Below are 111,066 nucleotides of genomic sequence, written 5' to 3'. Positions count from 1 at the left end.
ACCACGTCCTCGGCGGTGGCCGGTTCGTCGACCAGCAGGATGGCCAGCCGCACGAGCCGCATCCGGTGCTGCCGGTAGAGGTCCTCCAGGGTCAACGGGGCGGTCGGCGGCTGCGCCGGGACCGGCCCGTCCATGGTCCGCAGGTGGCCGAGGGTCGCCTCGACGCTGCGTTCCGCGTTCCCCTCCAGCATGTATCCCCGCCCGTCCTCGACATGTCCGCTCAGCAGGCCCATTGGCGCGCGATAGGCACAGCGTGCGCACAGGTGCCGCCCATGCCTAGCCTATCGGGTCGGCCTCCCGCTGCCACCGCTCGCATGGTGCGTCCGCCCGCCGGTCACCGGTAGCGTCTGCGGCGTCACTGTCGTGCTCACCCCGGGAGTAAGCGCATGGCCTGGTACCTCGTCGAAATCCGCTATGTCCAGGAGAAGCTGGCCGATGTCCGGCCGCGGCACCGGGACTACCTGAAGGAGCACGTCGCGGCCGGCCGGGTCGCGGTCGCGGGCCCGCTCGCCGACAACTCCGGCGGCCTGGTGCTCTGGCAGGCCGAGGACGAGGCGGCGCTGGCCGAGCTGATCGACAACGACCCGTACGCGCTCGAGGGCGTGGTGGCCGAGCGCACCGTCCGCGAGTTCAAGCCGGTGCTCGGCGACTGGGTGCCCGCGCAGGGCTAAAGCTCCAGGACGGCGGGCCCGCGGTCGACGCAGATCCGTACGCGCCCGCCGTCTTCGGCCGCCACCTCGCAGGTGCCGCAGAAACCTTGGCGACACGAGTAAGGCACGTCCGGCAGCACCTCGCGCACCACGTCGAGCGTGGAGCGATCGGCAGGCACGTCGAGGGTGCGGCCGCTGCGGCGCAGCACGACGCGGAACGGTTCGCCGTCCACGATCGGCGGCGGCGAGAACCGTTCAAAGTAGACCGCGGCGGCTCCGGTGCGCGCCAGATCGACGCGGACGCTGGTGATCATCGGCACCGGTCCGCAGCAGTACACCGAGGCGCCGGCGGGCATTTCCTCCAGCAATTCCGCGCCGGACGCCGGAATGCCGAACTCCGTGTCCGGCCGGATCCGCACTCGCTCGGCGGGGAGTTCGCCGAGGAACGGCATCGACTCCCGGGACCGGCCGGTGTAGACGAGCCGCCAATCCGCGCCGCTTTCCTCGGCGCGACGCACCATCGGCAGGATCGGGGTGATCCCGATTCCGCCCGCCACGAAGTGGTACGCGGGCGCGGCGACGAACGGAAAAGCGTTGCGCGGACCTCGTACTGTCACGCGGGTTCCGGCGGCGAGTGCGTGCACTTCCGCGGACGCGGAACCGATGCGCCGCACCGCAATCCGGTAATGCGAAAGATCGGAAGGCGATCCGCACAGCGAATACTGGCGCACCGTACCGGAAGGCAGCAGCAAGTCGATATGCGCGCCGGGACGCCAAGCGGGCAGCGGATTTCCGTCCGGCCGCACCAACCGGAGACTCACCACCTCGTCGGCCTCGGTGCGCACGGCGTCGACGACCAAGGGAAGGCGACGGTCGACCTCGCGCACCGGCGGCCGCCGTCGTCCGGAAACCTCGGCCAGCCTTCGATAAGCCGCGCCGACCGCGACCAAAGTGGACATCAGCCGGTCGCGTCGGCCGCTGCCGTCGAGCCGGGGCGGGAACTGCGGGGCGGTCATCGCGGAGCGTCGGCGGCCCGCGCCGCGGGCGAACTCGCCAGGTACGCGACCGCCTGGTCGGTGTTGCCGGTTTCGGTGGGGTGATAGGACTTCCGGAAGTACGGCCGGATTTCCCGCAGCAGCTCGCGTGGTCCGGGCAGCAGCCCCTGGCGGGCGGCCCGCCGGTACGCCCGCCAGCTGGTGCGGCCCGGGCGCGTCGGGTCGTTCTTCATCAGGAACCGCGTGCCGCGCAGGAAAATCCACGCCAGCACCGGAGTCACCACGAGCATCGAACGCACGCGCCGAACGTACCGGCCGTCGAGGTGGCAGAACAGGTCGAACGCCACCGACCGGTGCTCGACTTCCTCCGCGCCGTGCCAGCGAAGGAGATCCAGCATCGTCTCGTCGGCTCCGGCCGCGTCGAGTTCCTTCGCGTCGAGAATCCACTGGCCGAGAAACGCCGTGTAATGCTCGATCGCCGCGACCATCGCGAGCCGTTCGATCAGCCATTCCCGGCTCGCGCCGGGCCGGTCGCCGAGCAGCCGCCGGAACATCCACTCCATCTGCGCGAGGTAGGGCCGCACGGAAACCCCGGCGGACTCCAGGTGCGCGGCCGCGCCGTCGTGCGCCTGCGCGTGCATCGCCTCCTGGCCGATGAACCCGAGCACGTCCTCCTTGAGCCGCTCGTCGCGGATCAGCGGGACGGCCTGCTTGAAGACCTCGACGAACCAGCGTTCGCCCTCGGGCAGCGCCAGATGCAGCACGTTGATGCTGTGCGTGGCCTGCGGGTGCCCGGGAATCCAGTGCATCGGCAGCTTCGACCAGTCGAACTCCACGTCCCGGGCGTGCAGGACGATCTGTTCGTGGTCGGCGCTCATGACCGGCCGCTCAGTTCGTAATCGCTCGGCTCGACGCGTCGGGTCTCCAGCCAGTACCGCCAGGTGAAGCCCGGCCAGATCGTCCGGTTGACGCCCTTCGAGTCCAGGTACCAGCTCTTGCAGCCGCCCTGTGTCCACACGCCCTTGACGAGCTTGTCCTGGATCTGCTCCTGGAATTCCTCCTGCACCGACGGCCGCACGTCCAGTGCCGCCGCACCGCGCGAATCGGCCAGCCGGATCGCGTCGACCACGTAGCGGGACTGCGATTCGATCATGAACACCACGGAGTTGTGGCCGAGCGCGGTGTTCGGGCCGAGCAGGAAGAACAGGTTCGGGAACCCGGACACGGTGATGCCCTTGTGCGTCTGGATCCCTTCGGTGGCCCAGGTTTTCGCGAGATCGCGGCCGCCGACGCCGGTGATGTCGAGGTACTCCAGCGCGTCGGTCACCTTGAAGCCGGTGCCGTAGATGATCGCGTCGACCTCGTGCTCGACTCGGGCGGTGTCGACGATGCTGTGCGCGCGGACCTCGGCGACGCCGTCGGTGACGACCTCGACGTTCGGCCGGTCCAGGGCCGGGTAATAGTCATTCGAAAGCAGGACGCGTTTGCAGCCCATCGTGTAGTCGGGCGTGACTTTCCGGCGCAGCGCGGGGTCTTTGATGCCCTTCGCGATGTGCCGGCGCGCGAGGATTTCGGCGGCCTGCATGAGTTTCGGATGCCCGTTGAACCCGATCGCGCGGGATTCGAGCATCCAGTACAGCGCGTTGCGGTACAGCCGCTGCGTGCCCGGAACGCGCTTGAACAACTGCTTGGCCCAGCCCGGCATCGCGTGGTCCGGCTTCGGCATGATCCACGGCGGCGTGCGCTGGAACAGCGTCAATTCGCCGACCTCGGGCGCGATCTTCGGCACGAACTGCACGGCGCTCGCGCCGGTGCCGATCACCGCGACCCGCTTGCCGCTCAGGTCGAACTCGTGGTTCCACTGCGCCGAATGCCACGTCTGGCCCTTGAACTTGGCGATGCCGGGCAGTTTCGGGATCTGCGGGATGTGCAGGCCGCCGACGCCGGCCACCACGAACTGGGCGGAGAACTCGGCGCCGCCCTTGGTTTCCACCGTCCATCGGCGTTCGCCCTCGTCCCAGTGCGCGCCGGTGATCTCGGTGCCGAACCGGATCTTGTCCCGCAGCCGGTAGGAGTCGGCCACGCCCTTGAGGTAGTCGAAGATCTCCGGCTGCGGCGAGAACGACCGGCTCCAGTCCGGGTTCTGCGCGTAGGAGAACGAGTACATGTGCGACTGGATGTCGCACGCGCAGCCCGGGTAGGAGTTGTCTCGCCAGGTGCCGCCGACCTCGTCGGCCTTCTCCAGGATCACGTAGTCCCGGATGCCCGCTTTTTCGAGCTGGATCGCCTGGCCGAGCCCGGAAAACCCGGTGCCCACGATCACGACCTTGAACCGCTCGGTCATCTTGTCGGCCTCCGCTGCGCTGGGGGTCTGGCAGCGTTGATGTTACCTCAGGTAACAGTTACTCGAAAGTACTTCCTACTCGTCAGTACCACTCGGCAGCCGATAGACCACCAGCGTCTGCTCCGGACGCTCGGCCACGTGGAACGCGGCGTGCGTCGCCGTGACGACGCCCAGCCGAGGGTGCCGAAAGCGCTTGTGACCTGCGTGGCTGAACTGGATTTCGTAGTGCGGCCACCACTCGCGCACCTGCGGGCTCGCCTCGGTCAGCTCGGCCACGAGCCGGGTCACCCTCGGGTGGCCGGGATGCTGTCCGGCGATCGCGCGCAGCCGGGCCAGAATGTTGCGCGCTTCCTGCTCCCAGTCGACCAGGACCTCTCGGGCGGCGGGCTCGGTGAACATCCAGCGGACGACGTTGGCGCCTGGCTCGATGTTCTTGAACAGCTCCAGGGCGGCGTCGTTGCAGGCGAGCAGGTCGTAACAGATGCCGGTGACGTACGCGGGATTGCCGCCCAGCATCGCCGGAACGCCCGCGACCTCGGGGGCAGCCTCTTCGGGCGCGTACTCGGGCGTCGCTCCACCGTCGGCGAGACGGCGCAGATGCTCCTGCTCCGTGCTGGTCAGCCGCAGTGCCCGGGCCAAGGAGTCGAGGACCTGGTCGGACGGGCGGACGTCGCGGCCCTGCTCGAGGTAGGTGAGCCAGGTGGCGCTGATTCCGGCCAGCAAGGCCAGCTCTTCCCGGCGCAATCCGGGCGTGCGGCGACGTCCGGTGACCGGCAGGCCAGCGTCGGCCGGGGAGATTCGCTCGCGGCGGCTGCGCAGGAAAGTACCCAGTTCGGCGCTCACCCTAGAACCTCCAGTACCAGAATAACGCGATTCTGGATACCAGCTTAGCGGCGCGCGAGGCTGGTCTCATGCGAGCTTGGACTGTTGACGCACAAGGCCTGCGCCTCTCCGAGGTGCCAGAACCCGCGCTGCGAGGCGGCGGAGTGGTCGTGGAGGTGCTCGCCGCGCACCTCCCGGCTTACACGAAGGTGGTGGTGACCGGAGGACGCGGCGACCTGCCGAAGCCGTTGATCCTCGGACCGTTGTGCATTGGCCGGGTAACTGACGTCGCGCCGGACGGTTTCCATGTCGCGCCGGGTGATCTCGTGGTGAACACCGCGCTGCTCGACGCGGGCGACGGCGACGAGATCCTGGTCGGCTGGGTCGGCCTCGGCGCTTCCGGCGGCACCGAACGCACGGACCGGATGCGCGAGGTGTGGCGGGACGGTGTCTTCGCGGAGAAAGCGTTGTGCGCCAAGGAAACGATGGTCAAACTGCCGGGTGCGGAGAATTACCCGGACCCGGCGCGGCTGGCGTTTCTGCCGTGGCTCTGCGTCGCCGCCTCGGGACTGCACGCCGCGGGTCCGCTGGCCGGACGCGACGTCGCGGTCATCGGCGCGACCGGACAGATGGGCGGTGCCGCGGTGCTGCTGGCGCTGGCGGAGGGCGCGGCGACGGTGACGGCGGTCGGCCGCAACAAGGTGGCGCTCGACCGGTTGGCCGAGCTCGATCCGCGCGTGCGTATCCACCAGCTGACCGGCGATCGCGCGACGGACGCGGCGGCGATCGGCCCGGTCGACATCGCCCTCGACGCGCTCGGCGCGACACCGACGGCGGACGCGACGATGGCCGCCTACGACAGCCTGCGGGTGCGCGGCACCCTGGTGCTCGTCGGCGGCGTACGCCAGGACCTGACCATCCCGTACGGAGAATTCATGCACCGCCGGCTCACCCTGCGCGGCTCCTGGATGAGCGACGACGAGACGGTGCGGACGGTGTGGAACCTGATCCGTTCGGGTGCACTGGACCTCTCCGTCGTCGAGCTGCTGACGGTGGGTCTCGATGATCCGGAATCCGCTCTCGACCTGGCGGAACGCACGTCGGGCCTCAGCTTCGTCGCCCTCGTGCCCTAGTAAACGCCGCCGAGTTTCGTGTGGTCCCAGCTCGCGATCCTCGTCGGACGCAGGATCAGCCCGACGCGCTTCGGCGCCTGCCGTTCGACGAGGGTCCGCAGCTCGTCGGGCACCGGCGCGCCCGGCTCGATCCCGGAGTAGCGCATCATCAGCGCGGTTCCCATCTTCGTGACCTGGTCGGTGTCGTCGACCAGCTCGACGTCCGCCTCGAAGGAGAGCCCGCGCAGCTGGTCGTAGGAATCGCCGCTTTCGATCAGCACGGTCGCCTCGGGCAGCCGGCGCAGGTTTTTCGCTTTCTGGGAGCTGCCATACGTCCACGTCGCGACCCCGCCCTCGTGCGGGTAGTACCAGAGGGCGGTGAGGTGCGGCCTGCCGTTCGGGCCGATCGAGGCCACGTTGATGATCTTCTGCTCGGCCAGGTAGGCCTGCACCTCGTCCGGCGTCATCCGGATCTGGTCGCGACGGGACATGGCGCTCCTCAGCTGCGTTTGGTGGCCGCGCGCCCGCCGTGGCCGTTGACCGACGACTCGAACGCGCCGCGCTCCTCGACGTCCTTCAGCGCGGCCCGGTCCGCTGCCGGCACCCGGGTCCGCGCGCCGAGTTCGACGATCGGCGGCAGGAACGAGCGCAGCAGCTTCAGTCCGCCGACCCAGCGTGGCACGTGGATCGTCCGGGCGCGGCGCAGAATTCCGGCCTCCAGGTCGTCGAGCGCGACGTCCAGCGGGTAGGTCTTGCCGAGCAGACCGGGCATTCCGGCCCGCAGCTTGCCGAACACCGGGTGCGCGTCGGCGCTTTCGACCAGGTCGGTGCGGATCCAGGTGGGGTGCGCGACGCCGACCTTCACGCCGAGGTGGGCGACCTCCGCGCGGAGGCTGTTGCAGAACGCTTCGACGCCCGCCTTCGCCGCGGCGTAGTTCGCCATGCCGGGCGCGTGCGTGATCGCGGCGAGCGAGGAGATGGCGAGCAGGTAGCCGCGGCGTTCGATGACGTGCGGCATCGTGACGCGGAACGTGCGCCACACGCCGAGCAGGTCGACCTCGATCACGCGCTCGAACGCGGAGCGGTCCACCGAGCGCACGAACCCGGCGGTCGCGATGCCCGCGTTGGCGATGACGATGTCGATGCCGCCGAAGTGCTCGACCACCGCCGCGGTGACGCGCTCGAGGTCGTCCCAGCTGGTCACGTCGGCTTCCCAGGACTTCGCGCTGGGCCCGATCCGCTTGGCGACCGCTTCCTGTTCGTCGGCTTCCAGCCCGACGAGCGCGACCTTGGCGCCGCGCGCGGCGAGCCGCTCGGCCAGGCCGGCTCCGATCCCGCGAGCGGCTCCGGTGATGAGCACGACCTTGCCGTCGACCTGCTTCTGCTGAGCCACGGTGCCCTCCTGAGCCGGTTTTCGCCTGTCCGGAGGGCACCGTACAACAACCTACCCGCAGTAAGCTACTCCCCGGTAAGTATCAGCTGGACGCTTCGCCCAAAGCGGTGAGTTCGGCGTCGGTCAGAGTCAGCTCGACCGAGGCGAGCAGATCGGCCAGCTGTTCCGGGGTGCGGGCGCTGGCGATCGGCGCGGCGACGGTCGGCTGCTGGCGCAGCCAAGCGAGCGCGACGCTGGCGACCGAAGTCTGGTGTGCGGCGGCCACCTCGTCCAGCGCGGCGAGCACCCGTTCGCCGCGGGCGTCGAGGTATTCCAGTGCTCGCGGAGCGCGCGGCGAGTCGCCCGGCTCGTCCTTCGAACGGTACTTGCCGGTGAGGAATCCCTTGGCCAGGCCGAAATACGGCAGGGTCACCAGGTTCTCGCGGGCGACGAGCGGGGCCAGCTCGCGCTCGTAATCCCGCTCGACCAGGTTGTAGTGCGGTTGCAGGGCGACGTAGCGGGCGAGGCCGTTCTGGTCCGAAATGGACAGTGCGGCGGAGAGCCGGTCCGGTTCGTAGTTGGACGCCGCGATGTAGCGGACCTTGCCGTCGCGGACGAGCTGGTCGAACGCGCCGAGGGTTTCTTCGAGCGGAGTGTCGAGATCGTCCTTGTGCGCGTAGTAGAGGTCGATGTGGTCGGTTCGCAGGCGGCGCAACGATTCCTCGACCGCCGCGGCGATGTTCTTCGCGGAAAGCCCCGGCCGCTGGTCTCCCATGCCGACCTTGGTGGCGATGACGATGTCGTCGCGGCGGCCGCGCTTGGCGAGCCAGTTGCCGATGATCGTTTCGGAACCGCCTCCGCCGCCGTAGGTGTTCGCGGTGTCGAGGAAGTTGCCGCCGGCCGCGGTGTACGCGTCGAGAACAGCGAATGAAGCGGGTTCGTCCGCGGTGTTGCCGAAGACGTTGCAGCCGAGGTTGAGGCCGTGGATATCCAGTTCCGTGGAGCCGAGCTTCGTCATGCTTTCGAACCTAATCCGGCCGGGGCGGGAGGAAAACCGGGTTCTCGCGCGTTGGGCGGGACATGGCTATCGAATTGGGCAAGCTAGGCGTGTGGCGGATGTCGGCCCAGGTGGACGGCGCGTTCGCCGCCGAGGTGGAGAAACTGGGCTACGGCACGATCTGGCTCGGCGGTTCGCCCGGCGGCGACCTGGCGATCGTCGACGAGGTGCTGGCCGCGACCGAGCGGATCAAGGTCGCCACCGGCATCGTCAACATCTGGGCCGACGCGCCCGAGGGCATCGCACAGGCGTTCCACCGGATCGAGGGAAAGCACCCGGGCCGGTTCCTGCTGGGCGTCGGCGCGGGCCACCGCGAGCACACGCAGGAGTACAAGAAGCCGTACGCGGCGCTGGTCGAGTACCTGGACGCGCTCGACGCGGCCGGGGTGCCCCAGGAGTCGCGCGCGCTCGCCGCGCTCGGCCCGAAGGTGCTCGAACTCGCCCGCGACCGCACCGCGGCCGCGCACCCGTACCTGACCACTCCGGAGCACACGCGGGCCGCGCGCGAGATCGTCGGGGCTTCCACGCTGCTCGCGCCCGAGCAGAAGGTCGTCTTCGACACCGATCCGGAGCGGGCGCGCGAGACCGGCCGCAAGACGGTGCGGTTCTATCTCGGCCTGTCCAACTACACCGCCAACCTGCGCAAGCACGGCTTCACCGAGGAGGACCTGGCCGACGGTGGCAGCGACCGCCTGATCGACGCGCTCGCTGTCCACGGCGACGCGAAAGCCCTGGCCAAGGGTCTGCAGGCGCATCTCGACGCGGGCGCCGAGCACGTCAGCGTGCAGTCGCTGGACGCGGATCCGTTCCCTGCCTACCGGGCAATCGCGGCCGAGCTGCTCTGAATCGCTCCAGTCGGTTTCGTCTCGTGTGAGGTAGGACCGGTCGCCCCGGCCGGTCCACCTCGTACGATGCCGCTGTAGAAGCCAGTCGTCTCGAGGAGGAACCGATGCCCATCGCCACCCCCGAGGTGTACGCGGAGATGCTCGACCGGGCGAAGAAGAACGAGTTCGCCTACCCGGCCATCAACGTGACCTCGTCGGAAACCGTGAACGCCGCGATCCGCGGGTTCGCCGAGGCGGAGAGCGACGGGATCATCCAGTTCTCCACCGGCGGCGCGGAGTTCGCGTCCGGGCAGAAGGTGAAGGACATGGTCACCGGCGCGACCGCGCTGGCCGAGTTCGCCCAGGTGGTGGCCGCGAAGTACGACGTCAACGTCGCGCTGCACACCGACCACTGCCCGAAGGACAAGCTGGACGGCTTCGTCCGCCCGCTGATCGAGATCTCCGCCGAACGCGTCCGCGGCGGCGGCCTGCCGCTGTTCCAGTCCCACATGTGGGACGGTTCGGCCATCGACCTGGACGAGAACCTGCAGATCGCGCAGGAACTGCTCGCCAAGGCCGCGGCGGCGAAGATCATCCTCGAGGTCGAAATCGGCGTTGTCGGCGGCGAGGAAGACGGCGTCGCGAACGACATCAACGAGAAGCTGTACACCGCTGAGGGCGACTTCGTGAAGACGGTCGACGCGCTCGGCGCCGGCGAGAAGGGCCGCTACCTGCTGGCCGCGACCTTCGGCAACGTGCACGGCGTGTACAAGCCGGGCAACGTGCAGCTGCGCCCGGACGTGCTCAAGCGCGGCCAGGAAGTGGTGTCCGAGAAGCTCGGCCTGCCGGCCGGCTCGAAGCCGTTCGAACTGGTCTTCCACGGCGGCTCGGGCTCGCTCCCGGAGGAAATCCGCGAGGCGGTGTCCTACGGCGTGGTGAAGATGAACGTGGACACCGACACGCAGTACGCGTTCACCCGCCCGATCGCGGACCACATGTTCAAGAACTACGACGGCGTGCTGAAGATCGACGGCGAGGTCGGCAACAAGAAGACCTACGACCCGCGCAGCTACCTGAAGGCGGCCGAGGCAGGCATGGCGGCCCGGGTGGTGGAGGCTTCGCAGGCCCTGGGCTCGGCGGGCAAGAAGCTGAGCTGACCGGATTTTCCGACGGGGAGGCCGTCTCGGGCTCAGTGCTCGGGCGGCCTCCCTGTTTTCGTGCGTTGACGGTTGCCCATCGCATCGGTTGGCTGGACCGGGACGAGGGAGGAACTCCATGACCTACACCGGAGTGGTGACCACCGGCGGCCCCGCTGATGTGCGGGAGACCAGCGGCCTGACCATCTCGAAAGTCTCCGTCGGCACGATCGACAACAACGCGTACCTCCTGCGCTGCCGCGCCACCGGAGAACAACTGCTGATCGACGCGGCCGCCGACCCGCAAACGCTCCTCGCCCTGGCCGGCGACGGGGGCCTCGCGTCGATCGTGACGACGCACCGGCACTGGGACCACTGGATCGCGCTGGAAGAGGTCGCCGAGGCCACGGGTGCCCGCACCTACGCGGGCCGCGACGACATCGAGGGGATCAAGGCCCGCATCGACGTCCCGGTAGACGACGGCGACACCATCCGCGTCGGCGAGGTCGAGCTGACGGCCCGGCATCTCGTCGGTCATTCGCCGGGCAGCATCGCGCTCATTTACCGTGACCCGGAAGGAAGTCCGCACCTCTTCACAGGCGATTCGTTGTTCCCGGGCGGAATCGGGAACACGGAGAAGGATCCGGCTCGCTTCGCGTCGTTGCTCAAGGACGTGGAGGAGAAGCTCTTCGGGGAACTGCCGGACGAGACGTGGTTCTATCCAGGGCATGGCGGCGATTCCACGCTGGGAGCCGAACGGCCGAAGCTGCCGGAGTGGCGCGAACGGGGCTGGTGAGTCGGACTGCTTTTGGCCTGGGACATCGTTATTGGTCGCGCACCCCAATGACGACCGAAAGGTTCGGCATCGGATGTAGCCGTTTAAACGGGTATTACCTCGACCATGGTGCCCAGGCCTTTGAAGTCGTCCGCGTTGCGGGTGTAGAGCGGCAATCCTCGAGAGGACGCGATGGCAGCGATCATGAGATCCATCCGACGGGGCCGAGGGTCCCGCTTCGCCGCGAGCACCAGAGCGACCAACGTCCCATAGCGGGCGGCCGCTTCGCCATCGAATGGCAGCGGCGCGAAGTCGACGATAGCGGCACCGAGCTTCTCTGTGCGCGCCGCGCGAACGGCGGCATCCTTCGCCATGGCTACGCCCTGATGCAGCTCAGCCATGGTGACAGCGGTGAGTTCCGGGATCTTGGGCAATGTCGCAGGATCGAGACGGCTGAGGTCGATGTACGTACAGGTGTCGAGCACACCTGCCTCGCGGCGTTCAGCCACGAGACCGCTCCCACGCATTGTCGGAATCCACCCGATCCTCGCTCCCGAAGAATTCGTCAGCCTCCTGCCGCATCTGGGCCGCCTCAACCGCGGGCAGCCTGCGATGCCGGTCCACCAATTCCTCGGCCGTGAGCTGACGCCTGCGTGGTATCGGTCGCAACTCGGCGACCTCGACGCCATTGCGAGTGACGTGGTAGGTCTCGCCTGCCTCGACCGCGTCCATGACGGCAGCGGAGTTGTTGCGGAATTCCCGCTGAGTGATCACCTTCACGGCGTCTAGTGTAGCCCCACGTAGCTCGGCGGGCTACGCATGCCTCGTCCTCTCGAGGCGTCCCGCCTACCACTCCGTCACCGAGAGCACCGCCGGAAACTCCTCCGGGAACCCGTCCGTTCGCCGCCACGGGAGGTCGATCACGATCCCGTCCCCCGTGCGGGTCCACCGCAGCGGCCGGGAAGGCCCGCCCAGTAAGCGGATGCGGGATCGGCTGCTGAGCGGCACGTCTCCCGGCACGAGAAGCCGGCCGTCCGGCCAGCGGAGGGGGATCAGGTTGAACGCGCCGCGCGTGCGGGTGTAGCAGAGGTCGCCGTCCATCGCTCGGATCCAAGGGGTCGAACCGTAGATCGCGCGGCCGTTGAGGCGCAGCCAGCGGCCCATGTCCAGCAGCCGCGAACTCATCCAGTCCGCGATCGTGCCGTCCTCTCGCGGGCCGATGTTGAGCAGCAGGTTTCCGTTCTTGCTGACGACTTCGGCCAGCAGCCGGAGCAACTGCGCCGAGGTTTTGATCTTCGCCGGATCCTCGTTCTCGTTGTATCCCCACGACTTCCCGATGTTCAAGCAAGCTTCCCATGGGTCCGGGCGCAGGACGTACTTCTTGTTATCCCCTTCTACGGTCGCGAAATCCGCCTGTGCGGTCTCGAACCGGTCGTTGGCCAGGACGCTCTTCGGGTGCGGACGGTCGGCGGCGTTGCGGTAGTAATACGACAGGATCTCGTCGCTCCGCCAGTCCCACGTTTTCGGCCGGAAGATCGGGCCGCCGCCGAATTCGTGGTAGCCCTGGCCGTCTGCCCACAGAATATCCGGATCGTAGTGGTCGATCAGGGTTTTCAGGTGCACGTGCTCGTATTGCGTCACGTAATCGGTGACTGGGCGATAGCCGGTGTAGGGGATTTCCACTCCGGTGTAAGGTTTCTGGGCGCGGTCCCGAGTGCGGGGCTGTAGAACTCGCCCAGCGAGTAGTAAAGACCGCGTTTGAGCGAGGATCCTTCGGCTGCGGAGAAGAGTTCGCCGACCAGGTCTCGGCCGGGGCCCAGGCGGACGGAATTGCGGTCGGACGCGGTGTTGCGGAACAGCTGGAAACCGTCGTGGTGCTTGGAAGTCAGCACGAAATACCGGGCTCCCGCTTGTTCGAACAGCCGTACCCAAGAGCGCGGGTCGTAGCGGCGGGCGGTGAAGCGCGGAATGAACTCGTCGTACGCGAAATCCGCGCCGTAGGTCGCCAGGTGGTGGTCACGGGTTCCGGTGCCGCGTGCGGGATCCGTGACATTCATGGCGTACAAGTACCACTCCGCGGCGTGTTTAGCGTCGCCCCAAGCCGCGGCTGAGTAAACGCCCCAGTGGATGAAGATGCCGAATTTGGCGGAGGGATACCAAGGCGTGGCGACCGGGGCGGCGTGCGCTTGGGGCGTGGTGAGTCCGAGCAGTCCGGCTGCGCCCGCCGCGGCGAGCGCGCTGCGACGGCTGATTCCTGCCTGGTCCATGACGCATCCACTCCTGGCGGCGGCGGTGGTCATCAGATGTCTTGGCCTTTCAGGGGTACCAGTTCACTTAAGGACCGGCAAGCTTCCTGTCTGGTCAAGACAAGTTTCACATGTATGAACGCGACAGTTGGCCGATTGACTCGGCTGGCCGCCTTTCTTATGGTCGACCGAATACATCAGATCTATGAAGGGTGGCGGCAATGGGTGCAGCGTGGGAAACCAGTCGGCGGACGGCGCTGCGCGGCGGGGTCGCCCTCGCGACACTCGCCGCCACCGCGGGGACCGCGTTCGCCGATCCGAAGCCTGCCGGACGACGGTTGCCGTTCCTGCTCGACATGGTCCAGAACAACCCCGGCGAACCGCTGTTTTCCAGTCGCTTCAACGATCCCCGGACGTTGGAAAGCTACGGCTACGACGGTCAGGTGATCAACGAGTTCACCCCGCCGCAAACCGCAATCACCTTCGAGACGTTCGACGAGCGCATTTTCCCCGCCGGCTCCCCTGGTCGCGCGTGGGTCGAAGCCACTGCGAAGAAGATCGACGCCCACATCGCGCGAGCGCACGCGGCGGGCATCGCGGCGTACTTCTTCACCGACATCATCGTGCTGCCGAAACGACTGGTCGAACTCTACGGCGGCCAAATCCTCGACAGCCAAGGAAGAATCAGCTTCGACCGCCCGCTCACCCAGAAGATCCACCGGCTGATGCTGCGCGAGATCTGCGCGCGTTTCCCTGGCCTGGACGGAATTGTCGTACGCACCGGCGAGACTTACGTGCAGAACGTACCGTTCCACACCGGAAACAACCCGATCACCAACGGCGCCGCCAGTCATCTGACCCTGCTCGGCCTCCTCCGCGACGAGCTGTGCGTACGCGCTGGCAAGCGGGTCTTCTACCGCACTTGGTCCACCGGAAGCGACAAGCTGACCAGTGACCCGGATTTCTACCGGCAGGTCACCGACCAGGTCGACACGCACGAAAACCTGGTATTCTCGATCAAGCACACCGCGAAGGACTTCTGGCGGACGATCCCGTTCAACCGAACCATCGGTGTCGGCAAACACCGGCAGATCATCGAGGTGGAATGCCAGCGCGAGTACGAGGGCAAGGGCGCGTTCCCGAATTACGTGATCGACGGCGTGGTCAACGGCTTCGAGGAATTCCGCACCCAGCCGCGTACCGGCCCGATTGGACTCGCCGAGGTAGCCGACAATCCGATCATCGCCGGAGTCTGGACCTGGTCCCGCGGCGGCGGCTGGCGTGGACCGTATCTGCGGAACGAATTGTGGTGCGACCTCAACACCTGGGTGATCGCCCGCTGGACCCGCGACACCGGGCTGGGCGAGGAAGGCGCGTTCCACGAGTACGCGACCACGCGGCTCGGGTTGCACGGGGAGGCAGTCCGCCTTTTCCGAAGGCTGGCCCTGCTGTCGGCGGCCGCCGTGCTGCGCGGGCATTACAGCGTGGTGCACCCGATGGGCCGGCTGATGTGGACCCGCGACCAGTTCCTCGGCGGTTCCGACAAGGACCTGACCAGCGATTACGCCGCGATCGTTGCGGCCGGACGGGTCGAGCCGGTGCTAGCCGAAAAGGCCGGCGCGGCCCGGATGTGGGACGAAATCGTCGCACTGGCCGACACGATCCCGCTGCGCGACCACGCCGATCGGACGTACCTGCGAGTGTCCGCCCGCTACGGCCAATCCTGGCACCGCGTCGTACACCACGGTTGGGAAGTAATGCTGCGCGGCTACGCCGGCGGATACGACAAAACGGCAATGCGCTTTCACCTCGCCCGCTACGACGCGGAATGGCAACGCTGGCAACAACTCGCCAAAACCGAACCGTCCTGTGCGACGCTGTATCAGCCGTACAGTTTCGGCCCGAAAGGCCCAGACGGGTTGTACAACGCCGACCCGGACCACGGCATGAAACCGGCTACCGACTACTACCGCGGTCTTCTGTCCAGTTAGGACTTCACGGCGCCCACCAAAGAAAGTCCCTCGGCGGAAGCGGTCGAATGGCAGCGCCACGCTACGCAGCGATCGAACGCCGAGAATCCCACCACTCCTTAGCCGGACCAGCCCCAGCCCACAACGCGAACACCGCTACCACCGCGACCAGCGCCGTCCAATACGCCACCGGCGGTGCCGATTCCGTCTGCTGGTCCCCGAGCAGCCAAGGCCGCAACTGGGACTGGACCCAGAACGCGCCATACCCGAGCACAGTCACCAAAACCGCTCCCGCAGCCGCGGGGCGGGGCAGCAGGAAGGCCAGATCCACCGCCAGCCCGACGGCCAGCAGATGGAACGGCACCGTCGACACCGGGAATCCCAGCGCCAGCAGCAGGAGCCACATCACCGCGCGATACGCGACGTACGCCCCGGCCACGGTCAGTGCGGCCCAGCGGCGTCCGGCAGTTTTCCGGGCGAGCACGAGGATCAGCGCCGAAACCCCGATGCCCCACAACGGGTACACCCACTCCGGGATCGGCATCGTGAAGTGCAGCACCGCGGCTCGGTCGACCGGGTGGCCGATCTGGTTGGCGGCGAAGGAAAGCAGGGACGGCTCGGCCTCGGGCGTGCCGCGTTCCCAGGCGCGCAGGCCGAGGATTCCGTACTCCTGCTGGCCGTTCGGGAAGAAGGTGTTCTCCAGGAAGAACGCCCACAGCGCGAGCAGCACCCCGGTGCGGAAGCGGCCCGGCGGGGACAGCCGCAGCCAGCCGAGCAGAACGCCCGCCTGCATGATGCCGGTGCCGAGATACAGCATCATGTGCGACGGGCTCCACGCGGTCAGGTCGAGGCCGTTCACGCGGTGGTTGATCACGTCGAGCGGCGCGGCGACCAGGAACACGATCAGCCCGGCCTGCATGAGCCGCAGCGAGCGCCGGTCGCAGCCGAGGCCGGTGTAGCTGTGGATCGCCACCAGCACGACGATGATCACCGTGCCGACGGTGTTGATCAGGTGCGGCGGGGCGAGGTCGTCGCGCAGCCACTTGAAGTGCCACGACATGTCCCACGACGACCCGACGAGCTTGAACGCGAACGCGGTCAGCCACATGCCGTAACAGAACCGCAGCACCCACGCCGGGGTCGGCTGCCCCGGTGCGCCGCGGTGCCAGTGCGTCGCGAAGAAAAGCCTCGTCTTGCCCACTGGTCCGCGCGGGACCGCAGGGCCGGCGACGTCTTCAACCGCCTTCGTCATAGGCGCCATCATTCCCTGCCGCAAGTGGACGCGGCGGGAGAAGGGGCAAAAACCCGGGTTCACCCCTACGGGTGGCGGACTTGCCCTCGCGCCGCCGGGCACGGCAGGGTGTCGGGCCATGATGCCGAAACGAGCCGTCGCAGCCGTGCTGATCGCAGCACTCGTTCTGGCCGGCGGAGGCGTGCTGACCAGCCTGTTCCTCTGACCCGGGAGCATCGTGGGCACAATGGCGGCATGACGCACAACCTGCTGGGCCCCGAGCCCACGCTGCTGCCCGAGCACACCGACGCGCAGGCCGCGCTCGACTCCGGGACGGACCCGTCCGCCGTGGCCGCCGAGCACCCCGACTACAGCGAGGCCTGGGCCGCGCTCGCCGAGCGCGCGCTCGCCGACGGCGAGACCGTCGCCGCCTACGCCTACGCCCGCACCGGCTACCACCGCGGCCTCGACCAGCTCCGCCGCGCCGGCTGGAAGGGCTTCGGCCCGGTGCCGTGGGCGCACCGGCCGAACCAGGGTTTCCTGCGCGCGCTCGCCGCGCTCGGCACCGCCGCGGGCCGCATCGGCGAGACCGAGGAGTACGAGCGCTGCAAGACGTTCCTCGCCGACTCCGACCCGGCCGCGGCCGAGGCGACCGGCCTGAAGTGACGCCGGCCGCCGGTCGCGCTCGGGGCGAAAATCCGGGCGCGACCGGGCCGCCTGCCCACCTTCGGGTGACAGCTAGAGGTGTTCGCATTTGGTGACACCTACAAAGGCGGCCATGCGAGGCACGGCCATGCTCACCCCCCGGATCCGCACCCTCGGCACCGCGCTGCGCGAGGCCCGGATCGACGCCCGTTTCGGACTGCGCGAACTCGCCCGCCGAGTCGGCACCAACCCCGCCCTGGTGTCGAACTGGGAGCTGGGCCAACGGGTTCCCGCGCTGGAGGACGTCGCGGGCATTCTCGGCGCGCTCGGCGTCGTGGGTGCGGAGAAACAACGGATCCTGCAACTGGCGCGCGGCACCGCCGAACCGGGCTGGGTCGCCCGCGGCAAGCAGTCCGACCCGGACCATCTCGGCGGGCTGCTCGCGTGCGAACGCGCCGCGACGTCGGTCGTCGAATGGCAGCCGCTGCTCATCCCGGGTCTGCTGCAGATCCCGGATTACGCGCGGGCGCTGTTCCTCGCTGACGGCTTGCCGCTGAAGGACGCGGAACGCCAGGCGGAGATCCGGATGATGCGCCGCCCGCTGGTGGTCGGTCCGGGCGCGATTCCGTGCGAGGTGTTGCTGGGCGAGGCAGCGTTGCGCAATCCGGTCGGCGGGCCCGCGACGATGGCCCGGCAGCTGCGGTTCCTCGCCGATCTGATGGCGACGTCGGCGAAGCTGTCGGTCCGCGTCGTGCCCGCCGGCAACGGCGGGCATCCGGGCCTGGCCGGCCGGTTTTGCGTGTACCACGTGGACGTCGGCGACCCGATCGTCTACTTCGAGCACCAGCACTCGGGGGCCTTCCTCCTCGACGAGGGGACCGAGACCTACTGCGACGTCGCGGACCGGATCCGCGAGAAGTCCCTGGACTCCCGCGCGTCGGCGGCGTTCGTGCAGCGGACCGCGCAGGAGTTCCGGGAGATCGCGCAGGGGAACAAGCCGGAGGGGCCTAGGAATATGTTCGGTTAGCGGGCACGTCGACCGAGATCCGCAGTTCGCTTTGCAGCAGGTTCTTCGACACCGAAAACCCGTGCCGCAGATAGGCCGGGATCGCGCGGTCCGAGGAATGCACGGTCACTCGCTCCAGCCCGAATTCCGCGGCCAGCCGCAGCGTCGCCTCGATCAGGAGCCCGCCGACGCCGCTGTCCCGCGCTTCCGGCACGACGTACACGCATTGCACGTCGCCGCAGACCCGGGAAAAGTCGCGCGGCGTCGGCACTCTGGGGGTCAGCGCGAGGAACGCCATCCCGAGCACGTGCTCGTCCCGGACCGCGACCAGACAGCTATGCGTTTCGGCGTGCGCTCGGGCCCAGGCGGCGAACTCGCGCACGAATTCGGTTCGATTGTGGTGCGGAAGCCCGTCTTGGTCCGCGACCCACCGCCAGCGCAACGCGGCGACGGAGGCGAGTTCATCGTCGCGGGCGGGGCGGATTTCGGTGCGCGGCACAGGTTTCACTTCCGAATTCCCGGTTGTCGCGAAGGATGGACCCGGCCGGCCGGGGGAGGGTGCCGGCCGGGTCCGAGGTCGTCAGGCGACCGCCGCGAGTTCCCGGGTTGGCGCTACCGAGCCGACGACCCGGTTGCGGCCGCTGTTCTTCGCCGCGTACACCGCCGCGTCCGCCGCGGCCATCACTTCCTCGATGCTTGTCCCGTCCAGCGGGAACGCGGCCACCCCGATCGACGCGGTGCGGTTTTCGATCGAGACCTCCTCGCCTTCGTTCGTCTGGGTCGGGATCACCAGCTCACTGATCCGCTGCCGGATCCGTTCCGCCGTCACGATCGCGTCTTCCTTGGACGTCGACGGGAGCAGCGCGACGAACTCCTCGCCCCCGAACCGGCCGACGAGGTCGTGTGCCCGGGTCTCCTGTTTCACCACGGCGGCAACGGCTTTGAGCACGTCGTCGCCCGCGAGGTGGCCGTAGGTGTCGTTGATCCGCTTGAAGTGGTCGAGGTCGATCATCAACGCGCCGAAGCTGCCGTTCTCGCGCTCGGCGCGGGAAATCTCGCGCTGCGCGCCGTCCTGCCAGGTGGTGGCGTTGAGCAGTTGCGTCTTCTGGTCCGTGGTCGCGAGTTCCTCGAGCCGCTTGATCAGCATCGACCGCTGCAGCACGTACAGCGGCAGGATCACCAGCACCGACAGCAGCGGTTCGTGGCTCAGCACCATCACGAGCAGCCCGCCGACGCACAGGGTCGCCAGTTCCAGCAGGTTGTCGTCCATCGTGCCCAGGCACGATTCGGCCGTCGCCTTCGCCGGGTCGGTCAGGTACAGACCAAGGCCGGTCAGCGCGGTGTTGACCAGGAAATAGCCGAGCGCGCCCGCCACCACGGTGGAGACGCTGTGGCCGTCCGCGAGGTGCCCGGCCAGCGCGGCGCCGAAGCCGGACAGGATCATCGTGGTCGCGTTGGCCGCGACGCGGTGCGCCTCACCGGGGCGCGTGCCGTTCCAGCTGCGGAACGCCAGGTAGACGTAGATGATCACGCCCAGCGCGGCCACCAGCTGCGGCGGCACCAGCAGTGCCGCCGGAAGCAGCCACACCGACGTGACGGTGATGTGCGGGCCCTGGCTCAGCATCCGGCGCTGCCGCTCGATCTGCCGGGTGACCTCGGTCTGCGCGATCGCCAGTCCGGCCAGCATCGCGAGGATGCCCAGCTGGCCCAGGCTGACCGGGAACACCAGCGCGCTCACCACGGTGAGCACCACCGTGACGGCCATGCTCGTCAGCGTGACCGCGACCCACTGCCGCGGCCGCGACCAGATCGACCACCGGGAAACCGCGTCGCGCAGCCCCAGACCAGAAAATTCCCCCAATGTGACCATTCTTCCCCCCGGGTCTTGCGCGGATCTTCAGTGACACTCGCCTTACTCACAGTTTCAGACCGTTTGCCGCCTGTCCACAAGGGCCTTAGGTGTGTACATTTTTCCCGAACACGCCGGATGAAGGGTGACCAGCGATGCGCAGCAAGGAACAGTGACCGCGTAGCAGCACCGCAAGGTCGCGCAGGTCAGAGCCTCACGCGCGGGGCATGCCGGGGTAGTCAGGCAGGCTCGGCGCGTGTGGCTTCCTTCGCTGACCCCTCTTCGGCCTGCCCGGAAACGCTCCGTTGCCACGCGATCGCGAGCGGAATCGTGATCAGCAAGCCGGCCAATCCGAAGATCCCGACGGTCGTCTGGGCGCTCACGTGGTCCGCGATGACCCCGCCGATCAACGGCGTCACGCCCATCGTGGTGGTCAATCCGGTGTTCGACAGCCCCATCGTCTGCGCCCGGCTCTCATCCGGCACCGCGACCGTCAGCGACGCCGTCGCCTGCAGCAGCGCGATCGTGCCGAAGCCGCCGGAGATCACGAACAGGACCACCGAGACGATCGGGCCCGGCTGCAGGAAGCACAGCAGCAGCGGGATCGCGGCGAGCGCGGTCATCGGGCCGATCAGCTTCGGCCGGATCGCGGCGGGCACCCAGCGCGTGTAGACGAACGTGAAGATCACGCTGCCCACCGGGTCGGCGGCGAGCAGGAAGCCGATCATTTCCGACCCGCCGCCGGAGGACGCGACGTAGGGCGCGGCAATGCCCTCGTACACCGGCATCAGCCCGGCGAGCCACGTGAAGACCATCAGGGACCGCAGTGCACTGGTCGCGAAGGCGACCCGGCCGCCCGCGCTCAGCGAGGAGAAGAACGGCTTGCGCTTCTCCCCGGTGGCCGCCGCGGGGCGGGCCTTCAACCCGAAGCGGAGGAACAGCGCGGAGAGCAGGAAGGTGCCCGCGTCGAGCACCAGAGCGAGGCGAGCGTCCATCGCGAGCAGCAGCGCGCCGCCGCCGGCGAACCCGAGCAACTGCGCGGATTGGACCGTCATGCTCCGGATGCCCATGCCGACCACGAATCGGTCGCCTTCGAGCACCTGCGGCAGCAGCGCCAGCTGAGATGCCTTGAATGGCGGATTCAGCAGGGAAACGCTACCGACGAGCACGCACAGGGCCCAGAACGGCAATCCGGGAATGGCTACGCACAGAATCAGCACCGCGCGGGTGAGGTCCACGGTGACCATGACCGCCCGGCGCGGGAAACGGTCGGCGAGCCCGGTGAGGAAGATGCCGCCCAGGAGCGACGGGAAGAACGTGAGCGCGTAGGTCAGACCGGTCAGCGTCGCCGAACCGGTGTTGGCGTAGACGAGGACGGACAGCGCGACGCGGGCCAGCTGGTCACCGGCGATCGACAGCAGTTCGCCGAACCACATCGCGCGGAACTCGGCGACTCCGAACACCTCGCGGAACGTGACCCGGTGTGGTGCTGTCGTCATGCGTGTTCTCCCCGCTGCTGTGCGCGGACTGTGCCGCACTGGTGACCAACGGGTGACCCTAGGTCCTCCTGGTCACGGGTCGGTCACACGAAGTGAGTTGCCAAGCTCAGTGTCTCGTGACTGTTGGTGATTCTCTAGGTTCTTTCGCCGGTATCCGAGAGGTCACGATCAGTTCGCCACGTGTCCAGACGATAGCGCTCCGCACTCTCCGCTGGGGCCGGTTCGATCTTTGTGGTTTGTGCCACATCCGTTCGGGTGGGCCGTCCGCACTGTGGAACGGCCGCCGCCCGGCCTCCCGGCCGCGTAGCTTCGCCCGGGTGACCGCTCTCCCGACGTTCACGCTCGCCATCGTGGGCGCCGGACCTCGCGGGGTCGGCGTCCTCGAACGGCTGTCCGCGAACGCCGACGGCCTGCTCGGCGACCGGCGGATCGAAGTCCATCTCATCGACCCGTTCCCGCCCGGCCCCGGCCGGGTGTGGCGGTACGAGCAGTCGCCGCTGCTGCGGATGAACTCGATGCCCGAGGACGTCACCGTGTTCACCGACGACACCGTCCGGATCGACGGTCCGGTGCGGCCGGGGCCGTCGCTGATCGAGTGGGTGCGGCAAGTGCGGGCGGGCACGCTCGAGTATCCGGTTCCCGACGACGTCCGCGCCGAGTTCGAGACGCTCGCCTCCACGGATTTCCCGACCCGGCGGCTGCAAAGCCGGTACCTGGAGTGGTTCTACCGCAAAGTGGTGGCCGAAGCGCCGCCGGGCATCACGGTGGTCGAGCACCTCGCCACCGCCGAGAGCATCGACGCCGACGAGACCGTGCGGCTTTCCGACGGCACGACTGTGCGCGCTGACGCCGTGGTGCTGACGGTTGGCCATCTCGACGCGGTTCCGGATTCGCGCGAACGCGAGTTGGAGGCGTTCGCTGATCAGCACCAGCTGTCCTACTACCCCGCTGGCTACACCGCGGACGTCGACTACTCCGCGGTGCCCGCCGGAGAGCCGGTGCTAGTACGCGGTTTCGGGCTCGCCTTCGTGGACCTGATGTTGTTGCTCACCGAGGGGCGCGGCGGCCGATTCGAAGAGCTGCCGTGCGGCGGTCTGCGTTACCACCCGAGCGGTGCCGAGCCGGTGTTGCACGTCGGTTCACGGCGTGGGGTGCCGTACCACGCGAAGACCGGCTACCGGTTGCGGGGAAAACCGCTGCAGCTGCCCAGGTTCTTCGACCAGCGGGCCATCGAAGGGCTGACCGGTCCGCTCGACTTTCGCGCGGACGTCTGGCCGCTCATCGCGAAGGAGCTCGCCTGGGCGTATTACACCGAACTGTTCACCGGCCACCCGGACCGGGTGCGCACGGATTTCGCGGTCTTCGCGGACAAATTCGCCGACCTGCCGTGGCTCTCGTCCGAAATGGACGCGCTGATCGCGGAGGCGGTGCCTGCCCGGGAAGACCGGCTGGACCTGGAGCGGCTGGACCGCCCGTTCGCTGGCCGCCGGTTCGATTCCGGTGAGGAATTCGGCAAGGCGGTGCGGAAATACATCGAGTCCGACCTCGCGCGCCGGGCGGACGTGCACCACAGTGCGGATCTCGGCGCGTTCATGGCCCTGCTCTCGGTGATCGGTCAGCTGCCCGCGCTGCTCGCGACCGGACGGCTCACCGCCGCGTCGCAAGTGTCCGATATGGACGGCTGGTTCCACGGATTCTTCTCTTACTACGCAAGCGGTCCGCCGCCGCGTCGGCTCGACGAGCTGCTCGCCCTGGAGGAAGCCGGGGTGGTCTCGTTCCTCGGTGCGGACATCTCGATCGCCGCCGACGAGACGACCGGGACGTTCGTCGCGTCGAGCACCAGCCATCCCGACACTATCGCCGCGCGGACGTTGATCGAGGCGCGGCTGCCGGACGCGAGCGTTCCGCGCGTGTCGGATCCGTTGTTGCGCAGTCTGCGGGACGCTGGTGCGCTGGCGGAGGAAACCGTGCCGGATGTCGATGGCGCAACCTTGCCGTCCGGGCGGATCGCCACGACCCTCAACGACTTCCGACTGGTCACTGTGGACGGAAAGGCGCATCCGCGGCGGTTCGCGGTGGGCCCGCACACGAGCGTCCGCTCGGCGGGTGCCTTCACCCGGCCGCGCACGAACGCGATCTCCTTCCGACAGAACGACGCGCTGGCAAGGGAAATCCTGCGGCTCGCCAACCCGGAGGTGTCCGCCGGCGAGCCCCGGCCGCAGTAGCACTGCACCAGGAACCGCCAGCACCGCCGCCGTGGTCTTCCGCATGGGTGCGGACGACGGGACGGCAGCGGTGCCCGCGGGAGGGCCGATCGGCTCAGCAGCGGCCCAGCATGTCCGTCAGCGCGGACTTCTCCGCCGAATTCACGGTGAGCTTGAACTTGTACTTGACCGTCACCCACATCTTGGCGTACGTGCACCAGTATCCGGTAGACGGCGGCTTCCACTGGTCCGGCGACTTGTCGCCCTTTTCCTGGTTCACGTTGTCGGTCACCGCGATCAGCTGCGGGTCGGACAGGTCGTTGGCGTAGGCCTGGCGCTGCTCCTGGGTCCAGGACGAGGCTCCGGTGCGCCACGCGTCGGCGAGCGGCACCACGTGGTCGATGTCCACATCGGACGGAGAACTCCAGGTCGCCCCGTCGTACGGCGAGGTCCATTTCCCGGACGTCGGATAGCAATCGGAGCCGACCTGGACGCTCGTGCCGTCGCGCTTGAGCACCATCTCGCGCGTGTTGCAGTTGTTGCCCTGGTCGATCCAGTGCGGGAATTTGTCGCGGCTGTAACCGGTCTGCGAACCGTCCGCCTTCACCGTGAGACCGGCCAGCTGGCTTTTCGCGGTGTCCGCCGACGGGATGCCCGGCGGGGTGGCGTCGGCGACGCCGACCGTGACCGAGCCGAGCAGCGCGACGCCGGCCAGGACGGTCAAGGAGTTGCGAACTGTACGTGTGGTCGGCATATTGCTGCCTTCCTGGTCAGATGCGGGACTGATTCACCTTTGACCACGAAAGTGGCGTGCGCAACACCGTCAGGTGACAGCAAACCGACCTTCAGTAAACGGAAAGTCACCGAGAGTCCAAGTTCGCTTGAATCTCGGCTGGCGGCAGCGGGTCAGCCGCGGACCGCGCGGAGACCGACGGTGTGCCGGTACCAGGTCCGCCGGGTGATCTCGCGATCTTGCGCGACACCGTCGATGACCAGCGAAGACGTCGGCACGCAGCCGAGCTGGAAGGCGCGGCCGCGATACGTCGAAGATCGTTTGACGAGCTTGCCGCGGGTGATTCGGGCGGTCACTCCGGCGTCGTCCGGTGCGACCTCGATGCCGGAAACCGCGCCGTCGAAAGCCACCTGTTCGTCGCAATACGCCTGGCCCTTGACATCGCGCAGGGTCGCGTGCCCGAGGAGGACGCCGCCGGTGTCGTCGCGCACGAGGGCGATCTCGGAGTCCTCCCCCTTCCAGGCGAGCGCGAACGCCTCGTCCGGGTCCGCCGGCAACCGCCAGTGCGCGGCGACGCGGGAGCCGGGCTCAGCGGCCACGAAACCCACGGACACGCCCGGGAGGACTTCGCGGCGCATGAGACGCACCACCACGGCGGCGAGGTCGGCGTCGGTGCCCAGCACCACGAGCCGGTCGTGTTCCCCCAGCAAGGGGTCGATTTCCGCCTTGCCGGGACGGGGCCCGGCGGACACCAGCGGGACGTCGCCGAGCCGTGCGGGCAGATCCGCCGCCGCGGCGCAGGCCACCACTATTCCGCGCACTCCGGCGTCCTCCGTTAAAGTCATGCACCGGCATTTACCAGCGCCACCCGTGCCCCCGTCCGGGGTCACTATTCCTATTGCCGAACACCTGGAGTGTCACATGCCGGCCATCGTGCTGATCGGTGCCCAGTGGGGGGACGAGGGCAAGGGCAAGGCCACCGACCTGCTCGGCGACCGCGTCCAGTGGGTCGTCCGCTACCAGGGCGGCAACAACGCCGGCCACACGGTCGTGCTCCCCAACGGCGAGAACTTCGCGCTGCACCTCATCCCGTCCGGGATCCTGACGCCGGGCGTGACGAACGTCATCGGCAACGGCGTGGTCATCGACCCGGGCGTGCTGCTGGACGAACTGGCCGGCCTCGAGGAGCGCGACGTCGACACCAGCAAGCTGCTGATCTCGGCCGACGCGCACTTGATCATGCCGTACCACGTGGCGATCGACAAAGTCACCGAGCGCTACCTCGGCAGCCGCAAGATCGGCACCACCGGCCGCGGCATCGGGCCGTGCTACCAGGACAAGATCGCCCGCGTCGGCGTCCGCGTGCAGGACCTGCTGGACGAGAAGATTTTCCGGCAGAAGGTCGAGGCGGCCCTGGAATTCAAGAACCAGGTGCTGGTCAAGGTCTACAACCGCAAGGCGCTCGACGCGGACCAGGTCGCCGACGAGGTGCTCGCGGCGGGCGAGAAGTTCGCGCACCGCATCGCCGACACCCGGCTGCAGCTGAACCAGGCGCTGGAGCGCGGCGAGACGGTGCTGCTGGAGGGTTCGCAGGGCACGCTGCTCGACGTGGACCACGGCACGTACCCGTTCGTCACGTCGTCGAACCCGACGTCCGGCGGCGCGAGCGCGGGGTCGGGCATCGGCCCGGGCCGCATCACGACCGTGCTGGGCATCCTGAAGGCGTACACGACCCGCGTCGGCTCCGGCCCGTTCCCGACCGAACTGGACGACGAGTCCGGCGAGTACCTGCGCAAGCAGGGCGGCGAATTCGGCGTCACCACCGGCCGCTCGCGGCGCACCGGCTGGTTCGACGCGGTGATCGCCCGGTACGCGGTGCGGGTCAACGGAATCACCGACTACTTCCTGACCAAGCTGGACGTGCTGTCCGGCCTGGAGAAGGTGCCGGTGTGCGTCGGGTACGAGGTGGACGGCTTCCGCACCTCGGACATGCCGATGACGCAGACCGACGTGCACCACGCGGTGCCGATCTACGAAGAGCTGCCGGGCTGGTTCGAGGACATCTCGAACTGCCGCGCCTACGACGAACTGCCCGCCAACGCGCGCGCTTACGTCGAGCGGATCGAGGAGCTGTCGGGCGCGCGGGTGTCGGCGATCGGCGTCGGGCCGGGCCGGGAGCAGACGATCGTGCGGCACGAGTTCGCCTGAGTTCGTCGCGTCCGCCGTTCGCCGTTCGCGGAGAGCGGCATGACGACGGGTGATGCGGCCGGTCATTCTGGCCGAGACTGCCGGAGCTGCGGTGGTGGTGCATCGCCGCCGCCGCGGCGACCGCGGTCCTGATCGCGGCGGCGGCCCGAACCGCTTGGGCAACGAGTCCGATCTCGATCCGCCGCCGAAGCGGAGCGAGACGAATATGTCTGCGAAACGCTGGCGTGGGACGATTTTCCCGGTACCCGCTTGAACTTCCGGTGGCCTGGATCGGGCAGCTGGATCCGACACTGCCCGACCGGTGCGGGTTCCACGGACGGGACATTGGCCGACCGCGGCGAACAGGATCCGTCGTGCTCGGCGCGGTCAGCGAACCGTAGTGGTGACCGGGGTTTGGTTGCGGAACAGATCGAGCACCGGGCAGTGTTCGTCCACCGCGCGGCGGAGCCGGTCGTAGGCCTCGGGCGTGGCCGGACCGTCGAGTTCCACCGACACTCGCACGTCGCTGAAGCCGGGCCGGGTCGATTCGTCGAAGCCGAAGAAGCCGTGCAGGTCCAGGTCGCCGTCCACCTTCACGCGCACCGAGTCCAGCGGGATGCCGAGGCGGGCCGCCCAGAACTGGTACGTGATCACCTGGCAGGAGCCGAGCGCGGCCAGCGCGTACTCGACCGGGTTCGCCGCCTGGTCGGTGCCGCCGAGGGCGGGCGGCTCGTCCACGGTGAACGCGTGGTCGCGCACCCGGACGTCCACCACCGTCGCGGTGTTCGCAGCCAGCGCGTGGTCGACGCTGAACGACACCGCCGCGTTGTGCCGGTCCGTCTGCACGGCCTGGCGGGTGCCGTCGATGACGTCGGTCAGTGACATCGGTCCTCCTGGAGTCGTCGGGCGTCCAGGGTGCGGGTTCGCCGGGCGTTCGGCAGGGGCTCTCGTCGGCTGAGAACGCGGCTGACACAATGCCGCGCGCTAGTTCCGGCTCGTGAGAAACCCGTGGTGCGCCTGAATAATTTGACGGTATGAGCGTCGGACTGACTTTGCCCACCCTTCCGCGGGCGCCCCTCACCGTGACCGAATTGCTGGAGCAGGCACGCCAGGCCGAGGAGGCGGGTGCGGCGTCGATCTGGTTCGCCCAGCTGCCCGAGAGCCATGACGCGCTGGCGGCGGCCGCGCTGGCCGGACAGGTCACCTCGCGCGTCGAGATCGGCACGTCCGTGGTGCCGATTTACCCGCGGCACCCGCTGGTGCTGGCCGCTGCGGCGCGCACCGCGAGCGAGGCGTCCGGCGGGCGGTTCACGCTCGGCGTCGGCCTGGGGGCGAAGAACTTTCTCGAACCTGTCTACGGCACGCCGTATCCGCCGCCGGTGCGGCATCTGCGCGAGTACCTGACCGTCTTGCGGGCGCTGTTCGCCGGGGAACAAGTCGACTTCACTGGCTCGACGGTGGAGGTGCATCTGACGCAGCCTGCGCCGGCGGCACCGATTTCGGTGCTGGTGGCCGCGATGGGGCCGCAGGCGTTGCGCGTCACCGGGGAACTGGCCGACGGCACGCTGCCGTATCTGGCCAGCCCGCGTGCTTTGTCGAACCTGATCGTGCCCGGGATCGGCCCGGGCAAGCGGGTGGTCGCGGCTGTTCCGGCCGTGGTGACCAGCGACGTCGACACGGTCCGCGAACTCGCTGCGCAGGAACTCGGTTTCTACGGTTCGATCCCGTCGTATCAGCGCGTGCTGAAGGAAGGCGGGGTCGAAAACGCGGCGGAGCTCGTGTTGATCGGCGACGAGGAGACAGTCGCCGCCGGCGTGCAGCGCTACTTCGACGCCGGCGCGACCGACGTGTTGCTCACCCAGACCGCCCTGCACACCGACGAGGACCGGCGCCGCACCTGGCGGCTGACGGGCGAGCTCAACTCATCCGGTTCGTAAGGGTTGTCGTTACGGACATTTCCTCCAGGTCGAGTTCACGCAGGACCTTCTGCAGGACGTCGTCGTCAAGGCGGCCGGCGCGGTTCTCCTCGATCATCGCCGCGCGCTGGGTGATGAGGAGTTCCCGCCGCGCCTTGGCGAACTGCGCCTGCGGACTGTCTCGTCGCTCCTCGCCGGACAGCGTGATCGCGGCCTGCGCGAACCGGTAACGGGTGTCCACCACGCGTTCCAGCCGTTCTTCGAGCCGCTTCAGCTTGTCTGGTGGCATGTCCAATGTGGACAGCTGGTCGCGAGCGAGTTCGCGCAGCCGTTCGTGCGCGGCGTTCTGCGCGACCTTGCGCGCGGCCAGCTCCTCGGCCTGGTCGCGGGCGGCCTCGTCCGGGTCCTGGACTTTGAGCACCCGGATCAACGGCGGCAGCGTGAGCCCTTGGATCAGCACGGTCCCGACCGCGACGGCGAACGCGAACAGCTGAATCTCGGCCCGCCCCGGCGTATCCGCGGGAACCCCGGACGCCGCCGCGATGGTGACGACGCCGCGCATCCCGGTCCAGGAGATCACCGCCAGCGAACGCCACGCCGGCGGATCGTGCTTGGTGCGCCGCAGAAGTTGCAGCGACCGAGGCAGATAGCTGGACAGGAAAACGGCCGGAATCCGTACGAACATCGTGGCGAGCAGCACGACGACCGCGGACAACGCGAGCGTCCCGTTGTCCCGGGCGGCATGCTGCGCCCCGTCGAGCACGAACGGCAGTTGCAGCGCCATCAGCGCGAACACCAGCGCCTCGAGCATGACGTCGATCGACGCCCAGACCGACCGGTCCTGCACCCGCGTCGCCGGGGACGCCCGCAACGACCGGTGCCCGAGGAACAACCCCGCCGTGACGACCGCCAGCACGCCGGACCCGCTGAACTCCGGCCCGAACGGATGCAGATGCTCCGCGGTGACGTACGCCGCGAACGGCACCACGATCCCGAACGCCGATTCGAGCAGCGGATCGTCCAGCCGCGTGCGGATCAGTTCGACGACCCCGCCCGCCACCAGCCCGACGAGAATGCCGACCACCGTCGCGACGGCGAAGACCGCGAACCCGTGCCCGAGCGACCCCGCCGTCCCGGCCACCGCCGCGAGCGCCACCTTGTACAGCGTGAGCGCGGCCGCGTCGTTGACCAGGCTCTCGCCGGTGAGCACCGTCATCACGCCCCGGGGCAGCCCGAGCCGCCGTCCGATCGCGACCGCCGTGACCGCGTCCGGCGGAGACACGACCGCCCCAAGCACCAGCGCCGACGCCCACGGCAGATCGGGCAGCAGCAGATGCACGACAAAGGCGATCACGAACGCCGTGGCCACCACGAGCAGCACGCCGAGCGTGATGATCGGCCGCAAGTTCGCACGAAAGTGGGAGATCGAACTCTCCAGCGACGTCGAGTACAGCAACGGCGGCAGCACGACGGTCAGGATCAGCTCGGGCTCCAGCTCGACCCGCGGAACGCCGGGAATCAGCGCGATCCCCAGCGCGACCACCACGATGAGCAGCGGCGCGGACAGGTTGAACCGCCGGGCGATCGCAGTCAGCCCCAGCGACCCGGCGAGCACGCCGACCAGCGTCAAGGTCTCCATGCTTCGCATCTTCACTCATGGACCGGATGAGGCACGGATGGTGTGGGTTCGTGTCGGACCTCCTTCGGGCGGGGACTGTGGGCTGCGGGCGACTCGTCGGCGGGCTTCGGGCGGCGTTGGCGAGCAGGTCGGGCACGGCCTCTCCGAATGGCGGCGGTTGGGATCGGAGACGGCGGGCGCCGAACAGGCGGACCGACGGCGGTTGCCGGGAACGCCGCCGCACGCCCACCGGGGCGTCCGGGGAGGCGCCTCGGGCAGGGTCGACGACCCGCGCCAGGTTTTGACGCGATGGCGAGTCGCCGGAGAGGCGGTGCACGGCAGTCGGCAGCGACGGGCGACGCCCCCTCCGGTGCCGCGTCACGGGTCGAACGGCACCCGCAACGGCACCGTGGACACCCGAGCCAGACAGGCGCGGCGACCGGTCAAACTCCTGCCGCAGACCGCCCCGTGGCCCGATCACGGTGGTTGCCGACACGGCGGTTGGCGAACAGCCGGTCGCTCCTCACCGACGCCGTTCAGCTGCCAGCCGGCGCAGCGGCACCGGGCGGAGAACGGTCGGTAACCTCGACCACCCGCCGAATTACCCGAGTTCCTTCAGTTCCTTCTCCACCGCGGCCAATTCCTCCGCCGAACCCTGCACCTTGGGCCCGGTGAACCACTTCCGCGCCGACAAGACCCACCACAGGGCCGCCCCGCCCAGGACTACCAGGAATGCGACCGGCGTGTAGTTGAACGTGTCGACGGTGATCGGACTTGCCTGCGGCAACATGAAGAGCACGAAGATCACCACGACCCACGCCGTCGCGACGATGCCGATCGGCTTGCCCCAACGGCCCAGATTCCACGGGCCTTTCTCGAAGCTGTCGCCCCGGCGGACGCGGAGGAACACCGGGATCACGTACGCGACGTACAGACCCACTGTCGCGATCGAAGTGACTGCGGCGTAAGCCGTCGCGCTCCACAGGTACGGCAGCGCGAGTACCAAAGCGCCGCCTGCCGCCAGCCACACTGCGTTGGTCGGGGTTTGGGTTCGCTTGTTGATGCTGTGCCAGATCTTCGACCCCGGGATCGCGCCGTCGCGGGCGAAGGCGTAGATCATGCGGGAGTTCGCGGTCACCGAGGCCATGCCGCAGAACAGCTGTGCGCCGATGCAAATCAGGAGCAGGAATTTTCCGGTCACCGCACCGGTCGCGTCGATGAAGATCTGCGCCGGCGGCACCCCGGTGGCCGAGTTGACGGCTCCGTCGTAGTCCTGGATCGCGAAAGTCAGGCCGATCAACAGGATCCAGCCCGCGACGAGCGACACGAGGATCGAGTTGATGATTCCGCGCGGCCCGGCTTTCGCGGCGTTCTTGGTTTCCTCCGTCATGTGCGCCGACGCGTCGTAGCCGGTGAGGGTGTATTGCGCCAGCAGCAAACCGAGCAAGAACACATACGGCGCGGAACCCCAGCCGGTCTGGTTCACGAAGCTGCCGAACACGAACGACGCTTCCTGATGCTTCGCCGGTACGAACACGAGCACGCCGACGATCACCAGCACGCCCAGCAGATGCCACCACACGCTGACGCTGTTCAGCACCGCCACCACTCGCACGCCGAAGGTGTTCAGCACCCCGTGCACGACGAGAATGATGGCCAGCAACAGGATCGTGTGCCCCGGCGTCGCGCTGAAGCCCCACTGCAAGTCGAGGAACGCGTTGAGGAAGAGCGCGGCGCCGAAGTCGATGCCAGCGGTGACCGCGATCTGCCCGATCAGGTTGAACCAGCCGGTGAACCACGACCAGGCCGGGCCGTTGCGGGTCGCCAGTTTCGCCGCCCAGTAGTACAGCCCGCCCGCGGTCGGGTAGCTCGAGCACACCTCCGCCATGCCCAGCCCGACCAGCACCACGAACAGCCCGACCAGCGGCCAGCCCCAGATCATCGCCGCCGGGCCGCCGGTTTTCATGCCGAACCCGTACAGCGTGAGGCAGCCGGACAGGATCGAGATGATCGTGAACGACACGGCGAAGTTGGAGAACGCCGACATCGTGCGTTTGAGTTCCTGCGCGTAGCCGAGCGCGTGCAGGCGAGCGCTGTCTTCGTCGGGTTGGCCGGTCTGCTGGTCGGAGACATCCATCGGGCACCCACCTGAAAGGTATGCGGACAGACCATTGAGAGTGCGCAGAAGTTAGCCCTCCGCGTTCGCGGGTGTCAAGGTTTCGCTGGTGGCTGGGCGGAAGCTCCTCCGAACGGCGCAGGGCGGCCCGGATCCGAGTGATCAACATAGGACCAGTATCTCGAACGAATGTTCGAGTGCGCATCACTCGAACCGGGTCAGTATTAGATGCCATTCGATGCCGCCCCGATGTCGAGAACGGCGCGGCGGCTCCGTCCCCGCGGCAACAGAGTCACCGGAAAGGAACACCGCCATGGCTGTCGCCGAAGACCTCGACCGCGCCACTGACTCCCAGTGGGACTGGGTCGCCGAGCAAACCCGGACCTACCTGGCCTCGAACGGCGCGGAAGGCCACGAATCCGAGGGGCTCCGCATGCTCCTGCTCGCCACGACCGGACGCAAAACCGGCGTGCCGCGGCGCACCTGCTTGATCTACGGCACCTCCGGCGACGAGTACGTGGTCGTCGCCTCCAAGGGAGGGGCCGACGAGGACCCGGAGTGGTTCAAGAACCTCGTGGCGGAACCGACTGTCGGCGTGCAGGTCGGCGCACGCCGGTTGACCGCTCGCGCTCGCGTCGCGTCTCCGGCGGAGCGCGAGGTGCTCTGGCCGCGGATGGCGAGCATGTTCCCGCTGTACGACGAGTACGCGCGGAAAACCGACCGCGTGATCCCGATCGTGGTGCTCACTCCGCGAGGCTGACGCGAACCGGCCCGCCGATGCCGCAGCACCGGCGGGCCGAAAAGCTAAGCCCGCTAAGGGAAATCACCGACCGGTGAAGTCCCGCACCGACTCCAGCGCGGTGTCCGGCTGGTCGGCGAAGAATCCGTCGACCCCGGCCTTCAGGAACGCCGCTTCCTCCGCGAACACGTTGCCGAACGCGCTCGGGCTGGCCGAGGAGCGCAGGTTCGCCGGCAGGAACGGGTTTTCGTTGCGGAAGGTGTAGGGCTGCACCTCGAGGCCGGCGCGGTGCGCGTCGGCGATCAGCGTGGTCGGCTTGCCGAGGTTGTCCTGCGCGTCCCGCGGGATGATCTGGCCCTTCTCCGGGCCGAGGTACTTCGCGTACTTCGCGATCTCGCGCAGGCCAGCCGGCGTGACCAGGTCGGCGTACGTCCGCTTGTCGCCCTTCGCGACGAAGTCCGCCGGAGCGCCCTTCGCCTCGGTCAGCTGCAGCAGCGGCACTCGCACCTGCTTGTGCAGCTCCTGCAGGTTCGACACCTCGAACGACTGGATGATCACCGGCGCGTTCGGCCGGTTCAGGCCGTTCCGGTTGAGGATCGACACCAGCTTCGGTTCGGTCGGGTTCCCGATCGAGCTGAAGTACGTCGAGTGCTTGACCTCCGGGTAGGTGCCCAGCGTCCGGTGCAGTTCGTGGCCGAGCCGCCGGGTCAGGTCGAGCACCTCCTGGTAGGTGGCGATCCGGTAGCGGCCGTCGTAGAGCTGGTTGTTCGGCCGGTTCTGCGGGATCCGTTCCTTGGCGTAAAGCGTCTTCAGCTCGGCGAGGGTGAAGTCCTCGGTGAACCAGCCGGTCATCGTGGTTCCGTCGATGACCTTCGTGGTCTTGCGCGAGGCGAACTCCGGATGGGCCGCGACGTCGGTCGTGCCGCTGATCTCCGGCTCGTGCCGGGCGACGAGCTGGCCGTCCTTGGTCGGCACGAGGTCGACGTCGACGTAGTCCACACCCATCCGGTAGGCGAGTTCGTACGACGCGAGCGTGTGCTCCGGGCGGTAGCCGGGCGCGCCCCGGTGTCCGACGATCACCGGGCCATCGTGCCGGGGACCGTGCGCGGCCGCACCCGCGCCCGTCTCCTCGCTCGCGGAGGCCGGGCCGATCGCGAGACCCGCGACGCCGAGCAGGGCCAGACCGGACAGGGCGAGCACGCCGAGGCGTTTGCGCTTCATGGGGGACCTTTCTCTACCGGGCGATCCGCAGCTCGCCACGACTACCGCGTCACCCTCACCGCCGCAAGCGTCGAGCGCGCGGCATCAGCCGGACAGGCGGTTGACAACCGGGTAAACGGTGGATGGCACCCCAATCCGGACATCGCGCGACCAGTGCCGGACCAGTCGCGGACCTGGTCCGGGCCGGGGGTCTCGGACGGCGCGCTGCCGGGGCGCGACACGCACCGTTACGCTGTCCGGCGTGCGCGTACTGGTAATCGGCTCCGGCGCCCGGGAGCATGCACTCGTCCTCGCGGTGGCAGGCGACCCCGCGGTCACGGCGCTCGCTTGCGCCCCCGGCAACGCCGGCACGGCTGCGGTCGCGGAGCAGCTCGGGGTCGAGCTCGCCGAGCCGGACGCCGTCGCGGCCCTGGCCAAGGAGTGGAAGGCCGACCTCGTCGTGATCGGGCCGGAGGTGCCGCTCGTCGCGGGCGTCGCCGACGCGGTGCGCGAAGCCGGCATCGCCTGCTTCGGGCCGTCTGCCGCGGCCGCGCGCATCGAGGGGTCAAAGGCGTTCGCGAAGGACGTCATGGCGGCCGCGAAGGTGCCGACGGCGCGCAGCGAAGTCGTCGACACTCCCGCGCGGCTCGACGCCGCGCTTCAGCGCTTCGGACCCACCTGGGTCGTGAAGGACGACGGTCTCGCCGCTGGCAAGGGCGTGGTCGTGACGCAGGACGTCGAGGTCGCGCGAAAGCATGCGCTGATGCTGCTCGACGGCGGGCACCCGGTTCTCCTGGAGTCCTTTTTGGACGGACCGGAGGCCTCGCTGTTCTGCTTCGTCGACGGCCGCACCGTGGTGCCGATGCTGCCCGCGCAGGACTTCAAGCGCGTCGGCGACGGCGACACTGGCCCGAACACCGGCGGCATGGGCGCGTACGCGCCGCTGCCGTGGGCGCCCGAGGGCCTGGTGGACGACGTGGTCGCGCGGATCGTGCAGCCGGTGGTGGACGAACTCGCCGACCGGGGCAGCCCGTTCTCCGGCCTGCTTTACGCCGGTCTCGCGCTCACCTCGGAAGGCCCGCAGGTGATCGAGTTCAACTGCCGCTTCGGCGACCCCGAGACGCAGGTAGTGCTCGCGCTGTTGCGTACCTCGCTGGCGACCGTGCTGAACGCGACGGCCACCGGGAAGCTGGCTGAACTGCCTCCGCTGGAGTGGTCGGGCGGGGCCGCGGTCACCGTCGTGATCGCCGCGGACGGGTACCCGGGCAAGCCGCGCACTGGGGATGTGATCACCGGCGGCGAGCTCGAAGGCGTGCTTCACGCGGGTACGCGGCGTCGCGACGACGGTGCGGTGATCTCGGCCGGCGGACGCGTGCTGTCCGTCGTCGGCACCGGTAAGACGCTTAAGGCGGCGCGTAAGCACGCGTACGAGACTGTCGAGCGCGTACACCTCGCTGGCTCGCACCATCGCACCGATATCGCACTGCGCGCGGCGAATGGGGAAGTAAGCGCTCCCGTCTGAGCAGCTTCTCCACGAAGTTCGCCTCGGGCTCACGCGCCGGTTGGTAGCCTCGAAACGGGTCCGTACGGTCACCGTCCGTATCACGGGAGGGGTTAGCGCATGCCGGGAAGCACACCGCTCACCGACCTGGCTTCGTCGGTACCGGCCGCGCCGGGTGTGGCGGACATCGTCGTCGAGCCGGCGAAGCTGCTCGAGGTCGCGCGGGTGGTCGACGAGCAGGTCAGCGCACTAGAAGACAAACTCCTCACGCGCTTGGGCGAGCTGCGTGTCGATACTCCTTCGTCGGACACGGTGAGCGTGAACGCGATGGCTGCGTGGAACACCGTTGTCGCGGAAGGTGATCAGTCGTACGCCGCGCAGGTGCGTGCGTACGTCGCGAATCTGCACAAGCTCGTCGGACAGCTGCGCGAAGCGGCGAAGACGTACGAGGCCAGCGACGCGGACAAGGCTGCGGCGTTCGGGGACCGCGGTGCGCACGGCATCCACTAAGCCCGTTCTCGCCGTCGTCGCGGTACTCGGCGTCGCCGCCTGCTCGTCGGGCGAGCAGGGCACGGCGTACCCCGTACAGCCCGCGATGAGTTCCCTGGCGCAGCAGACGAAAGCGGCCGCGTTGCCGCAGCGGCCGTCGGATTTGCCGATCGCCGGAACCGATCCGTGCGACCTGCTCGGGCAGGCGCAGCTCGACCAGCTGAAGGTCACGAGCGTGCCGCGCAAGGCCGCGGAGGCGAAGGACGGGCCCACCTGCGTGTTCGATTCGGACCAGACCGAACCGTTCCACGCGCTGCACCTGCGGATCGTCAGCGCGGACGTGCAGGAGTGGCTCACCGGCTCGCGGCGCAAGAACAGCATGACCACCGCGCCCACCAGCGTCGAGGGCTATCCGGCGATCACGAGTTACCGCGCGGCGGGCACGCCCTCCGACTGCGAGGTGCTGGTCGGCGTCGCCGCGGGACAGACCATGGCGGCGCAAGAGTTCGCGGTCACCGCGGGCGCGTTCAGCCAGCCGCAGTTGTGCGATATCGCGACCCAGGCCGCCGGCCTGGCCGTGCAGGGCCTGAAGAACCGGACCTAGGGAGGGGCGCGTGGAGATCTCCGAACTCGCGGGCAGGATCCGCGACCACCGTTTCGACGGGTGGACCGACACCGCCATCGCCGACGAGATCGAAAAGTTCGGCACCGGCGACGGAATCGCCAGCATCGGCACCGCGGTCGAGGCGCTCCGCGAAATCGCGACCGCGCTCGCGAGCACCGACCACACCCTGCGCGATCAGTTGGCGAAGCTGGGCGTCGAATGGCAGAGCGAGGCGGGCGGGCAGGCCGGGCAGGTGCTGTCGGACCAGGCGGGCTTCTCGCAGGACGCGATGCAGAAGGTCGCGCACACCGCGGAAATGCTTTTCGCGCAAGGGGAAGCCTTCAACCGCACCAAGTACAAGCTGCCCGACCCGGCCGCGGTGCGCAAAGGCGCGGAAAGCCTCACGCTCCTCGATTCGGTGGCGAGCTTCCTCGGATTCGAAACCGATCACGCGGCTGCGGTGCAAGCCGCGGACAACGCTCGCGGCCAAGCGGTCGAGGCGTTGAACGCTTACGCCCAGCAGAGCGGGGAAAACCTGCTGTCCACCGAACCGCTGAGCCAGCCGCAGTCGCTCACCATGGTCCAGCCGGGCAGCGGGCCGAGCCCAGTCGACCGCGCGGCCGCGGCGGTCGAGGTGACGCCGGACGGGCAGGTGCGTCCCGCCGCGGCGTCGGTGAAGTCGCAGTACGTTCCCCCGCCGCCCTCGGCCGCTCCTCCGGTGGACCCGCCGACGCCCGCGTACGGCACGCCTTCGCCTGCCCCGACGGCTCGGCCAGCCGCACCGGTGGTCGCGGCCAGTTACGTGCCGCCGTCTTCACCACCGCCGTCGGGTTGGGAGCAGGCGCCGGGGACCGCCGCTCGGGGCGGCGAGCCGGGATTGCCCGGCGCGCCTCGGTCAGTCGGTTCCGCTGGCGGGCCGGAAAGTCCTGGTGTGCCAAGCACTTCGGGTAGCTCGCGGGTTCCCGGCGGAATGCGGCCCGGAGAGTCCGGGACGTTCCTGCCGACGGGTCCGCGTGGGACGAGCAGCGGTTCCGAGAGCGGGCCGGGCGGGTCGGCTAACCGCGGAACCGTGGGCAGCTCCGAAAGTTTCGGCGGCACCAGCGGTCGTTCCGCAGTCGGTGGCGGTTCGGCGGGGAATCCCGGCGGTGCCGCGGGCGGCAGCTACCCCGGCGGTGGGCACGAAAACCAAGCGCTGCAACGAGGTCGGCTGGTCGGCAGCGTCCCGCAGGCACCGTCCGCCCCCGTCACCGAAACCCCCGGAAACGCTGCGGTCCCGCGCGGTGCGGGAGCGTCGCCGGGCGAACTCGGCGCGGGCGCGGCCGCGTTGGGAGCGGGGGTCGCCGGTGGCGCGCTTTCCGGCGACCGGGAACGGCAGGGCCGGGCGGAAGACGGCCAGCCGAAGGGGTTGGTCCGGCCGTTGCCGGTGGACGAACTTCCCGAGGAAGAAGCCGTCGCATTGCGGAAAGCGGAGCAGATCGCGCCGGATTCCGGCGGCGGTGACGCCAAGTACCTCTCCGAGGCCGCTCCGCAGGAAGGCGATGACGAGCACGTGCGCCGCTTCGGCGTCGACGACAAGGACCTGTTCGCCGACGACCGGCTGGTGACGCGCGACGTCCTCGGCGACGGCACGGGAGACGTGCGCCGGCCGTGAACCTGGTACTGACCGCTCTCGAATTCGACGTGCTGTGGGAATCGCTGGAACTGGGCGGACGTCCGCCCGCGCTCGCGGTTCCGTCGCCGGGACGCACGCACACCGAACGGGCCGAGCTGATCGACTCCGTGTGGGATTCGCTGGCGCAGCGCCGCCTGGCGCGCGGCCGCCGTCCTTCCGGGACGGTGCTCGATCAGCTGCATTTGCTGGCGAATCCGCGGGAAGCGGTGGACGTCTGGGTGTGGGCCGACCGCGAGATCCACGGCCGCGCGGTGAGCCGCGGCAGCCAAGCCGTGCTCACGGTGGTCGACCGGGACGAGGTGTGGCTGATCCCGGCTGACCCCGGTGCGCTCGCCGAGGCGGTGGTGTCGGTGGCCGGCTCGCTGGACCCAGGTGTCGGCCAGTCGGTCTCGGTACCGCACAGCACGCTCGTCGCCGCCGACGCGGCTGCCGCCGGCGATCCGAAAGCGCTGGTCACCGCCTTGGAAGACCGGGGTGTGGCGCTGTGGGAGGCCCAGGAACTGGCGGGCATGCTGATGGGCCAGGCCGCGCGCGGCCAGTTCTGCGCGGAACGGGTGCTGCGGGATGGAACGGTGCGCCGATCGCCGCACGTGGCGGCTTTTTACGACACCGATTCCGGGCGGTATCTCTTCCAGCTGACCGACGATTCGGACGGGCACACCTGGGCAACGGTGAGCCCGGCGGACAACGCGGTGCTGGCGGAACGGGTGCGGGAGTTGCAGGCCGCGATTTGAGGCCTGGCCGAAGACCGTTTTCTCCGTTTTTGCCCCCGTGCTAACCCGGTCCGGGGGTTCGCGACCGGAAGTCCGACAGAACTGCACACGGCACGCGTCCGAAGTCTTAGAGTAAGCAGGGAACCGACTTGGGGAGCGGAACGTCCGAACTGGTCGGGAAGCGAGTGTCGCGAAGGGGATGACGAACGGTGCCTGTCTACGACCCGGATTCCATGGCCATTGCCGCCAGGAACGTGGAGAAGCTGAAGGACGAGTTCGAGAAGTCCAAGAAGCACCTCACCGGCGTTGACGACGAGCCGGAAAGCCCGTTCGGCACGATGGGCGGCTCCAAGGACGTGCACGGCGCGGTCGGCACGTTCAAGCAGGGCATGCACAGCGAGTTCGACGCGGCCGGGAAGCTGATGGAGGCGACCGGCTTCATCCTTCGCAAGGCCGCCGGACTGATCCAGGAGACCGATCAGGTCCACAAGACCGACCTGACTGTGCACGAAGACCGCTGAGCAGGCACGAGGGGGCTAGAGCATGGCGCTGATCGACTATCCGCCGAACTGGCAGGGCGTTGTCGACAAGGCCAAGAAGGTCGACAAGATCAACCCGGACGCGATCAGCAAAGCCGGGCAGCAGTTCAGCGAGGCCGCGAAGCGGGCGGGCGACCACAGCCAAGAACTGACGAATACCGCGAAGTCGCTCTCCGGCGGCGTGTGGGAGGGGCCGGCGGCGGACTCCTTCGTCGACTACGTCACGCAGATCACCACGGCGGGCGCCAAGGTGCAGGGGCATCTCGACGACGTCGGCAAAGACCTGACCCAGCTGTCGAGCGACCTCGGCGGGATCAAGAGCAAGGTCACCGAGGCCTTCAACACCGCCAAGACGGCGATCGACAAGCGGATCAAGGAAGAGTCGGACAAAGCGCAGAAGGCACAGGCGGCCGAGGCAGCGTATGCCAACGATAAGTCGGACAAGAAGGGCCCGCCGCCCAGTCCGTCTTCGGCGAAGATCATCTCCGACGCGAACGAGGCGAACCAGAGGGACGCCACGACTGCCGAGCAGACCATCGATCCGCTGCTGGGCCAGGCCGACGACATGGTCAAGAAGTCGCAGCAGTTGATGCAGACCCAGATCGATGGCGGTTACTCGCAGGTCCCGCTCCCCAACTCGGACGGCACCGTCCCGCAGAGCACCGGCGGTCTGCACACCGGACACGGCGGCGGAGGCGGACACTACGGGGGCGGTGGCGGGGGCGCCAGCGGTGGCGGCGGCGGTCTCGGCCCGAGCGGCGGTCCGCCCTCCTCGCCTCCGCCCGGCAACGTCCAGCAGTGGATCCAGGAAGCGATCAAGGAACTGCAGGCCGCGGGCGTGAACGTGACCGACGCGGACATCAAGAACATCTGGGCGATCATCCAGCACGAGTCCGGCGGCAACCCGAACGCGATCAACAACTGGGATTGCGTACCGCTCGACACGATGGTGCTGACCCGGCGGGGCATGCTGAAGCATCACGACGTCAAGGTCGGGGACGAGACCATCGGGTTCAACCCGGTCACCGGACGCAGCGAGTGGACCAAGATCACCCGGGTGGTGCACCACGAGGACGCGCCGCTGGTCCGGTTGACCAATACTCGCTGGCAGGCCACGACGACGCCGAATCACCGTTGGCTCACCTTCCCGCGGGTCAGCGAGCCCAAACCGGCAGGCCCGCTGGTGTGCCCGGACTGCGGGTGGGCGCCGCGGGGCTCGGTCCAACCGGCGAACGGCGTCGCAGTTCACCGGCGCAAGATCCACGGCGTGCGGTCGGCTCCGGCCCGCTCCCAGCACGTCGCCGCGGGCAGGTTCATCACGACCAGCGAGGTCGGCAGCCGCGACAGGTTGCTGCTGTCCGCAATCGCGGACACCGGGGAGGGGCTTGACGCGACTGTGCGCGAGGCTGCGATCCTCGGCTGGATCGCCGGGGACGGGCACCTCGAGTCTCGCCAGCACCGGCCGACCGCCTCAATCGCTCAGTCGAAGCCGGAGATGGTCGCGAAGATCCGCGCACTCCTGGCGGACGTACCGCACGCGGAGTACGTGGACGATCGAGGCGGTTGCGGGCCGCGGCACCAGTTCCGGCTGGACCACGGCTATGTTCGCGATCTGCTGCGCCGGACGGGCAATCCGAAGTCGGAGGCTTTCAACCAGGTCCTCGCGATGTCGGCGGACCAGCGCGCCGCGTGGCTGGACGCGATCACCGACGCGGAGGGCACCAGGCACCTGCGTCCGGGGTACACCCAGCCGAAGGTCACGATCTATCAGGCGCCGGGGGAAGTCCTCGACGCCATCATGCTCGCGGTCTACCTGTCTGGAGCTCGGCCTCGGGTGTCCTACAGCGACCGAACGGCAGACCATCACACCTGGCAGGTCGAGGGTGCGGTCCGGGCGAACAACCCGATCGTCACTGGTGCGTTCCTCCGCGAGGAGAACGTCGGACGCGGAGACGTCTGGTGCGTTACGACCGAACTGGGCACCTGGACAGCCAGGGAGGGCGACCACCTTTTCCTCACCGGCAATTCCAACGCCGCGGCCGGCCACCCGTCCAAGGGTTTGATGCAGTGCATCGACTCGACGTTCAACGCGCACAAGCTGCCCGGGCACGACAACATCTACAACCCGGTCGACAACATCATCGCCGGTGTGCGGTACTCGATCGACCGGTACGGCTCGCTCAGCAACGTGCCGGGCATCCAGGCGATGGCGCACGGCGGCGCGTACCGCGGCTACTGACGCCACGCCGCGCACGCGGGCTCGCCGGTTAGCCTGGCCGCATGGTCGACATCGGTGCTTTCGGCGGGCCCGCGTTGCGGGCAGGCGTGCCTCCTTTTCACGTGATGGACGTGCTGTCCGCGGCGCAGGCCCGGCAGCGCAGCCACGGCGACCTGATTTCGCTGGCCGCCGGGCAGCCGTCCGTGCCCGCTCCGGCGGCGGTGCTGCGGGCGGCGCGGGAAGCGCTGAGCCAGCACACCCTCGGCTACACCGAACAGCTCGGCATTCCTGAGCTGCGTGAAGCCGTCGCCGGGCATTACCGGCGCACCTACGACCTCGACGTGACCGCCGCCGACGTCGTGATGACCACCGGCTCGTCCGGCGGGTTCCTGCTGTCGTTCCTGAGCGCGTTCGACCCCGGTGCGCGGGTGGCGATGGCCCGGCCCGGCTATCCGGCGTACCGGAATCTGCTGAGCGTCCTCGGCTGCGAGGTCGTCGAGTTCGCCACCACGGCCGAGACGAATTTCCAGCCGACCGTCGAGCAACTCGACCGGCTCGGGCCGATCGACGGGCTCATCGTCGCCAGTCCCAGCAACCCCACCGGGACGGTGCTGCCGCCGGGCGAGCTGGCCGCGATCTCCGGCTGGTGCGCGTCGCACGGCGTGCAGTTGATCAGCGACGAGATCTACCACGGCATCTCCTACGGCAAGCAACTCGATTGTGCCTGGCAGTACGGCCGGGAAGCGTTGGTGCTCGGGTCGTTCTCGAAGTACTTCGCCATGACCGGCTGGCGGCTCGGCTGGATGCTGGTGCCGCAGCGGCTGCACCGCGCGGTCGACGTCCTCACCGGCAACTTCACCATCTGCCCGCCCGCGGTTTCGCAGTACGCGGCGGTCGCGGCGTTCACTCCCGAGTCATACGCCGAAGCGGACGCGCACGTCGAGCACTACCGGCGCAACCGCGACCTGCTCTTCGCCGGTCTGCGCGAGATCGGTCTCGACAAGCTCGCTCCGGCCGACGGCGCGTTCTACGCCTACGCCGACGTCTCCGACCACACCACCGACAGCCTGAGCTGGTGCCAGCGCCTGCTCGCCGACACCGGCCTGGCGATCACCCCGGGCATCGACTTCGACCCGGTCGACGGCGGCCGCTACGTGCGGTTTTCCTTCGCCGGCGCGACCGAGGACGTGACCGAGGGGCTGCGCCGGCTCGGTGGCTGGCTGGGGTGAAACCGGTCAGGGGGAACCCCGAGCTTTCCCTGAACGTTGGCCGGATGGAGAGAGTTTCCGTCGCCTGGATGGCACGCTGGAGGGCACCGGGCCGACGTGGCGCGGAAACGGCATCGGAGGAGCCATGTTCTGGAAGATCGTCGGAGCGCTCGTCGTGGCCTGGATCGCCTTCATGGTGCTCGGGTCAGTGATCGGCTTCGTGTTCAAGGCCGTGCTGTGGATCGGCATCATCGGCGGGGTGCTGTTCCTCGGCACCGCGGCCTACGGGGCGATCACCGGGAAGAAGCAGTCGAAGCGGATCACCCGCTGACCGGCGCCGGACCATACTGAGTCGAACCATCCTGAGCAGACGACGGCTCCCGCACCGGAATGTGCGGGAGCCGTTCGCGGTTCAGCCCAACGCCGCGCGGGCGGCCTCGGCGCCGTCCCACAGGTGCGCGCGGATTCCGACCGCGCGGGCACCGTCGATGTTGACCTGGCGGTCGTCGAAGAACAGGCACTCGTCCGGCTCGGCGCCCAGTTTGTCCAGCAGCAGCCGGAAAATCTCCGCATCCGGCTTCGCGACCTTCACGTCGCCGGAGAAAAGCGTGTGCTTGAACAGCTTCGCCCACTCCTGCTCGCGCACCCAGACGCCGAACGCGGACGGCGCGTTCGACAGCAGCGCGAGTGAGGCGCCGGCGTCGGACAGTGACTGCAGCAGGTCCAGCGAGCCCGGCGCGAGCTGTCCCCAGCCCGCGACGTCGAGCGCGGTCAGTTCGGCCGACAGCGCGTCGTCCACCTTCGCGCCCACCTGGTTGCCGATCGACGTCCAGTACTCCAGATCGGTGCAGCCGCGGTCGTACGGGTCGCGCACGCTCCAGTACACCGGCTCGAACTTCTCGTGCGGGACGCCCATCGCGGCGGCCAGCTTCGGCACCGCGCCGGTGCGGACGCTGAGCACCTCGCCGTAGTCGAACACGATCCAGTTGGTCACCCGAGTCCCCCAGGGTTCAGGCGCCGGATTTGATCCGGCGCAGTGCTTCGTCGATGTCGGCGGACGACAGGTCGCGGTGCGTCACGAACCGGACCTTGCCCGCCATCGGCAGGGCTTGAATGCCGAGCGAGTCGAGCCAGTTCAGCGCGGTCGGCACGTCGGGCACCCCGGCGAGAACGATATTGGTGTCCGGGGCCGGCACGTCCCAGCCGTGTTCGGAAAGCCCGTTGGCCAGCCGTTTCGCGAAGTCGTGCGCCTCGGCGAGCTCGTCGACGCGGTCGAGCGCGACCAGGCAGGCCGCGGCGAGGACCCCGCCCTGCCGCACGCCGCCCCCGAGCATCTGCCGCATCCGGCGGGCCTGTTCGACGAACTCCTCGCTGCCCGCCACGACCGAGCCGACCGGTGCGCCGAGGCCCTTGCTGAAACACGCCGACACCGAGTCCACGCCGACGGTCAACGCCGCGGGCGGCACCTGCAGCGCGACGGCCGCGTGCCAGATCCGCGCGCCGTCGAGGTGCACGGTGAGCCCGGCCTGCTTCGCGACGGACAGCAGTTGCGCGTGCTCGTCCGGCGGAGTGACCGCGCCGCCGGCCGCGTTGTGCGTGTTCTCCAGGCACAGCAGCGTGGTGCGGAGCGCGAAGTACGGGCCGGGGTTGCCAATCGCCGCTTCGAGCGTTTCCGGCAGGCATCGGCCCGGGCCCGCGTCGTGTTCGAGGATGTCCGGCATGCCGCCGGCCAGCCAGGCCGCCGAGCCGAGTTCGTTGGCGAGCACGTGCGCGTTGCGAGTGGCGAGGAACCGGTCGCCGCGCCGCAGGTGGACGCTCAGCGCGATCAGATTCGCCATCGTCCCGCTCGGCGTCCACAACGCCGCGGGCATGCCGAGCGTTTGCGCGGCCCGGCGTTCGAGTTCGGCGATGGTCGGGTCGGTGCCGATGACGTTGTCGTCGACCTCGGCCTCGGCCATGGCCGCGCGCATGATCGCGTCCGGGCGGGTGACGGTGTCGGAACGGAAGTCGATCAGCTGCCCAGTCATGGTCACAGTCCGATCACATCACACAGGTGGGCGCGGCTTCAATGCGGTGGGGGGTGGAACGTTTCCGGCCGGACGTGCAACCGTGGACGCCCCCGGATCCGTCCCTTCACCGGACATGGCCAGAGCGGAGCTGCAAAGCGCGTGGACCAGCGCGACGAACAGGAGTTCGCGGACTACTTCGCCGCGAGGAGGGACGCCGTGCGCCGGACTGCCTACCTGCTGTGCGGGGACTGGCACAAGGCCGACGACCTCGCGCAGACGGCGTTCGTCGCGTTGCACCGGAGGTGGAAGAAGATCAGAGACCGCGCGGCGACCGACGCGTACGTGCGCAAGACGCTGGTGCGCGCGGTCATCGACGAATCGCGCCGTCCGTGGCGGCGCGAGCGGCAGACCGAGGTGCTGCCGGAACCCGTGGACGACGGTCCCGGACTCGCCGAACGCGTCGCGACTCGCGAGGACCTGCTCGCCGCCTTGAAGGAAGTGCCGCCGAAGCAGCGAGCGGTGCTGGTGCTGCGGTTCTTCGACGGCCTGGACGTCGGGGCCGCGGCGAAGGCGCTGGGCTGCAGCGAGGGCAACGTGAAGAGCCAGACGGCGCGCGGGCTGGCGAATCTGCGCCAGGTGCTGGAACGGGAGGTGGAGACCAATGGATGAGCGGGAAGCCGAGACGTTGTTCTCCGCCGTTCCCGGCGAGGTCCCGCCGCCCACCTTCTCGGTGGAAGACGTGGTGCGCCGCTCGAAGCGCGAAACAGTGCGCCGGCGCAACCGGATCACCGCCGGCGCGGCGGCCGTGCTCGTCGCCGCGGGGCTCGGCACCTGGGGAATCGTGGGTGTTTCGAGCGATAAGTCTGATTCTGCCGCGAATTCCGCGGCCGCTCCGGCGCAACCCGGCGGGTCGGCGGCGCGTCCTTTCAGCAATGGGGATGACTTCCCGGGTCAGCCGTCTCGGCAGGGAGCCGGCGAAACCGGGAGGACCGGCCCTCGGGTCGAAGGCACCTCCGGGTGCGCACGGGTGGACTGGGAGCTCGCCACTGCCCTCGCTGGCGAGCTCCCAGGCCACTTGAATGCCGCGCAGGCTTCCCCAGGCAGCGTTTGTACGACGTCGTCGCGTGGTGCCGGGTTCCCGCTTCCGGACGGAACGATCGGCGCGGCGGTGTTCGCTCGCGGCGCCGCGGTGAACGTGCCCACGCAACCGGCCGGAGCTGTCACCGTGCGTCAGCAAACCGGCAGTGGCGGAACTCTCGTGCTGGTCAGCGTGCCGGGTACGGCTGGCCGCCCAGCACCGTACGCGACCGACCTGGCGCGCATCGCCGCTTCGCTGGCCACCCGGTTCTGATCGGCGGCGTCCGGCGGGGCTGGCAGAATATCCGGGCATGACGGCAGCAGCCACCACCCCCAAGGGCGAGCGACGACGGGCCGCGCTCGTCGAAGCCGCCGCTCAGCTGCTGGCCGAGGGCGGGTTCGACGCGGTCCGGCACCGGGCGGTCGCCGAGCGGGCCGGGCTGCCGCTCGCCTCCACCACGTACTACTTCGACTCGCTGGAAGACCTCGTCACCGCCGCGGTGGAACACCACGGGCAGACCGAACTGGCCAACGGGCGACGGCAGCTGGACGACCTGACGACCCGGAACCGGGGCGTGCAGGCGACCGTGGAACTCGTGCTGGACATGCTGCTCGGCCCGCAGAGCGGCGATCCGGAAGCCGACGCCGAGGCGGTCCTGCTGCGGTACGAACGCCTGGTCGCGACCGGACGCCGGCCGTACCTGCGCCCGTTGATGCGGACGCTGTCCCAGCAGCTCAACGAGCTGCTGACGGAAATCTTCGCGCGTTCCGGGACGCCGGTGGCTCCCGACGAGCTGGACCGGCTGGTCGCGCTGGTGGACGGGGCCGTGGTGAACGCGTTGATCGCGGTCGACCCGGCTCCGCGCGCGGCGGCCGGGCGGATGCTGCGGACCGCGCTCGCCGAGACTGTCCACTGAGGACAGCTACTCCGGATACGCCGCGGTGGCACGGATTTCGACCAGCAGTCCCGGACTGGCGAGCCCGCTGACGCCGATCATCGACCACGCCGGATAGGGCTCGGCGGGCACGAGGCGCTTCTTGGCTTCGAGGAAACCGGGCAGGTGCTGGTGGATGTCGACGTGATAGCTCGTGACGTCGACCAGCGCGGAGAGGTCGAGGCCTTCGAGGCGAAGGATTTCCTCGATCCGGCGGAGCGCGATCTCGGTTTGTTCTTCGACGGTTTCCGCGATCTCGCCGTCCGGCCGGCGGCCGATCGTGCCCGCGACGAAGAGGAGGTTGCCCGCGCGCACGGCGGCCGAGTAGCCGAAGCGGGCGAAGGCAGACGCCCCGGACGGTCCGAAAACCTCGGAGTCCTCGGGGATCTTGACGGACTGCATGTGGCTTCCTTTCTCAGTTGCCCCAGCGGGAGGTGCGGGCGGCGCGTTCCAGCCGGGTTTCGCCGTCGGCCGCGCGTTCACGAAGGAAATCCGCGGGAACGGACGGCACTGGCGCGTTTTTCGGGCTTTTCGCGGCCTGCGCGACGATGGCGTCGGTGAGCGAGCGGACCATCTCGAGCCGCGGATAAGCGGCGTGGATCGCCGCACCTTGGGAGTCGGTGACAGCGTCGAGGTACTCGGCGCCGACCGGGCCGCCGAAGTCGACGGCGACCCCGGCGCGGACAAGCGCACACAGCGGACCGCGGCGTTCGGCGATGCCCGCGGTCGTGTGCAAGGCGATGGCCTGCCAGACCTGGTCGGCGTCCGCGCTGGAAATCCCATGATCGACCAGGAATCCGGCAGCTCGGTCGGCGCCTTCGACCTCGAAGCGTTCCACGTGCGGGCCGTCCGGTGCCACGCCGATGTCGTGCATGACGCACGCGGCGAACAGCAGATCGTCGTCGTAGCCGGATTCGGCCAGCCGGTCGGCGACCAGCCGCGCGAACAGGTAGCTGCGGACGCTGTGGTTGAACACCGACTGCGATTCCACCGGGCGGACAGCTTCGAGGACGGCGTCCGCCAGCGGAGTCGCGGGCAGTGCGACCACCGGGTCCGGAAGGAGTTCGGTCATGGCTCCCAGCGTGGCCCGCAGGCCGCTGACCTGGTGAGTGGCAAGTTTGCCGTACTTCGATAGAATCTTGCCATGACGCATCGGGTCGCGGTGCTGGCACTCGACGGGGTCCTCCCGCTGGACCTCGCGATCCCGGCGCAGGTGTTCCAGGTCCGGCCGCAAACGCACTACGAGATGACCCTGTGCGCGCTCGGTCCGACGGTTCCCACGAGCGCCGGGTTCGCGCTGGCCGCCGAGGGCGGGATCGAGGAGCTGCGCGCGGCGGACACGGTGATCGTGCCGGGCTACGACCCGATCCCGGAGACCCCGGAAACGGCGGTCGAGCTGCTGGCCGAGGCACGCGACCGGGGCCGGCGGGTGGTGTCCATCTGCACGGGGGCGTTCGCGCTGGCCGCGGCGGGAGTGCTGGACGGCCTGCACGCCACGACGCATTGGGAGTATCTCGACCACTTCGAACGGGAATACCCGGCGGTCCAGGTCGATCGGGACGTCCTTTACGTCGACGAGGGCGACGTGCTCACCTCAGCGGGCGTGTGCTGCGGCATCGATCTGTGCCTGCACATCGTGCGCCGCGATTTGGGTGCCGCGGTCGCCAATCGGATCGCCCGCGGCCTGGTCGCCGCGCCGCATCGCGAAGGCGGGCAGGCGCAGTACGTGCCCGCTCCGCTCGCGGAGGCGGGCGACGCTTCGCTGTCGGCCACGCGCGAATGGGCGTTGCAGCGACTGGACGAATCGCTCAGCATCCGCTTGCTCGCCCGGCACGCGGGGATGTCGCAGCGGACGTTCCTGCGCCGGTTCGCCGAGGAAACCGGGACCACTCCGTTGCAATGGCTGCTCAACGCCCGGCTCGGCAGAGCGCGGGAGCTGCTGGAGACCACGGACTATTCGGTGGACCGGGTGGCGCGGGACTGCGGTCTCGGCACCCCGGCCAACCTGCGGTTGCACTTCCGGCGGGTGCTCGGGACCACGCCGACCGCCTACCGGCGAGCCTTTACTGCCTGACTACTGCCTGACTACTTCCTGACTCGACCGGCGTCGGCTGCGGATTTCACCAGCAGATCCAGCATCGCGGTCTCCGCGCCGACCGGGTCGTGGGCCGCGATCGCGTCCAGCACCCGGCGGTGGCTCGGCACCGGATCGTCGGTGGGGCCGGCGCCGTGCACGAGCTTGTCCCGCTCCGCCAAGCCGATCGCGATCACGCGTTCGATCTGGAGCAGGAAGTTGTTGTGCGCGGCGGCCAGCAGGCTCCGGTGGAAAGCCAAATCCGCTTCGACACTTGCTTCCAGGTCCGGGGCGGCGACCATCGCCTCGAGCGCGGACTCAAGCGCGGCGAGGTCTTCGGTAGTCGCGCGTTCCGCGGCCATCCGCGCCGCCGCAGGTTCGACCACTGCGCGTACTTCGGCCAATTCGTCCAGCAGACCGGCGTTTCCGCGGGCGGTCGTTTGCCAGCGCATGACGTCGGCGTCCAGAAGCTGCCAGCTCTCCCGCGGTTGCACGAACGTGCCGTGCTTTTGCCGCGCGCCGATCATTCCCTTGGCCGCCAGCACCTTCAACGCTTCCCGCAACGCGGTGAGGCTGATGTCCAGCTCCTCGCGCAAGGCGGGAAGATCCAGCACCGTGCCTTCCCGCCATTCGCCGGACAGAATGCGCGCGGCGAGCGTTTCGACGGTTTGTCCGTGCAGGCCGCGCGGGCGATGGTCGGTCACCGGAGCGGAAGCACGCACGTCGGGGAGCCGGTCGGGTAATCGCGGACCTCCGCGTTTCCGAAGTCCTTCAACGGAAAGACGGAAATGACGTCGTCCTTGAACGCGGCGGTGTAGCAGATTCCGTCCGCAACGGCGAAGTTCCACGGGTAAGAACCGCACGGCTGATCGGCCGTCGCGCGCAGCGGAGTTCCGGTGAACGACGTGATGCATTCCGGGCCGCGGTTCGACAGGTAGATCCCGGAGTCCAGCACTTCCAGGTGCGCCACCAGGGATTCGCCGCCGGCCACCGTCGACGGAGTCGCCCCCGCGAACTCGAACGCGCCCGGCGAAGTCTCCCGCATCGTGATCAGCTCGCCGGACAATTCTCCGGCCACGTAAGCGATTCCGTCTGCGCCGCGCACCAGTTGCCGCGGTCCGGTCCCCGGCGGCAGCGACGAAACGGCCAGCGGCGTGAGTTTTCCTTGCGGAGACAACGTGTAGCTGCGGATTTCGTCGGTGCCCAGATCGACGGCGCTCACCACCGAACTGTCCGCCGACGACACCGCCATGTGGACGTGCGGGCCCTCCTGCCGGTCGGCGCGCGGCCCGCTCCCGGTGTGCTGCACCAGGTCGGTGCGTCCGTCGATCCGGCCGTCCGCGCGCAGCGCGAAGACAGCGAGGCTGCCGCCGCCGTAGTTGGCGCACAACAGGAAGCGGCCGTCCGGCGTCACCGCGAGGTGGCAGGGGCTGGCCCCGCCGGATTCGACGACGTCGAGCGCGACCAGTCCGTCTTCGATCGAAACGGAGGTGACCTCGCCGTAGCTCGTCTCGTTGACCGCGTACACCATCGGCAACGCGGGATGCTGGGTCAGCCAGGTCGGCGACACCATCGGCACCGTCGAATCCGCGACGAGCTCGCCGCCGGAGCACCGGAAAACCGCGATTCCCGTCCCGTTCCCGCCGGTTTCGGCGGTTCGGCAGCCGACGAGTACGACGTCGCTCACGAGCTCTCCCTCACCAATGCGGCCACTCGGGCCCGGATGTCCTCGGCGGATCCACGGGTCAGCGCCGACCCGATCCCGCAGGCGACGGCGCCCGCGTCGAGCCAGCGTGGCACGTCCTCGAGAGCGATTCCACCCGTCGGCACGAGCGGAGCCTGCGGAAGCGCGGCGCGCACGTCGGCGATCCACTGCGGGCCGAGCGCGGAAGCCGGGAAAACCTTTACGGCGTCGGCACCTTCCTCCATCGCACGCACGATTTCGGTGACCGAACCGGTGCCCGGCAGCGCCGCGACGCCGTACCGATGAGCGGTACGCAGGACCTCGGTGTGCAGTGACGGCGACACGAGAAACTGAGCGCCCGCACGGATCGCGGCGGCCGCGGACGACTCGTCGAGCACCGTGCCCGCTCCGATGGTGGCGTCCGGATACGCGGTGCTCAGCTCCTCGATCGCGACGAGCGCACCGGAGGTGGTGAGCGGGACTTCGATCGACTTCAACCCCGCGTCGAGCACAGCTCGCGCGGCGGCGACGGCCGAGGGCGCGTCCGCCGTCCGCACGATCCCGACGACGCCCTGGCGCACCGCTTCGCGCGTGATCTCCCACCGGTATCCCATGGCGGCCAGCCTAGCAGTAGAATTATAAATTACTAATTATTCTTGACGGCCGCTCGAAGGTCCCGGCATGCTTGCGAACCATGCGCACTGCTGTGGTGACCGGTGCGGCGTCCGGGATCGGAGCCGCGACCGCCCGCCAACTCGACGCCGACGGCTACCGGGTGCTCGGCGTCGATCTCGCTCCGGTGCCCGGCGGCGTACAGGGCGACGTGACCGAAGACGAGACGTGGCAACGCGTTCTCGACCTGGCCGGCGAGGTCGACGCCGTGGTCAGCAACGCCTATCTGCCGACTTCAGGCCCGCTGCACGAAACCGACCGCGCGCAATGGCAACGACAACTGGACGTGAACCTCACCGCGTCGTACCTCGCCATGCGGACCTGCCTGCCGTCGCTGCGAGCTCGGCGCGGCTCCGTGGTTCTGGTGTCCTCGGTGCACGCGCGATTCGGCTTGCCCGGCCATCCGGCGTACGCGGCGAGCAAGGGCGCGTTGGTCTCTCTGGCCCGGCAGTTGGCCGTGGAGTACGCGCCGGAAGTGCGCGTGAACTCGGTGCTTCCCGGCCCGATCGAGACCGAGGCCTGGGACCGGGTCAGCACGGAAGACCGCGAACGAAGTGCCCGCGCGACGCCAGTGGGACGGCTCGGCGACCCGGCCGAAGTCGCCGCGGTGATCGCGTTCCTGCTCTCGCCCGCGGCGTCGTTCGTCACCGGCGCCGAGCTGACCGTCGACGGCGGCTGGTCAGCCGCGAAGGATTCCGCTTAGTCCGTTGTGGAGGCAGGGTGCAGATCACCGGGATCGAGACGTTCCTCGTCGCGCCGCGCTGGTTGTTCCTCAAGATCAGCACCGACGAGGGCATCGCCGGCTGGGGCGAACCGGTCGTGGAAGGGCGAGCCGGGACCGTTCGCGCGGCCGTGCACGAGCTGAGCGAACTGCTCGTCGGGAAGGATCCGCTGCGCATCGAGGACCACTGGCAGGTGCTGCGGCGCGGCGGCTTCTACCGCGGCGGACCGGTGCTCTCCAGCGCGCTCGCCGGGTTCGACCAGGCGTTGTGGGACATCGCGGGCAAGGCCCGGAACGCGCCGGTGCACGAGCTGCTCGGCGGCCCGGTGCGCGATCGCGTGCGGGTGTACTCGTGGGTTGGCGGCGACCGTCCGTCGGGGATCTTCGAAGCGGTGTCCGCGCAGGTCGAGCGGGGTTTCACCGCGGTGAAGATGAATGTCGCCGGTCCGCTCGGGCCGATCGCCACCCCGGCCGACGCGGCGGCCGCGCTGGCTCGCGCGCGAGAGGCGCGGGACGCGCTCGGACCCGACCGCGACCTGGCGATCGACTTCCACGGCCGCGTCTCGCCCGCGATGGCGCGCCGGCTGGTGAAGATGCTCGAAGAAGTGCAGCCGATGTTCGTCGAGGAGCCGGTGCTGCCGGAACTGCCCGCGGACGTGGTCAAGTCGGTGGCCGAGGCCTCGACGGTGCCGATCGCGCTCGGGGAACGGCTGTTCTCGCGCTGGGAGTTCAAACCTGTCCTGGACGCGGGCGTCGCCGTGGTGCAGCCGGACCCGTCGCACGCGGGCGGCATCTCGGAGCTGCGCCGGATCGCCGCGCTGGCCGAGGTGTACGGCGCGAACCTCGCCCCGCACTGCCCGCTCGGCCCGATCTCGCTTGCCGCCGCGCTGCAGGTGGCGTTCGCGACGCCGAACTTCCTGATCCAGGAGCAAAGCCTCGGCATGCACTACCACGACGGCCGCGAGCCGGTCGCCTATCTCGCCGACGACGCGTTGTTCCGGTTCACCGACGGGTACGCCGCGCGCCCGGCCGCGCCGGGCCTCGGCATCGAGGTGGACGAGGAGGCCGTGCGACGCGCCGACGAGACCGGGCACGCCTGGCGGTCGCCGGTGTGGCGGCTGGCCGACGGCAGCTTCACGGAGTGGTGACCGCCGCGCTGACCTGCGCAGGTATCGTGGCCGCGTGACGGACAAGCCCCGCATTCCGAACGTGCTCGCCGCCCGCTACGCCTCGCCTGAGCTGGTGGCGCTCTGGTCGCCCGAACGCAAGGTCGTGCTCGAGCGGCGGCTGTGGCTCGCCGTGCTGCGGGCTCAGGCCGAGCTGGGCGTCGAGGTGCCCGAAGGCGTCATCGAGGACTACGAGCGGGTGGTCGAGCAGGTCGACCTCGACTCGATCGCCGCGCGCGAGCGCGTCACCCGGCACGACGTGAAGGCCCGGATCGAGGAGTTCAACGCCCTCGCCGGACACGAACACGTGCACAAGGGCATGACCTCGCGCGACCTCACCGAGAACGTCGAGCAGCTGCAGCAGCTGCGGTCGCTGGAACTGGTCCGCGGCCGTGTCGCCGCGGTGCTGTCCCGGCTGGCCGCGCTCGCCGTCGAACACTCCGACCTGGTGATGGCGGGCCGCTCGCACAACGTCGCCGCGCAGGCGACCACGCTTGGCAAGCGGTTCGCGACCGCCGCCGACGAGTTGCTCGTCGCGTTCTCCCGGCTGGACAACCTGATCGAGCGCTACCCGCTGCGCGGCATCAAGGGCCCGGTCGGCACCGCGCAGGACATGCTCGACCTGCTCGGCGACGAGTCCACTTTGGACCAGCTGGAAGTGCGGATCGCCGAGCACCTCGGCTTCGGCAACCGGTTCGTCAGCGTCGGCCAGGTGTACCCGCGCTCGCTCGACTTCGACGTGCTGTCCACTGTGGTCCAGCTGGCCGCCGCGCCGTCCAGCCTCGCCAAGACGATCCGGCTGATGGCCGGGCACGAGCTGGTCACCGAGGGCTTCAAACCGGGCCAGGTCGGGTCGTCGGCCATGCCGCACAAGATGAACACGCGGTCCTGCGAGCGCGTCAACGGTCTCGCCGTGGTCCTGCGCGGATACCTGTCGATGATCGGCGAACTGGCCGGCGACCAGTGGAACGAGGGCGACGTCTCGGATTCCGTGGTGCGCCGCGTCGCGCTGCCGGACGCGTTCTTCGCGCTCGACGGGCTGCTCGAGACCTTCCTCACCGTGCTCGGCGAATTCGGCGCGTTCCCGGCCGTGGTCGAGCGTGAGCTTGATCGCTATCTCCCGTTCCTCGCGACCACGAAGGTGCTCATGGCGTCGGTGCGCCGGGGCGTCGGGCGTGAGACGGCTCACGAGGCGATCAAGGAGAACGCCGTCGGCGTCGCCCTCGCGATGCGCGAACGCGGCGCGGAGAACGACCTCCTCGACCGGCTCGCGGCCGACGAACGGCTCCCGCTCAACCGCGCTGACCTGGACGAACTCCTCGCCGACCGGATCTCGTTCACCGGCGTGGCCCCGCGTCAGGTCGAAGAGGTCGCGGCGCGCGTCGAGGACGTGCTCAAGCGATTCCCGGACGCCGCGGCGTACGCGCCGCAGCCGATTCTGTGAGTGCGCGCACGTCGTCCACGTGCTGAGACGGCATTACTCGATCGGGCGAAGCTTTTAGTGTTCGTGCCGAACCCGGAAGCGCCAGGCCGCCACCCCGCGGCTTGGCGCTTCTTGTCTGCGCACCCCGGATATTCAGGAAGAAGTCATGAGAAAGATCCTCAGCACGCTCGCCGTCGTAGTCGCCGCCACCGCGGGCCTCACGGCGTGCGGATCCTCGGACGCTTCTGGGCAGACCCTGCGCGTCGGCACCCTCACCGACGCCCCGCCCAGCATCTACCTCGAAAACGGCCAGTTCACCGGGTACGACAACGAGCTGCTGCGGGACATCGCCAAGCGCGAGGGCTTCCAGGTCGAGTTCGTCGGCACCGAGTTCTCCGGCCTGCTCGCGAAGGTCGCCGGCGGCCAGCTCGACATCGGCAGCTCGACGATCTCCGCGACCGCCGCGCGCAAGAAGACCGTGGCGTTCAGCAACGGCTACGACACCAGCTACACCACCGTCGTCAGCAAGAAAGGCGCCGCGCTGCCCGCCGCCAACTCTTTCGCCGGCAAGCGGGTCGGCGTCGTGCAGGGGTCGGTGCAGGACGAGCTCGCCGGCAAGCTCGCCGGTGCGCAGGTGGTCCGGTTCCCGGACTACAACGCCGGTTTCGCGCAGCTGAAGACCGGCGGTCTCGACGGCTGGGTCGTGCCGAAGGACATCGGCCAGAAGTACCTCGACCAGAACCCGACCGTTCCGCTCGAGTTCGGCTACACCGTCGCGGACAAGGACACCCCGTCGGCCTTCGCGGTCGCCAAGTCGAACACCGAGCTGCTGAAGAAGATCAACGACGGCCTGGCCAAGGCGATCGCCGACGGCACCGCCGCCCGGCTGCACGCGCAGTTCTTCAAGGAGGCTCCGATCGCGAAGGAGCTGGAGAAGGGCGGACCGGGCCTCCCGGTGGCGAACTCCTGATGCGCGGGCACACTGGTGGCATGAAAAAACTGATCGTCACCGCCTTCGCGGCGGCACTGGTGGCCGGTCTCACCGCGTGCGGTGGCGACGCCGGCGAGACCCTGCGAGTCGGCACGCTGAGCGACTCCCGGCCCAACGCGTACCAGGAGAACGGACAATTCACCGGTTTTGACAACGAGCTGCTGAAGGACATCGCCGCGAAGGAAGGCCTGAAGCTGGAATTCGTGTCGACCGATTTCTCGGCGCTGCTCGGCAGCGTCGCGAACGGCCGGTTCGACATCGGCAGCTCGGCGATCGCGCAGACCGACGAGCGCAAGAAGACGGTGGCGTTCAGCGATCCGTACAACTACCAGTCGCTCGGCATCGAGGCGAAGGCGACTGCGGGCATCTCCGACGAGAACTCGTTGGCGGGCAAGCGGATCGGCGTGGTACAGGGCACGGTGTCGGACACCTGGCTCGCCGCGAACGCTCCGAAGGCGCAGGCCGTGCGGTTCCCGAACGACGCGGCGGCGCTGAGCGCGCTGAAGTCCTCGGCGATCGACGGCGCGGTGTTCGACCAGGTGTCCGCGGAGGACTACGCGAGCAAGAACCCCGAGCTGAAGGTCACGAAGGCGATCACCACCAGCATCCCGCACGGATACGCGGTGCGGAAGGGCAACACCGAGCTGCTGGGCAAGCTGAACGACGGCATCAAGAAGGCCGTCGCGGACGGCACCTGGGCGAAGGTGCACCAGCAGTTCGAGCCGAACATTCCGGTTCCCGCGGATTTCAAGACGAAGTAGCCTGATGGATCAGTTTTTCGACACCTTCCTCAACTGGCAGTACATCTGGGAGGTTTTCCCGGACCTGCTGAAGACCGGTCTGCTGAACACCCTGATCCTGTCGGTCTCGGCGGCGGTCATCGGGACCCTGCTCGGCATGGTGCTCGCGGTGATGGGCCTGTCCACCAAACGCTGGCTGCGCTGGCCCGCGCGGGTGTACACGGACATTTTCCGCGGCCTGCCCGCGATCCTGACGATCCTGGTGATCGGCCAGGGTGTCGGCCTGCTCGCCCGCAGCGTGGTCGGCAACAATCCGTACCCGCTGGGCATCGCCGCGCTGAGCCTGATCGCCGCCGCGTACATCGGCGAGATTTTCCGGGCCGGCATCCAGAGCGTCGACAAAGGACAGCTGGAGGCGAGCCGCGCGCTCGGCATGAGCTATTCCAAGGCGATGCTGCTGGTGGTGATCCCGCAGGGCGTGCGGCGGGTGCTGCCCGCGCTGGTGAACCAGTTCATCGCGCTGGTGAAGGACTCGACCCTGGTGTACTTCCTCGGTTTCCTTACCTCGCAACGGGAACTGTTCCGGATCGGCCAGGACCTCGCGGCCAACACCGGGAACCTGTCGCCGCTGGTGGCCGCGGGTGCGGTCTACCTGGTGATCACCGTGCCGCTGACGCACCTGGTGAACTACATCGACAAGCGGCTGCAGACCGGGCGCAAGGTGACCACGGAGACCAAGGAAATGATCGCGAGCGGGACGGTATGAGCACGGCGATTCGTTCGTCTTCGGTGGAATTGCGCGACATCCACGTCCGGTTCGGGACGCTGGAGGTCTTGCGCGGGGTGAACCTGAAGGTGCCGAGCGGGAGCACGACCTGCGTCATCGGCCCGTCCGGTTCCGGAAAGTCGACCCTGCTGCGCTGCGTGAACCGGCTGCAGGAACCGGACAGCGGCGATCTGCTGCTGGACGGGGAGAGCGTCATCGCCGCGGACCCGGACGCGTTGCGCCAGCGGGTGGGGATGGTATTCCAGCACTTCAACCTTTTCGGCCATCGTTCGGTGCTGGACAACATCGTGCTCCCGCTGCGCAGTGTGCGCGGTCTGTCCAAAGAGGACGCCGCCGAGGTCGCCCGGGCACGGCTGGCGGAGGTCGGCCTCGCGGACAAGGCCCCGTACCGCCCGGCCGCGCTGTCCGGCGGCCAGCAGCAGCGGGTGGCGATCGCCCGGGCGCTGGCGATGGAACCGGAAGTGATGCTCTTCGACGAGGCCACGAGCGCGCTGGACCCGGAGCTGGTGAAGGGCGTCCTGGACCTGATGGCGGGGCTGGCTTCGCGAGGCCTGACCCTGATCGTGGTGACCCACGAGATGGGATTCGCCCGGAGCGTGGCGGACGAGGTCGCGTTCATGGACGCGGGCCGGATCGTGGAGCAGGGGACGCCGGAGCAGGTGTTCGACGCACCGGCTAGTCCTCGGTTGCAGCAGTTCTTGTCACAGGTGTTGTGAGGGGACGCGCCCAGCCGAGGTTCGTGAGGGAACCCTGACGGAATCTGAGTCCGTCAGGCTTCCCTCACGGTGGGTTGGTCGGCGCGAAACCAAGTCCCCCTCGGACGAACAGGTACCGTGATCCCATGGGGACGATCTCGCGGCTCACGTATTACCCGGTCAAAGGCTGCGCCGGCACCTCAGTCCAGTCCGCTGACGTAACCCCGGCCGGTCTCGCGCACGACCGGGAGTTCCTCGTCGCCGCGCCCGACGGTGATTTCCGCAGCCAGCGTCGCTTCCCCGGCATGGCCGCCGTCCGCCCCCGCCTGCTGGACGGCGGCACCCGCCTCGCGTTGTCCGCACCGGGCATCGAGGACTTGACCATCGAGGTTCGGCAGGACGGCCGACGGCACCCCGCGTCCACCTTCAGCTGGACCGGCGAGGGTGTCCATCAGGGGGCCGACGCCGCGGAGTGGTTCTCCACCGTGCTGGGTCAGCCGTCCGTGTTGCTCGGCGTCACCCCGGAGCATGAACGCGTCACGAGCGGGGAGACGCCCGGCACCGCGAGGTTCGCCGACGGCCACGCGATCCTCGTCATCTCCGAGTCCTCTTTGGACCATCTGAACGAACGCATCGCCGAGCGCGGCGGCGAACCGGTGCCGATGGATCGTTTCCGGCCGAACCTCGTGGTCCGCGGCTGGACGGAACCGCACGCGGAGGACTCGGTGCGCCGGATGGAAGCCGGCGGCGCCGAGTTCTCCTACGCGAAGCTGTGCGTCCGCTGCGCGGTGCCGATGGTCGACCAGGAAACCGGCAAGCGCGCCGGCCCGGAGCCGATCCGCTCGCTCGCGGCGTACCACCGCGACCGCGACGGCGGCGTCCTCTTCGGCATGAAGGCGGCGGTGACCCGGCCCGGTCAGCTGGCGGTCGGCGACGCGGTGATCGTGCACTCCTCGGCCGGTCCGATCCGCAGCACCGAAGCCGCCGAACCGCCGTTGACCGCGACGGCCAGCTTCCCCGCCGAATCGGGGTAGACGACGTTCGCGCCGAGGGGCACGTCGGCGAAGGTCCGGCCGATCGTGGCGGACACCGCGACGTGCCCGCTGTGCACCGTCACCTCACCGGTCAACCCGGTTAGGTCGAGGTCGGCCGGCGTGGCGGCGAGCTGGACGTTGCCGAAGTGATCGACGGTCAGCACGTCCGAGACGAGCTTGCCGGGGAACGCCGCGACCAGCGGTTCCGGCAGGCGCACCAGGTCGCGGATGCCAGGTCCGAAGGAACCGGGGTCCGCGCCGAGGGCGAGCTTCGCGGCGACCGGGGCGAAGATGTCGCGGCCGTGGAAGGTCGCGGAGGTCGGCGTGCGCACGTCGATCACGTACGACGCGTACACGCCGCCTAGTGCCTCTGCGGCGGGTATCAGCAGACCATTGTCCGGGCCGACCAAGATGCCGTGCGCCGCGACCACGATGATGCCGCGGCGCTCGGTGCCGACGCCTGGGTCGACGACAGCCAGGTGTACGGCCTTCGGCAGCGAAGGCACGGTTTGTGCGAGTACGGCCGCACCTGAGCGCACCTGCTGCGGCGGCACGAGGTGAGTGACGTCGAGAACGCGTACGTCGGGCGCGATGCCGGCGATGACCCCGTGGCAAGCGGCCACGAAGCCGTCATGCAGCCCGTAGTCGGAGGTGAACGAAATCCAGCGGTAGGCCATGACCTGCATCATCCTCGCTGTGGCCGGGCTCGGGTTAGGGTGCAGCAGTGACGACGCTCGCCGATTACCCGAAGATCGCCGCCGGAAAAGTCCGGGACCTGTACGCGGTCGGGGACGACCACCTGCTGCTGGTCACCTCGGACCGCATCTCCGCCTACGACTTCATCCTGGACACGCCCATCCCCGACAAGGGCCGCGTGCTCACGGCGATGAGCGTGTTCTGGTTCGAGCAGCTGTCGGACCTGGTCCCGAACCACCTGGTCGCGTACGACGACCCGCGCATCCCTGCCGAGGTACGCGGACGCGCGCTGCTCGTACGCCGTCTCGACATGCTGCCGGTGGAAGCTGTCGCGCGCGGGTACCTCACGGGGTCCGGTTACACGGACTATCAGCGTACGGGCGCGGTGTGCGGCGTGAAGCTGCCCGAAGGGCTCGTGGAGGCCTCGAAGCTGCCGTCGCCGATCTTCACGCCTGCGACGAAGGCGGCGTTCGGCGAGCACGACGAGAACGTGTCGTTCGACGCGGTGGTCGCGACCATCGGTGCGAAGCGCGCGGAGGAGCTGCGCGAGGCGACGCTCGCGGTGTACCGCCGTGGCGCGGAATTGGCGGCGAAGCGCGGAATCCTGCTGGCGGACACGAAGTTCGAGTTCGGCGTGGACGAGACGGGTGCGCTGGTGCTGGCGGACGAAGTGCTGACGCCGGATTCGTCGCGGTACTGGCCGGCGGAGGGGTACGAGCCGGGAAGGGTGCAGCCGTCGTTCGACAAGCAGTACGTGCGAAATTGGCTGACGGGGCCGGAATCGGGCTGGGACAGGGCGTCGAACGTGCAGCCGCCGCCGTTGCCGAGTGAAGTGGTGGAGGCGACGAGGGCGAGGTACGTGGAGGCGTACGAGAGGATGACGGGGTTGTCGCTGGAGGACTGGCTGTAGCAGCCGAGGGGCCCAGGGAGAGAACCCCGAAAACTGTCGGCACCCTCTGACACACTGCAACCATGACCACACCGTACGCAACACCGCGCGCGAGGGCATTGGGCCTGGAGTTACGCGCGGCGCGGGAGAGAAGAAGACTGGGTGTAAGAGAGTTGGCCCGGTTGCTGGGGATGACGCCTGGTTTCGTGACGAATTGGGAAAGAGGACTGCGGCTGCCGAAGCCGGAGGACATCGGAGCGGTACTGGCGCACTGCAGGGTGATCGGGCCGGACCGCAGGCGAATAGTGGAGATGGCGCGAGGAGCGCGAGAGCAGGACTGGATAGACAGCGGCGGCGAAGAGGCGTACCTGGAGTGGGAGCGCACGGCGGAGGCAGTGTTCGGCTGGGAGCCGGAAGTGGTGCCGCCGTTGTTGCAGACGAGCGGGTACGCGCGAGCGTTGCTGTCGAGTGCTGTGGGTGCGGTCGCGGACGAGGTGGACGCGCGGGTAGCCGAGAGGCTGTCGCGGCGCGCGGTGCTCGATTCGGGCACGCGGTGTGTGCTCGTGCTGGGGGAAACGGCGCTGCACAAGAAAATCGGCGGCGCGGAGGCGATGGCGGAACAGCTGCGGTACCTGCGCGCGCGGTTGGCTGACGGCAAGGTCGAGGTGCGAGTCGTCCCGGCGGACCGGCATCCCGATCTGGGCAGGGGGTTCACGATTTTCGATTTCGCGGACCTGCCCTCGATCGTCCACGAACGGCTGCTGCGGGAAAGCGCGAGCAGTTCGAGCCCGGAGCGAGTGGCGAAGTACCGCGAGGTGGCGGAAACGCTGCTGGAGCTGGCCTTGCCGAAGCCGGAGACGGACGCCTTGCTGGAGGCGGCGCTGCGGAAATTGTCGGTGCCCTAGGGCAGAGTGGACACTGGGGGAAAGGAGCGGCATGAGCCGAGCTTTGGTGTTGGGCGGCGGTGGCGTGGCCGGGATCGCGTGGGCGACCGGTTTGCTGGCCGGGCTCGCGGAAGCAGGACAAGACGTGACCGGTGCCGACGTGCTGATCGGCACGTCGGCGGGCGCGGCGGTGGCGGCGCAGCTGGGCAGCGGATTGCCGCTGCCGCAGTTGTACGCGCGGCAAACCGACCCGGCGTTGCAGGCGGCGGAGATCGCGGCCGAGTTCGACCCGGAAAAGTTCGCCGAGGAGTTCGCCGCGGTGCTGGCCGACGGCGGCACCGCGGCGGAAATCCGCCGGGCGATGGGAAAATACGCCCTGGCCGCGAAGACCGTACCGGAACCACAACGGCGCGCGGTGATCGAATCCCGCCTGCCGTCCCACGAATGGCCCGAGCGTGCGCTGAAAATCGTTGCGGTGGAAGCGGAAACCGGTGAGCCGACGGTGTTCGAACGCTCGTCCGGGGTCTCCCTGATCGACGCGGTCGAGGCGAGCTGCGCGGTGCCGGGCATCTGGCCGGTCGTGCCGATCAACGGCAAGCGATATGTCGACGGTGGCGTCCGTTCTGCCGCGAATGCCGACTACGCAACAGGTTTCGCCCAGGTGACAGTGGTCGTCCCGATGGGCGCGACGGAGCCGTTGCCGGCGGAGCGGTCCTTCGATCAGGTGCTGGCGGACCTGCGCGAGGCAGGCGCGAAGGTGGCGGTGCTGGAACCGGACGAGGCGTCGGTAACGGCGATCGGACCGAACCCACTGGACCCCGGGACCCGAGCAGCGGCCGCGGCGGCTGGGCTGGCCCAGGGCCAACGGGGAGGGGTCGAGTGGGAGTGAGGCTGATACGCCCGGCGACGTGCAGCTGACGTCGGCGGGCGACCGGTCGGTCTCGGTGGGGTCTCGTTGCTGTGCGGCTGCTCGTTGACGCGTGCGCCGCGCTAGGCCTTCGCGAGCTCCGGAGTTCGCGCTTCGCTGGGATGCCCCGCTTCTTCATCGTCGACCGGTCGGCCCGGGTGGGGCATCGTTGCCGTGCGGTTGGGCGTTGACGGGTGCGCCGTGCTGGGCGGCCCGCGTGAGCTTTGGAGTGGGCGCGGTCGCTCGGCGTGGGTCGCTGCGGTGTCCGCGCTTCGCTGGGGTGTCGCGATTCGCCGTGGACCGGTCGGTCTCGGTGCGGTCTCGTTGCTGTGCGGCTGGGCGTTGACGGGTGCGCCGCGCTGGGCGGCCCGCGTGAGCTCTGGCGCGGTCACTCGGCGTGGGTCGCTGCGGTGTTCGCGCTCCGCTGGGGTGCCCTGATTCACCATCGACCGCCCGGTCTCGTTGCGGTGTGGCTGGGCGTTGACGCGTATGCGGTGCTGGGCGGCCCGCGCGAGCTGCGGCGTGGGCCGGGTCGCTCGGCGCGGGTCGCTCCGGAGTCCGCGCTCCGCCGGGTGCCCTGATTCACCATCGACCGCCCGGTCTCGTTGCGGTGTGGCTGGGCGTTGACGCGTATGCCGCGCTGGGCGGCCCGCGCGAGCTGCGGAGTGGGCCTGGTCGCTCGGCATGGGTCGCTCCGGCGTCCGCACTTCGCTGGACCGTCCCCGATTCACCCATTGACCGCCCAGGTCGGTCCGGTGCGGCTCGGGAAGCGTCGGCGGCTGGTCGTGCGGCCATCGCGTTCGGGCGGTAGCAGCGGGTGAAAGTCAGGCGACCCCGGGACAAACCCGGCCCGGCGGCGACGCCCGCCCTGGCACACTGGGCTTCGTGCTTCTGCTCATCAGCGGCAGCCTGCGGGCCGGTTCGGTCAACGCGGCTGTCATCGCGACCGCGGCCGGGTTCACGGCGTCCACTGTGTACGGTGGCCTCGGCGCGCTGCCGCACTTCAACCCGGACCACGACCGGGAACCGTTGCCCGCTGAGGTCGGGGCGTTGCGGGCGGCGATCGGGGCGGCGGACGGCGTCCTGTTCTGCACCCCGGAGTACGCCGGCGGCCTGCCCGGTTCCTTCAAGAACCTGCTCGACTGGACCATCGGCGGCGGCGAGATGTGCGGCAAACCCGTCGCGTGGATCAACGCGTCTTCGGTCGCCGCGCCGACCGGGGGTGCGGACGCGCGCGCGTCTCTCCGCAAGACGCTCACCTACGCGGGCACCCGCATCGTCGACGAAGCGTGTGCGCGGATCCCCATTCCTCGCCAGGCCGTCGAGAACGGGGCCCTCATCGATCCCGACCTGCGCGGGCGGGTCGCGGTCGCGGTGCGGCGGCTCGTGGAGGCGGCCAAACCGGTCAATCCGTGAGCCGCTGAACCCAGTCGAGAAACGTGACCCGTCCGGCGCCGGTCAGCACCGCGGCGGGCGGGGTGTTCGCAGGGCCAGCACTCCGGCGTCCTGCGGCAGGTCGCGAACCTGTTCCTCGGCAAGGGAAGTCGGAAATGCTGCGGATACCGGAAGAGAAACGCCAGCGGTACGGAGGATTCCTCGAGGTTTAACCCCGCGGCCGAAACGCGGGATTCCCTGGCCAAGAAGGCGGGCGCAACCGAGCCCGCGGACAGCACGATCTCGGACCGGGCCAAGCCTGGTGCAGCGCGTAATTCCGTCGCCACCGGGCCAGGGCGCGCAGGCTGACTCCGAAAAATCGGTGGCCCTGCGGCATTTGCCCGGTTAGCGTCCACAAGGGTGAGTTACGAGCATCCCCTTGCCTACCTCATCGGGATCGAAGGAGCGGCGCTGCTCCGTGCGTTCACTGGCGAGCACGATCGCGAGTTCGTCGAAGCGCGCCTGGCCGAGATCCGCACCCTGTTGGCCGACGAAGACCTGGCCAATGGCGTGGAAGTAACCCAGCTCGCGCCGAGAGACGGGTACGCCCGTTGGGCTGCGGCGTACGACTCCGGCGACAACGCTGCCTTCGCTGACGAGCCCCACCTCGCGGCGTTCCTCGACGACATCCCGCCTGGCCGGGCGCTCGACGCCGCCTGCGGCACGGGGCGGCTCACCCGCCTCCTGGCCGAGCGTGGGCACCACGTCGTCGCCGTCGATGGTTCGCCCGAGATGCTCAGCCACGCCAAGGCTGACTCGACCCAGGTCGCCGACCTGCACGAACTCCCGGTCGACGACGGTTCGAAGGACGTCGTGCTCTGCGGGCTCGCGCTGTCGCACGTGCCGGACCTGACGCCGGTCATCGCGGAGTTCGCCCGCGTCCTCGCGCCGGGCGGACACCTCGTCCTCTCCGACGTGCATCCCGAGCAGGTCCAGCGCGGATCGATCCCATCCGTACGCACTGCTGACGGAGCTCCGGCGCGAGTGCGCACGAATCACCATCGCGTCGGCGACTACCTGCGCGCGTTTCTCGCCGCCGGTCTCGCGCCGGTGAGGTGCGAGGAGCCGACACCGATCCCGGCCAAACCACAGCACGTCCCGGGAGGCGGGCGGTGGGATCTCTGGCCATGGTCGCTCAACGGTCTGGTCCCGGACGCGCTGGCCGCCGCGGCGAAGGACGTGCCGTCGATGCTCCTCTGGCATTGCCGCAAAACCGGATAACCCGCTCGTCGGTGACTGTCCGCCGCGTAAGTCTCACTCGCAGTTCACGGAGCGGTCAGGCGGTCGCCACACGGCTGCGGCGCAATGGTGGCGTGGATGCTCGCCTGCTGGTCTCGCTGTCCGGGGTCACCACGCGCACGCTGCACCGTTGTGCGCATCTGGCGGCCGAACTCGAACGTCGGCACGTCCCGCTGTCGATTCTGCATGTCGCGCGCACCGAGGACGGGCCGGTCACGGCCTGGGTCCGGACGCGTGCCGCGGCGGGCGACTCGGTGCTGCTCCACGGCTACGATCACCGCATCCCGCCGACGCATCGCGCCGTGCACCTGGGACGCAAGGCCGAGTTCGCCGCGCTCCCCGCGCACGAAGCGCGGCTCCGGCTCATCGCCGCGAAGGCGGCTCTCGACGCGACTGGCGTGACTGTCGACGGCTTCGCGCCGCCACGCTGGCTCGCGTCGCCCGGCACCGTCCAGGCGTTGCGCGAGCACGGCTTCACGCTGTGCGCTGACCAAAACGCCGTCCGAGACTTGGTGACCGGCGAGATCCGGCGCGCGCGGGTGCAGGACTTCACGAGTCAGTCGCACCGCACGGAGACCGTCCGCTGCTTCGCGCTCGTCCTGGCCTCCGCGCGGGCCGCGCGCCGAGGCGGGCTGGTGCGGCTTGGCATTGACGCCGCTGACCTCAGCCGCCCCGGCTTGCGGCAGGCGTTGCTGGACGCGGTGGACGTCGCCCTCGAAAACCGGGCTTTCGGGAGCACCTACGGCTCCCTGCGTCACACCGCTCCCGCCTAGACCTCCGTCGCGACGCCTCGTTCCAGCACCTTCACGTCGGTGCCCTCCGGCGCGAGGTTCTGGAACAGCCCGTAGTGCATCGCCGGGTTGGCCAGCACCGCCTCGTGGATCGGCACCGAACGGCGCGGCGCGACCGCACGCAGGAAGTCCACCGCTTCGCCCGCCTTCAGCCACGGGGCCCCGGTGGGCAGGCCGAGCACGTCGACGTTCTGCTCGGGCACGAAGAACGAGTCGCCCGGGTGGTAGAACGCGCCGTGATCGACGAGGTAGCCGATGTTCGGGATCACCGGGATGTCGGCGTGGATCACCGCGTGCTCGCCCCCGACGACCGACACCGAGGTGCCGCCGAACTCGAACGCGTCGCCGGGCCGCGCGACCTCGAACTCCAGGTGCAGCTTCTCGATCGCCTCGGCCGAGCCCGGGTCGACGATCAGCTTCGCGTCCGGATTCGCCTTCAGCAGGGCAGGCAGCCGCTCGACGTCGAGGTGGTCGAAGTGCTGGTGGGTGATCAGCACCGCGGACAGTTCCCGCTCGGCCTCGAAGCCGGTGGAGAACGTGCCCGGGTCGAGCAGAATCCGCTCCGCGGCGGTCTCGAGCAGCACGCAGGAATGTCCGAAATGGACGATCCGCATCAGGTTTTCTCCTTACCAGATTGGTCGGCTCAAGCCTACGCTTCAGTCCGCCTTCGCCCGGGCGTCCAGCGAGGACTCCCGGTCGGAGGACTTCCCGCCCCCGTGTCTTGGATGCCATGCTGGCGGGAAGCCCGGGCAACTGTTGGCAGAGTGTCAGCAACCTCGTAGCCTGGGGGTTCACCGAGACGGGGAGACGCCGATGACCGCGGTCCAGCCGAAGCCGACGCCCGTCGGCGAGACGTTCGATTCGCTCAGCCCGGCCACCGACGAGGTCGTCGGCACCTATCCGGTGCACACGGCCGAGCAGGTCAACGCCGCTGTCGAGCGGGCGAGGGCGGCTGCGCGCTGGTGGGACGGCCTCGGCTTCGCCGGCCGCGCGGAGCGGCTGCAGCGCTGGAAGGGCGTGCTCACCCGGCGGCTCCCGCAGCTGTGCCAGGTCGTGCGCGACGAGACCGGCAAGCCGATCGCGGACGCCCAGCTCGAAAGCGTGCTGGCGATCGAGCACATCGCGTGGGCGGCGAAGAACGCCCGCAAGGTGCTCGGCAAGCACCGCCGCTCGTCCGGCCTCCTGATGGCCAACCAGGCCGCGACCGTCGAGTACCTCCCGCTCGGCGTCGTCGGCGTGATCGGGCCCTGGAACTACCCGGTGTTCACCCCGCTCGGCTCCATCGCGTACGCGCTGGCCGCGGGCAACGCCGTCGTCTTCAAGCCGAGCGAGTACACGCCCGGCGTCGGGAAATGGCTGGTGGACGCCTTCGCCGAGGTCGTGCCCGAGCAGCCGGTGCTGCAGCTGATCACCGGGTTCGGCGAGACCGGCGCCGCGCTGGTCGGCTCCGGCGTGGACAAGATCGCGTTCACCGGCTCCACGGCCACCGGCAAGAGGATCATGGCCGCCGCCGCGAACACCCTGACCCCGGTGGTGATCGAGGCGGGCGGCAAGGACGCGCTGCTGGTCGACGCGGACGCGGACCTCGACGCGGCGGCCGATGCCACCGTCTGGGGCGCGTTCTCCAACTCCGGCCAGACCTGCATCGGCGTCGAGCGCGTCTACGTGCACGAACGGGTGGCCGACGAGTTCGTCGCGCGGGTCGTGGAGAAGGCGAAGAACGTGCGCGCCGGCTCGGACGAGGACGCGCAGTACGGCCCGATCACCATGCCGTCGCAGCTCTCGGTGATCCGCCAGCACATCGAGGACGCGCTGAAGCGCGGCGGGAAAGCGCTGGTCGGCGGTGTGGAGAGCGTCGGCGACCGCTACGTCCAGCCGACCGTGCTGGTCGATGTGCCGGAGGACTCCGAGGCGGTGCGCGAGGAGACGTTCGGGCCGACGGTGACCATCGCGAAGGTTCGCGACATGGACGAAGCGGTCGAGAAGGCCAACGCGACCAAATACGGCCTCGGGTCCACGGTGTTCTCGCGGGCGCGCGGTGCCGAACTCGCGGCGCGGCTGCGCGCGGGCATGACCGCGGTGAACGCGCCGCTTTCGTTCGCCGGCATCGCGTCGCTGCCCTTCGGCGGCGTCGGGGACTCCGGCTTCGGCCGGATCCACGGCCCGGAGGGGCTGCGCGAGTTCGCCCGCCCGAAGGCCGTGGCCCGGCAGCGGTTCACCGCGCCGCTCACGCTCACGTCCTTCTCCCGCAAGGAATCCACGGACGCACTGGTCGCCAAGCTGATCACCGTCCTGCACGGCAAGCGCTGAGGAGAACTGTTGCCCGGCTTCGGCGATTTCCAGCACGAGATCTACTTCGCCGGATTGTCCGGCCGCGTTCCGGACCTGCCGATGGCATACGCGGAGCTGGAAGCGCGGGCGGCACACGCCCTTCCGCCGTCCGTGCTGTCCTATGTGGCCGGTGGCGCGGGCGACGAGCGGACCCAGCGCGCGAACGTCGAGGCGTTCGAGCGCTGGGGCCTGGTCCCGCGGATGTTCGTCGGCGCGAAAGATCGCGACCTGTCGGTGGATCTGTTCGGGATAAAGCTGCCGTCGCCGCTGTTCCTCGCGCCGGTCGGGGTGATCGGCCTGTGCGCGCAGGACGGCCACGGCGACCTCGCGACCGCGCGGGCCAGCGCCCGAACGGGCGTGCCGATGGTCGCTTCGACGCTCAGCGTCGACCCGGTGGAAACGCTCGTCCCGGAACTGGGCGACACCCCGGGCTTTTTCCAGCTCTACACGCCGACTGACCGGGACGTCGCCGCCTCGCTCGTGCAGCGCGCCGAGGCGGCGGGCTTCCGCGGCATCGTCGTCACGCTCGACACCTGGGTCACCGGCTGGCGGCCGCGCGACCTGTCGACCGCGAATTTCCCACAGCTGCGCGGGCATTGCCTGGCCAACTACTTCACCGATCCGGTGTTCCGGGAACGGCTCGGCAAGGCCCCGGAGGACGACCCGGCGGCCGCCATCGGGTTGTGGGCGCAGCTTTTCGGCAACCCGCTGACCTGGGCGGACCTGCCCTGGCTGCGGTCGCTGACGAAGCTTCCGCTGCTGGTCAAAGGCATCCAGCATCCTGATGACGCCCGCCGCGCGATCGACGGCGGGGTCGACGGGATCTACTGCTCGAACCACGGCGGACGGCAGGCCAACGGCGGCCTCCCAGCGCTGGACTGCCTGGCCGAAGTGGTCGACGCCGCCAACGGCACCCCGGTGCTGTTCGACTCCGGCGTCCGCTCCGGAGCCGACGTGGTCAAGGCGCTGGCGTTGGGCGCGACCGCGGTGGGCGTCGGCCGGCCCTACGCGTGGGGTTTGTCGTTGGCTGGCGAGGACGGCGTGGTCCATGTTCTGCGTACCTTGCTCGCGGAAGCTGACTTGATCATGGCTGTCGACGGCTATCCGACCCTGGCCGACCTCACGCGGGACGCGCTGCGGCGAGTCGGCTAGCCGCTTTACGCGGGCAGGAAGTACCCCTCGCTCTCGTCCCACGGCAGGTCGAAATCGTCTAGGTGCACCTGCCATTCCGCGCCCGGGAGAGTGCGGCGCCATTCGGGCACCGAGCCCAGCACCTGTTCGAGCATGGGCATCACCCGGTCCAGCCCGAGCGGCATCGCGGTGGACCCGGCCACGATCGAGTCCGGTTCGATGCTGCCCTCGTAGAGGAAGGGGCTTTCCTTGTCCGGTATGGGAAAGCCGACTGATGCTCGGCGACGATGCGCGGCACGGCAGATCTCGGTCGGAGTGAGCGCGGTCGTCCGGCTCGCCTGGTAGTAGCGGGAAATGCTCATGGGCGCGACAGTAGCGACGGGGTCTGACAAAACGGCGAAATGTCGACAAACCGGCTGGCTCAGGGGCAGCCGCTACAATCGCCGCCCGTATGTGGTTGCAGGAAAAGGCAGGGCGGAAGCCCGCCTGGTTATTCGCCGTCGCCGCGACAGTGCTTGTCCTGGGGATAGCGGCCGCGGTCAGCAGTTTTCCGCCGGTTGACCTGCAGGTCTACCGTTTCGGCGCGGACACCGTGGCCCGCGGTGGCGATCTTTACGGCGCGCTCCCCACCACGACGGCAGGTTCCATGCTGCCGTTCATCTACCCGCCGTTCGCCGCGCTTCTCTTCTCCGCCTTGGCGTTCCCGCCGCTCTCCGTCGCGACAGTCCTGCTCGACGTCCTCTCCGTCGCGTCGCTCTGGGCCGTCTTGTACACCACGATCCGCCGCCTGTGGCGAGGCTGGAACCGCCGGACCGCAGTTGTCGCCGCCTCCGCGTTCACCGTGGTGGCCTTTGCCTTCGAGCCGGTGCGCTCCACTGTCGGCTTTGGACAGATCAACCTCGTCCTGATGGCTCTGGTCGCCGTCGATTGCCTCGCCCCCAGTACGCGGTGGCCGCGCGGGGTGCTCGTCGGCCTGGCCGCCGCGATCAAGGTGACGCCCGCGGGTTTCCTGTTGTTCTTCTTGCTCACCAAGGATTTCCGCGCCGCGCGCAACGTCCTGCTCACTGGTGCCGGGGCGACCTTGCTCGGCTTTCTGATCGCCCCGCGCGCGTCTGCCGAGTACTTCTTCGGCGGCGGCCTCACCAGCGCCGACGGTTTCAGCGGCTCGCCCTACGCGACCAACCAGACCATCGAAGGCGCGCTCAACCGCCTCGCCCTGCGGCCCGACGCCTACGACCTGCTGTGGGTGACCCTGTCCGCGTTCGTCCTGGTCGCCGCAGTGCTCGTCATGCGGCGGGTGGACGGTTCGCTCGCCTTCGTCGTCAACGCGGCCGCCGTGCTCCTGCTGTCCCCGATTTCCTGGTCGCACCACTGGGTTTGGGTGGTTCCGGCGACGCTGGTCCTCGCCTCTCGCGTCCGTACGCGCTGCGCCGCCGTGGCCTTGGTCGCGGGTGCCGCTGTCTTCATCGCCGCGCCGCACACCTTCGTGCCCTCCAGCGGGATGCGAGAACTCGCGTGGGACCCTTGGCAGCACCTAGTCGGCGATTCTTATGTCATCCTCGCCCTCGGTTTCCTTGCCTGGCAACTGGTTGCCAGCACCCTCAGGCAAAACACCCGCCCGCCCGGGTTAAGCGGATCCTTCCCACGCCAAGGTCACCAGATCCCGTCCGGATGACCCGAGGTCGGGCGGCATTTCCGGGTCGACGCCCATTTCCCGCAACGCTCGCTCGACCTCCCCGGCCGCGTCGGCAGGCAAACACAACCGCCGCCGCACGACGTCGACCATGGTCGAGAACTCCGCGTACTCCGGTTCCGGCGGCCGCCGCCACTCCACGACCTCCGGCTCGATCCCCGCTTCGGCGAGCGCCGCGAGACAGTCCTCGGCAGTCGGTCCAGCCGGGCGTTCGATGCCGTGAAACCGTTGCCACAACGGATTCAGCTCAGTCAACGGATGCCGCGCGGCCGTCTCGACGACCACCCGCCGCCGCGCCGCCGCAGTGAGCGCCGCGGCGAACGGAGCCAGGTCGGGGACGTTGTAGACCACGTTCCCGCACACGACAACGTCCGCCACCCCAGCTTCGTCGGCGAGGTCGGGCCACCGGCCGAGCAACAGCCGATGCGCCACGCCCGCGGCCCGCTCGGCGAACGCCGCGAGCAGCTCGCCGTCGCTGTCCACCGCGGTCACCGCGGTGACGTTCGACCGGCCGACCAGAGGCAGGCTCGCCGCCCCGGCCGCCGCGCCGATGTCGAGCACCGTCCCAGGTTCCCGCAACGCCTCGGCGGCCAGCCGATGCGTCGCCCCGATCGGCGCGGCGATCTGCCGGTCGGCCCGCCGCAGGAACACCTCGCGCGGAAGGACCCAGGGCGATTCCGGAGGGTGCACAGTGTCCGGAATCGCCCAGGCGGCGAGGAGATCCCGCCACTCCGACAGAGCGCTCATCGAGCCCGGATCAGGTCCGCCGCCTTCTCCGCCACCATGATCGTCGGCGCGTTGGTATTGCCGCGCGGCACCACCGGCATCACCGAAGCGTCCACCACCCGCAGGCCCGAAACCCCGCGCACCTTCAGGTCCGGGTCGACCACCGCGTGCTCGCCGCTGCCCATCGCGCACGTGCCGACCGGGTGATACAGCGTCTGCGTGTTCTCTCGGACATGGTCGGTCAGCGCCTCGTCCGACAGGTCATGCGTCGCCGGCAGGAACGGCCGGTCCAGGAACTTCGCCAACGGACCCGACCGGCCGATCTCGATCAGCGACCGCAGCGCCGACTTCACCGTCTCCAGATCGATCGACTCCGCGTAGTAAGCCGGGTCGATTTCCGGCTTCCACAACGGATTCGCCGACTTCAGCCGCAACCGCCCGCGGCTCGCGACGTCGACCAGGGTGGCCGCCGACGTGAAACCGGGGCACGTCGGTTCGCGCAGTCCGTTGTCGTAGAACAACGTCGGGGCCACGTGGATCTGCATGTCCGGCGCGGCCAGCCCATCGCGGGTCGAGTAGAACGCGCCCGCCTCGCCGATGTTCGACGCGAGCGGGCCGCGTTTGGTCAGCTGGTAGCGCATCAGCCCGGCCGGCGTCGCGGAGTCCGCGATGTCGGTGGTGCCCTTCGTCGACCAGATCACGCCGACCGCCGGGTGATCGTGCAGATTGTCGCCGACCCCGGGGAGCGCGGCGACCACGTCGATGCCCAGTTCCCGCAGGTGCTCGGCCGGTCCGACGCCGGACAGCATCAGCAGTTGCGGCGAGTTGATCGCCCCTCCGGACAGCAGCACTTCCGCGTCGGCCCGGACCGTCGTCGGCACGCCCTTGTCCAGATACGACACTCCGACCGCGCGGGTTCCCTCGAAGACCACCCGGGTGACCTGCGCGTTCGTCCGCACTGTCAGGTTCGGCCGGGACAACGCGGGCCGCAGGTAAGCGTCCGCGGTGGACCAGCGGCGGCCGCGCTTGCAGGTGACCTGGTAGAGCCCGGCCCCTTCCTGCGACTCGCCGTTGAAGTCGTCGGTGTGCTTGAGCCCCCACGCGACCGCGCTGTCCACCCACGCGTGCGACAGCTCGTGCGTGAACCGCCGGTCCTCGACGTGCAGCGGGCCGTCCGTGCCGTGCAGCGGACCGCCGAAGCGCTGGTTGCCCTCGGCGCGCTTGAAGTACGGCAGCACGTCGTCCCAGCCCCAGCCGGTGGCTCCGTGCGCATCGCGCCAGCCGTCGTAGTCGGCGCGGTTGCCGCGAATGTAGATCATCGCGTTGATCGACGAGCAGCCGCCGAGCATCCGGCCGCGCGGCCAGTACTCCTTCTTGCCGGTGTGCTTCTGCTCGACGGTCTCGTAGTTCCAGTCCCATTTCGTCTTGAACAGCGACGCGAACGCCGCCGGGATCCGGATCTCGTCCGCGGTGTCCTCGCCGCCCGCTTCGAGCAGCAGCACCCGCGCGGACGGGTCCTCGCTCAGCCGGTTCGCCAGCACGCAGCCCGCGCTGCCCGCGCCGACGATCACGTAGTCGAAGGAGTCCTGCTCTGGCACGCTGCCTCCCGCTGGTGTTGACACCCTGTCAACGACACATCATGGCGCAGGTCACGCTACGCGCAAGTCCCCGGAAAACCGATCAGTCAGAAGTGGGGTCGAAGGAGGTGACGCACGCGCCGTCGACCGCGCGGTCGTCCGTTTCCACGCGACCCTCCTTGGCGACGCCGTCGAGTTTGGCGTCGACGTGCACGATGGTCCGGCCCGCGGTAGTCAGCACGTCCGTCTTGCGCACGGCCAGCTTCGTTTCGCCGTAGATCCACTGCTGGGTGCCGTCGCGGGTGGTGTCCGGCGCGTCCCGGCACATCACCGACAGCGCCGCCGGGATGTCGCGCGCGTTGACCGCGTCGACGAACTTCATCGCGGCGTCCGTGCCGTCCTTCACCGCGGGGCGCGGTTTCGGCTCGGTCGACAGGCTGGCCAGCGGGGCCGGTTCGCCGTCCATCTTGACGTCGCGCACGCACCAGCCCTTGCCGTCCGGGATGATCGCGATGCCGTAGGCGAGGTTGTTCACGGTGATCGTGGCCGCGCGCTCCTGCGGGCCGATCGGATGCACCGGCCTGCTGACCTTCGCGTCGCCCTTCGCGCCGCGGAACATCTCCTCGGCGGCGTAGGACCGCTTCGACCGGATCTTGCACCACAGCTGGTTCAGCCCGGTCTGCTCGGTGATCGAGTTCGCGACCGACTGGGCCAGCTGCTCCGGCGTCCCCTGCGACGTCGTGTCCAGCTTCTCCTTGAAGAACCCCGGCGTCACCCAGCCGGTGAACGCGACCGCGCCGCCGAGCACCACGACCGCCGCGCCGAGCGAGATCCACAACCCGGCCTTCGACTTCTTCTTCGGCGGCGGGTACTGGCCGAACTGCGGCGGGTACGGCTGCTGGAACTGGCCCTGCTGCGGTCCGCGCGGCGGAAAAGGACCGTGCTGCGGGTACGGGCCTTGCGGCTGCGGATACGGGCCTTGCGGCGGGTGGTTCACGTCTCCCCCTCGATACCGGTCTGTCTCCCGGTCAGGCTAGTGAAGTACGCTTCAACCGCACCCACGACCTGCAGAAATAAGGAGCAGCCAGCCGTGGCTCGAGTCGTTGTCGACGTCATGCCCAAACCCGAGATCCTCGACCCGCAGGGCCAGGCGGTGGCGCGCGCGCTGCCGCGGCTGGGCTTCTCCGGGGTCGCCGACGTGCGCCAGGGGCGGCACTTCGAACTCGAGGTCGACGACGACGTCGATGACGAGACGCTGGCCAAGATGGCCGAGGGCTTCCTCGCCAACCCGGTGATCGAGCAGTGGACGATCCGGCGGGTGGACGCGTGAGCGCCCGCATCGGCGTCATCACCTTCCCCGGCACGCTCGACGACGGCGACGCCGCCCGCGCGGTCCGCTACGCCGAGGCCGAGGCGGTTTCGCTCTGGCACGCCGACGAGGACCTGAAGGGCGTCGACGCGGTCGTCGTCCCCGGCGGCTTCTCCTACGGCGACTACCTGCGCGCCGGCGTGATCGCCCGCTACGCGCCGGTGATGTCCTCGGTCATCGACGCGGCCCGCAAGGGCATGCCGGTGCTCGGCATCTGCAACGGCTTCCAGATCCTGTGCGAGGCCGGTCTGCTCCCCGGCGCGATGATCCGCAACGTCGGCCTGCACTTCGTGTGCCGCGACCAGTGGCTGCGCGTGGACAACAACACCACCGCGTGGACCACCCGCTACGAGGCCGGCGCGGAAATCCTGATTCCGCTCAAGAACAACGACGGCTGCTACGTCGCCGAACAGTCCACTTTGGACATGCTGGAGGCGGAGGGCCGGGTGGCGTTCCGCTACGTCGGCGGCAACCCGAACGGCTCCCGCAACGACATCGCGGGCGTCACCAGCGAGAACGGCCGCGTGGTCGGTCTCATGCCGCACCCGGAGCACGCGATCGACGCGCTCACCGGCCCGTCCGACGACGGCCTCGGCCTGTTCTACAGCGCGGTCGACGCGCTCGTGAAGGCCTGAGGCGCCCGCATCCGTGAAGGGAACGAGCCGCTCAGTTCCCTTCACGGACTTGCGCTGGGACGATGCCAAGCGGCGATCGCCGGAACCCGTGAGCGAGACCGTGCGCACGGGGGTCACCGCTCCGGTGTCCAGCGAGAACTTGACGATGTGCTGATCAGGACTGTCCTGGCCGCGGAGACCACGGCGATCACCTGGCCGTGGTCCACCGCGAGCGGTGCCGCGACAATGCCGCCGCCGGGTGCCGGGGCTTCCCAGCGTTTGGCGCCGGTGCGGAGGTCGAACGCGGCGAGGCGATTGGGCTTCTGCGGGCTTGTCAGCGCGATCATCGTGGTGCCCGTGACGAGAGCTCGCGAACGCCGATGTGACGTGCCGTTCGAGATCCCGCTCAGGCTGTAGCCGAATCCGTCGTCGCCCATGAAGCCGTTGAACGCGTCTCCGGCCTCGATGGTGGAAACCGGTTCGAGCGAGTCGTCGAGAGTTTCGTATAGCCCTTTCGACGCATCGCTGAGGTAGGCGACCAGCGGCGACGCGCTCACCAACGCCATCGTGAGGTAGGACTGGCTCTTCACGAACTCGTTGTGCTGCTTGGTTTTTCCGGTCGCGGGATCGACGGAAACGGCGACGTACAAGTCGTTGCCGGAGTCCTTGGCGCTGCACGCTCATCGTTAGTTCGGCATTTCTGGCAGCCGTGGTGATCGCGGCGATCGTGGTACCGCTTGCGCTCACCAGCGGCACGGTGCCCGGCCACGCGATCGCGGTGTCCCAGTCAGGTCCGTGGCACGGAAATCCGATTCCTCCAAAGTTGCGCCACAGCTTTCACCGCGCCGGATTTGTCGTCTCCGACGACGGCCCCTTTCGCGTTACTTGCTGTGGTCGCTGGAGAGCCAGCGTTCGGTGCGCACCCGCACCAATACCGAGGTCTCCTTGAGCGAACCCTCGACGAACTTGCGCGCCTCGGCCTCCGGCGCGTACCGGGAGGCGATGGCGAGCGCCTGCTCGTACGTCGGAGCCGAGGACCGGTCAACGACCGGACCGGACACCGTGACGTACTTGTACGGCTGGGTTTCCTGCTGCACCGTGAGGCTCAGCTGGCCCGCCGCCTCGATCGCGCGGTCCTTCGCCGATCCGCGGTCCATCCAGATCAGCAGTTCGCCGCCGGGCTCGTAGTCGTACCAGACCGGCACGGCGAGCGGAGCCGCGCCTTCCCGGCCGATGGACAGCACGCCCACGCGCGCCTCGGCGAGGAATTTCTCTCGTTCGTCCACCGTCATGACCGCCATCCGGCGTCACCCCCAGGCTAGGAAGATCAGGATCCGCTTGTGGCCAACGCTGGACCCAAGGCAGACATTCCGCTTCAGCTCGCCGCTTCGACCAGCCGCGAGTACGGACCGCCAGCCGCGATCAGGTCCTGGTGCGGGCCGAGTTCGGTGATCCGGCCGCCCTCGACCACCGCGACCCGGTCCGCCGCCGCGGCCGTGTGCAGCCGGTGCGCGATCGCGATCACCGTGCGGCCTTCGAGCACCGAGTTCAGCGACCGTTCCAGCTCGCGCGCCGAACCGGTGTCCAGCAGTGACGTCGCCTCGTCCAGCACCAGCGTGTGCGGGTCGGCCAGGACGACCCGGGCCAGCGCGAGTTGCTGCGCGAGGCCGGCTGGGACCGCGTACGCGCCCGAACCCAGCTTGGTGTCCAGCCCGTCCGGCAGTCCGGCCGCCCACTCCGCCGCACCGGCCGACGCGAGCGCGGCCATCAGTTCGTCGTCGGTCCAGTCCCCGCCGCCGCGCTTGGCGGGCAGCGCCAGATTTTCCCGCAGCGTTCCGGAAAACGTGTGGTGCTCCTGCGTCAGCAGCAGCACCTCGCCGCGCAGCACGTCGTCCGCGAGCGTCGCCACCTCGGTGCCGCCGACCCGGATCGAACCCGCGGTCGGCGCCGAGATCCCGGCCAGCAGCCTGCCCAGCGTCGACTTGCCCGCACCCGACGGCCCGACGATCGCCAGCCGTTCGCCGCGCGGCACGCTCAGGCTGATGCCGTGCAGCACCTCGCGGTCGGCGGTGTAGCCGAAGCGGACGTCGCGCACCTCGATGTCGCGCCCGCGCGGCACGGCGGTGACCTTGCCCGCCGCCTCGGTCGGCTGCACGCCGATGATCCGCCGCGTCGCGGCCACCGCGACCTGCAGGTCCTCCAGCCAGAACATCGCCTCGCTGAGCGGAGCGGTCATCGCCTGCGCGTACGCCAGCATGGTCGTGATCGTGCCGAGCCCGGCCCAGCCCTGGCTGTACGCGAACAAACCGAGCAGCAGGAGCGCGGCGATCGGCAGCACGTAGCTGATCTCGAGCGACGGCAGCCAGCGCATCTGCAGTGCCCGCATCCGGCGTTCCCCGAGCGTCGCCTGGTCGAGCGCGTGGTGCCCAGCGCGCACGCGGCGCTCGGTGAGGCTGAGCGCCTCCGCGGTCCGCGCGCCCTCCACGGTCTCGTGGGTGATCGACTGCAGGTCGCCCCAGCGGTCGAGCATCCACGCGAACGCGGTCGGGATCTTCCGCTGGTACCAGATGTTCACCGGCACCAGGACCGGAATCGCCACGAGCAGGGCCAGCGCGAGCAGCGGCGAGGTCACGATCATCGCGATGGTCGTGAACAGCACCGTCACCGCGGCGATCAGGATTTCCGGCGCGGCGAACCGCACCGCGACGTCCAGCCGGTTGATGTCGCTGGTCGCCCGGCTGAGCAGGTCGCCGGTGCCGGCCGCCTCGACGGTGCCGAGCGGCAGGCCGAGCGCGTTCTTGACGAACCGTTCGCGGGTCTGCGCCAGCACGCGCTCGCCGAACATCCGGCCGCGCAGCCGGGCCGCCTTCCTCGCCCACGCCTGCAGCACGAGCACCACCACGAACGCCACGGCCAGCAGATCGACCCGCAGCGTCGGACCGTGTTCGACCACGCCGTCCACGAGCCGGCCGAGCAGCTGGGGCCCGGCCAGCCCGATCACCGTGGCCAGGCAGAACAGCCCGAGCATCACGGAAAACTCGCGCCGGTGCTCCACCGCCACGCGTTTGGCCCAGCGCCGTACCTCGCGTTTCGACGCCAGCGGGAGCCGCGTCGTCATACCGTCACTGCCTTTCCGTGCACGACCTCGTCGGCCACGTTCCTCCACAGTGGACTCTGGCTGAACACCACCGTGGTCCTTCCGGCGCGCAATTCCTTGGTGCGCTGGGTGATCCGGGCCTCGGTGTGCGCGTCGACCGCCGAGGTCGGCTCGTCGAGCAGCAGCACGTCGGAGTCCATCGCCAGCGCGCGGGCGAGGCTCAGCCGCTGCCGCTGCCCGCCGGACACCTCGCGCCCGCGTTCGCCGATCAGCTCGTCGACGCCGCGCGGCAGGGCCTCGATGATGTCCTCGGCGTCCGCCGCGTGCAGCGCCGCGAAGATGTCGACCTCGCGCGGGTGCTCCGGCGTCAGCTGATCGCGCAGCACCCCGGAAAACCACAGGTCCTGGTTGTGCGCGTACACCACTCGGCGGCGCAGTTCGGCGAGCGCGACGCGATTCGCGGGCACCCCGCCGAGCAGCACCTGCTCGCCCTCGTCCGCGTCGGCGAACCGGCTCATCCGGGCGGCGATCGCCTCCGCCTCGGCGCCGAGATCGACCACGGTCAGCTTTCCCGGCGTGATCCGGATGCCGCTGGCGGTGTCCACCAGCTCCAGCGGACCGTCCGGCAGCGGCTGCGGCGAAACCGGCTCGGCGAGCTTCGGCCGCAGGGCCAGCAGCCCGCACACCTTGCGCGCCGCGACCAGCGCCGAACTGAACGAACTGACCTGCTCGGTCGCCGTGCTGACCGGCACCACCAGGAACGCCGAAAGGCCGTAGAACGCCACCAGTTCGCCGACGCCGATCGTGCCGTCGAGGGCGAGCCGCGCGCCCAGCCAGGTGATCGCCACCGTGACCAGCCCCGGCAGCAGCACCTCCGCGGCGGCGAGCCAGGATTCGCTGCGCCCGACCTCGACGCCGGAGCGCCGCACCAGCTGGCTTGCCTCGCGGAACCGGGCGAGGAACCGCCGTTCGCCGCCGACGCCGCGCAGGATCCGCAACCCGGACACGATGTCCGCGCCGAGTGCGTTGACATCGCTCAGATTCTCCCGCTGCGCGGTTTTCCGCTTCTGCAGCGGCGCGAGCAGCGGGCCGATGCCGAGCACCGCGAGCGGGACGCCGACCAGCGCGACCGTGCCCAGCACCGGCGACGTGCCGAGCATCGCGACGCCGATCACCACGAACGCCACGACCGACCCGAACGTGCGGCCGACGACCTCGAACGCGTTGCCGATCCAGTTCATGTCCGACGACGTGACCGCGACGACGTTGCCCGTGCTGGTCGCGTCGCGCAGGGACGCGCCGAGCCGGGTCGTGTGGTCGGTGACCAGGCGTTGCGTGGTGCCCGCGCCGTGCATCCACAGGCCGTAGGAGGCGAAGTGCAGTCCGGTGCCGAGCAGCGCCTGCGTCACGCCGAGCACGCCCGCGACCAGCGCCCAGCGCCCCAGCGCGGACGAGTCGCCGGCGGCGATCGCCCCGACGCCCCGGCCGATCACCAGCGGCAGCAGGGCGCTCGGCAGCGACCAGCCGGCCCCGGTGACGATCGCGGCGAGCACCAGCCCCGGCCGCGCGCGCAGGACCGCCAGCAGATACCGGACCGGCGTCGGACGTTCCGGGAGCCGGATGTCAGGGAAGCGGTACGTGGCGGAAAGCACGATCACTGACGCTAAGCCGCCGGGACTGTCCGGCGCGACTGATTTATCCCCGCGCGAGCAGGGCCGGGCGGCTGCGGGTGTGACCCGGCCGACACGTAGTCTGGGGACTGTGGCGAACCCTGACACGGATACCGTGACCAGCACAGTTGACACCACCGCAGTGGCCGCGGCGACCCCGGAAACGAGCCAGCCGTACGTCGAACTCGGCCTCGCCGAAGACGAGTACGCGCGGATCCGGGAAATCCTCGGCCGCCGGCCCACCGACGCCGAGCTCGCGATGTACTCGGTGATGTGGAGCGAGCACTGCTCCTACAAGTCCTCGAAGAAGCACCTGCGCTACTTCGGCGAGACCGCCACCGACGAGATGAAGGCCAAGATGCTGGCCGGCATCGGCGAGAACGCGGGCGTCGTCGACATCGGCGACGGCTGGGCGGTCACCTTCAAGGTGGAAAGCCACAACCACCCGTCCTATGTGGAGCCGTACCAGGGCGCGGCCACCGGCGTCGGCGGCATCGTGCGCGACATCATGGCGATGGGCGCGCGCCCGCTCGCGGTGCAGGACGCGCTGCGTTTCGGCCCGGCCGACGCGCCGGACACCAAGCGCGTGCTGCCCGGCGTGGTCGCCGGCGTCGGCGGCTACGGCAACTGCCTCGGCCTGCCGAACATCGGCGGCGAGCTGGTCTTCGACCCGTCGTATGCGAGCAACCCGCTGGTCAACGCGCTGTGCGTGGGCGCGATGCGCACCGAGGACCTGCACCTGGCGTTCGCGTCCGGGGCGGGCAACAAGATCATCCTGTTCGGCGCGCGCACCGGTCTCGACGGCATCGGCGGCGTGTCCGTGCTCGCCAGCGACACCTTCTCCGGCGACGAATCCGCGTCCGGGCGGCGGAAGCTGCCCAGCGTGCAGGTCGGCGACCCGTTCACCGAGAAGGTGCTCATCGAGTGCTGCCTCGACCTGTTCCGGGAGAACCTGGTCGTCGGCATCCAGGACCTCGGCGGGGCCGGGCTGTCCTGCGCGACGTCCGAGCTGGCCGCGGCGGGCGACGGCGGCATGCACATCTACCTCGACCGGGTTCCGTTGCGCGCCACCGGGATGACGCCCGCCGAGGTGCTCTCCAGCGAATCGCAGGAGCGCATGTGCGCGGTCGTCGCGCCGGAGAACGTCGAGGCGTTCATGGCCGTCTGCGCCAAGTGGGACGTCATCGCCACTGACATCGGCGAGGTCACCGACGGCGAGCACCTCGTCATCACCTGGAACGACGAGATCGTGGTCGACGTGCCCGCGCACACCGTCGCGCACCAGGGCCCGGTGTACGACCGCCCGATCGAGCGCCCCGCGTTCCAGGACGGCCTGATCGCCGACACCTCCGCGAAGCTGCCGCGTCCGTCGACGCCCGAGGAATTGCGCGCGGACTTCCTGAAGCTCATCGCGTCGCCGAACCAGGCGTCGAAGGAATGGGTGACCTCGCAGTACGACCGCTACGTGCGCGGCAATTCGGTGCTCGCCCAGCCGTCCGACTCGGGCATGATCCGGATCGACGAGGAGAGCAACCGCGGCGTCTCGGTGTCCACCGACTGCAACGCGAAGTTTGTCTACCTCGACCCGTACCGCGGCGCGCAGCTCGCGCTGGCCGAGGCGTACCGGAACGTCGCCACCGGCGGTGCGACCCCGGTCGCGGTGTCCGACTGCCTCAACTTCGGCGCCCCGACCGACCCGGGCGTGATGTGGCAGTTCGAGCAGGCCGTGCACGGTCTCGCGGACGCGTGCGTCGAGCTGGGCATCCCGGTCACCGGCGGCAACGTCAGCTTCTTCAACCAGACCGGCGACACGGCGATCCTGCCGACCCCGGTGATCGCGGTGCTCGGCGTGATCGACGACGTCACCCGCCGCATCCCGACCGGCATCGGCGCGGAAGCCGGCGAGACCCTGCTGCTGCTCGGCGAGACGCACGACGAGCTGGACGGTTCGGCCTGGGCCCGCGAACTGCACGGGCACCTCGGCGGCGTTCCGCCGAAGGTGGACCTGGCCCGTGAGAAGCTGCTGGCCGAGATCCTGGTGGCCGGTTCGCGCGACGGCATGATCTCCGCCGCGCACGACCTCGCCGACGGCGGTCTCGCCCAGGCCCTCGCCGAAACCGTCCTGATCGGACAGTGCGGGGCCCGGGTGTTCCTCGACCGCGACCAGGACCCGTTCGTGCAGCTGTTCTCCGAGTCGTCCGGCCGCGTGCTGGTGGCGGTCCCGCGCACGGAAGAGCTGCGGTTCACCGAGATGTGCACCGCGCGCGGCCTTCCGTGGCGCAAGACCGGCGTCGTCGACCCGGATTCCGGCACGCTGGAGATCCAGGGCATCACCGAGTTCACCCTCGAGGAACTGCGGGAGACCTGGGAGAAGACCCTTCCGGCGCTGTTCGACTGAGCGTCTCGGGAGTGCCGGTGCGGACCGGCACCGGCACTCCCGACCGGAAGGTGACCGCCTCCGTCAGCTTTGCCCGCGGAATCGCTGGCCGGGGCTCGTCCGGATCGGCATGCCCGATCGACATGCCGCAGCCGAGGAAGCCGCGAACAGAGCGCGGGGAGCGCACCGCGTCGTAGACGTCCACGGTTTCTCGATGCTACTCAGACTGGCACCGCGACGAAGCCGCCATTCTGCGGTTTCAGCTCCCACCCGTCCGGCAACCGTACTTCCGCCGAATCCGAAAACGTCGCTCCGTCGAAGAGGACTTCCTTCGCGAAGGTCGCCCCCTTGAACGTCGTCCGCCCGGCGAACGTGGTCTCGGAGAAAGTGGCTCGCTCGGAGAACGCGGTGCCGGAGAACCAGGCGCGGTCGAGGAAAGTCGCGTTGCGGCAACGGAAAAGGCCTACCAGTCGACCAGGTCCAGTGCCCGCGGCGGTGAAGTAGGCCTGGCCGGTGAAGACGCAGCCGCTGAGGTTCGTGCTGCTGTACAGCGAAGCGTGCCGCAGCAGCAGGCCGCCGATCCGGCGGTGGGACAGGTCGAAGTACTCGAGTACCGCGCCGGTCAGGTCGAGGTCCGGACCCGGTCCGTCCACATCGGACGGTGGCAGCAGGTCCCGGATGAGCCGTTGCGCGGTGAGCCGCACCTGCAGTTCGCGTTCCTGCTCCGCCGTGCCTTCGAGGCCGCCGTAGCGGGCATGCGTGAACGGCCGCCGCAGATAAGAGCACAGCACGTCCAGCACGGTCTGCCGGTACTCCGGCCGCGTCCGCGCCAGTCCGGCCAGCGCGTGCAACGCCCCCACGCGCACCTGATCGGCTTCGTGGCCCAGCAATTCCACCGACTTCGCGAACCGCTCGTCGGAGATCCGCTCGCGGTCGACGTCGTGCCGCTGCTGCTCGATCGCCTGCCGTGCTTCTTCGACGCGACGGCGGCGATCGTTGAGCCACAACGCATACAGCGCCACGACCGCGCCACCGGCGAGACCGCCGGTTTTCAGCGCTTCACTGTGGCTCGTCGCGGGGTCGGTGAGCAGCCAGCCACCGACCCCGAACAGCAGTGCCACCGACGCGATCAGCGTCCACAGCAGCGGCGAGCGCACCGGGTCAGAAGGCCAGGATCAGGTACAGCCCCACGCAGTAGCCGCCCCCGCGGTTCATCACGACCATCGTGCCGCTGGCGTCCTTGCCCGACAGCGTGCCGCTGAGCCGGGCGCTCGTCGTGGCGCTGCCCTCGGTGACCTTGCCGAGCGTGAGCTGCGGGTCGCCGCTGGTGGTCTCGTCGATGCTCTTCTTCGACATACTCTCGGTGCCCTGGCAGGCCATCGCGGTCGCGCCGGCCGCGTCCTTGGCGTTGAGCTTCGCGAGGAAGTCGTTGATGAACTGCCGCGCCTCGCCCGACCCGGATCCGCCGGAGTCGGGTGCGTCGCTCGAATCCGTGGACGGCGAGGACGAGTCGCTCGGCAGCGGCGCCTCCGACGACTGGGACGGGGCCGGCGCGGGCGGCTGCGCCTGCGAGGTGCTCTTGTCGTCCTTGCTCAGGAAGAACCCCGGCGCGACGAACCCGGTGATGCCCAGCGCGACCAGCACGACGACTGCCACCGCGATGCCGATCCACAGGCCGGTCTTGTTGCTCTTGGGCGGCTCGCCGCCGGGTCCGCCGGGGTATTGCCCCTGGTCCCAGCCCTGCTGCGGGAACTGCTGGGTGCCGCCGTAAGGCTGCTGCGGATAGCCCGGGTACTGCTGCTGCGCGTTCGGGTCCCACCCCTGCTGCTGGGCGTTCGGATCCCACGCGGGCTGCGGTGCGTTCGGGTACCCGCCCGGCTGCGGCTGAGCCTGGTTGGGGTCCCACCCCGGCTGCTGCGGCACCCCGCCCGAGCCGGGTTGCTGCCAGCCCTGGCCGTAGGGGTCCCCGCCCTGTCCGGGCTGCGGTGGGTAAGTCATGGTTCCGCCTTCCTGCTGCACCGACTCGCGCCGCGGTCTGACGCCCCGCCGGCTCAGGCGGTTCCGTCTCCGCCCCAGGTCTGCAATTGTGCAAGGCGGGTAACGCGCGCACAAAGGCGGCTCCCGGCCGCCCCGCCCGGCAGGAGGAGGGGAGAACCGGGAGCCGCGTCCGTGCGCGCCGCTCAGGTCAGCCGTTGGCGAGTGCCTGCAGCCGGTCGTAGGCGCCGTTGAACGTGTCCTGGTCAAGCGGGCTCGAGGTGTACTGCCACACGGTGTAGTAGCCCCAGTTGTACGGAAGCGTTCCGGCCGAGGACGCGTACCGCGCGACCCACAGCGGCGCGGTGCTGGAGAAATCTCCGTCGACGCATTGGTTCCACCAGTTCGTCGACGTGTAGATCACCGGCCAGCGGCCCGTTTTCGCGTGATAAGTGTCGTGGAAGTCCTTGATCCACGCCGTCATCGCGGATTTGCTCAGGCCGTAACAGGTCGCGCCGTAGGGGTTGTACTCCATGTCCAGCGCACCGGGCAGCGTCTTGCCGTCCCGGGACCAGCCGCCGCCGTGCGCGACGAAGTAGGTCGCCTGCGCCGCTCCGCTCGAGGTGTTCGGGGTGGCGAAGTGGTAGGCGCCGCGGATGAAGCCTTGGTTGTAGGAACCGTTGTACTGCTGGGCGAAGTACGGGTTCGTGTAGTTCGTGCTCTCGGTCGCCTTGGTCCAGACGAATCGCTTGCCCTGGCCCCACCAGTTGCCCCAGTCGACGTTGCCCTGGTAGCTGGCGACGTCCATGCCGGCCACCGTGGCCGCCACCTGGTTCGGCAGCGCGGCCGCGGGTTGCGGCTGCTGCGCGGCGGCTTTCGTGCCGGGGGTGGACTGATCCCCCTCGACGCGCCGGATCTGCGACCCCATGGTGTGGTTGTTCGCCTGGATGTCGGCGTTGACGGCGTTGATCTCGCTCGCTGAAAGCGGGGAAGCCGCCGGTGCGGCCGTCGCCTCCGTTGAAGCGCCGAGCAGGAGCGCGACAACCGGGACGGTCAGAGCGGACAGCAGCGCGGTGCGCCGTCCTCTTCGGGAAGTGGACATCGTCGATCCCTTCACAGATACCCTCGCGGAGGGCGGCTATGTGCAGGTAGCCGCCACGGGGGAGATTCTTGAGGACGCATCGTCGTTTGTCATCAAGTTCCGTGAAGATGAATGGGCGGGTGGGTGATTTTCATCGGGCGGTGATGACTAATTCGTGACGACGTCGTGAACGTTCACCCGAATGCCAGATTGCGTAGCGCTGTTTGGGCTCCGTTGAGCCAGTTCTGGTCGCCGGGCAGGGTCCCGCTGTTCGAGAACTGCCAGATGGCGTGCTGTCCCCAGCCCGCGGGCAGTTCGCCGATGAAGGAGTTGTAGCGCGCGATCCAGAGCGGATTCCCTCCGAAAGAAGGGTTGTTTCCGGTGCAGCGTTTCCACCAGCTCGTCGACGTATAGATCGTCGGCAGCCGTCCGGTGCGCGCGCGATAGGTGTCGGAGAACGCGCGGATCCACGCGACCATCCCGTTCGCGTCCTTGCCGTAACACGTTTCGCCGTAGGGGTTGTATTCCATGTCGAGTGCGCCCGGAAGCGTCTTGCCGTCGGCCGACCAGCCGCCGCCGTGCGCGAGGAAGTAGTTGGCCTGCGCGGCGCCGTCGGACACGTCCGGGCGCGCGAAGTGGTAGGCGCCGCGGACGAGTCCGACTTGGTAGGAACCGTTGTACTGCTGGGCGAATTGCCCGCTGACGAACCCGGTGCCCTCGGTGGCTTTCACGTACACGAACTTCGCGCCGGCCGCCGCCGCGGCGGGCCAGTCGACCGGGCCCTGGTGTCCGCTGACGTCGTGCCCGAGGTACTGGTCTTCGGTCGTGTACGAGATGTTCGGCGCTCCCAGCACGCCTTCGTGCTTCGCGATTTGCGAACCGGCGTAGTTGTCCGCGGCCCCGGCGTAGCTCGGCGCCGCCTCCGCCGCCTCGCACAGGGACGTGCCGGCGATCCCGGCGAAGAGAACCGCGCTCCAGCGCAGCAGCAGATGACGCTTCACCCAGGGCTCCTCACCGGACGCGTGTACTCCTGCTGCGTCACGATGCCCGGATGAGCGGGTTTCGGCGAATCATGATCACCCGCCAGTGTGGTCTGCGCAGGTCAGCGCCGTTCTTCGGCCAGCGCCTTCATCAGGTGCTCGGCCGGGACGACGGCGGTGATCAGGTCGTGCGGGTTGATCGCGAGCGGATGCCCGGCGAGCAGCCCGACGATGTCGCGGCCGAGCACCGCGCGGGCGTGCGGCCATTCGCGCGGGACCAGCGACTTCGACGTGTACGCCGGGACCAGCACGCGGCCGTCGGCGTTGTGGAAGCCGATCACCGTGCGCTGCACCGGGGACAGCGCGTAGACCAGCAGCGTCGAATCGAGGATGACGCGCGGCAGGTCCTCGGCGGGCCGGTGGTCGGTCCGGACCATCTGCAGCAGCCGCTCGAGTTCGTTGCGCGGCTCGGGAAAACCGAGCGCCTTCGGCGAGGGCCGGTACCGGTCGTTGGGGTGGAAGTCCTCGACGACCTCTCCCGTCCCGTTCACCGGATACGCGCCGACGACCGCCCACGACGGCACCGGGCCGCGGGCGTCGAAGGCCTCGTCGATGACATACAGCCAGCTGTTCGGGTTGGTCCGCGCGTTGGCCCGCATCTCGGGAGTGATCTCGGGTTTTCCTTGCGGTCCGCGGCGGGGGTACGCGTTCCGGCGCGCGCGTTTGCCCGCCGGGGTCCGGGAAACCATCCGATCTGCCTCGTCCCGCTGCGCCATCGCCGTCCCTCGGTGCCGGGTGCCTGAAAGTCCGTCCGCGGCCACTCTACTGTTGTCGCATGGCCTCTTCGCGTTCGGTCGATCCCGCTCAGTTACGAGCGGCGGTGCTGGCCGTTTCGGACTGGTTGCGCGGCTCCGGACCGGATCCGGCGCGTCCCGAGCTGGCCGCGGCGGTCCGCGCGACGCTGCGCACGCTCGCCCAGGACGCGCCCGGCCACACGGTCGAGGTGCGGGTGCCGCCGTACGCCGCGGTGCAGTGCATCGAGGGTCCGCGGCACACCCGCGGCACGCCGCCGAACGTGGTCGAGACCGATCCGCGGACGTGGCTCGAACTGGCCACCGGCCTCCTGGAGTGGGACGACGCGCTCCGCGCCGCCCGCGTTTCCGCCTCGGGCAGCCGGGCGGACCTTTCGCACTGGCTCCCGGTCGTCCGGATCTGATTTACCGCGGCAAATTGTTGTCGCAGGTGTGTCTTCTGAGGCACACACTCCGTAGAATCGCCTGAGCCGAGGCTTGTGCCACGCTGTCCGGGGCCGGGCCTTGCGTGTACTTTGGGTAGTCGGATTTCGATTTCCCCGACGAACGAGCGGCGATGGAAGGGCCCTGGTCATGAACGCGGTAGGCGTGTCCGCCGGCGAGCAGAGCCTCGGCCCGACAGCGCGCCGGATGATCCTCGGTTCGCAGCTTCGCCGGTTGCGCGAGGAAGCCGGGATCACGCGCCAGCAGGCGGGCTACAACATCCGCGGGTCGGAATCCAAGATCTCCCGGCTCGAACTCGGCCGCGTCGGCTTCAAGGAACGCGACGTCGCCGACCTGCTCACCATGTACGGCGTCTCCGACGAGGAAGAGCGCAAAGCGTTCCTCGACATGGTCAAACAGTCGAACGAAGCGGGCTGGTGGCGCAAGTTCGGGGAGACGGTGCCCGGCTGGTTCACCGACCTCGTCGGACTGGAGGAAGCGGCGTCCCGCATCCAGATCTGGGAGCCGCTGTTCGTGTCGGGCCTGCTGCAGATCGAGCCGTACGCGCGAGCGATCTTCAGCCACGGCCGTCCGGAAATGGCCGACGAACGCGTGGACCAGCTGGTAGCCCTGCGGATGCGGCGGCAGAAGATGCTGGCCCGCCCGGACGCGCCGCGGATCTGGGCGGTGCTCGACGAATCGGTGCTGTACCGGCCGATCGGCGGGCCGAAGGTGTTCCGGCAGCAGCTGGAGTACCTGCTCGAGGTCACCACGCTGCCGCACGTGTCGGTGCAGATCCTGCCGTACTGCCGAAGCGGCCTGTCGGCCGAGCACGCGTTCTCGCTGCTCCGCTTCGCCGAGGCGGAACTGCCGAACATCGTCTACGTCGAGTACCTGACCGGCGCGCACTACCTGGACAAGCGCGACGAGATCGAGAAGTACGGCCGGGCGCTGGACCTGCTGGCCGTCGACGCGGAGACTCCCGAACGCAGCCGGGCCCGCATCGCCAAGCGCAAGGCCGAGATCTAAGCCGCGGCTCCCGCACCGGCCGTCCGGTCCCGGGGGAATTCTCCGCACCGGGAATTCCGCCCCGGCCATCCGTGCGACGGGTAGCTGAATAGAGCTAGCCCACCCGCATTCTCCTTACTGCTCGTGCATAAGTCCGGAACTCCGTTACCCCTGACCCGGTTCCAGGTCTCCCCGTCGCCTGTTCCGTCCTCACGGTATGTGTTCTTCCTTCACCCACCGCACCCGGCAGCGGCGAGTTGCGAACGCACTGCGTTATCACGTGGCCAATATCGTGACCCAAGGTGATAATTAACCCGTTCGGGTAGTGCTCGAATCACCTGTCCGGGAACTTCTACTGAATCGTGTCGTCACGCAGTGAGAAATTTGCAGAAAATTCTGCACGTGCATTTACCGCTGCATGCGCGCGTGCTAGCGTCGAAGTCACAGGAAGATGCACATGCAGATTCCTGAGCTTTTCATCGTCCTTCCCGGAAGGTGGCATCATGGCTGAGCGGTTCGAGAACGGTATTCCGGCCGACCGTCTGACCGGCGCGCAGTGGCGCAAGGCGAGCTACAGCGGCGCGGTAGGCAACTGCGTCGAGGTGGCCCCGCTGGCCTCGGGCGAGATCGCGATGCGGAACTCCCGCTTCCCGGAGGGCCCGGCGCTCGTCTACACGCGGGCGGAGATGGCCGCCTTCCTCGCCGGCGCGAAGGACGGCGAATTCGACGATGTCCTCGGCTGAGACCGACGTCGTAGGCTCCGGCTTCGACATCGAGCAAGGCCTGCAGCAACTGATCGCCCGCGGCTACCAGTTCGTCCACCCGACGGACGGAAGCGGCGAGGTGCAGGCCGTGGTCGGAGTGCGAGTCCACGACAACGTAGTAGACGTGGTCCGGCTGAACGCCGAAGACGACGTCGAGGCCACCCGCCTCCCTGGCGACGAGCAGAACATCTTCGCCCCCGCGTCCACGCTGTGGCGCACGCGCGGCGAAGCAAGCCAGGTACTGGGCGAAGTACTAGCCCTCCCGGAGCGCCCATCGGCCCCCGTCGCAGCCTCCGCGAACGGCTGCTGGGTCCCCGGCCGAGGCGGCCGCTCGAAGTGGCTAGCCGCCCGCTAGTTCACCCACTCCGCGCTGTTCCCCGCCGGTGCCCCCCGATTTCAGGCCCGGTACGAAGTGGCCCAATCCACCTCGTACCGGGCCTGGCTCATTTCCGCCTCGCCCTCGCTCCGGCCGCGCGCACCCACCCCGGCTCCGAGCGACCGTCCACTGGCCGTGAGGGACTCCTTCCCAGACGCAGATTCCCTCAAGGAGCCCTTCACGGACCGCCCCCGACCGCGCCGCCGCCCCACGCGCGAGCAACAAACCCCACCCACCCACCGCCACCGGAGCACCCAGCAGCTCCATGCAGCCACCCCCCACCCTGCACCCCGATACGAAGCCTCCCTGCGGTCTGAGGGTGGTTGTCAAGGCACGCTTTCCCGCCTTGACAACCACCCTCAGACCGTCAGCACACTCGGCTTCGGGGTGCCTGCCCACCCCGGGGGGCGCAATGTCGCCGCCAGGCGACGAGGCAAACGCCTCCCCCGCTCCAAACCGAGAGCACCGCTCACATCCCTCTCCCCCGTAGTGGGCAGAACCACGCCGCGAACCGCCTCCCCGCCCCCGCCACCCCTTACACTTGAACCCGGCCCGCCCACGTCTTCCTGGGAGCTTCCCGGTGGTTTCCGACCCCTCCGCCAGTCCTGCTCGACCCGAAGATCACGATCAACCCGAACCGGAACCCCGTGAGGAGTGCGGCGTCTTCGGCGTCTGGGCTCCCGGGGAAGAGGTCGCCAAGCTCACCTACTACGGCCTCTACGCCCTGCAGCACCGCGGCCAGGAGGCAGCGGGCATCTCGGTCTCGGACGGCTCGCAGATCGTCGTCTTCAAGGACCTCGGGCTCGTCAGCCAGGTCTTCGACGAGCAGGTCCTGCAGTCGTTGCAGGGGCACATCGCCGTCGGGCACTGCCGGTACTCCACGACCGGGGCCACGATCTGGGAGAACGCCCAGCCGATCTTCCGCACCACGGACACCGGCAGCGGCCTGTCCTTCGCGCACAACGGCAACCTGGTCAACACCGCGGAGCTGCGCGATCGCACCGTCGCCGCGGGGCTGAAGCCGCACGCCGGGCTCACCGGGTCCTCGAGCGACTCCGACCTCGTCTGCGGGCTGCTCGCCGCGAACGCCGCGGACAAGGGCATCGAGGCCGCCGCGCTGGACTTGCTGCCCACCCTCAAGGGCGCGTTCTGCCTGGTCTTCGCCGACGAGAACACTCTGTACGCGGCTCGCGACCCGCATGGCGTGCACCCCCTGGTGCTCGGCCGGCTGGAGCGCGGCTGGGTCGTGGCGAGCGAGACCGCCGCCCTCGACATCTGCGGTGCGTCGTTCGTGCGCGAGGTCGAGCCGGGCGAGCTGATCGCCATCGACGCCGAGGGGCTGCGTTCGTCGCGGTTCGCCAACCCGGAGCCCAAGGGCTGCGTTTTCGAGTACGTCTACCTTGCTCGTCCGGACACGTCGATCGCCGGCCGCAGCGTGCACGCCACGCGCGTCGAGATCGGCCGCAAGCTGGCCGCCGAGCACCCGGTCGACGCCGACCTCGTGATGCCCGTGCCGGAGTCCGGCACCCCGGCCGCGATCGGGTACGCGCAGGGTTCGGGCCTGCCGTACGGCACCGGCCTGGTCAAGAACGCCTACGTCGGGCGCACCTTCATCCAGCCGTCGCAGACCATCCGGCAGCTCGGCATCCGGCTGAAGCTGAACCCGCTGCGCGACGTCATCCGCGGCAAGCGCCTGGTCGTGGTGGACGACTCGATCGTCCGCGGCAACACGCAGCGCGCGCTCGTGCGGATGCTGCGCGAGGCCGGGGCGCTCGAGGTGCACGTGCGGATCGCGTCGCCGCCGGTGCGGTGGCCGTGCTTCTACGGCATCGACTTCGCCTCGCGGGCCGAACTTGTCGCCAACGGCGTCGACCTCGACGGCATCCGCCGCTCGATCGGGGCCGATTCGCTCGGCTACATTTCGCTGGACGGCCTGGTCGCGGCGTCCGAACAGCCGAAGTCGCGGCTGTGCACGGCCTGCTTCTCCGGCGAGTACCCGATCCCGCTGCCCGAGGACGCGCTCATCGGCAAGCACCTGCTCGAAAGCATGGACGCCGCCGGTGGCGCGGCGACTCCGGTCAGCGCCGCCGGGTACGGTGCCGAAGACGCCGTCCGGCGTCCGTGAACCAAGCATGTCCAGTAGGGAGTCCGCTTCCGTGAGCGAGTCCACGAGCGCCACGTACGCAGCCGCCGGGGTCAGCATCGACGCCGGTGACCAGGCCGTCGAGCTGCTCAAGCCACACGCCGAGCGGGCCACGAGGCCCGAGGTGCGCGGCGGGGTCGGCGGTTTCGCCGGGCTTTTCTCCCTCAAGCTCGACAAGTGGAAAGAGCCGATCCTCGCGTCGTCCACCGACGGCGTCGGCACGAAGATCGCGGTCGCGCAGGCGCTCGACAAGCACGACACGGTGGGTATCGACCTGGTCGCGATGGTCGTCGACGACCTGGTCGTCACCGGAGCCGAGCCGCTGTTCCTGCAGGACTACATCGCGGTCGGCAAGGTCGTGCCGGAGAAGATCGCGGCGCTGGTCGGCGGCATCGCCGAAGGCTGCGTCCAGGCGGGCTGCGCGCTGCTCGGCGGCGAGACGGCCGAGCACCCGGGCCTGATGGGCGAGCACGACTACGACCTGTCGGCCACCGGCGTCGGCGCGGTCGAGGCGTCCGCGCTGCTGTCGCCGGAGAAGGTCCGCCCCGGTGACGTCGTGCTCGCGATGGGCTCGTCCGGTCTGCACTCCAACGGCTACTCGCTGGCCCGGCACGTGCTGCTGGACATCGCGCGGATGCCGCTGGACGGGCACGTCGAGGAGTTCGGCCGCACGCTCGGCGAGGAACTGCTCGAACCCACCAAGATCTACGCGAAGGACTGCCTCGCGCTGGTCGCCGAGACCGAGGTGCGCACGTTCGCGCACATCACCGGCGGCGGTCTCGAAGCGAACCTCGCGCGCGTGATGCCGCGCGGCCTGGTCGCCAAGCTCGAACGCGGCACGTGGACGCCGGCCCCGGTGTTCGCGCTGATCGGGCAGCGCGGCAAGGTCGAGCGCGCGGAGCTGGAGAAGACGTTCAACATGGGCGTCGGCATGGTCGCGATCGTGTCGTCGGAGGACGTCGACCGGGCGCTGGCGGTGCTCACCGCCCGGCACGTGCCCGCGTGGATCCTCGGCGACGTCCAGCCCGCCGAAGACCCGGACGGCCCGCGCGCGGTCCTGTCCGGCGACCACCCGCGGTTCTGAAAGCCGCTTGCCCGGTCTTGAGACACTGAGGACATGGCGGAGGACGTACGCGTCGGCACCCGGTTCGTGATCCCGGGTGCCGAACTGCGCGAGCGCTTCTCCCGATCCTCCGGACCGGGCGGCCAAGGCGTGAACACGACGGACTCGCGCGTCGAGCTGTCGTTCGACGTCGCGGGTTCCGCCGCGATCCCGCCCGCGCTGAAAGAACGCATCACGGCCCGGCTGGGCACCCGCCTGGTCGGCGGGGTGCTGACCATCGCGGCCAGCGAACACCGCTCCCAGCTGATGAACCGCGACGCGGCCCGGGAACGGTTGGCCGAGGTGCTGACGAAGGCTTCCGCACCCCCGCCCGCCAAACGTCGTCCGACCAAGCCTTCGCGAGGCTCGAAGGAACGTCGCCTGGCAGCGAAGAAACGCCGCAGCGACGTGAAACGCGGCCGCGGCGGGCGGTATGACGATTAACGTTGTTGATCACTGCGGGTGAAGGTCTGCCTAGCGATATCGCTGAATTGCCTTCTTGTGGCTTGTTTTCCGGCTTCGCTATTCCTGATGAGTGACGCGATCTCCGGAACGGCCAATTCCCGATGAAATCGATTTCGACCACCTCGATCCAGTGGTAGCTGAGGACGTTTACGCACGTCTCGGCGCTATCCGGCGGGCCTGCCCAGTGGTGAAAAGCTCGGCGCACGGCGGGTTCCACCTGCTGACCGGCTACGACGAGATCCGGCAAGCGGCTGGCGATGGCGAGGTATTCAGTTCGTATGTGCATGGGCTCGGCGCCGCGGATGTCGTAGTCGAAGATGCCGTTGGGCGGAGTCTTCCTCGACGTCGGGGATCGGGTTCTGCTCGCCTGGGGAAGCGCCAATCGTGACGAGCGGCATTTCAGCGACGGGGACGTTTTCCGCCCTGAGCGTGGGCGGACGCGGCCCGCGCATCTTGGCTGGGGCTCCGGTGCGCATCGATGTCTCGCCGGCACCTTGCGCGGCTCGAGTTGCGGGTCATGGTGCGGGAACTGCTTGCAGCCCTGCCGAACATGCGGCTTCAAGCGGATGCCCGGCCCCGGCGCACCTACGGCGTGATCCGGGGAGTGCGGGAAGTCGCGGTCGAATGGGACGCCGCCGGATAGCAGGCCCTCGCCGCCGCGACGGTCGTGTGTTGCGGCGGCGAGAACCCAAAGTCCTAGCTCAGCGACAGGTGTACACACTCACCGGCGACCTGATACCCGGCTCGCCGGTACACCGTCCCAATCCCCACCTCACCCGGCGTGAGAAACGCCGTCCGGGCACCGCGTTCGTGGGCCAGGCGGGTCAGGTGTGCGGTGATCGCCGCCGCGATGCCTTGGCCTCGGTAGTCGGCGGCCACTGCGATGCCGGCGATTTCCGTTGTTCCGGACACGATGTCCAGTGCGATTCCGCCGCCCACAACGGTTTCGCCGTGTTCGGCCATGACGGTCAGGTGTTTGCGGCTGCGTTCGACCTCGGCGTCGGACACCTCCGGCGACTCTCCGAAGGCGACGTTCTGCACCGAACGCAGGCGGCGGAATTCGTCGTCGGACGACGGCTCGCGCAGCTGAATGTGTTCTGGCGCAACGCAATCGGTGCGGTCTTCGGCAGTGCACGTCATCACCGGCACCCGACGCTCCAGGGTGAATCCCGCGGCGACAAGAGGTGCCTCGACGTCGGGGGCGGCTTCGGTGAAGAACTCCAGCCGGGGCAGGAGATTTCGTTGCTGGTAGGCGGAAATCAGCAGAGCGATCTCCGCGGACGACGGCTTCGCACGCTCGTCGAGGATGGCGTAGTTCGCCATCGGATGAGAGCTGTCCTGGGCGAATGTCGCCAGGAACGGGCCGATTCGCTCGGTTTCGCGGCCGATCGGTGCGGTCGCGCGGACGTATGCCTGCAGGGCGGACATGGGAGAAAGCCTTTCGAGAAAAAGGAAAGCCTGGACAGCACGAAGATCCCCACGCTGGGGCGCGCGGAACAGCTCAGGCCACGCGGCCGGAGCGGGCCGTGGCGGAGCACATAGGCATTCCTTCGTCCGAAACGAACTTCCCGCTCATCGTCCCAGACCGGGCAAGCGAATTAACGGTCGAGCGCGGCGCGCGCCTGGTCCACGATCCGAGCCAGGTGTACGCCCCGGCGGACGTCGCAGGGATGCGTGGTCGTTCCGCTCGACACCATCGCGGCGAAATCGTCCAGCAGCGACGTGTACGCCTCGTTCGCGGTGCCGGTGCGGCCGAGCGTGCGGAAACCGTGCTCGCCGAAGACCGAGTACTCGACCACCGTCGGCTGCACCGGCAGGCGCAGGCTGAGCGTCGCGGTGCTCGTGATGCCGCCCTCGTGTTCGAGCAGCAGTTGCCACAGGTCCTCGGGACCGCGGTGCGCGGCGAGGACGTTCGTGATCGGGCCGAGGGCGGCGTCGAGCAGGTCGAACGCGTGCGGGCCGATGTCGGCGAGCGCGCCGCCGGCCGGGTCCTGCCGCCAGGCCGAGGTCGCGTATTTGCCGGCGAGCAGCGCACCGGACAGCCATCGGACGCTGCCGCCTCGCCAGCCGCCAGCCGCGGTGACTCCGTCCAGCCAATCGCGCGTCTGCTGGGCGAACCGCAGCGTCAGCATCACCAGCGAAGCGACGCCCGCGGACGTCACGGCGTCGGCGAGCCGCTGCGCGGTGGCCAGGTCGGCGGCGATCGGTTTCTCCAGGATCAGGTGCTTGCCCGCTTCGGCCGCGCGGGTCGCCAGCTCGGCCTGCACAGTCGGCGGCACCGCGAACGCGAGCGCGTCGACCTGCTCGAACAGCTCGTCCAGATCGCTGGTGGGCACCGCGTCGTAGGCCTGCGCCAGCGCGGTGGCGGCTTCCGGACGCCGGCTCCACACGGCACTGAGCACGGTCCCTGGATGATCGGCGAGCCCGGGAGCGTGCACCGTGGTGGCCCACGGTCCGGTTCCTACGAGGCCGACGCGCAGCTGGTCCTGTCCCACGCCCGGAAGTGTAGGTGTGGCCGCGGTCGCTACCGGCGGGGCCTGCGGTGCGTTAACGTCGACAAGTTCTTCGCCACGAACGGGGGAAGCCGGTGAGAATCCGGCGCTGGCCCGCAACCGTGAGCGGCCCCGGAAGGGACCGCGAGCCGGATCGCCCGTCGTGGTCCGATCGATGCGAGGTTCATCTGACATGCGGTTCGTGCACGCGCGGCACTGGGGGCGAGTCCTCGCCGGCTGCGCTCTTCTCGTCGCCACCGGCCTCGGCGGTGCTTCTTCCGCCTCGGCCACCACGCCCGGCAAGGGCACCGATGGCTACTGCCAGGACGACAACGGCGTCACGGTCATCGTCGATTTCCAGGGGCTGGGCGGCGAAACCCTCATCCGGTGCGCGCCCGGCAAACAGGAAAACGGCGTCACTGCCCTGCAGAACGCTGGCTTCGAACTCACCGGAGCGGGCAAATACGGCCTGGCGGTGATGTGCAAGATCGAGGGCAAACCCGCCGACCAGACGTGCACCGGGATGCCGCCGGAAAAGGCGTCGTGGAGCTTCTGGACCGCCACCAACGGCGGCAAATGGGAGTCGGCGCAGGTCGGTGCGCAGAGCTGGAAGCCGCCCGCCGGAGCGTTCGAGGGCTGGTCGTTCGCGATCGGCAAGTCCTACGCCGAGTATCCGCCGCCGCGCACCGAGCCGGTGCGCAGGGCTGTCGCATACGTCAACCACGCTCCGGCGTCCACTTCGGACAGTGGTTTCCCGTGGGGCGTCGTGATCGGCATCGTGGTCGTCGTGCTGCTCGTGGTGGCCGGGACGGTCGTCGCGGTGCGCCGCCGGCGTGCCGCGGAGTAAGCCGCGAGCGCTCCATCCCGGCGCGTGGTGGGTGTGGGCGCTCGCGCTCGCCGTCGCCGCCAGCCGGACGACGAACCCGGTTCTGCTCGCGCTCGTGATCGCGGTGGCCGGGTTCGTCGTGGTGCTCCGCCGCGGCGACGCGCCTTGGGCACTGGCGTTCCGGATGTACGCCTGGATCGCCGGGGTGATCCTGGCGTCGCGGGTCCTGTTCCGGATCCTGATCGGCGGCGAGGACGGCGGCCACGTCCTGTTCACGCTGCCGACTATCCCGCTGCCGAGCGTCGCGGCCGGCATTCAGCTCCTCGGCCCCACTTCGGCCGAGGAACTGCTGGGCGGGCTGTACGACGGGCTCCGGCTCGCGACGATCGTGCTCTGCGTGGGTGCCGCGAACGCGCTAGCGAATCCGAAACGCCTGCTCAAGGCCGTACCGGGGGCGCTGTATGAGGTAGGCACGGCGGTCACCGTCGCGCTGTCCGTGGCCCCGCAGCTGGTCGAGAGCGTGCAGCGGGTGCGCCGGGCGCGTCGGCTGCGCTCCGGAAAGACGCGCGGCCTGCGGTTCGTGAAAGGGGTCTTCGTGCCGGTGCTCGCCGACGCCATGGACCGGTCGCTGCAGCTCGCGGCGGCCATGGATTCCCGCGGCTACGGACGGCGCGGCTACCTCTCGCCGCGCGTCCGCGTGCTGATCGCGACCTGCGTGCTGGCCGGGCTGGTCGGCGTCGCGGTCGGGGTCTACGGCGTGCTCGACGGGACGGCGTCCTGGCCTGGCGTGCCGATGCTCATCGCCGGTCTGGTGCTGGCCGCCGCCGGATTCGTGCTGGGCGGACGGCGCGTCCAGCGCACGACCTATCGGCCCGACCCGTGGCGGCTGCCGGAAACGCTGGTCGCCCTGTGCGGCGTCGCGACCGCGGTGCTCGTGCTGCTCGCCGACCCGGTTTCGCTGACTACCCCGGCCAGCCCGCTGACCTGGCCGGAGCTGCCGCTGCTGCCGGCCGTCGCGGTGCTGATCAGTGTGCTGCCCGCCTGGTTCGCGCCGCGTCCGGCGCTGGTGTCGGAGGTCGCCCGATGATCGAGTTCTCGCACGTCCGCGTCACTTACGACGGGGCGGATCAGCCGGTGCTCCGGGACGTCGACCTCGAGATCGAAGAAGGCGAACTCTGCCTCGTCGCCGGACGCACCGGAGTCGGCAAGTCGACCTTTCTCGGCACGATCAACGGCTTGGTCCCGCATTTCACCGGCGGCACGCTGGCCGGTCGGGTCAAGGTCGCCGGGCTGGACACCGCGACGCATCCACCGCGCGAACTGGCCTCAGTGGTCGGCGTGGTCGGACAGGACCCGCTGGCCGGATTCGTCACCGACACCGTCGAGGAAGAACTCGCGTACGCGATGGAGCAGCTCGCCGTCGCGCCGGACGTGATGCGCAAGCGCGTCGAGGAAACCCTCGACCTGCTGGGCATCGCCGAGCTCCGTGACCGTCCACTTCGGACGCTTTCCGGCGGGCAGCAGCAACGCGTCGCCATCGGGGCGGTGCTCACCGCGCACCCGAGCGTGCTGGTGCTGGACGAACCGACGTCGGCGCTCGACCCGACCGCGGCCGAGGAAGTCCTGGCCGCGATCACCCGTCTGGTGCACGACTTGGGCACCACGGTCGTCGTCGCCGAGCACCGGATGGAACGCGTCGCGCAGTACGCCGACCGCCTGCTCTACCTGCCCGGCGACGGCACCGTCGTCTCCGGCCCGCCAGCGGAGGTTTTCGCCGATACCGACGTCGCCCCGCCGATCGTCGAGCTGGGGCGGCTGGCGGGTTGGTCGCCGCTGCCGCTCTCGGTCCGTGACGCCCGCCGCCTCGCCCGTCCGCTCCGGGAACGCCTCGCCGAGCGCCGTCAGGCTCCGGTCGCACAAACCACCGCCGAACCGGTCCTCACCGCGAAGGGCGTGCGGGTCCGATACGGCGGGGTGCACGCGGTACGCGGCGTTGACCTGCGGCTGAACCGCGGCGAGGTTGTCGCGCTCATGGGCCGGAACGGCTCGGGCAAGTCCTCGCTGCTGTGGGCGTTGCAGGGCAGCGGTCCTCGATCCGAAGGCACGGTCGACGTCCTCGGCGCGGACCCGAAGACGCTCCGGTCGCGGGCTGCCCGCGCGCGCGTCGGGTTAGTCCCGCAAACTCCGTCCGACCTGCTGTATCTCGATTCGGTCGGAGCGGAATGCCGCCAAGCCGACGTCGAGTCGGAGGTCGCCGCGGGAACCGCCCGGAAGCTTCTCGACCGTCTCGTGCCGGGCATCAACGACGACACCAACCCGCGCGACCTGTCCGAAGGCCAGCGGCTCGCCTTGGTCCTGGCCGTGCAACTCGCCGCCGCGCCGGCGGTCGTGCTGTTGGACGAGCCGACCCGTGGCCTGGACTACCCGGCGAAGCGGCATTTCGCGACCATCCTCGCCGACCTGACCGCCGAGGGACACGCGGTGCTGCTGGCCACCCACGACGTCGAGTTCGTCGCCTCCGCCGCGCATCGCGTCGTGGTTCTCGCCGAGGGCGAAGTGGTCGCCGACGGCCCGACCGCGGACGTCGTCGTGGCCTCGCCCGCCTTCGCGCCGCAGGTGGCGAAGATCCTCGCGCCGGAGCCGTGGCTGACCGTGGACGCGGTGGCGAAGGCGTTAGCGTGACCGACTTCCTGGGCCCGGCCGTCCGCATCCGGCACCGCACGGCGCTGGTGCTGACGGCGGCCGTCGTGGTCGGGTTGGCGATGTTCTGCTGGCCGCTGCTGGCCCGCAGCACCGTCGGCACCTCCGCGCACACGACGGACGCGCCGTTCGTTTTCCTCGTGACGCTGCCGGTGCTGATCCTGATCGTGCTGGCCGAGCTGTCCAGCGGCGGACTCGACGCGAAGGCGCTCGCGCTGCTCGGCGTCCTGTCCGCGGTGAACGCCGCGCTGCGTCCGCTCGGCGCGGGCACCGGCGGGATCGAGCTGGTGTTCTTCCTGCTCGTGCTGGCCGGCCGGGTGTTCGGCCCGGGCTTCGGCTTCGTCCTCGGCTCGACGTCGCTGTTCGCCTCCGCGCTGCTCACCGGTGGGGTCGGGCCGTGGCTGCCGTTCCAGATGCTCGCGTCATCGCTGGTCGGGCTAGGGGCCGGAGTGCTGCCGCGCCGGGCGAAGGGCCGGTGGGAGATCGCGCTGCTGGCGGTCTACGGAGTGCTCGCCGCCTACTTCTACGGCCTCGCGATGAGCATGTTCACTTGGCCGTTCCTGGCGAACCACACCGCACTGGACTTCGTCCCGGGCGGTCCGCTCGGCGAGAACCTGCACCGGTTCCTGGTCTTCACCGTGCTGACCTCGACCCTGGGCTGGGACACCGGCCGCGCGCTCACGAACCTGGTCGCGATCGTCGTGCTGGGCCCGGCGATCCTGACGGTGCTGCGCCGGGCCGCCCGGCGAGCGGCGTTCCGCTGAGCGACGCGCCCGACCTCGCACGGCGGGGAAAAGCCGCTCCGGCTCGCACCGAAAGTCAGGAGTACGAGTAGAACCCGCGGCCGGACTTCTTGCCGAGCAGCCCGGCGTCCACCATGCGCAGCAGCAGCGGCGGGGACGAGTACAGCGGCTCCTTGAACTCCGCGTACATCGAGTCCGCGATCGCCTTGATGGTGTCGAGGCCGATCAGGTCGGACAGCCGCAGCGGACCCATCGGATGCGCCGTGCCCAGCTCCATGCCGCGGTCGATGTCCTCGGCCGAGGCGAAGCCCGATTCGATCATCCGGATCGCCGACAGCAGATACGGCACGAGCAGCGAGTTCACGATGAACCCCGCCCGGTCCTGCGATCGGATCACCGTCTTGCCCAGCGCGCCGGTGGCGTGCTCCTCGGCTCGGCGGGCGGTCTCCTCGCTGGTCAGCAGCGACGGAACCAGCTCGACCAGCGGCAGCACCGGCACCGGGTTGAAAAAGTGGATGCCGACGACCTGCTGCGGACGGCCGGTGGCCATGCCGAGCTTCATGATCGGGATCGACGACGTGTTGGACGCGAACACCGCGTCCTCGCGCTCGACGATCTTGTCCAGCTCCCGGAACACGTCGACCTTGGCCTGCTCCTGTTCCAGGATGGCCTCGACGACGAGATCGCGGTCGGCGAACTCGGCGAGATCGGTGGTGAAGCGCAGCCGCCCGAGTGCCGCCTCGGCGTCCTCGGCGGCCAGTTTGCCGCTTTTGACGCCGCGTTGCAGCGACTTCTCGATGCGCGCCTTGCCCGCGTCGAGGGCGGGCTGGTTCACCTCGGTGACCAGCACGTCCAACCCGGACCTGGCGTGCACCTCGGCGATGCCGGAGCCCATCAGGCCGGCCCCGACCACACCTACTCGTGCGATGTCGCTCACCCGTCCAACTCCTTCGTCAGCTCACCGGCGGTGGTGAGAAACGGGCAGCACACAACGCACGAGGGCGTGCCGGACCTAGGTCCGATCCCGCCCTCGCGTGTCGTGTGCCTGCGTCAACGGCGGTACTCGTCGTACCCGTCGTCGTACGGGTCCTCGTACCGCTTGTCGTCCTCGTGGTTGTCCGAGGAACTACTCGACAGCTCGCGCTGCAAAGCATCGAAATCGGTGTCGTGGGAGCTGTACTTGAGCTCGCGCGCCACCTTCGTCTGCTTGGCCTTAGCCCGGCCGCGCCCCATGGCTCGACCCCCTCGCACAGGGGCGGGGCGGCCGGGGGAATCGGCGGCCCCGCATCGTCTCGACAGTTCTTTCCTGCTGACACCGTACCGTGTCCCGGGGGTTGGATGCGACGTGGCACGGTGTGCTCGTCGTGACAGTGTCCGCCGGACGCCGGTTACCGGCACGTCGATGCCGATCGGCGCTGGTCGGCGTGCCACGATGCTCGGGTGCTCCGACCCTTCGTGGCCTATCTGCGGGTGTACGAACCTCTGCGCGCGCTGGGCGATCCTCCCGCGCAACAGCTGGTCGAGGCCGTTTCCGCGGGCGGGCTCAGCCGGGTCGGGATCGGCGAACGCGAACAGCAGATGTGGCTCAAGTCACAGGCGGCCGCGCCGGTGCGGCTGCTGCCCGCCCAGCTGAGCGACGGACGGCCCTCGCCGAGCCTCGTCACCGACGTGCTCGTGCTCGACCCGGCCGACGTCCCGGCCGGCCATGCGGCGGAGGGCCCGTTCGCGTGCCCGCTCGAACTGCGCGCCCGCTCCGCCGCGGCACTGAGCACCTTCCTCGCCGACGCCGAGCCGGCGTTGCGGATGGCGGTCCTCGAGGCGGGCGGCGTCACCGCGGACCGGGCCCGCGCGCAGACGAAGGCCGCGATGAGCGACCTCACCGCCGCGGCCGCGCACACCCTCACCACCACCTGGACCGTCCCGTTGCCCTGGTTCTCGCTGGTCGACCCGGACGAGCGCAAGCTCGTCCTCGGCAGCGGACCGGCCGACCCGATCCGGGAGGCGTCCTGGCGCACGCCGATGTCGGCGGCGCTGCGCCGCGCGTCCGAGGCCAGCGAGCTGATCGAAACCACCTTCGGCGACTCCGGTCCCGGCCGGGTGCTCGCGCAGACCCGGCAGTGGCTGGAGAGCTTCGACCCGGACTCGATCGTCGAACTCGACTACGGCGGTCTCGTGCAGTTGTTCGCCGATTCGCTGCTCGACGCCGACTCCACCGCGGAGGAGGTCCACGACATCCTCGACGCGCTGCGCACCGGGAACGTCGAGGAGCTGGCCGAGCTGTTTTCGCAGCTGCGCGAGTTCTGGGGCGACCTCGCGGCTAAGGAGCACTCCAACTGACCCGCAGTTCGCCGACCGGCTGACCGCCGCCGAGCACCGGCGGGCGGGCCAGGTCGGAGAGCTCTTCCGGGGTCTCGATGCCCAGGTGCGCGAGCACGGCCATGGCCAGCGGCGCCAAGGCTCGCTTGTTGCCGTCCGCGATCTTGATCGCGCACGCCGTGCCGTCGCCGAGCGTGAACGCCAGGACACCTTCCGCACCGCTCTTCGACAGCAACCCGGGCACCGCCTGCATCAACCGCGTGTCCTCCCGGCCGGTGCCCGCCACCAGCCACGGGTGTGCGCGCATCGCGTCCGCGACTCGGCGCTCCTCGGTTCCTGGCTCGGCCTGAACGAGCTTGCCGAAGGAACGCGCGAGGCCAGTCGGGGAGAACGCGAACAGAGGCGCGCCGCAGCCGTCGACCCCGACCGCGGCGATGGACTCGCCGGTCAGCTCCTCGACTGTCTTCGCGAGCTGGACCTGCAGCGGATGGTCCGGCTGCTGGTAGCCGTCGGTGGGCCAGTCGTTCGCGACGCAGGTGGCGAGCATCGCGGCGTGCTTGCCGGAGCAGTTCATGGTGATCTTCCGCGGCTCGTCGGCCGCGCGTCGGGCGTCCTCGCCGATCGGCAGCTCGGCCGGGCAGGCCAGCGCCGAGGGGCCGAGCCCGGCTCCGGACAGCATCGCCGCGACCCGCTCGAGATGTCCGGTTTCGCCGGAATGAGAAGCGCAGCCCAGCGCCAGGTCCGCGCCGTCGTAGCCGAGCCCGGCGCGGAGCATCCCGACGCCCTGCAGCGGCTTGTTCGCCGAGCGAGGGAAGAAAGGGCTGGTCACGTCGCCCGCGGAGAACTGGACCGAGCCGTCCGGCGCGGTGCCGACGAGACACCCGTGGTGCACGCTCTCGACGAACCCGTTCCGGACGACCTCGACGAGGATCGGCTGGCCGGTCATTCTTCGGCGCGCCCCAGTTCGCTGTCCAGCAGCTGGTCGACCGTGGCCGCCCCGCTGCTGTAGCGCGCCGCGATCTCGGCGTTGAGCGTGTCCATCACGGTCTGGACCTGGCGGCGGAAGGACGACACGGACGCTTCCTCGGCCGCGTAGGTGTCCAGCGCGGCGGCGAGCTTGTCGTCGGAAAGGGAGCCGACGTCGGTGAGTCCGGTGTCGCCGATCAGCGCCTCCGCGTGCCTGCGGTGCTCGCCCGCCCGGGACGGTTCGAGCTGCTGGTGGCGGCCGGAACCGGCGGCCGGGCCGAGCGCGTTGTCGGCGAGGATGGACGCGAGCCGGTCGACGATGCTGGCTTCCCCGCCGGACGAGCGGCGCTCCTGTTCGGCGCGCACGATGTCGATGCGGGCGTGCAGGAGCCGGCGCAGGTAGGACAGATCCGTCTCTTCCTGCGCGGCCTCGTCGCGCCGCTCGCGCAGCACCGGGAGCGGCAAGTCGCCTAATCCGGTGAGATATCCCGGGCCGAGGACGCGGTCGATCCGTCGTCGCCCGCCGGGACGCACTTCGATCACGGGCACATCCTGCTCCACATTCGGCGACGACGCTACCGTCGAGTTCACTTCAGCCCCGTAGTCTCTGCGCTGCTTCCCGTCCGGGCGCCGCGTGCTCGCCCGGCACCGAGTCCGGATCGACAGTGGCCTGGACCACTCGGTCCTCGTCGCCGGCCAGCAGCTCCGCCCCGCCCGGCACCGAGCGTTTGACCAGCGCCAGCGCGATCGGCCCGAGTTCGTGGTGCTGCGCGACCGTGCCGACCCGGCCGACCACGCGCTCGCCGAGCTTCACCGGGTCGCCGGTCTCCGGCGTGATCTCCGGCGAACCGTCGAGATGCAGCAGCGCGAGATACCGCGGCGGGCGGCCGACGTTGTGCACCTTCGCGACGGTTTCCTGACCGCGGTAGCAGCCCTTCGCGACGTGCGCGGCCGAGCCGATCCAGCCGACCTCGTGCGGGATCGTCCGCTCGTCGGTGTCGACGCCGAGCCGCGGATGCCGCGATTCCACCCGCAGCGCGTCGAAGGTCCACGAGCCAGCCGGACGCGCGCCCGCGTCGGTGAGCCGTTGCCACCACTGGGTGAGCTGAGCGCGCGGCACGACCAGGTCCGCGCCCGCTCGCGTCGGCCACGGCATCCGGCGCGCGAAGCCGCCCTCGGGCAGCGCCGCCACCGAATACGGCTCGGTGCCGAGTTCGATGCCGAGCACGCTGTCGGTTTCCGGGCCGAGCACGGTGAGAACGGCCAGTTCTTCCGTCGCGTCGCGAATCTCGACCTTGGACCAGAACTTCATCGCTTCGAGGTACTCGCGCAGGGTTTGCTTGCCGCCCTTGGGCAACGCGCTCGTGGCGACCGGGCCGGGGTCGCTGTCGAGATACACCGTCTCGCCGCTGTGCGCGAGGACGAAATGGGTGTCGACGTGGCCTTGGCTGTCGAGGACGAGCGCTTCGGTGCCGGTGTTCTCGGCGAGTTCGGTGACGTGCTGCGAGATCACCAAATGCAGCCAGGACAAGCGTTCCTCGCCGGTGACGGCGAGGATTTCGCGGTGCGAGCGGTCGATCACGACCACTCCTCGGGCGGCGGTGCGCTGCTCGGCGAACGGATCGCCCCAGTGCCACGGAACTCCGGCTTCCGGATGGCCCTCGGGCGCGGCGACCGCGCGCGGGATTTCGAGCAGCGGCGAGCTGTACGGCATAACCCCAAGCGTAAGTGAGTACCTTGTGAGGATGCGCGTTCTCGCCTTCCTCGACGGTTCACTGGCCGACCCCGAAGCCGCTCACCTCCGGGTGGACGACCTCGGCCTGCTGCGCGGAGACGGGGTGTTCGAAACGATCCTCGTGGCTGTGAAAAAGCCGCGGGAAATGCGTCCGCACCTCGACCGGCTCGCCCGTTCCGCGGCGATGCTCGACCTGCCCGACCCCGACCTCGACGGCTTCGCCCGAGCCGCGCAGGCGGTCGTCGACGCGTGGCAGGGCGGTCCGGAGATCGCGCTGAAACTCGTGTACACGCGGGGTGTCGACGGCGATCCGCAGGGCAAGCCGACGGCGTTCGCGCTGGGACTGGAAGTCGACGAGAAGGTGCTGCGGGCGCGCACCGAAGGCGTTTCCGTGGTGACCCTGGAACGCGGTTTCGGCCCCGAACTCGCCGAGCGCGCCCCGTGGCTTTTGCTCGGTGCGAAAACGGTTTCCTACGCGATGAACATGGCCGCCCTGCGCGAGGCGGCCCGGCGCGGGGCCCAAGATGTGATCTTCACCGCTACCGACGATTCGGTGCTCGAAGGACCGACCTCGACGGTCGTCCTGGCGAAGGAGCGGACGCTCTACACCCCGCCGTCCACTATTGGCATCCTGCCAGGAACGACGCAGTACGCGTTGTTCCGCGGTGCGGAGAAGGCGGGCTGGTCGGTGAAGGTGGAGCCGTTCTCGGTGGACGACTTGCCGCGCGGGGACGGCGTTTTCCTCACGTCGTCAGTGCGGAAGGTGACCCGGGTGCACACGCTGAACGGGACGGCACTGCCGGATTCGACCACGCTGCACGGCGAACTGGTGGCGGCTTACGAGAGCGAGTACTGACCGGCGTTCGCGTCGAGGTACTCGAGGTCCCGCAGATAGACCCGATCGTGTCCGGCCGCGAGGTGGCTCGCGAAGCCCTCGTGGCCGGACGCGGCTTGGGTGCGCATCAGCTGCACTAGGTCGCGCAGCCGGTCGGCAGCCGATTCGATGATTGCCGCGCGGTCGGTCACTCCGTAGCTGTCGCAGAACAGTCTCGCGCGGGCGGCCTGCTCTTCGACCGACCCGAATCCGTCCTCGTTGGCCGGGTGGGTGAGTGGCGCGAACCGGTAGACGGCGTACCCGAGGTCGTGCGAGCGCGGGCCGGGATGCGCGGTGTCGAAATCGATCAGGCCCACGACCTCTTCACCGCGCAGCACGCAGTTGTACGGCGCGAAGTCGCCATGGCAGATGACCTCGGCCGGTTCTCGGTCGGGCAGCATCCAGCCGCCGGGCAGTCCGAGATCTGCGGTCGCGTCGTGGTACCGGCGAAGCAACTTCGCGGCGGAAATAAGCGCGGTGGTCCTGCGGGCCGCCGAGGTCAGCGGGTAGTTGCCGACCTCACCAGGCAGGAACTCCAGCACGTCCGTGTCGCCGACGGCGCCGAAATACCGCGGAGCCTGCCGGAAGCCGGTTTTTTCGAGGTGGCGCAGCAGCGCGGCGACCCGGCCGCTCCACGGTCTGCGCTCGCGCCGGACCGTGTCGCCGACCCGGACGACGGTGTTCAGCCCGCCGGCGAACTTCTCAGCCACTTGCGATGTCCGCCCGAGCAGCCGAAATAAGCACCACCGACGGCGTGACCCCCTCCGCCCGATAAGCGCTGATCTTGTGGTGCCCGTCCACCAACAACGGACGTGTACCGGACAAAACCACCGCCACTGGCCGGTGTCCGGAGCGGATCGCCGTGCGGTAGTACGCGACCCGGGCATCGTCGTCGTCCGGCCAGTCGTTCGCCGGGACCAGGTCGCCGGCCTCGAACCGCTGCGGGCCGCTGACTCGGTAGTGGCCGTCGACGAGCAGCGCCAGCAGTTCGCGGAGGGTTTCCGCCAGCGGGAGGCGTACCTGGCCGGTCGCGAGCGCGATGCGCAGCGACTGCGGCAGCTCCACTCGTCCTCCGGTGTTCAGCTCCAGGAAACCCGCGCCGCCGGTGATCGTTACCCGTTCCACGCTTAGAAGGACGCGCGGAACCGCACCAAGGTTCCGGGGCGTGCTTGCGCGAGTGCGCCGAGTGACGCCCGTCTCACGACCGCGACCACCGGATAACCGCCCGTGGTCGGGTGATCGGCGAGGAACACCAGCGGCAATCCGTTCGGCGGGACCTGGATCGCGCCGGTGAGCACGCCTTCGCTGGGCAATTCCGAATTGGACACTCGACGTAGCGGTGGCCCGTCGAGGCGGACGCCCACTCGGTTGGATTCCGCGGTGACTGTCCACTGTGCGTTGAGCGCGCTCGCGGCGTCGGCGAACCAGTCGTCGCGGGGCCCAAGCAAGACCGGCACGGTCAACTGGGGCGGCACGGAGGAGGCAGCGACCACGTCGGCACCGGACGGAATCCCGCTGACGGGACCGAGCGGGACCGTCGTGCCCGCCTCCAACGGCGAGGGGCCGAGTCCAGAGAGGACATCGGTCGACCGGCTTCCCAGCACCGGCGGCACCGCGATTCCGCCGGACACCGTCAGGTAGCAGCGCAACCCCGACGCGGGGCGGCCGATCGTCAGCGTTTGGCCCGGGCGCAGGGGAATCGGCAGGTGCGAGCTGGTTTCTCGGTCGTCCACCAACACCGCGACCGGCGGCCCGGTCACCGCGGCAGTGCATGACGCGGTCGCCCGGACGGTCAGTCCGCCCAGCACGGTTTCGATCCCGGCGGCGTCCTCGGAGTTGCCGACCAGCCGGTTGCCGAGCCGCAACGCAGTGACGTCGAGAGCCCCCGAAGGTGGGACGCCCAGATGTGCGTAACCGGGACGGCCGAGGTCTTGCACCAGAGCCAGCGAACCGGGCGAGACGATCTCCAAGGCGCGCATCAAACGCTCCGGAACCGAACGCGGAGCCCGGGCGTGAACAACGCCGGTTGCGCGGCCGACGGGTCGAAGAGCGTCGCCTCGGTATGCCCGAGCAACCGCCAGCCACCAGGGGATTCTCGTGGGTAGACGCCGGTGTACTCGTCCGCGATGGCCACCGAGCCAGCGGGGACGCGGGTGCGGGGCGAGGTGAGCCGCGGCTGGTGCAGTTCCGCGGGAAGTCCGGCGAGGTAGCCGAAACCGGGCGCGAAGCCGGTGAACGCGACCGTGTAGACGGCGTTGGTGTGGAGAGTGATGACCTCGTCGACGCTGAGCCCCGCGTCCTCGGCGACCAGGGAGAGGTCTTCGCCGGAGTAGCGCACGTCCAGCACGACTTCGCGCCCGTCTCCAGCCGGTGGATGGGCCAGATCAGCCGAGGCCAGCAAGGAACGCGCAGCTTCCAACGCGCCGGCGGAAGCGACCACCAGCAGCGTGCGGGCCCCGGGCACGATCTCCTCGACGCCGTCCAGCGCGGCTTCGGTGAGGGTCGCCCGGGCCGCGCTCATCTCCTCGAGCGAGGCGCAGTCGAGCAGAGCGGCCTGTTCGCCGTACCGCCGCCAGCGCACGGCGTCTCCCGGAGCCTCAGCCCACCACGCGGCGCAGCAGCGCGGAGGCGTGCGGCTGCATTTCCTGACCGACCATCGCGCGCTCCTCGACGTACCCGAGGTCGCCGTTCACCAGCCCGTACAGCCGCTGCGCGCCGGTGACCTCCTTGGCCGTCGCGGTGCGGAGGACCGCGTCGGTGCCGAGTTCCCAGGCGGTCTGGCTGCGGGGTTTCCCGTAGAACAGCTCGACGATGCCGGAGCTGTGCGTGAGCAGCAGTTCCAGGGTGTCGTCCTCCTGCGGCCGCCAGAACCCGCTCTCGCGGGCGGCCGGCCGCAGCACGCTGCCGTCCTCGTTCAGCAGCCACGAGCGCGCCTCGTGGAACAGGAACGGGCGGCCGTCGTGGGACACGGTCAGCTGCTGGGCGAACTTGATCGGCCCGTCGATGGTCGGGTAGTCGATCTCGCCCTCGCCGCGCCAGACGCCGACGAGCGGCAGCAGCGCGAGGCACGCGTCGTTCAGGTTCGGGCCCTCGCGCAGGTTCGCCGTGTCGTTCGGGATCGGCAGGTCGTCCCACAATGGCAGGTTGCGGTCGCGCGTGCTGGCCGCCCGCTTCTCGGCTGCCGCGATGGCTTCGTCGCCACTCGTCATGCTGATCAGCGCTGGTCGGCGTACAGCCGGTAGACGACGTAGACCGCGAACCACACGGTGGCGATGCCCGCGATGATCAACAGGGTCGTAAACAAGGTCTCCACAGCGAGGACAATAGTCCGCCCCGGCCGATCTGGCGCTGCGCAGGGTCGCGTCGGTGAGGACGGTCACCGCCAGCAGTGCCGCTTCGGTCACCGCCATCGCGCTCCGCGAGCAGGTGGTGAGCGTGCTGCCGTGATCGAGAAGCGGCGACTCCGCGGGCCATTCCCTACCTGTCGCGCGGCGTTCACTGTGCTGGCTGCGTGCCCGTTCGGGCGTCAAGCGTCCCGCGGACGCGAGAAGGGCCCCTCGGAAACCGAGGAGCCCTTCTGCGATAAAGCGTTGTCAGGCAACCGAAATGGCCAGCTGGTGCAGGCCCGGTCCCTCCGCGGTGACGTTGGCCTCGCCGTTGCCCGTGCGGTGCAGTGCGCGCACCGTCCAGGAACCCTCGGCCGCGTAGAAGCGGAAGTCGCCGTCCGCCGAGGACACGACCTCGCCGGCGAAGTCGCCGCCGCCGTCGAGCAGCCGGACGAACGCGCCGCCGACCGGCCCGTCCGCGCCGGTGACCTTGCCCGCTAGCACGACCTGGCCATTGGTGTCGAAGTCCGCCGGGGTCGCGACCTGTGCCGGTGCGCTGCAGCCGTCTGCCATCACTTAGCTCCCAACTCGACCGGAACGCCGACCAGCGAACCGTATTCCGTCCACGAACCGTCGTAGTTCTTCACGTCCTTCTGCCCGAGCAGCTCGTGCAGGGCGAACCAGGCGATCGACGAACGCTCGCCGATGCGGCAGTACGCGATGGTCGGCTTGTTCTCGTCGTAGCCGGCCTCGGCGTAGAGGTCCTTGATCTCCTGCTCGGACTTGAAGGTGCCGTCCTCGTTGGCGACCTTCGCCCACGGCACGTTCAGCGCGCCCGGGATGTGGCCCGGCACCTGCGACTGTTCCTGCGGCAGGTGCGCCGGGGCGAGCAGCTTGCCGGAGAACTCGTCCGGCGAGCGGACGTCGATGTAGTTCTTCGAGCCGATCGACTGGACGACCTCGTCGCGGAATGCGCGCAGCGACAGGTCCTGCTCCTTGGCCTGGTAGTTGGTGGGCTCGCGCTTGACCTCGTCGGAGTTCAGCTCGCGGCCGTCCAGCTCCCACTTCTTGCGGCCGCCGTCGAGCAGCTGCACCTTCTCGTGGCCGTAGAGCTTGAAGTACCAGTACGCGTACGCGGCGAACCAGTTGTTGTTGCCGCCGTAGAGGATCACGCGGTCGTCGTTCGAGATGCCCTTTTCCGACAGGAGCTTCTCGAAGCCCTCCTTGTTGACGAAGTCGCGGCGGACGCCGTCCTGGAGGTCCTTGCGCCAGTCGAGCTTCACCGCGCCGCGGATGTGCCCGTTGTCGTAGGCGGTCGTGTCCTCGTCGACCTCGGC

Annotated in this window: 117 protein-coding genes, 2 pseudogenes and 1 riboswitch (2 of these 120 cut by a window edge); of the genes and pseudogenes, 61 read left to right on the top strand and 58 right to left on the bottom strand. The window is 69.4% G+C overall.

Annotated elements, in window-relative coordinates; all coding sequences use genetic code 11:
• A protein-coding gene (locus L942_RS02315; protein ID WP_051165663.1) for a SigE family RNA polymerase sigma factor crosses the window boundary here: on the bottom strand, nt 1-191 show its 5' end (the start). 385 nt of this gene lie to the left of the window's left edge; only the first 191 of its 576 coding nucleotides appear in the window; it begins with the start codon at nt 189-191; its stop codon lies beyond the left edge, outside the window.
• Nucleotides 192-386: 195 nt separating this feature from the next.
• Between L942_RS02315 and L942_RS02310 the strand changes: the two genes are divergently transcribed.
• A complete protein-coding gene (locus L942_RS02310) occupies nt 387-671 on the top strand; it encodes a YciI family protein (RefSeq protein WP_037354188.1) in 285 nt (94 codons plus the stop codon).
• Here L942_RS02310 and L942_RS02305 read toward each other — a convergent pair.
• From L942_RS02305 to L942_RS02290, 4 genes are all read right to left on the bottom strand, one after another.
• Nucleotides 668-1,666, bottom strand: a complete 999-nt coding sequence (locus L942_RS02305) for a PDR/VanB family oxidoreductase (protein ID WP_037354185.1) — start codon at nt 1,664-1,666, stop codon at nt 668-670. The two genes, L942_RS02310 and L942_RS02305, sit on opposite strands and share 4 nt — an antisense overlap.
• Nucleotides 1,663-2,523, bottom strand: a complete 861-nt coding sequence (locus L942_RS02300) for a metal-dependent hydrolase (RefSeq protein WP_037354181.1) — start codon at nt 2,521-2,523, stop codon at nt 1,663-1,665. Before L942_RS02300 ends, L942_RS02305 begins: the two co-directional genes overlap by 4 nt.
• Nucleotides 2,520-3,989, bottom strand: a complete 1,470-nt coding sequence (locus tag L942_RS02295; protein WP_037354180.1) for a flavin-containing monooxygenase — start codon at nt 3,987-3,989, stop codon at nt 2,520-2,522. The genes L942_RS02300 and L942_RS02295 overlap by 4 nt, the downstream gene beginning before the upstream one ends.
• A 75-nt stretch (nt 3,990-4,064) precedes the next feature.
• Nucleotides 4,065-4,832: a helix-turn-helix transcriptional regulator gene (locus tag L942_RS02290; protein ID WP_037354178.1), complete on the bottom strand. Its 768-nt coding sequence runs from the start codon at nt 4,830-4,832 to the stop codon at nt 4,065-4,067.
• Between the two features lie 68 nt (nt 4,833-4,900).
• Between L942_RS02290 and L942_RS02285 the strand changes: the two genes are divergently transcribed.
• The gene (locus L942_RS02285; RefSeq protein ID WP_037354176.1) at nt 4,901-5,944 is read left to right on the top strand and encodes a zinc-binding dehydrogenase; all 1,044 of its coding nucleotides are present in this window, start codon (nt 4,901-4,903) and stop codon (nt 5,942-5,944) included.
• Here L942_RS02285 and L942_RS02280 read toward each other — a convergent pair.
• The 3 genes from L942_RS02280 to L942_RS02270 form a co-directional block, all read right to left on the bottom strand.
• Complete coding sequence (locus L942_RS02280) at nt 5,941-6,414, bottom strand: pyridoxamine 5'-phosphate oxidase family protein (RefSeq protein WP_037354173.1); 474 nt, start codon at nt 6,412-6,414, stop codon at nt 5,941-5,943. The genes L942_RS02285 and L942_RS02280 overlap by 4 nt on opposite strands.
• A gap of 8 nt (nt 6,415-6,422) precedes the next feature.
• Entirely contained in the window at nt 6,423-7,316 is an 894-nt protein-coding gene (locus L942_RS02275; protein WP_037354172.1) for an SDR family oxidoreductase, read from the bottom strand.
• An 82-nt stretch (nt 7,317-7,398) separates the two neighbouring features.
• On the bottom strand, nt 7,399-8,313 hold the full coding sequence (locus L942_RS02270) for an aldo/keto reductase (protein ID WP_037354169.1): 915 nt from the start codon (nt 8,311-8,313) through the stop codon (nt 7,399-7,401).
• A gap of 62 nt (nt 8,314-8,375) precedes the next feature.
• Between L942_RS02270 and L942_RS02265 the strand changes: the two genes are divergently transcribed.
• The 3 genes from L942_RS02265 (at nt 8,376) to L942_RS02255 (ending at nt 11,108) form a co-directional block, all read left to right on the top strand.
• Complete coding sequence (locus tag L942_RS02265; RefSeq protein WP_037354166.1) at nt 8,376-9,197, top strand: LLM class F420-dependent oxidoreductase; 822 nt, start codon at nt 8,376-8,378, stop codon at nt 9,195-9,197.
• Nucleotides 9,198-9,301: 104 nt separating this feature from the next.
• On the top strand, nt 9,302-10,333 hold the full coding sequence (gene fbaA / locus L942_RS02260) for a class II fructose-bisphosphate aldolase (RefSeq protein WP_037354164.1): 1,032 nt from the start codon (nt 9,302-9,304) through the stop codon (nt 10,331-10,333).
• A gap of 118 nt (nt 10,334-10,451) precedes the next feature.
• Nucleotides 10,452-11,108: an MBL fold metallo-hydrolase gene (locus L942_RS02255; RefSeq protein ID WP_037354163.1), complete on the top strand. Its 657-nt coding sequence runs from the start codon at nt 10,452-10,454 to the stop codon at nt 11,106-11,108.
• A gap of 83 nt (nt 11,109-11,191) precedes the next feature.
• Here L942_RS02255 and L942_RS02250 read toward each other — a convergent pair whose 3' ends face one another.
• The 4 genes from L942_RS02250 to L942_RS45795 all read right to left on the bottom strand — a co-directional run bounded on the left by L942_RS02250 (nt 11,192) and on the right by L942_RS45795 (nt 13,354).
• Entirely contained in the window at nt 11,192-11,572 is a 381-nt protein-coding gene (locus tag L942_RS02250) for a type II toxin-antitoxin system VapC family toxin (protein WP_081654909.1), read from the bottom strand.
• Between the two features lie 16 nt (nt 11,573-11,588).
• A complete protein-coding gene (locus tag L942_RS02245; protein ID WP_037354160.1) occupies nt 11,589-11,867 on the bottom strand; it encodes a type II toxin-antitoxin system Phd/YefM family antitoxin in 279 nt (92 codons plus the stop codon).
• Nucleotides 11,868-11,933: 66 nt separating this feature from the next.
• On the bottom strand, nt 11,934-12,770 hold the full coding sequence (locus L942_RS45800) for an alpha-L-fucosidase (RefSeq protein ID WP_158684405.1): 837 nt from the start codon (nt 12,768-12,770) through the stop codon (nt 11,934-11,936).
• Nucleotides 12,725-13,354 (bottom strand): alpha-L-fucosidase, encoded by a 630-nt coding sequence (locus tag L942_RS45795; protein ID WP_051165661.1) that lies wholly within the window; start codon nt 13,352-13,354, stop codon nt 12,725-12,727. Before L942_RS45795 ends, L942_RS45800 begins: the two co-directional genes overlap by 46 nt.
• 200 nt (nt 13,355-13,554) lie before the next feature.
• On the opposite strand from L942_RS45795, the gene L942_RS02235 reads away from it, so the two are divergent.
• Nucleotides 13,555-15,324, top strand: a complete 1,770-nt coding sequence (locus L942_RS02235; protein ID WP_200862677.1) for a hypothetical protein — start codon at nt 13,555-13,557, stop codon at nt 15,322-15,324.
• 61 nt (nt 15,325-15,385) lie between these two features.
• On the opposite strand, the gene L942_RS02230 is transcribed toward L942_RS02235, so the two are convergent.
• A complete protein-coding gene (locus L942_RS02230) occupies nt 15,386-16,555 on the bottom strand; it encodes a hypothetical protein (protein ID WP_200862676.1) in 1,170 nt (389 codons plus the stop codon).
• Between the two features lie 234 nt (nt 16,556-16,789).
• Here L942_RS02230 and L942_RS02225 point away from each other — a divergent pair, with 234 nt between their 5' ends.
• Nucleotides 16,790-17,200, top strand: coding sequence for a DUF3151 domain-containing protein (locus L942_RS02225; RefSeq protein WP_037354159.1), 411 nt, complete (start codon nt 16,790-16,792; stop codon nt 17,198-17,200).
• Nucleotides 17,201-17,312: 112 nt separating this feature from the next.
• Nucleotides 17,313-18,206, top strand: coding sequence for a helix-turn-helix domain-containing protein (locus L942_RS02220; RefSeq protein ID WP_037354158.1), 894 nt, complete (start codon nt 17,313-17,315; stop codon nt 18,204-18,206).
• Here L942_RS02220 and L942_RS02215 read toward each other — a convergent pair.
• The 3 genes from L942_RS02215 to L942_RS02205 form a co-directional block, all read right to left on the bottom strand.
• Nucleotides 18,187-18,693 carry a GNAT family N-acetyltransferase gene (locus L942_RS02215; RefSeq protein ID WP_440201288.1) on the bottom strand — a complete coding sequence of 169 codons (507 nt, stop codon included), beginning with the start codon at nt 18,691-18,693 and terminating at the stop codon, nt 18,187-18,189. The genes L942_RS02220 and L942_RS02215 overlap by 20 nt on opposite strands.
• Nucleotides 18,694-18,765: 72 nt before the next feature.
• Entirely contained in the window at nt 18,766-20,055 is a 1,290-nt protein-coding gene (locus L942_RS02210; RefSeq protein WP_440201287.1) for a GGDEF domain-containing protein, read from the bottom strand.
• A 218-nt stretch (nt 20,056-20,273) separates the two neighbouring features.
• A complete protein-coding gene (locus L942_RS02205) occupies nt 20,274-21,533 on the bottom strand; it encodes an MFS transporter (protein WP_037354154.1) in 1,260 nt (419 codons plus the stop codon).
• Nucleotides 21,534-21,850: 317 nt separating this feature from the next.
• Between L942_RS02205 and L942_RS02200 the strand changes: the two genes are divergently transcribed.
• On the top strand, nt 21,851-23,758 hold the full coding sequence (locus L942_RS02200) for an FAD/NAD(P)-binding protein (RefSeq protein WP_037354152.1): 1,908 nt from the start codon (nt 21,851-21,853) through the stop codon (nt 23,756-23,758).
• 94 nt (nt 23,759-23,852) lie between these two features.
• On the opposite strand, the gene L942_RS02195 is transcribed toward L942_RS02200, so the two are convergent.
• On the bottom strand, nt 23,853-24,491 hold the full coding sequence (locus tag L942_RS02195) for an HNH endonuclease family protein (RefSeq protein ID WP_037354150.1): 639 nt from the start codon (nt 24,489-24,491) through the stop codon (nt 23,853-23,855).
• Between the two features lie 152 nt (nt 24,492-24,643).
• Nucleotides 24,644-25,315, bottom strand: coding sequence for a hypothetical protein (locus L942_RS02190; protein WP_235078852.1), 672 nt, complete (start codon nt 25,313-25,315; stop codon nt 24,644-24,646).
• Between the two features lie 76 nt (nt 25,316-25,391).
• Between L942_RS02190 and L942_RS02185 the strand changes: the two genes are divergently transcribed.
• Nucleotides 25,392-26,678 (top strand): adenylosuccinate synthase, encoded by a 1,287-nt coding sequence (locus L942_RS02185; protein WP_037354144.1) that lies wholly within the window; start codon nt 25,392-25,394, stop codon nt 26,676-26,678.
• 366 nt (nt 26,679-27,044) lie between these two features.
• Here L942_RS02185 and L942_RS02180 read toward each other — a convergent pair whose 3' ends face one another.
• Nucleotides 27,045-27,542, bottom strand: coding sequence for an OsmC family protein (locus L942_RS02180; RefSeq protein WP_037354140.1), 498 nt, complete (start codon nt 27,540-27,542; stop codon nt 27,045-27,047).
• A 149-nt stretch (nt 27,543-27,691) separates the two neighbouring features.
• Here L942_RS02180 and L942_RS02175 point away from each other — a divergent pair, with 149 nt between their 5' ends.
• Nucleotides 27,692-28,594, top strand: coding sequence for a TIGR03564 family F420-dependent LLM class oxidoreductase (locus L942_RS02175; RefSeq protein ID WP_037354138.1), 903 nt, complete (start codon nt 27,692-27,694; stop codon nt 28,592-28,594).
• On the opposite strand, the gene L942_RS02170 is transcribed toward L942_RS02175, so the two are convergent.
• A complete protein-coding gene (locus tag L942_RS02170; protein ID WP_037354135.1) occupies nt 28,575-30,212 on the bottom strand; it encodes a Na+/H+ antiporter in 1,638 nt (545 codons plus the stop codon). The genes L942_RS02175 and L942_RS02170 overlap by 20 nt on opposite strands.
• Nucleotides 30,213-30,792: 580 nt before the next feature.
• Complete coding sequence (locus tag L942_RS02165; RefSeq protein ID WP_037354134.1) at nt 30,793-32,328, bottom strand: amino acid permease; 1,536 nt, start codon at nt 32,326-32,328, stop codon at nt 30,793-30,795.
• A 292-nt stretch (nt 32,329-32,620) separates the two neighbouring features.
• Here L942_RS02165 and L942_RS02160 point away from each other — a divergent pair, with 292 nt between their 5' ends.
• On the top strand, nt 32,621-33,067 hold the full coding sequence (locus L942_RS02160; protein ID WP_063695705.1) for a nitroreductase family deazaflavin-dependent oxidoreductase: 447 nt from the start codon (nt 32,621-32,623) through the stop codon (nt 33,065-33,067).
• A 63-nt stretch (nt 33,068-33,130) separates the two neighbouring features.
• On the opposite strand, the gene L942_RS02155 is transcribed toward L942_RS02160, so the two are convergent.
• Nucleotides 33,131-34,267 (bottom strand): glycerophosphodiester phosphodiesterase, encoded by a 1,137-nt coding sequence (locus L942_RS02155; protein WP_037354132.1) that lies wholly within the window; start codon nt 34,265-34,267, stop codon nt 33,131-33,133.
• A gap of 241 nt (nt 34,268-34,508) precedes the next feature.
• On the opposite strand from L942_RS02155, the gene purD reads away from it, so the two are divergent.
• From purD to L942_RS02110, 10 genes and pseudogenes are all read left to right on the top strand, one after another.
• A complete protein-coding gene (gene purD, locus L942_RS02150; protein WP_037354130.1) occupies nt 34,509-35,768 on the top strand; it encodes a phosphoribosylamine--glycine ligase in 1,260 nt (419 codons plus the stop codon).
• A gap of 99 nt (nt 35,769-35,867) precedes the next feature.
• Nucleotides 35,868-36,257: a PE domain-containing protein gene (locus tag L942_RS02145; protein ID WP_037354127.1), complete on the top strand. Its 390-nt coding sequence runs from the start codon at nt 35,868-35,870 to the stop codon at nt 36,255-36,257.
• On the top strand, nt 36,238-36,840 hold the full coding sequence (locus L942_RS02140; protein WP_037354125.1) for a DUF3558 domain-containing protein: 603 nt from the start codon (nt 36,238-36,240) through the stop codon (nt 36,838-36,840). Before L942_RS02145 ends, L942_RS02140 begins: the two co-directional genes overlap by 20 nt.
• A gap of 10 nt (nt 36,841-36,850) precedes the next feature.
• Entirely contained in the window at nt 36,851-38,491 is a 1,641-nt protein-coding gene (locus L942_RS02135) for a PPE domain-containing protein (RefSeq protein WP_037354122.1), read from the top strand.
• The gene (locus L942_RS02130; protein WP_037354120.1) at nt 38,488-39,246 is read left to right on the top strand and encodes an ESX secretion-associated protein EspG; all 759 of its coding nucleotides are present in this window, start codon (nt 38,488-38,490) and stop codon (nt 39,244-39,246) included. Before L942_RS02135 ends, L942_RS02130 begins: the two co-directional genes overlap by 4 nt.
• A gap of 188 nt (nt 39,247-39,434) precedes the next feature.
• Nucleotides 39,435-39,746, top strand: a complete 312-nt coding sequence (locus L942_RS02125; protein ID WP_037354118.1) for a hypothetical protein — start codon at nt 39,435-39,437, stop codon at nt 39,744-39,746.
• A 22-nt stretch (nt 39,747-39,768) separates the two neighbouring features.
• A pseudogene (locus L942_RS45180) lies at nt 39,769-40,053 on the top strand (WXG100 family type VII secretion target); the annotation flags it as partial.
• A 1,734-nt stretch (nt 40,054-41,787) separates the two neighbouring features.
• Nucleotides 41,788-42,003 (top strand): annotated as a pseudogene (locus L942_RS43585) (transglycosylase SLT domain-containing protein); the annotation flags it as partial.
• A gap of 41 nt (nt 42,004-42,044) precedes the next feature.
• Nucleotides 42,045-43,211, top strand: a complete 1,167-nt coding sequence (locus tag L942_RS02115) for a pyridoxal phosphate-dependent aminotransferase (protein ID WP_037354116.1) — start codon at nt 42,045-42,047, stop codon at nt 43,209-43,211.
• A 124-nt stretch (nt 43,212-43,335) separates the two neighbouring features.
• Nucleotides 43,336-43,521, top strand: coding sequence for a hypothetical protein (locus tag L942_RS02110; RefSeq protein ID WP_037354113.1), 186 nt, complete (start codon nt 43,336-43,338; stop codon nt 43,519-43,521).
• An 81-nt stretch (nt 43,522-43,602) separates the two neighbouring features.
• Here L942_RS02110 and L942_RS02105 read toward each other — a convergent pair whose 3' ends face one another.
• Both L942_RS02105 and L942_RS02100 read right to left on the bottom strand, forming a co-directional pair.
• Complete coding sequence (locus tag L942_RS02105; RefSeq protein WP_037354111.1) at nt 43,603-44,184, bottom strand: HAD family hydrolase; 582 nt, start codon at nt 44,182-44,184, stop codon at nt 43,603-43,605.
• A gap of 16 nt (nt 44,185-44,200) precedes the next feature.
• On the bottom strand, nt 44,201-45,217 hold the full coding sequence (locus tag L942_RS02100; RefSeq protein WP_037354108.1) for a threonine aldolase family protein: 1,017 nt from the start codon (nt 45,215-45,217) through the stop codon (nt 44,201-44,203).
• Between the two features lie 141 nt (nt 45,218-45,358).
• Here L942_RS02100 and L942_RS02095 point away from each other — a divergent pair, with 141 nt between their 5' ends.
• From L942_RS02095 to L942_RS02085, 3 genes are read left to right on the top strand one after another with little or no spacing between them, the layout of a single operon-like run.
• Nucleotides 45,359-45,868 (top strand): SigE family RNA polymerase sigma factor, encoded by a 510-nt coding sequence (locus tag L942_RS02095; protein ID WP_037354105.1) that lies wholly within the window; start codon nt 45,359-45,361, stop codon nt 45,866-45,868.
• On the top strand, nt 45,861-46,550 hold the full coding sequence (locus tag L942_RS02090; RefSeq protein WP_037354103.1) for a hypothetical protein: 690 nt from the start codon (nt 45,861-45,863) through the stop codon (nt 46,548-46,550). The genes L942_RS02095 and L942_RS02090 overlap by 8 nt, the downstream gene beginning before the upstream one ends.
• A 37-nt stretch (nt 46,551-46,587) precedes the next feature.
• The gene (locus L942_RS02085; protein ID WP_037354100.1) at nt 46,588-47,193 is read left to right on the top strand and encodes a TetR/AcrR family transcriptional regulator; all 606 of its coding nucleotides are present in this window, start codon (nt 46,588-46,590) and stop codon (nt 47,191-47,193) included.
• 6 nt (nt 47,194-47,199) lie between these two features.
• Here L942_RS02085 and L942_RS02080 read toward each other — a convergent pair whose 3' ends face one another.
• Together L942_RS02080 and L942_RS02075 are read right to left on the bottom strand one after the other, a co-directional pair.
• On the bottom strand, nt 47,200-47,613 hold the full coding sequence (locus L942_RS02080; RefSeq protein ID WP_037354098.1) for a RidA family protein: 414 nt from the start codon (nt 47,611-47,613) through the stop codon (nt 47,200-47,202).
• 13 nt (nt 47,614-47,626) lie between these two features.
• Nucleotides 47,627-48,283 (bottom strand): HD domain-containing protein, encoded by a 657-nt coding sequence (locus L942_RS02075; protein ID WP_037354096.1) that lies wholly within the window; start codon nt 48,281-48,283, stop codon nt 47,627-47,629.
• A 72-nt stretch (nt 48,284-48,355) separates the two neighbouring features.
• Here L942_RS02075 and L942_RS02070 point away from each other — a divergent pair, with 72 nt between their 5' ends.
• The gene (locus L942_RS02070) at nt 48,356-49,285 is read left to right on the top strand and encodes a GlxA family transcriptional regulator (protein ID WP_037354093.1); all 930 of its coding nucleotides are present in this window, start codon (nt 48,356-48,358) and stop codon (nt 49,283-49,285) included.
• A gap of 11 nt (nt 49,286-49,296) precedes the next feature.
• Here L942_RS02070 and L942_RS02065 read toward each other — a convergent pair whose 3' ends face one another.
• The 3 genes from L942_RS02065 to L942_RS02055 are packed head-to-tail and all read right to left on the bottom strand — an operon-like array spanning nt 49,297 to nt 51,583.
• Nucleotides 49,297-49,989, bottom strand: coding sequence for a FadR/GntR family transcriptional regulator (locus L942_RS02065; RefSeq protein ID WP_037354393.1), 693 nt, complete (start codon nt 49,987-49,989; stop codon nt 49,297-49,299).
• A complete protein-coding gene (locus tag L942_RS02060; RefSeq protein WP_037354091.1) occupies nt 49,986-50,972 on the bottom strand; it encodes a lactonase family protein in 987 nt (328 codons plus the stop codon). The genes L942_RS02065 and L942_RS02060 overlap by 4 nt, the downstream gene beginning before the upstream one ends.
• Nucleotides 50,969-51,583: a bifunctional 4-hydroxy-2-oxoglutarate aldolase/2-dehydro-3-deoxy-phosphogluconate aldolase gene (locus L942_RS02055; protein ID WP_037354089.1), complete on the bottom strand. Its 615-nt coding sequence runs from the start codon at nt 51,581-51,583 to the stop codon at nt 50,969-50,971. Before L942_RS02055 ends, L942_RS02060 begins: the two co-directional genes overlap by 4 nt.
• 80 nt (nt 51,584-51,663) lie before the next feature.
• Between L942_RS02055 and L942_RS02050 the strand changes: the two genes are divergently transcribed.
• The 8 genes from L942_RS02050 (at nt 51,664) to L942_RS42655 (ending at nt 59,198) form a co-directional block, all read left to right on the top strand.
• Entirely contained in the window at nt 51,664-52,344 is a 681-nt protein-coding gene (locus L942_RS02050) for an SDR family NAD(P)-dependent oxidoreductase (protein WP_037354087.1), read from the top strand.
• 17 nt (nt 52,345-52,361) lie between these two features.
• Complete coding sequence (gene dgoD / locus L942_RS02045; RefSeq protein WP_037354085.1) at nt 52,362-53,510, top strand: galactonate dehydratase; 1,149 nt, start codon at nt 52,362-52,364, stop codon at nt 53,508-53,510.
• 34 nt (nt 53,511-53,544) lie between these two features.
• Nucleotides 53,545-54,972, top strand: coding sequence for an adenylosuccinate lyase (gene purB, locus L942_RS02040; protein WP_037354080.1), 1,428 nt, complete (start codon nt 53,545-53,547; stop codon nt 54,970-54,972).
• Nucleotides 54,973-55,117: 145 nt separating this feature from the next.
• A complete protein-coding gene (locus L942_RS02035; protein ID WP_037354078.1) occupies nt 55,118-55,921 on the top strand; it encodes a substrate-binding periplasmic protein in 804 nt (267 codons plus the stop codon).
• A 20-nt stretch (nt 55,922-55,941) separates the two neighbouring features.
• Nucleotides 55,942-56,703, top strand: a complete 762-nt coding sequence (locus L942_RS02030) for an ABC transporter substrate-binding protein (protein ID WP_037354076.1) — start codon at nt 55,942-55,944, stop codon at nt 56,701-56,703.
• 4 nt (nt 56,704-56,707) lie between these two features.
• On the top strand, nt 56,708-57,448 hold the full coding sequence (locus tag L942_RS02025; RefSeq protein WP_037354073.1) for an amino acid ABC transporter permease: 741 nt from the start codon (nt 56,708-56,710) through the stop codon (nt 57,446-57,448).
• Entirely contained in the window at nt 57,445-58,185 is a 741-nt protein-coding gene (locus L942_RS02020) for an amino acid ABC transporter ATP-binding protein (RefSeq protein ID WP_037354070.1), read from the top strand. The genes L942_RS02025 and L942_RS02020 overlap by 4 nt, the downstream gene beginning before the upstream one ends.
• A gap of 125 nt (nt 58,186-58,310) precedes the next feature.
• Nucleotides 58,311-59,198, top strand: coding sequence for an MOSC domain-containing protein (locus tag L942_RS42655; RefSeq protein WP_200862675.1), 888 nt, complete (start codon nt 58,311-58,313; stop codon nt 59,196-59,198).
• Here L942_RS42655 and L942_RS02010 read toward each other — a convergent pair.
• On the bottom strand, nt 59,081-59,875 hold the full coding sequence (locus L942_RS02010) for an SAM hydrolase/SAM-dependent halogenase family protein (protein ID WP_037354064.1): 795 nt from the start codon (nt 59,873-59,875) through the stop codon (nt 59,081-59,083). The two genes, L942_RS42655 and L942_RS02010, sit on opposite strands and share 118 nt — an antisense overlap.
• Before the next feature lie 47 nt (nt 59,876-59,922).
• On the opposite strand from L942_RS02010, the gene L942_RS02005 reads away from it, so the two are divergent.
• From L942_RS02005 to L942_RS01980, 6 genes are all read left to right on the top strand, one after another.
• Nucleotides 59,923-60,804, top strand: coding sequence for a phosphoribosylaminoimidazolesuccinocarboxamide synthase (locus L942_RS02005; RefSeq protein WP_037354061.1), 882 nt, complete (start codon nt 59,923-59,925; stop codon nt 60,802-60,804).
• 62 nt (nt 60,805-60,866) lie between these two features.
• Nucleotides 60,867-61,688, top strand: coding sequence for a helix-turn-helix domain-containing protein (locus L942_RS02000; RefSeq protein ID WP_037354059.1), 822 nt, complete (start codon nt 60,867-60,869; stop codon nt 61,686-61,688).
• Nucleotides 61,689-61,719: 31 nt separating this feature from the next.
• Nucleotides 61,720-62,556 (top strand): patatin-like phospholipase family protein, encoded by an 837-nt coding sequence (locus L942_RS01995; RefSeq protein ID WP_037354057.1) that lies wholly within the window; start codon nt 61,720-61,722, stop codon nt 62,554-62,556.
• Nucleotides 62,557-63,465: 909 nt separating this feature from the next.
• Nucleotides 63,466-63,990 carry an NADPH-dependent FMN reductase gene (locus L942_RS01990; protein ID WP_440201291.1) on the top strand — a complete coding sequence of 175 codons (525 nt, stop codon included), beginning with the start codon at nt 63,466-63,468 and terminating at the stop codon, nt 63,988-63,990.
• Between the two features lie 378 nt (nt 63,991-64,368).
• The gene (locus L942_RS01985; protein WP_037354054.1) at nt 64,369-65,229 is read left to right on the top strand and encodes a class I SAM-dependent methyltransferase; all 861 of its coding nucleotides are present in this window, start codon (nt 64,369-64,371) and stop codon (nt 65,227-65,229) included.
• 92 nt (nt 65,230-65,321) lie between these two features.
• Entirely contained in the window at nt 65,322-66,020 is a 699-nt protein-coding gene (locus L942_RS01980; RefSeq protein ID WP_200862674.1) for a DUF2334 domain-containing protein, read from the top strand.
• Here L942_RS01980 and L942_RS01975 read toward each other — a convergent pair.
• A complete protein-coding gene (locus tag L942_RS01975; protein WP_037354053.1) occupies nt 66,017-66,652 on the bottom strand; it encodes an MBL fold metallo-hydrolase in 636 nt (211 codons plus the stop codon). The two genes, L942_RS01980 and L942_RS01975, sit on opposite strands and share 4 nt — an antisense overlap.
• A 199-nt stretch (nt 66,653-66,851) precedes the next feature.
• Between L942_RS01975 and L942_RS01970 the strand changes: the two genes are divergently transcribed.
• Both L942_RS01970 and L942_RS01965 read left to right on the top strand, forming a co-directional pair.
• On the top strand, nt 66,852-68,348 hold the full coding sequence (locus tag L942_RS01970) for an aldehyde dehydrogenase family protein (RefSeq protein WP_037354050.1): 1,497 nt from the start codon (nt 66,852-66,854) through the stop codon (nt 68,346-68,348).
• Nucleotides 68,349-68,357: 9 nt separating this feature from the next.
• On the top strand, nt 68,358-69,521 hold the full coding sequence (locus L942_RS01965) for a lactate 2-monooxygenase (protein ID WP_037354048.1): 1,164 nt from the start codon (nt 68,358-68,360) through the stop codon (nt 69,519-69,521).
• A gap of 5 nt (nt 69,522-69,526) precedes the next feature.
• On the opposite strand, the gene L942_RS01960 is transcribed toward L942_RS01965, so the two are convergent.
• On the bottom strand, nt 69,527-69,862 hold the full coding sequence (locus L942_RS01960; RefSeq protein WP_037354045.1) for a hypothetical protein: 336 nt from the start codon (nt 69,860-69,862) through the stop codon (nt 69,527-69,529).
• A gap of 89 nt (nt 69,863-69,951) precedes the next feature.
• Between L942_RS01960 and L942_RS01955 the strand changes: the two genes are divergently transcribed.
• Nucleotides 69,952-71,175: a glycosyltransferase 87 family protein gene (locus tag L942_RS01955; RefSeq protein WP_081654906.1), complete on the top strand. Its 1,224-nt coding sequence runs from the start codon at nt 69,952-69,954 to the stop codon at nt 71,173-71,175.
• On the opposite strand, the gene L942_RS01950 is transcribed toward L942_RS01955, so the two are convergent.
• From L942_RS01950 to L942_RS01940, 3 genes are all read right to left on the bottom strand, one after another.
• Nucleotides 71,128-71,940, bottom strand: a complete 813-nt coding sequence (locus tag L942_RS01950) for a class I SAM-dependent methyltransferase (protein ID WP_037354042.1) — start codon at nt 71,938-71,940, stop codon at nt 71,128-71,130. The genes L942_RS01955 and L942_RS01950 overlap by 48 nt on opposite strands.
• A complete protein-coding gene (locus L942_RS01945) occupies nt 71,937-73,517 on the bottom strand; it encodes a GMC family oxidoreductase (protein ID WP_037354040.1) in 1,581 nt (526 codons plus the stop codon). The genes L942_RS01950 and L942_RS01945 overlap by 4 nt, the downstream gene beginning before the upstream one ends.
• A gap of 82 nt (nt 73,518-73,599) precedes the next feature.
• A complete protein-coding gene (locus L942_RS01940) occupies nt 73,600-74,493 on the bottom strand; it encodes a hypothetical protein (protein ID WP_037354037.1) in 894 nt (297 codons plus the stop codon).
• A gap of 93 nt (nt 74,494-74,586) precedes the next feature.
• On the opposite strand from L942_RS01940, the gene purS reads away from it, so the two are divergent.
• Together purS and purQ are read left to right on the top strand one after the other, a co-directional pair.
• On the top strand, nt 74,587-74,826 hold the full coding sequence (purS, locus tag L942_RS01935; protein WP_009084798.1) for a phosphoribosylformylglycinamidine synthase subunit PurS: 240 nt from the start codon (nt 74,587-74,589) through the stop codon (nt 74,824-74,826).
• Nucleotides 74,823-75,500, top strand: coding sequence for a phosphoribosylformylglycinamidine synthase subunit PurQ (gene purQ, locus L942_RS01930; RefSeq protein ID WP_037354032.1), 678 nt, complete (start codon nt 74,823-74,825; stop codon nt 75,498-75,500). The genes purS and purQ overlap by 4 nt, the downstream gene beginning before the upstream one ends.
• A 113-nt stretch (nt 75,501-75,613) precedes the next feature.
• Here the strand turns inward: purQ and L942_RS01925 are convergent, their stop codons facing one another.
• From L942_RS01925 to L942_RS01910, 4 genes are all read right to left on the bottom strand, one after another.
• On the bottom strand, nt 75,614-76,129 hold the full coding sequence (locus tag L942_RS01925) for a hypothetical protein (protein ID WP_037354029.1): 516 nt from the start codon (nt 76,127-76,129) through the stop codon (nt 75,614-75,616).
• Between the two features lie 231 nt (nt 76,130-76,360).
• Nucleotides 76,361-76,780 (bottom strand): pyridoxamine 5'-phosphate oxidase family protein, encoded by a 420-nt coding sequence (locus L942_RS01920; protein ID WP_037354027.1) that lies wholly within the window; start codon nt 76,778-76,780, stop codon nt 76,361-76,363.
• Nucleotides 76,781-76,854: 74 nt separating this feature from the next.
• Nucleotides 76,855-78,597 (bottom strand): ABC transporter ATP-binding protein, encoded by a 1,743-nt coding sequence (locus L942_RS01915; RefSeq protein ID WP_037354025.1) that lies wholly within the window; start codon nt 78,595-78,597, stop codon nt 76,855-76,857.
• Nucleotides 78,594-80,228 carry an ABC transporter ATP-binding protein gene (locus L942_RS01910; RefSeq protein WP_037354387.1) on the bottom strand — a complete coding sequence of 545 codons (1,635 nt, stop codon included), beginning with the start codon at nt 80,226-80,228 and terminating at the stop codon, nt 78,594-78,596. Before L942_RS01910 ends, L942_RS01915 begins: the two co-directional genes overlap by 4 nt.
• A 133-nt stretch (nt 80,229-80,361) precedes the next feature.
• Between L942_RS01910 and purL the strand changes: the two genes are divergently transcribed.
• Nucleotides 80,362-82,644 (top strand): phosphoribosylformylglycinamidine synthase subunit PurL, encoded by a 2,283-nt coding sequence (gene purL, locus L942_RS01905; RefSeq protein WP_106964772.1) that lies wholly within the window; start codon nt 80,362-80,364, stop codon nt 82,642-82,644.
• A 200-nt stretch (nt 82,645-82,844) separates the two neighbouring features.
• Here purL and L942_RS01900 read toward each other — a convergent pair whose 3' ends face one another.
• From L942_RS01900 to L942_RS01890, 3 genes are all read right to left on the bottom strand, one after another.
• Entirely contained in the window at nt 82,845-83,780 is a 936-nt protein-coding gene (locus tag L942_RS01900; RefSeq protein ID WP_037354020.1) for a pentapeptide repeat-containing protein, read from the bottom strand.
• Nucleotides 83,781-83,784: 4 nt separating this feature from the next.
• On the bottom strand, nt 83,785-84,621 hold the full coding sequence (locus L942_RS01895; protein ID WP_037354017.1) for a hypothetical protein: 837 nt from the start codon (nt 84,619-84,621) through the stop codon (nt 83,785-83,787).
• Between the two features lie 187 nt (nt 84,622-84,808).
• The gene (locus tag L942_RS01890; protein ID WP_037354016.1) at nt 84,809-85,699 is read right to left on the bottom strand and encodes a lysozyme; all 891 of its coding nucleotides are present in this window, start codon (nt 85,697-85,699) and stop codon (nt 84,809-84,811) included.
• Here L942_RS01890 and L942_RS45790 point away from each other — a divergent pair.
• Nucleotides 85,692-85,826 carry a hypothetical protein gene (locus L942_RS45790; protein ID WP_268745701.1) on the top strand — a complete coding sequence of 45 codons (135 nt, stop codon included), beginning with the start codon at nt 85,692-85,694 and terminating at the stop codon, nt 85,824-85,826. The two genes, L942_RS01890 and L942_RS45790, sit on opposite strands and share 8 nt — an antisense overlap.
• Nucleotides 85,827-85,872: 46 nt before the next feature.
• Here the strand turns inward: L942_RS45790 and L942_RS01885 are convergent, their stop codons facing one another.
• Entirely contained in the window at nt 85,873-86,661 is a 789-nt protein-coding gene (locus tag L942_RS01885) for a lysozyme (protein ID WP_037354385.1), read from the bottom strand.
• A gap of 119 nt (nt 86,662-86,780) precedes the next feature.
• A complete protein-coding gene (locus L942_RS01880; protein ID WP_037354013.1) occupies nt 86,781-87,434 on the bottom strand; it encodes a type VII secretion system-associated protein in 654 nt (217 codons plus the stop codon).
• A gap of 59 nt (nt 87,435-87,493) precedes the next feature.
• Here L942_RS01880 and L942_RS01875 point away from each other — a divergent pair, with 59 nt between their 5' ends.
• The 8 genes from L942_RS01875 to L942_RS44100 all read left to right on the top strand — a co-directional run bounded on the left by L942_RS01875 (nt 87,494) and on the right by L942_RS44100 (nt 94,394).
• A complete protein-coding gene (locus L942_RS01875; RefSeq protein WP_200862673.1) occupies nt 87,494-87,874 on the top strand; it encodes a sterol carrier family protein in 381 nt (126 codons plus the stop codon).
• A gap of 169 nt (nt 87,875-88,043) precedes the next feature.
• Nucleotides 88,044-88,922: a helix-turn-helix domain-containing protein gene (locus L942_RS01870; protein ID WP_037354011.1), complete on the top strand. Its 879-nt coding sequence runs from the start codon at nt 88,044-88,046 to the stop codon at nt 88,920-88,922.
• 482 nt (nt 88,923-89,404) lie between these two features.
• On the top strand, nt 89,405-89,644 hold the full coding sequence (locus L942_RS01865; RefSeq protein ID WP_037354009.1) for a DUF397 domain-containing protein: 240 nt from the start codon (nt 89,405-89,407) through the stop codon (nt 89,642-89,644).
• Complete coding sequence (locus tag L942_RS01860; protein WP_037354007.1) at nt 89,631-90,020, top strand: hypothetical protein; 390 nt, start codon at nt 89,631-89,633, stop codon at nt 90,018-90,020. Before L942_RS01865 ends, L942_RS01860 begins: the two co-directional genes overlap by 14 nt.
• 601 nt (nt 90,021-90,621) lie before the next feature.
• Nucleotides 90,622-92,166, top strand: coding sequence for an amidophosphoribosyltransferase (purF, locus tag L942_RS01855; protein WP_037354004.1), 1,545 nt, complete (start codon nt 90,622-90,624; stop codon nt 92,164-92,166).
• Nucleotides 92,167-92,197: 31 nt separating this feature from the next.
• Entirely contained in the window at nt 92,198-93,268 is a 1,071-nt protein-coding gene (purM, locus tag L942_RS01850) for a phosphoribosylformylglycinamidine cyclo-ligase (RefSeq protein ID WP_037354000.1), read from the top strand.
• 33 nt (nt 93,269-93,301) lie between these two features.
• Nucleotides 93,302-93,730 (top strand): alternative ribosome rescue aminoacyl-tRNA hydrolase ArfB, encoded by a 429-nt coding sequence (gene arfB, locus L942_RS01845; protein WP_037353997.1) that lies wholly within the window; start codon nt 93,302-93,304, stop codon nt 93,728-93,730.
• Between the two features lie 499 nt (nt 93,731-94,229).
• Complete coding sequence (locus L942_RS44100; protein WP_158684403.1) at nt 94,230-94,394, top strand: hypothetical protein; 165 nt, start codon at nt 94,230-94,232, stop codon at nt 94,392-94,394.
• 53 nt (nt 94,395-94,447) lie between these two features.
• Here L942_RS44100 and L942_RS01840 read toward each other — a convergent pair whose 3' ends face one another.
• Nucleotides 94,448-95,179 carry a GNAT family N-acetyltransferase gene (locus L942_RS01840; protein WP_037353994.1) on the bottom strand — a complete coding sequence of 244 codons (732 nt, stop codon included), beginning with the start codon at nt 95,177-95,179 and terminating at the stop codon, nt 94,448-94,450.
• Nucleotides 95,180-95,349: 170 nt separating this feature from the next.
• Nucleotides 95,350-96,246, bottom strand: coding sequence for a Gfo/Idh/MocA family protein (locus L942_RS01835; RefSeq protein WP_037353993.1), 897 nt, complete (start codon nt 96,244-96,246; stop codon nt 95,350-95,352).
• A 46-nt stretch (nt 96,247-96,292) separates the two neighbouring features.
• Nucleotides 96,293-96,419: riboswitch (cobalamin riboswitch) on the top strand.
• 17 nt (nt 96,420-96,436) lie between these two features.
• Between L942_RS01835 and L942_RS01830 the strand changes: the two genes are divergently transcribed.
• The 4 genes from L942_RS01830 to L942_RS01815 are packed head-to-tail and all read left to right on the top strand — an operon-like array spanning nt 96,437 to nt 100,533.
• Nucleotides 96,437-97,090 (top strand): hypothetical protein, encoded by a 654-nt coding sequence (locus L942_RS01830; RefSeq protein ID WP_037353991.1) that lies wholly within the window; start codon nt 96,437-96,439, stop codon nt 97,088-97,090.
• Nucleotides 97,077-98,156 carry a CbiQ family ECF transporter T component gene (locus L942_RS01825; protein WP_081654904.1) on the top strand — a complete coding sequence of 360 codons (1,080 nt, stop codon included), beginning with the start codon at nt 97,077-97,079 and terminating at the stop codon, nt 98,154-98,156. The genes L942_RS01830 and L942_RS01825 overlap by 14 nt, the downstream gene beginning before the upstream one ends.
• Nucleotides 98,153-99,751 (top strand): ABC transporter ATP-binding protein, encoded by a 1,599-nt coding sequence (locus L942_RS01820; protein WP_037353988.1) that lies wholly within the window; start codon nt 98,153-98,155, stop codon nt 99,749-99,751. The genes L942_RS01825 and L942_RS01820 overlap by 4 nt, the downstream gene beginning before the upstream one ends.
• Nucleotides 99,748-100,533, top strand: coding sequence for an ECF transporter S component (locus L942_RS01815; protein WP_037353986.1), 786 nt, complete (start codon nt 99,748-99,750; stop codon nt 100,531-100,533). The genes L942_RS01820 and L942_RS01815 overlap by 4 nt, the downstream gene beginning before the upstream one ends.
• Nucleotides 100,534-100,588: 55 nt before the next feature.
• Here the strand turns inward: L942_RS01815 and L942_RS01810 are convergent, their stop codons facing one another.
• Both L942_RS01810 and L942_RS01805 read right to left on the bottom strand, forming a co-directional pair.
• Complete coding sequence (locus L942_RS01810) at nt 100,589-101,449, bottom strand: 3-hydroxybutyryl-CoA dehydrogenase (RefSeq protein WP_081654903.1); 861 nt, start codon at nt 101,447-101,449, stop codon at nt 100,589-100,591.
• Nucleotides 101,450-101,562: 113 nt separating this feature from the next.
• Nucleotides 101,563-101,745 (bottom strand): DUF3073 domain-containing protein, encoded by a 183-nt coding sequence (locus L942_RS01805; RefSeq protein WP_037353984.1) that lies wholly within the window; start codon nt 101,743-101,745, stop codon nt 101,563-101,565.
• Between the two features lie 207 nt (nt 101,746-101,952).
• Here L942_RS01805 and L942_RS01800 point away from each other — a divergent pair, with 207 nt between their 5' ends.
• Nucleotides 101,953-102,849, top strand: coding sequence for a hypothetical protein (locus tag L942_RS01800; RefSeq protein WP_037353980.1), 897 nt, complete (start codon nt 101,953-101,955; stop codon nt 102,847-102,849).
• On the opposite strand, the gene L942_RS01795 is transcribed toward L942_RS01800, so the two are convergent.
• From L942_RS01795 to ygfZ, 3 genes are read right to left on the bottom strand one after another with little or no spacing between them, the layout of a single operon-like run.
• Nucleotides 102,830-103,774 carry an asparaginase gene (locus L942_RS01795; protein ID WP_037353978.1) on the bottom strand — a complete coding sequence of 315 codons (945 nt, stop codon included), beginning with the start codon at nt 103,772-103,774 and terminating at the stop codon, nt 102,830-102,832. The genes L942_RS01800 and L942_RS01795 overlap by 20 nt on opposite strands.
• Nucleotides 103,771-104,337 (bottom strand): RsiG family protein, encoded by a 567-nt coding sequence (locus L942_RS01790; protein ID WP_037354377.1) that lies wholly within the window; start codon nt 104,335-104,337, stop codon nt 103,771-103,773. The genes L942_RS01795 and L942_RS01790 overlap by 4 nt, the downstream gene beginning before the upstream one ends.
• A 49-nt stretch (nt 104,338-104,386) precedes the next feature.
• The gene (gene ygfZ, locus L942_RS01785; protein ID WP_037353976.1) at nt 104,387-105,508 is read right to left on the bottom strand and encodes a CAF17-like 4Fe-4S cluster assembly/insertion protein YgfZ; all 1,122 of its coding nucleotides are present in this window, start codon (nt 105,506-105,508) and stop codon (nt 104,387-104,389) included.
• A gap of 31 nt (nt 105,509-105,539) precedes the next feature.
• On the opposite strand from ygfZ, the gene L942_RS01780 reads away from it, so the two are divergent.
• The gene (locus L942_RS01780) at nt 105,540-106,385 is read left to right on the top strand and encodes an aminodeoxychorismate lyase (protein ID WP_037353973.1); all 846 of its coding nucleotides are present in this window, start codon (nt 105,540-105,542) and stop codon (nt 106,383-106,385) included.
• Here the strand turns inward: L942_RS01780 and L942_RS01775 are convergent.
• The 7 genes from L942_RS01775 to L942_RS01745 form a co-directional block, all read right to left on the bottom strand.
• Nucleotides 106,367-107,113 carry an aminoglycoside phosphotransferase family protein gene (locus tag L942_RS01775; protein WP_037353970.1) on the bottom strand — a complete coding sequence of 249 codons (747 nt, stop codon included), beginning with the start codon at nt 107,111-107,113 and terminating at the stop codon, nt 106,367-106,369. The genes L942_RS01780 and L942_RS01775 overlap by 19 nt on opposite strands.
• Nucleotides 107,106-107,528 carry a hypothetical protein gene (locus L942_RS45175; RefSeq protein WP_037353968.1) on the bottom strand — a complete coding sequence of 141 codons (423 nt, stop codon included), beginning with the start codon at nt 107,526-107,528 and terminating at the stop codon, nt 107,106-107,108. Before L942_RS45175 ends, L942_RS01775 begins: the two co-directional genes overlap by 8 nt.
• A 2-nt stretch (nt 107,529-107,530) precedes the next feature.
• Nucleotides 107,531-108,382 (bottom strand): biotin-dependent carboxyltransferase family protein, encoded by an 852-nt coding sequence (locus L942_RS01765; RefSeq protein ID WP_037353967.1) that lies wholly within the window; start codon nt 108,380-108,382, stop codon nt 107,531-107,533.
• Nucleotides 108,382-108,984 (bottom strand): 5-oxoprolinase subunit B family protein, encoded by a 603-nt coding sequence (locus L942_RS01760; RefSeq protein WP_037353964.1) that lies wholly within the window; start codon nt 108,982-108,984, stop codon nt 108,382-108,384. Before L942_RS01760 ends, L942_RS01765 begins: the two co-directional genes overlap by 1 nt.
• Before the next feature lie 16 nt (nt 108,985-109,000).
• Nucleotides 109,001-109,612 carry an FABP family protein gene (locus tag L942_RS01755; RefSeq protein ID WP_037353961.1) on the bottom strand — a complete coding sequence of 204 codons (612 nt, stop codon included), beginning with the start codon at nt 109,610-109,612 and terminating at the stop codon, nt 109,001-109,003.
• Between the two features lie 384 nt (nt 109,613-109,996).
• The gene (locus L942_RS01750; RefSeq protein ID WP_037353959.1) at nt 109,997-110,302 is read right to left on the bottom strand and encodes a DUF1416 domain-containing protein; all 306 of its coding nucleotides are present in this window, start codon (nt 110,300-110,302) and stop codon (nt 109,997-109,999) included.
• Nucleotides 110,302-111,066, bottom strand: partial view of a sulfurtransferase gene (locus tag L942_RS01745; protein WP_037353957.1) — the 3' portion only. The gene runs 72 nt beyond the window's last position; only the last 765 of its 837 coding nucleotides appear in the window; its start codon lies off the right edge, out of view; the stop codon is at nt 110,302-110,304. Before L942_RS01745 ends, L942_RS01750 begins: the two co-directional genes overlap by 1 nt.

Source organism: Amycolatopsis orientalis DSM 43388 (assembly GCF_000411975.1).
Classification (GTDB): domain Bacteria; phylum Actinomycetota; class Actinomycetes; order Mycobacteriales; family Pseudonocardiaceae; genus Amycolatopsis; species Amycolatopsis orientalis_D.
Note: the sequence above shows the minus strand (reverse complement) of the source record. Positions and strands in the feature narration are given on the sequence as shown.

What these genes read in the sequence shown, in the direction of transcription:
- L942_RS02310 (WP_037354188.1), top strand. Translation starts at nt 387, where the DNA reads ATGGCCTGGTACCTCGTCGAAATCCGCTATGTCCAGGAGAAGCTGGCC.
- L942_RS02305 (WP_037354185.1), bottom strand. Translation starts at nt 1,666, where the DNA reads ATGACCGCCCCGCAGTTCCCGCCCCGGCTCGACGGCAGCGGCCGACGC.
- L942_RS02300 (WP_037354181.1), bottom strand. Translation starts at nt 2,523, where the DNA reads ATGAGCGCCGACCACGAACAGATCGTCCTGCACGCCCGGGACGTGGAG.
- L942_RS02295 (WP_037354180.1), bottom strand. Translation starts at nt 3,989, where the DNA reads ATGACCGAGCGGTTCAAGGTCGTGATCGTGGGCACCGGGTTTTCCGGG.
- L942_RS02285 (WP_037354176.1), top strand. Translation starts at nt 4,901, where the DNA reads ATGCGAGCTTGGACTGTTGACGCACAAGGCCTGCGCCTCTCCGAGGTG.
- L942_RS02280 (WP_037354173.1), bottom strand. Translation starts at nt 6,414, where the DNA reads ATGTCCCGTCGCGACCAGATCCGGATGACGCCGGACGAGGTGCAGGCC.
- L942_RS02270 (WP_037354169.1), bottom strand. Translation starts at nt 8,313, where the DNA reads ATGACGAAGCTCGGCTCCACGGAACTGGATATCCACGGCCTCAACCTC.
- L942_RS02265 (WP_037354166.1), top strand. Translation starts at nt 8,376, where the DNA reads ATGGCTATCGAATTGGGCAAGCTAGGCGTGTGGCGGATGTCGGCCCAG.
- fbaA (WP_037354164.1), top strand. Translation starts at nt 9,302, where the DNA reads ATGCCCATCGCCACCCCCGAGGTGTACGCGGAGATGCTCGACCGGGCG.
- L942_RS02255 (WP_037354163.1), top strand. Translation starts at nt 10,452, where the DNA reads ATGACCTACACCGGAGTGGTGACCACCGGCGGCCCCGCTGATGTGCGG.
- L942_RS45795 (WP_051165661.1), bottom strand. Translation starts at nt 13,354, where the DNA reads ATGGACCAGGCAGGAATCAGCCGTCGCAGCGCGCTCGCCGCGGCGGGC.
- L942_RS02235 (WP_200862677.1), top strand. Translation starts at nt 13,555, where the DNA reads ATGGGTGCAGCGTGGGAAACCAGTCGGCGGACGGCGCTGCGCGGCGGG.
- L942_RS02230 (WP_200862676.1), bottom strand. Translation starts at nt 16,555, where the DNA reads ATGACGAAGGCGGTTGAAGACGTCGCCGGCCCTGCGGTCCCGCGCGGA.
- L942_RS02225 (WP_037354159.1), top strand. Translation starts at nt 16,790, where the DNA reads ATGACGCACAACCTGCTGGGCCCCGAGCCCACGCTGCTGCCCGAGCAC.
- L942_RS02220 (WP_037354158.1), top strand. Translation starts at nt 17,313, where the DNA reads ATGCGAGGCACGGCCATGCTCACCCCCCGGATCCGCACCCTCGGCACC.
- L942_RS02210 (WP_440201287.1), bottom strand. Translation starts at nt 20,055, where the DNA reads ATGGTCACATTGGGGGAATTTTCTGGTCTGGGGCTGCGCGACGCGGTT.
- L942_RS02205 (WP_037354154.1), bottom strand. Translation starts at nt 21,533, where the DNA reads ATGACGACAGCACCACACCGGGTCACGTTCCGCGAGGTGTTCGGAGTC.
- L942_RS02195 (WP_037354150.1), bottom strand. Translation starts at nt 24,491, where the DNA reads ATGCCGACCACACGTACAGTTCGCAACTCCTTGACCGTCCTGGCCGGC.
- L942_RS02190 (WP_235078852.1), bottom strand. Translation starts at nt 25,315, where the DNA reads ATGACTTTAACGGAGGACGCCGGAGTGCGCGGAATAGTGGTGGCCTGC.
- L942_RS02185 (WP_037354144.1), top strand. Translation starts at nt 25,392, where the DNA reads ATGCCGGCCATCGTGCTGATCGGTGCCCAGTGGGGGGACGAGGGCAAG.
- L942_RS02180 (WP_037354140.1), bottom strand. Translation starts at nt 27,542, where the DNA reads ATGTCACTGACCGACGTCATCGACGGCACCCGCCAGGCCGTGCAGACG.
- L942_RS02175 (WP_037354138.1), top strand. Translation starts at nt 27,692, where the DNA reads ATGAGCGTCGGACTGACTTTGCCCACCCTTCCGCGGGCGCCCCTCACC.
- L942_RS02170 (WP_037354135.1), bottom strand. Translation starts at nt 30,212, where the DNA reads ATGGAGACCTTGACGCTGGTCGGCGTGCTCGCCGGGTCGCTGGGGCTG.
- L942_RS02165 (WP_037354134.1), bottom strand. Translation starts at nt 32,328, where the DNA reads ATGGATGTCTCCGACCAGCAGACCGGCCAACCCGACGAAGACAGCGCT.
- L942_RS02160 (WP_063695705.1), top strand. Translation starts at nt 32,621, where the DNA reads ATGGCTGTCGCCGAAGACCTCGACCGCGCCACTGACTCCCAGTGGGAC.
- L942_RS02155 (WP_037354132.1), bottom strand. Translation starts at nt 34,267, where the DNA reads ATGAAGCGCAAACGCCTCGGCGTGCTCGCCCTGTCCGGTCTGGCCCTG.
- L942_RS02145 (WP_037354127.1), top strand. Translation starts at nt 35,868, where the DNA reads ATGCCGGGAAGCACACCGCTCACCGACCTGGCTTCGTCGGTACCGGCC.
- L942_RS02115 (WP_037354116.1), top strand. Translation starts at nt 42,045, where the DNA reads ATGGTCGACATCGGTGCTTTCGGCGGGCCCGCGTTGCGGGCAGGCGTG.
- L942_RS02110 (WP_037354113.1), top strand. Translation starts at nt 43,336, where the DNA reads ATGTTCTGGAAGATCGTCGGAGCGCTCGTCGTGGCCTGGATCGCCTTC.
- L942_RS02100 (WP_037354108.1), bottom strand. Translation starts at nt 45,217, where the DNA reads ATGACTGGGCAGCTGATCGACTTCCGTTCCGACACCGTCACCCGCCCG.
- L942_RS02090 (WP_037354103.1), top strand. Translation starts at nt 45,861, where the DNA reads ATGGATGAGCGGGAAGCCGAGACGTTGTTCTCCGCCGTTCCCGGCGAG.
- L942_RS02085 (WP_037354100.1), top strand. Translation starts at nt 46,588, where the DNA reads ATGACGGCAGCAGCCACCACCCCCAAGGGCGAGCGACGACGGGCCGCG.
- L942_RS02080 (WP_037354098.1), bottom strand. Translation starts at nt 47,613, where the DNA reads ATGCAGTCCGTCAAGATCCCCGAGGACTCCGAGGTTTTCGGACCGTCC.
- L942_RS02075 (WP_037354096.1), bottom strand. Translation starts at nt 48,283, where the DNA reads ATGACCGAACTCCTTCCGGACCCGGTGGTCGCACTGCCCGCGACTCCG.
- L942_RS02070 (WP_037354093.1), top strand. Translation starts at nt 48,356, where the DNA reads ATGACGCATCGGGTCGCGGTGCTGGCACTCGACGGGGTCCTCCCGCTG.
- L942_RS02055 (WP_037354089.1), bottom strand. Translation starts at nt 51,583, where the DNA reads ATGGGATACCGGTGGGAGATCACGCGCGAAGCGGTGCGCCAGGGCGTC.
- L942_RS02050 (WP_037354087.1), top strand. Translation starts at nt 51,664, where the DNA reads ATGCGCACTGCTGTGGTGACCGGTGCGGCGTCCGGGATCGGAGCCGCG.
- L942_RS02035 (WP_037354078.1), top strand. Translation starts at nt 55,118, where the DNA reads ATGAGAAAGATCCTCAGCACGCTCGCCGTCGTAGTCGCCGCCACCGCG.
- L942_RS02030 (WP_037354076.1), top strand. Translation starts at nt 55,942, where the DNA reads ATGAAAAAACTGATCGTCACCGCCTTCGCGGCGGCACTGGTGGCCGGT.
- L942_RS02025 (WP_037354073.1), top strand. Translation starts at nt 56,708, where the DNA reads ATGGATCAGTTTTTCGACACCTTCCTCAACTGGCAGTACATCTGGGAG.
- L942_RS02020 (WP_037354070.1), top strand. Translation starts at nt 57,445, where the DNA reads ATGAGCACGGCGATTCGTTCGTCTTCGGTGGAATTGCGCGACATCCAC.
- L942_RS42655 (WP_200862675.1), top strand. Translation starts at nt 58,311, where the DNA reads ATGGGGACGATCTCGCGGCTCACGTATTACCCGGTCAAAGGCTGCGCC.
- L942_RS02010 (WP_037354064.1), bottom strand. Translation starts at nt 59,875, where the DNA reads ATGGCCTACCGCTGGATTTCGTTCACCTCCGACTACGGGCTGCATGAC.
- L942_RS02000 (WP_037354059.1), top strand. Translation starts at nt 60,867, where the DNA reads ATGACCACACCGTACGCAACACCGCGCGCGAGGGCATTGGGCCTGGAG.
- L942_RS01995 (WP_037354057.1), top strand. Translation starts at nt 61,720, where the DNA reads ATGAGCCGAGCTTTGGTGTTGGGCGGCGGTGGCGTGGCCGGGATCGCG.
- L942_RS01975 (WP_037354053.1), bottom strand. Translation starts at nt 66,652, where the DNA reads ATGCGGATCGTCCATTTCGGACATTCCTGCGTGCTGCTCGAGACCGCC.
- L942_RS01970 (WP_037354050.1), top strand. Translation starts at nt 66,852, where the DNA reads ATGACCGCGGTCCAGCCGAAGCCGACGCCCGTCGGCGAGACGTTCGAT.
- L942_RS01960 (WP_037354045.1), bottom strand. Translation starts at nt 69,862, where the DNA reads ATGAGCATTTCCCGCTACTACCAGGCGAGCCGGACGACCGCGCTCACT.
- L942_RS01955 (WP_081654906.1), top strand. Translation starts at nt 69,952, where the DNA reads ATGTGGTTGCAGGAAAAGGCAGGGCGGAAGCCCGCCTGGTTATTCGCC.
- L942_RS01950 (WP_037354042.1), bottom strand. Translation starts at nt 71,940, where the DNA reads ATGAGCGCTCTGTCGGAGTGGCGGGATCTCCTCGCCGCCTGGGCGATT.
- L942_RS01920 (WP_037354027.1), bottom strand. Translation starts at nt 76,780, where the DNA reads ATGGCGGTCATGACGGTGGACGAACGAGAGAAATTCCTCGCCGAGGCG.
- L942_RS01915 (WP_037354025.1), bottom strand. Translation starts at nt 78,597, where the DNA reads ATGACGACGCGGCTCCCGCTGGCGTCGAAACGCGAGGTACGGCGCTGG.
- L942_RS01895 (WP_037354017.1), bottom strand. Translation starts at nt 84,621, where the DNA reads ATGACTTACCCACCGCAGCCCGGACAGGGCGGGGACCCCTACGGCCAG.
- L942_RS01890 (WP_037354016.1), bottom strand. Translation starts at nt 85,699, where the DNA reads ATGTCCACTTCCCGAAGAGGACGGCGCACCGCGCTGCTGTCCGCTCTG.
- L942_RS01880 (WP_037354013.1), bottom strand. Translation starts at nt 87,434, where the DNA reads ATGGCGCAGCGGGACGAGGCAGATCGGATGGTTTCCCGGACCCCGGCG.
- L942_RS01875 (WP_200862673.1), top strand. Translation starts at nt 87,494, where the DNA reads ATGGCCTCTTCGCGTTCGGTCGATCCCGCTCAGTTACGAGCGGCGGTG.
- L942_RS01870 (WP_037354011.1), top strand. Translation starts at nt 88,044, where the DNA reads ATGAACGCGGTAGGCGTGTCCGCCGGCGAGCAGAGCCTCGGCCCGACA.
- L942_RS01865 (WP_037354009.1), top strand. Translation starts at nt 89,405, where the DNA reads ATGGCTGAGCGGTTCGAGAACGGTATTCCGGCCGACCGTCTGACCGGC.
- L942_RS01860 (WP_037354007.1), top strand. Translation starts at nt 89,631, where the DNA reads ATGTCCTCGGCTGAGACCGACGTCGTAGGCTCCGGCTTCGACATCGAG.
- arfB (WP_037353997.1), top strand. Translation starts at nt 93,302, where the DNA reads ATGGCGGAGGACGTACGCGTCGGCACCCGGTTCGTGATCCCGGGTGCC.
- L942_RS44100 (WP_158684403.1), top strand. Translation starts at nt 94,230, where the DNA reads ATGTCTCGCCGGCACCTTGCGCGGCTCGAGTTGCGGGTCATGGTGCGG.
- L942_RS01840 (WP_037353994.1), bottom strand. Translation starts at nt 95,179, where the DNA reads ATGTCCGCCCTGCAGGCATACGTCCGCGCGACCGCACCGATCGGCCGC.
- L942_RS01830 (WP_037353991.1), top strand. Translation starts at nt 96,437, where the DNA reads ATGCGGTTCGTGCACGCGCGGCACTGGGGGCGAGTCCTCGCCGGCTGC.
- L942_RS01820 (WP_037353988.1), top strand. Translation starts at nt 98,153, where the DNA reads ATGATCGAGTTCTCGCACGTCCGCGTCACTTACGACGGGGCGGATCAG.
- L942_RS01805 (WP_037353984.1), bottom strand. Translation starts at nt 101,745, where the DNA reads ATGGGGCGCGGCCGGGCTAAGGCCAAGCAGACGAAGGTGGCGCGCGAG.
- L942_RS01795 (WP_037353978.1), bottom strand. Translation starts at nt 103,774, where the DNA reads ATGACCGGCCAGCCGATCCTCGTCGAGGTCGTCCGGAACGGGTTCGTC.
- ygfZ (WP_037353976.1), bottom strand. Translation starts at nt 105,508, where the DNA reads ATGCCGTACAGCTCGCCGCTGCTCGAAATCCCGCGCGCGGTCGCCGCG.
- L942_RS01780 (WP_037353973.1), top strand. Translation starts at nt 105,540, where the DNA reads ATGCGCGTTCTCGCCTTCCTCGACGGTTCACTGGCCGACCCCGAAGCC.
- L942_RS01765 (WP_037353967.1), bottom strand. Translation starts at nt 108,382, where the DNA reads ATGCGCGCCTTGGAGATCGTCTCGCCCGGTTCGCTGGCTCTGGTGCAA.
- L942_RS01755 (WP_037353961.1), bottom strand. Translation starts at nt 109,612, where the DNA reads ATGACGAGTGGCGACGAAGCCATCGCGGCAGCCGAGAAGCGGGCGGCC.
- L942_RS01750 (WP_037353959.1), bottom strand. Translation starts at nt 110,302, where the DNA reads ATGGCAGACGGCTGCAGCGCACCGGCACAGGTCGCGACCCCGGCGGAC.